General features: G+C 42.0%; 129 protein-coding genes, 1 tRNA gene, 2 riboswitches and 1 other annotated feature (2 of these 133 running past the window's edge). Of the genes, 102 read left to right on the top strand and 28 right to left on the bottom strand.

Annotation, left to right across the window (positions count from 1 at the left end; all coding sequences use genetic code 11):
• From MKZ03_RS11055 to MKZ03_RS11035, 5 genes are all read left to right on the top strand, one after another.
• A protein-coding gene (locus MKZ03_RS11055) for an ROK family glucokinase (RefSeq protein WP_340973317.1) crosses the window boundary here: on the top strand, positions 1-885 show its 3' portion. It extends 69 nt beyond the left edge of the window; 885 of the gene's 954 nt are visible here — the last part of the coding sequence; its start codon lies off the left edge, out of view; its stop codon occupies positions 883-885.
• 214 nt (positions 886-1,099) lie between these two features.
• Positions 1,100-3,019, top strand: a complete 1,920-nt coding sequence (locus MKZ03_RS11050) for an LTA synthase family protein (protein WP_341031816.1) — start codon at positions 1,100-1,102, stop codon at positions 3,017-3,019.
• Between the two features lie 86 nt (positions 3,020-3,105).
• Positions 3,106-4,230, top strand: coding sequence for a M14 family metallopeptidase (locus tag MKZ03_RS11045; protein ID WP_307499927.1), 1,125 nt, complete (start codon positions 3,106-3,108; stop codon positions 4,228-4,230).
• Positions 4,231-4,385: 155 nt separating this feature from the next.
• Positions 4,386-5,639 (top strand): MFS transporter, encoded by a 1,254-nt coding sequence (locus tag MKZ03_RS11040; protein ID WP_080869494.1) that lies wholly within the window; start codon positions 4,386-4,388, stop codon positions 5,637-5,639.
• A gap of 77 nt (positions 5,640-5,716) precedes the next feature.
• Positions 5,717-6,031 carry an MTH1187 family thiamine-binding protein gene (locus tag MKZ03_RS11035; protein WP_034662003.1) on the top strand — a complete coding sequence of 105 codons (315 nt, stop codon included), beginning with the start codon at positions 5,717-5,719 and terminating at the stop codon, positions 6,029-6,031.
• Between the two features lie 23 nt (positions 6,032-6,054).
• Here MKZ03_RS11035 and MKZ03_RS11030 read toward each other — a convergent pair whose 3' ends face one another.
• Positions 6,055-6,228 carry a DUF2759 domain-containing protein gene (locus MKZ03_RS11030; protein WP_003217333.1) on the bottom strand — a complete coding sequence of 58 codons (174 nt, stop codon included), beginning with the start codon at positions 6,226-6,228 and terminating at the stop codon, positions 6,055-6,057.
• Between the two features lie 157 nt (positions 6,229-6,385).
• Between MKZ03_RS11030 and MKZ03_RS11025 the strand changes: the two genes are divergently transcribed.
• Positions 6,386-7,024, top strand: coding sequence for an MBL fold metallo-hydrolase (locus MKZ03_RS11025; protein WP_341031813.1), 639 nt, complete (start codon positions 6,386-6,388; stop codon positions 7,022-7,024).
• 48 nt (positions 7,025-7,072) lie between these two features.
• On the opposite strand, the gene MKZ03_RS11020 is transcribed toward MKZ03_RS11025, so the two are convergent.
• The gene (locus MKZ03_RS11020; protein ID WP_003217440.1) at positions 7,073-7,315 is read right to left on the bottom strand and encodes a DUF2626 domain-containing protein; all 243 of its coding nucleotides are present in this window, start codon (positions 7,313-7,315) and stop codon (positions 7,073-7,075) included.
• Positions 7,316-7,528: 213 nt separating this feature from the next.
• Between MKZ03_RS11020 and MKZ03_RS11015 the strand changes: the two genes are divergently transcribed.
• Positions 7,529-7,909: a Spx/MgsR family RNA polymerase-binding regulatory protein gene (locus MKZ03_RS11015; RefSeq protein WP_034661298.1), complete on the top strand. Its 381-nt coding sequence runs from the start codon at positions 7,529-7,531 to the stop codon at positions 7,907-7,909.
• Between the two features lie 55 nt (positions 7,910-7,964).
• On the opposite strand, the gene MKZ03_RS11010 is transcribed toward MKZ03_RS11015, so the two are convergent.
• Positions 7,965-8,035: transfer RNA gene (locus tag MKZ03_RS11010), tRNA-Gln, on the bottom strand.
• Between the two features lie 98 nt (positions 8,036-8,133).
• Here MKZ03_RS11010 and MKZ03_RS11005 point away from each other — a divergent pair.
• The 9 genes from MKZ03_RS11005 (at position 8,134) to MKZ03_RS10965 (ending at position 13,397) form a co-directional block, all read left to right on the top strand.
• Positions 8,134-9,006, top strand: a complete 873-nt coding sequence (locus MKZ03_RS11005; RefSeq protein WP_341031810.1) for an STAS domain-containing protein — start codon at positions 8,134-8,136, stop codon at positions 9,004-9,006.
• Positions 9,007-9,183: 177 nt separating this feature from the next.
• Positions 9,184-10,254, top strand: coding sequence for a competence type IV pilus ATPase ComGA (gene comGA, locus MKZ03_RS11000; RefSeq protein ID WP_106030998.1), 1,071 nt, complete (start codon positions 9,184-9,186; stop codon positions 10,252-10,254).
• Positions 10,235-11,275, top strand: a complete 1,041-nt coding sequence (gene comGB, locus MKZ03_RS10995; RefSeq protein WP_307499924.1) for a competence type IV pilus assembly protein ComGB — start codon at positions 10,235-10,237, stop codon at positions 11,273-11,275. Before comGA ends, comGB begins: the two co-directional genes overlap by 20 nt.
• Before the next feature lie 16 nt (positions 11,276-11,291).
• Entirely contained in the window at positions 11,292-11,585 is a 294-nt protein-coding gene (gene comGC, locus MKZ03_RS10990) for a competence type IV pilus major pilin ComGC (protein ID WP_341031806.1), read from the top strand.
• On the top strand, positions 11,578-12,024 hold the full coding sequence (comGD, locus tag MKZ03_RS10985; RefSeq protein WP_066030666.1) for a competence type IV pilus minor pilin ComGD: 447 nt from the start codon (positions 11,578-11,580) through the stop codon (positions 12,022-12,024). The genes comGC and comGD overlap by 8 nt, the downstream gene beginning before the upstream one ends.
• Positions 12,008-12,325: a competence type IV pilus minor pilin ComGE gene (gene comGE, locus MKZ03_RS10980; RefSeq protein WP_341031804.1), complete on the top strand. Its 318-nt coding sequence runs from the start codon at positions 12,008-12,010 to the stop codon at positions 12,323-12,325. Before comGD ends, comGE begins: the two co-directional genes overlap by 17 nt.
• Positions 12,264-12,764 (top strand): competence type IV pilus minor pilin ComGF, encoded by a 501-nt coding sequence (comGF, locus tag MKZ03_RS10975; RefSeq protein ID WP_340973308.1) that lies wholly within the window; start codon positions 12,264-12,266, stop codon positions 12,762-12,764. The genes comGE and comGF overlap by 62 nt, the downstream gene beginning before the upstream one ends.
• Complete coding sequence (locus tag MKZ03_RS10970; RefSeq protein ID WP_341031800.1) at positions 12,761-13,144, top strand: competence type IV pilus minor pilin ComGG; 384 nt, start codon at positions 12,761-12,763, stop codon at positions 13,142-13,144. Before comGF ends, MKZ03_RS10970 begins: the two co-directional genes overlap by 4 nt.
• Positions 13,145-13,202: 58 nt before the next feature.
• Positions 13,203-13,397: a YqzE family protein gene (locus MKZ03_RS10965; protein ID WP_024718846.1), complete on the top strand. Its 195-nt coding sequence runs from the start codon at positions 13,203-13,205 to the stop codon at positions 13,395-13,397.
• Between the two features lie 33 nt (positions 13,398-13,430).
• Here MKZ03_RS10965 and MKZ03_RS10960 read toward each other — a convergent pair whose 3' ends face one another.
• Positions 13,431-13,709 (bottom strand): DUF3889 domain-containing protein, encoded by a 279-nt coding sequence (locus tag MKZ03_RS10960; protein WP_307500677.1) that lies wholly within the window; start codon positions 13,707-13,709, stop codon positions 13,431-13,433.
• A 298-nt stretch (positions 13,710-14,007) separates the two neighbouring features.
• Between MKZ03_RS10960 and tapA the strand changes: the two genes are divergently transcribed.
• From tapA to tasA, 3 genes are read left to right on the top strand one after another with little or no spacing between them, the layout of a single operon-like run.
• Complete coding sequence (tapA, locus tag MKZ03_RS10955) at positions 14,008-14,535, top strand: amyloid fiber anchoring/assembly protein TapA (RefSeq protein WP_307499920.1); 528 nt, start codon at positions 14,008-14,010, stop codon at positions 14,533-14,535.
• 51 nt (positions 14,536-14,586) lie between these two features.
• Positions 14,587-15,159: a signal peptidase I SipW gene (gene sipW, locus MKZ03_RS10950; protein ID WP_066031752.1), complete on the top strand. Its 573-nt coding sequence runs from the start codon at positions 14,587-14,589 to the stop codon at positions 15,157-15,159.
• A 57-nt stretch (positions 15,160-15,216) separates the two neighbouring features.
• The gene (tasA, locus tag MKZ03_RS10945; RefSeq protein WP_034661283.1) at positions 15,217-16,017 is read left to right on the top strand and encodes a biofilm matrix protein TasA; all 801 of its coding nucleotides are present in this window, start codon (positions 15,217-15,219) and stop codon (positions 16,015-16,017) included.
• Positions 16,018-16,084: 67 nt separating this feature from the next.
• Here the strand turns inward: tasA and sinR are convergent, their stop codons facing one another.
• The 4 genes from sinR to MKZ03_RS10925 all read right to left on the bottom strand — a co-directional run bounded on the left by sinR (position 16,085) and on the right by MKZ03_RS10925 (position 19,283).
• Complete coding sequence (gene sinR, locus MKZ03_RS10940) at positions 16,085-16,420, bottom strand: transcriptional regulator SinR (RefSeq protein ID WP_095285385.1); 336 nt, start codon at positions 16,418-16,420, stop codon at positions 16,085-16,087.
• Between the two features lie 33 nt (positions 16,421-16,453).
• The gene (locus tag MKZ03_RS10935) at positions 16,454-16,618 is read right to left on the bottom strand and encodes an anti-repressor SinI family protein (protein WP_003217357.1); all 165 of its coding nucleotides are present in this window, start codon (positions 16,616-16,618) and stop codon (positions 16,454-16,456) included.
• A gap of 182 nt (positions 16,619-16,800) precedes the next feature.
• Positions 16,801-17,598, bottom strand: a complete 798-nt coding sequence (locus tag MKZ03_RS10930) for a YqhG family protein (protein WP_034661279.1) — start codon at positions 17,596-17,598, stop codon at positions 16,801-16,803.
• 14 nt (positions 17,599-17,612) lie between these two features.
• Entirely contained in the window at positions 17,613-19,283 is a 1,671-nt protein-coding gene (locus tag MKZ03_RS10925; RefSeq protein ID WP_334749719.1) for a DEAD/DEAH box helicase, read from the bottom strand.
• 250 nt (positions 19,284-19,533) lie between these two features.
• Positions 19,534-19,641: riboswitch (glycine riboswitch) on the top strand.
• A 3-nt stretch (positions 19,642-19,644) separates the two neighbouring features.
• Positions 19,645-19,740, top strand: a riboswitch (glycine riboswitch).
• 104 nt (positions 19,741-19,844) lie between these two features.
• Between MKZ03_RS10925 and gcvT the strand changes: the two genes are divergently transcribed.
• The 3 genes from gcvT to gcvPB are packed head-to-tail and all read left to right on the top strand — an operon-like array spanning position 19,845 to position 23,755.
• Positions 19,845-20,942 carry a glycine cleavage system aminomethyltransferase GcvT gene (gcvT, locus tag MKZ03_RS10920; protein WP_340973303.1) on the top strand — a complete coding sequence of 366 codons (1,098 nt, stop codon included), beginning with the start codon at positions 19,845-19,847 and terminating at the stop codon, positions 20,940-20,942.
• Positions 20,943-20,958: 16 nt separating this feature from the next.
• A complete protein-coding gene (gene gcvPA / locus MKZ03_RS10915) occupies positions 20,959-22,305 on the top strand; it encodes an aminomethyl-transferring glycine dehydrogenase subunit GcvPA (protein ID WP_341031796.1) in 1,347 nt (448 codons plus the stop codon).
• Positions 22,298-23,755, top strand: a complete 1,458-nt coding sequence (gcvPB, locus tag MKZ03_RS10910; RefSeq protein ID WP_066030668.1) for an aminomethyl-transferring glycine dehydrogenase subunit GcvPB — start codon at positions 22,298-22,300, stop codon at positions 23,753-23,755. Before gcvPA ends, gcvPB begins: the two co-directional genes overlap by 8 nt.
• Before the next feature lie 44 nt (positions 23,756-23,799).
• On the opposite strand, the gene MKZ03_RS10905 is transcribed toward gcvPB, so the two are convergent.
• Positions 23,800-24,180 carry a rhodanese-like domain-containing protein gene (locus MKZ03_RS10905; protein ID WP_024718853.1) on the bottom strand — a complete coding sequence of 127 codons (381 nt, stop codon included), beginning with the start codon at positions 24,178-24,180 and terminating at the stop codon, positions 23,800-23,802.
• 220 nt (positions 24,181-24,400) lie between these two features.
• Between MKZ03_RS10905 and MKZ03_RS10900 the strand changes: the two genes are divergently transcribed.
• From MKZ03_RS10900 to MKZ03_RS10890, 3 genes are all read left to right on the top strand, one after another.
• A complete protein-coding gene (locus MKZ03_RS10900) occupies positions 24,401-25,237 on the top strand; it encodes a lipoate--protein ligase family protein (protein ID WP_003216009.1) in 837 nt (278 codons plus the stop codon).
• 85 nt (positions 25,238-25,322) lie between these two features.
• Positions 25,323-25,757, top strand: coding sequence for a transcriptional regulator MntR (gene mntR / locus MKZ03_RS10895; protein WP_003215946.1), 435 nt, complete (start codon positions 25,323-25,325; stop codon positions 25,755-25,757).
• Between the two features lie 312 nt (positions 25,758-26,069).
• Complete coding sequence (locus tag MKZ03_RS10890; protein WP_341031793.1) at positions 26,070-26,945, top strand: patatin-like phospholipase family protein; 876 nt, start codon at positions 26,070-26,072, stop codon at positions 26,943-26,945.
• Here the strand turns inward: MKZ03_RS10890 and MKZ03_RS10885 are convergent.
• Together MKZ03_RS10885 and MKZ03_RS10880 are read right to left on the bottom strand one after the other, a co-directional pair.
• Positions 26,942-27,337, bottom strand: coding sequence for an SA1362 family protein (locus MKZ03_RS10885; protein WP_060596828.1), 396 nt, complete (start codon positions 27,335-27,337; stop codon positions 26,942-26,944). The two genes, MKZ03_RS10890 and MKZ03_RS10885, sit on opposite strands and share 4 nt — an antisense overlap.
• A gap of 38 nt (positions 27,338-27,375) precedes the next feature.
• Positions 27,376-28,332 carry a DUF1385 domain-containing protein gene (locus tag MKZ03_RS10880; RefSeq protein ID WP_060596827.1) on the bottom strand — a complete coding sequence of 319 codons (957 nt, stop codon included), beginning with the start codon at positions 28,330-28,332 and terminating at the stop codon, positions 27,376-27,378.
• Between the two features lie 222 nt (positions 28,333-28,554).
• Here MKZ03_RS10880 and MKZ03_RS10875 point away from each other — a divergent pair, with 222 nt between their 5' ends.
• The 29 genes from MKZ03_RS10875 (at position 28,555) to MKZ03_RS10735 (ending at position 54,087) form a co-directional block, all read left to right on the top strand.
• On the top strand, positions 28,555-29,082 hold the full coding sequence (locus MKZ03_RS10875; RefSeq protein ID WP_307499911.1) for a YqhR family membrane protein: 528 nt from the start codon (positions 28,555-28,557) through the stop codon (positions 29,080-29,082).
• A 108-nt stretch (positions 29,083-29,190) separates the two neighbouring features.
• Entirely contained in the window at positions 29,191-29,634 is a 444-nt protein-coding gene (gene aroQ, locus MKZ03_RS10870; protein WP_003215787.1) for a type II 3-dehydroquinate dehydratase, read from the top strand.
• The gene (locus tag MKZ03_RS10865) at positions 29,631-30,692 is read left to right on the top strand and encodes a M24 family metallopeptidase (RefSeq protein WP_060596826.1); all 1,062 of its coding nucleotides are present in this window, start codon (positions 29,631-29,633) and stop codon (positions 30,690-30,692) included. The genes aroQ and MKZ03_RS10865 overlap by 4 nt, the downstream gene beginning before the upstream one ends.
• A gap of 25 nt (positions 30,693-30,717) precedes the next feature.
• Positions 30,718-31,275 (top strand): elongation factor P, encoded by a 558-nt coding sequence (efp, locus tag MKZ03_RS10860; RefSeq protein WP_012010541.1) that lies wholly within the window; start codon positions 30,718-30,720, stop codon positions 31,273-31,275.
• 382 nt (positions 31,276-31,657) lie between these two features.
• Positions 31,658-31,942: a YqhV family protein gene (locus MKZ03_RS10855; RefSeq protein ID WP_066030673.1), complete on the top strand. Its 285-nt coding sequence runs from the start codon at positions 31,658-31,660 to the stop codon at positions 31,940-31,942.
• Between the two features lie 66 nt (positions 31,943-32,008).
• Positions 32,009-32,932 carry a stage III sporulation protein AA gene (gene spoIIIAA, locus MKZ03_RS10850; RefSeq protein ID WP_341031788.1) on the top strand — a complete coding sequence of 308 codons (924 nt, stop codon included), beginning with the start codon at positions 32,009-32,011 and terminating at the stop codon, positions 32,930-32,932.
• Positions 32,926-33,441, top strand: a complete 516-nt coding sequence (spoIIIAB, locus tag MKZ03_RS10845; RefSeq protein WP_106037976.1) for a stage III sporulation protein SpoIIIAB — start codon at positions 32,926-32,928, stop codon at positions 33,439-33,441. Before spoIIIAA ends, spoIIIAB begins: the two co-directional genes overlap by 7 nt.
• Positions 33,442-33,460: 19 nt before the next feature.
• Positions 33,461-33,667, top strand: coding sequence for a stage III sporulation protein AC (gene spoIIIAC, locus MKZ03_RS10840; RefSeq protein ID WP_003153142.1), 207 nt, complete (start codon positions 33,461-33,463; stop codon positions 33,665-33,667).
• Positions 33,664-34,077 carry a stage III sporulation protein AD gene (gene spoIIIAD, locus MKZ03_RS10835; RefSeq protein ID WP_087978339.1) on the top strand — a complete coding sequence of 138 codons (414 nt, stop codon included), beginning with the start codon at positions 33,664-33,666 and terminating at the stop codon, positions 34,075-34,077. Before spoIIIAC ends, spoIIIAD begins: the two co-directional genes overlap by 4 nt.
• 19 nt (positions 34,078-34,096) lie before the next feature.
• The gene (gene spoIIIAE / locus MKZ03_RS10830; RefSeq protein WP_034661263.1) at positions 34,097-35,290 is read left to right on the top strand and encodes a stage III sporulation protein AE; all 1,194 of its coding nucleotides are present in this window, start codon (positions 34,097-34,099) and stop codon (positions 35,288-35,290) included.
• Positions 35,291-35,303: 13 nt separating this feature from the next.
• Positions 35,304-35,936, top strand: a complete 633-nt coding sequence (spoIIIAF, locus tag MKZ03_RS10825) for a stage III sporulation protein AF (protein WP_034661262.1) — start codon at positions 35,304-35,306, stop codon at positions 35,934-35,936.
• Positions 35,929-36,600 (top strand): stage III sporulation protein AG, encoded by a 672-nt coding sequence (gene spoIIIAG / locus MKZ03_RS10820; RefSeq protein ID WP_307499905.1) that lies wholly within the window; start codon positions 35,929-35,931, stop codon positions 36,598-36,600. Before spoIIIAF ends, spoIIIAG begins: the two co-directional genes overlap by 8 nt.
• A complete protein-coding gene (locus MKZ03_RS10815) occupies positions 36,600-37,232 on the top strand; it encodes a SpoIIIAH-like family protein (protein ID WP_341032617.1) in 633 nt (210 codons plus the stop codon). Before spoIIIAG ends, MKZ03_RS10815 begins: the two co-directional genes overlap by 1 nt.
• Before the next feature lie 195 nt (positions 37,233-37,427).
• Complete coding sequence (accB, locus tag MKZ03_RS10810) at positions 37,428-37,904, top strand: acetyl-CoA carboxylase biotin carboxyl carrier protein (RefSeq protein ID WP_034661259.1); 477 nt, start codon at positions 37,428-37,430, stop codon at positions 37,902-37,904.
• A gap of 11 nt (positions 37,905-37,915) precedes the next feature.
• Positions 37,916-39,265, top strand: coding sequence for an acetyl-CoA carboxylase biotin carboxylase subunit (gene accC, locus MKZ03_RS10805; protein ID WP_307499903.1), 1,350 nt, complete (start codon positions 37,916-37,918; stop codon positions 39,263-39,265).
• Positions 39,266-39,290: 25 nt separating this feature from the next.
• A complete protein-coding gene (locus tag MKZ03_RS10800) occupies positions 39,291-39,698 on the top strand; it encodes an Asp23/Gls24 family envelope stress response protein (protein ID WP_034661256.1) in 408 nt (135 codons plus the stop codon).
• A gap of 209 nt (positions 39,699-39,907) precedes the next feature.
• Positions 39,908-40,303: a transcription antitermination factor NusB gene (gene nusB / locus MKZ03_RS10795; protein WP_034661255.1), complete on the top strand. Its 396-nt coding sequence runs from the start codon at positions 39,908-39,910 to the stop codon at positions 40,301-40,303.
• An 11-nt stretch (positions 40,304-40,314) separates the two neighbouring features.
• Complete coding sequence (folD, locus tag MKZ03_RS10790; RefSeq protein ID WP_060596823.1) at positions 40,315-41,166, top strand: bifunctional methylenetetrahydrofolate dehydrogenase/methenyltetrahydrofolate cyclohydrolase FolD; 852 nt, start codon at positions 40,315-40,317, stop codon at positions 41,164-41,166.
• A 70-nt stretch (positions 41,167-41,236) separates the two neighbouring features.
• Positions 41,237-42,583 carry an exodeoxyribonuclease VII large subunit gene (gene xseA / locus MKZ03_RS10785; protein ID WP_307499901.1) on the top strand — a complete coding sequence of 449 codons (1,347 nt, stop codon included), beginning with the start codon at positions 41,237-41,239 and terminating at the stop codon, positions 42,581-42,583.
• A complete protein-coding gene (locus tag MKZ03_RS10780) occupies positions 42,580-42,840 on the top strand; it encodes an exodeoxyribonuclease VII small subunit (RefSeq protein WP_341031783.1) in 261 nt (86 codons plus the stop codon). Before xseA ends, MKZ03_RS10780 begins: the two co-directional genes overlap by 4 nt.
• Positions 42,830-43,720: a polyprenyl synthetase family protein gene (locus tag MKZ03_RS10775; protein ID WP_034661251.1), complete on the top strand. Its 891-nt coding sequence runs from the start codon at positions 42,830-42,832 to the stop codon at positions 43,718-43,720. Before MKZ03_RS10780 ends, MKZ03_RS10775 begins: the two co-directional genes overlap by 11 nt.
• A 150-nt stretch (positions 43,721-43,870) precedes the next feature.
• Positions 43,871-45,772 carry a 1-deoxy-D-xylulose-5-phosphate synthase gene (gene dxs, locus MKZ03_RS10770; protein ID WP_334749698.1) on the top strand — a complete coding sequence of 634 codons (1,902 nt, stop codon included), beginning with the start codon at positions 43,871-43,873 and terminating at the stop codon, positions 45,770-45,772.
• Positions 45,769-46,623, top strand: coding sequence for a TlyA family RNA methyltransferase (locus MKZ03_RS10765; protein WP_340973282.1), 855 nt, complete (start codon positions 45,769-45,771; stop codon positions 46,621-46,623). Before dxs ends, MKZ03_RS10765 begins: the two co-directional genes overlap by 4 nt.
• Positions 46,624-46,785: 162 nt before the next feature.
• A complete protein-coding gene (gene ahrC / locus MKZ03_RS10760) occupies positions 46,786-47,235 on the top strand; it encodes a transcriptional regulator AhrC/ArgR (RefSeq protein WP_034661246.1) in 450 nt (149 codons plus the stop codon).
• Positions 47,236-47,268: 33 nt separating this feature from the next.
• Positions 47,269-49,002 carry a DNA repair protein RecN gene (gene recN, locus MKZ03_RS10755; protein ID WP_106037972.1) on the top strand — a complete coding sequence of 578 codons (1,734 nt, stop codon included), beginning with the start codon at positions 47,269-47,271 and terminating at the stop codon, positions 49,000-49,002.
• Positions 49,003-49,200: 198 nt separating this feature from the next.
• On the top strand, positions 49,201-50,478 hold the full coding sequence (spoIVB, locus tag MKZ03_RS10750; protein WP_034661244.1) for a SpoIVB peptidase: 1,278 nt from the start codon (positions 49,201-49,203) through the stop codon (positions 50,476-50,478).
• Between the two features lie 285 nt (positions 50,479-50,763).
• Positions 50,764-51,567, top strand: coding sequence for a sporulation transcription factor Spo0A (spo0A, locus tag MKZ03_RS10745; protein ID WP_012010520.1), 804 nt, complete (start codon positions 50,764-50,766; stop codon positions 51,565-51,567).
• Between the two features lie 455 nt (positions 51,568-52,022).
• A complete protein-coding gene (locus tag MKZ03_RS10740) occupies positions 52,023-53,123 on the top strand; it encodes a Rap family tetratricopeptide repeat protein (protein WP_066030680.1) in 1,101 nt (366 codons plus the stop codon).
• A gap of 226 nt (positions 53,124-53,349) precedes the next feature.
• The gene (locus MKZ03_RS10735) at positions 53,350-54,087 is read left to right on the top strand and encodes a glycerophosphodiester phosphodiesterase (RefSeq protein ID WP_307499896.1); all 738 of its coding nucleotides are present in this window, start codon (positions 53,350-53,352) and stop codon (positions 54,085-54,087) included.
• A gap of 34 nt (positions 54,088-54,121) precedes the next feature.
• Here the strand turns inward: MKZ03_RS10735 and MKZ03_RS10730 are convergent, their stop codons facing one another.
• Entirely contained in the window at positions 54,122-54,358 is a 237-nt protein-coding gene (locus MKZ03_RS10730) for a DUF2627 domain-containing protein (protein ID WP_307499895.1), read from the bottom strand.
• Between the two features lie 149 nt (positions 54,359-54,507).
• On the opposite strand from MKZ03_RS10730, the gene MKZ03_RS10725 reads away from it, so the two are divergent.
• The 9 genes from MKZ03_RS10725 (at position 54,508) to MKZ03_RS10685 (ending at position 64,928) form a co-directional block, all read left to right on the top strand.
• Positions 54,508-56,580, top strand: coding sequence for a sigma-54 interaction domain-containing protein (locus tag MKZ03_RS10725; RefSeq protein WP_307499894.1), 2,073 nt, complete (start codon positions 54,508-54,510; stop codon positions 56,578-56,580).
• A gap of 125 nt (positions 56,581-56,705) precedes the next feature.
• Positions 56,706-57,599 (top strand): phosphate butyryltransferase, encoded by an 894-nt coding sequence (yqiS, locus tag MKZ03_RS10720; RefSeq protein ID WP_034661238.1) that lies wholly within the window; start codon positions 56,706-56,708, stop codon positions 57,597-57,599.
• Positions 57,600-57,624: 25 nt separating this feature from the next.
• Positions 57,625-58,719, top strand: a complete 1,095-nt coding sequence (gene bcd, locus MKZ03_RS10715; RefSeq protein ID WP_003215658.1) for a branched-chain amino acid dehydrogenase — start codon at positions 57,625-57,627, stop codon at positions 58,717-58,719.
• A 33-nt stretch (positions 58,720-58,752) separates the two neighbouring features.
• Positions 58,753-59,874 carry a butyrate kinase gene (gene buk, locus MKZ03_RS10710; RefSeq protein WP_370876250.1) on the top strand — a complete coding sequence of 374 codons (1,122 nt, stop codon included), beginning with the start codon at positions 58,753-58,755 and terminating at the stop codon, positions 59,872-59,874.
• Entirely contained in the window at positions 59,864-61,288 is a 1,425-nt protein-coding gene (gene lpdA, locus MKZ03_RS10705; protein ID WP_307499892.1) for a dihydrolipoyl dehydrogenase, read from the top strand. Before buk ends, lpdA begins: the two co-directional genes overlap by 11 nt.
• Before the next feature lie 17 nt (positions 61,289-61,305).
• A complete protein-coding gene (locus tag MKZ03_RS10700) occupies positions 61,306-62,298 on the top strand; it encodes a thiamine pyrophosphate-dependent dehydrogenase E1 component subunit alpha (RefSeq protein WP_095285375.1) in 993 nt (330 codons plus the stop codon).
• A gap of 12 nt (positions 62,299-62,310) precedes the next feature.
• A complete protein-coding gene (locus tag MKZ03_RS10695; protein ID WP_034661229.1) occupies positions 62,311-63,294 on the top strand; it encodes an alpha-ketoacid dehydrogenase subunit beta in 984 nt (327 codons plus the stop codon).
• Positions 63,295-63,312: 18 nt separating this feature from the next.
• Positions 63,313-64,569, top strand: coding sequence for a dihydrolipoamide acetyltransferase family protein (locus MKZ03_RS10690; RefSeq protein ID WP_106031018.1), 1,257 nt, complete (start codon positions 63,313-63,315; stop codon positions 64,567-64,569).
• A 65-nt stretch (positions 64,570-64,634) separates the two neighbouring features.
• Positions 64,635-64,928: a YesK-like family protein gene (locus MKZ03_RS10685; RefSeq protein WP_341031775.1), complete on the top strand. Its 294-nt coding sequence runs from the start codon at positions 64,635-64,637 to the stop codon at positions 64,926-64,928.
• Between the two features lie 15 nt (positions 64,929-64,943).
• On the opposite strand, the gene MKZ03_RS10680 is transcribed toward MKZ03_RS10685, so the two are convergent.
• Positions 64,944-65,837, bottom strand: coding sequence for a YegS/Rv2252/BmrU family lipid kinase (locus MKZ03_RS10680; protein WP_307499891.1), 894 nt, complete (start codon positions 65,835-65,837; stop codon positions 64,944-64,946).
• Positions 65,838-66,007: 170 nt separating this feature from the next.
• Here MKZ03_RS10680 and MKZ03_RS10675 point away from each other — a divergent pair, with 170 nt between their 5' ends.
• From MKZ03_RS10675 to MKZ03_RS10650, 6 genes are all read left to right on the top strand, one after another.
• Complete coding sequence (locus MKZ03_RS10675) at positions 66,008-66,445, top strand: BrxA/BrxB family bacilliredoxin (protein WP_341031772.1); 438 nt, start codon at positions 66,008-66,010, stop codon at positions 66,443-66,445.
• Between the two features lie 195 nt (positions 66,446-66,640).
• On the top strand, positions 66,641-67,405 hold the full coding sequence (locus tag MKZ03_RS10670) for a transporter substrate-binding domain-containing protein (RefSeq protein ID WP_307499890.1): 765 nt from the start codon (positions 66,641-66,643) through the stop codon (positions 67,403-67,405).
• A gap of 126 nt (positions 67,406-67,531) precedes the next feature.
• Complete coding sequence (locus MKZ03_RS10665; RefSeq protein WP_003215691.1) at positions 67,532-68,188, top strand: amino acid ABC transporter permease; 657 nt, start codon at positions 67,532-67,534, stop codon at positions 68,186-68,188.
• Entirely contained in the window at positions 68,181-68,903 is a 723-nt protein-coding gene (locus MKZ03_RS10660) for an amino acid ABC transporter ATP-binding protein (protein WP_106031019.1), read from the top strand. Before MKZ03_RS10665 ends, MKZ03_RS10660 begins: the two co-directional genes overlap by 8 nt.
• 120 nt (positions 68,904-69,023) lie before the next feature.
• Entirely contained in the window at positions 69,024-69,977 is a 954-nt protein-coding gene (locus tag MKZ03_RS10655; RefSeq protein WP_034661221.1) for an aromatic acid exporter family protein, read from the top strand.
• Between the two features lie 53 nt (positions 69,978-70,030).
• Positions 70,031-70,540, top strand: coding sequence for a L,D-transpeptidase (locus MKZ03_RS10650; RefSeq protein ID WP_307499888.1), 510 nt, complete (start codon positions 70,031-70,033; stop codon positions 70,538-70,540).
• A 38-nt stretch (positions 70,541-70,578) separates the two neighbouring features.
• Here MKZ03_RS10650 and prli42 read toward each other — a convergent pair whose 3' ends face one another.
• Entirely contained in the window at positions 70,579-70,671 is a 93-nt protein-coding gene (gene prli42, locus MKZ03_RS10645; RefSeq protein ID WP_149865350.1) for a stressosome-associated protein Prli42, read from the bottom strand.
• Positions 70,672-70,773: 102 nt separating this feature from the next.
• Here prli42 and mce point away from each other — a divergent pair, with 102 nt between their 5' ends.
• Genes mce through MKZ03_RS10625 form a run of 4 tightly spaced genes read left to right on the top strand, consistent with a single transcriptional unit; the run spans position 70,774 to position 74,269 of the window.
• Complete coding sequence (gene mce / locus MKZ03_RS10640; protein ID WP_341032616.1) at positions 70,774-71,196, top strand: methylmalonyl-CoA epimerase; 423 nt, start codon at positions 70,774-70,776, stop codon at positions 71,194-71,196.
• Entirely contained in the window at positions 71,183-72,652 is a 1,470-nt protein-coding gene (locus MKZ03_RS10635; RefSeq protein ID WP_341031769.1) for an acyl-CoA carboxylase subunit beta, read from the top strand. Before mce ends, MKZ03_RS10635 begins: the two co-directional genes overlap by 14 nt.
• A gap of 16 nt (positions 72,653-72,668) precedes the next feature.
• Positions 72,669-73,790, top strand: a complete 1,122-nt coding sequence (locus MKZ03_RS10630) for a M20/M25/M40 family metallo-hydrolase (protein WP_060596804.1) — start codon at positions 72,669-72,671, stop codon at positions 73,788-73,790.
• A gap of 14 nt (positions 73,791-73,804) precedes the next feature.
• Positions 73,805-74,269 carry a chemotaxis protein CheW gene (locus tag MKZ03_RS10625; RefSeq protein WP_034661215.1) on the top strand — a complete coding sequence of 155 codons (465 nt, stop codon included), beginning with the start codon at positions 73,805-73,807 and terminating at the stop codon, positions 74,267-74,269.
• Positions 74,270-74,305: 36 nt separating this feature from the next.
• Here MKZ03_RS10625 and MKZ03_RS10620 read toward each other — a convergent pair whose 3' ends face one another.
• Both MKZ03_RS10620 and MKZ03_RS10615 read right to left on the bottom strand, forming a co-directional pair.
• Positions 74,306-75,124 (bottom strand): membrane protein insertase YidC, encoded by an 819-nt coding sequence (locus MKZ03_RS10620; protein WP_370876249.1) that lies wholly within the window; start codon positions 75,122-75,124, stop codon positions 74,306-74,308.
• A gap of 27 nt (positions 75,125-75,151) precedes the next feature.
• Entirely contained in the window at positions 75,152-75,433 is a 282-nt protein-coding gene (locus MKZ03_RS10615; RefSeq protein WP_034661212.1) for a hypothetical protein, read from the bottom strand.
• A 107-nt stretch (positions 75,434-75,540) separates the two neighbouring features.
• On the opposite strand from MKZ03_RS10615, the gene MKZ03_RS10610 reads away from it, so the two are divergent.
• The 9 genes from MKZ03_RS10610 to MKZ03_RS10570 all read left to right on the top strand — a co-directional run bounded on the left by MKZ03_RS10610 (position 75,541) and on the right by MKZ03_RS10570 (position 84,503).
• Positions 75,541-76,797: a DNA polymerase IV gene (locus MKZ03_RS10610; protein WP_307499884.1), complete on the top strand. Its 1,257-nt coding sequence runs from the start codon at positions 75,541-75,543 to the stop codon at positions 76,795-76,797.
• A 98-nt stretch (positions 76,798-76,895) separates the two neighbouring features.
• Positions 76,896-78,305, top strand: coding sequence for an NADP-dependent phosphogluconate dehydrogenase (gene gndA / locus MKZ03_RS10605; protein ID WP_060596800.1), 1,410 nt, complete (start codon positions 76,896-76,898; stop codon positions 78,303-78,305).
• A gap of 122 nt (positions 78,306-78,427) precedes the next feature.
• Positions 78,428-79,276 carry a GRP family sugar transporter gene (locus MKZ03_RS10600; protein WP_034661991.1) on the top strand — a complete coding sequence of 283 codons (849 nt, stop codon included), beginning with the start codon at positions 78,428-78,430 and terminating at the stop codon, positions 79,274-79,276.
• 12 nt (positions 79,277-79,288) lie between these two features.
• Positions 79,289-80,074, top strand: coding sequence for an SDR family oxidoreductase (locus MKZ03_RS10595; protein WP_341031766.1), 786 nt, complete (start codon positions 79,289-79,291; stop codon positions 80,072-80,074).
• Between the two features lie 143 nt (positions 80,075-80,217).
• Complete coding sequence (locus tag MKZ03_RS10590) at positions 80,218-80,529, top strand: PTS sugar transporter subunit IIB (protein ID WP_003215713.1); 312 nt, start codon at positions 80,218-80,220, stop codon at positions 80,527-80,529.
• Between the two features lie 3 nt (positions 80,530-80,532).
• Positions 80,533-80,865: a PTS lactose/cellobiose transporter subunit IIA gene (locus MKZ03_RS10585; protein WP_034661208.1), complete on the top strand. Its 333-nt coding sequence runs from the start codon at positions 80,533-80,535 to the stop codon at positions 80,863-80,865.
• Between the two features lie 25 nt (positions 80,866-80,890).
• On the top strand, positions 80,891-82,237 hold the full coding sequence (gene celB, locus MKZ03_RS10580) for a PTS cellobiose transporter subunit IIC (RefSeq protein ID WP_307499881.1): 1,347 nt from the start codon (positions 80,891-80,893) through the stop codon (positions 82,235-82,237).
• Positions 82,221-83,627 (top strand): glycoside hydrolase family 1 protein, encoded by a 1,407-nt coding sequence (locus MKZ03_RS10575; RefSeq protein WP_445662025.1) that lies wholly within the window; start codon positions 82,221-82,223, stop codon positions 83,625-83,627. The genes celB and MKZ03_RS10575 overlap by 17 nt, the downstream gene beginning before the upstream one ends.
• A 153-nt stretch (positions 83,628-83,780) precedes the next feature.
• Positions 83,781-84,503, top strand: coding sequence for a GntR family transcriptional regulator (locus MKZ03_RS10570; protein WP_334749675.1), 723 nt, complete (start codon positions 83,781-83,783; stop codon positions 84,501-84,503).
• Between the two features lie 47 nt (positions 84,504-84,550).
• Here MKZ03_RS10570 and zwf read toward each other — a convergent pair whose 3' ends face one another.
• Positions 84,551-86,026 carry a glucose-6-phosphate dehydrogenase gene (zwf, locus tag MKZ03_RS10565; protein ID WP_307499880.1) on the bottom strand — a complete coding sequence of 492 codons (1,476 nt, stop codon included), beginning with the start codon at positions 86,024-86,026 and terminating at the stop codon, positions 84,551-84,553.
• Between the two features lie 221 nt (positions 86,027-86,247).
• Between zwf and rnz the strand changes: the two genes are divergently transcribed.
• Both rnz and MKZ03_RS10555 read left to right on the top strand, forming a co-directional pair.
• On the top strand, positions 86,248-87,177 hold the full coding sequence (rnz, locus tag MKZ03_RS10560; protein ID WP_341031756.1) for a ribonuclease Z: 930 nt from the start codon (positions 86,248-86,250) through the stop codon (positions 87,175-87,177).
• 139 nt (positions 87,178-87,316) lie between these two features.
• Positions 87,317-88,624 carry an aminotransferase class I/II-fold pyridoxal phosphate-dependent enzyme gene (locus tag MKZ03_RS10555; protein WP_066030694.1) on the top strand — a complete coding sequence of 436 codons (1,308 nt, stop codon included), beginning with the start codon at positions 87,317-87,319 and terminating at the stop codon, positions 88,622-88,624.
• A 47-nt stretch (positions 88,625-88,671) separates the two neighbouring features.
• On the opposite strand, the gene MKZ03_RS10550 is transcribed toward MKZ03_RS10555, so the two are convergent.
• Both MKZ03_RS10550 and namA read right to left on the bottom strand, forming a co-directional pair.
• A complete protein-coding gene (locus MKZ03_RS10550; RefSeq protein ID WP_307499878.1) occupies positions 88,672-89,436 on the bottom strand; it encodes an alpha/beta fold hydrolase in 765 nt (254 codons plus the stop codon).
• A gap of 119 nt (positions 89,437-89,555) precedes the next feature.
• Positions 89,556-90,572: an NADPH dehydrogenase NamA gene (gene namA, locus MKZ03_RS10545; RefSeq protein WP_340973256.1), complete on the bottom strand. Its 1,017-nt coding sequence runs from the start codon at positions 90,570-90,572 to the stop codon at positions 89,556-89,558.
• A gap of 140 nt (positions 90,573-90,712) precedes the next feature.
• Between namA and MKZ03_RS10540 the strand changes: the two genes are divergently transcribed.
• The 3 genes from MKZ03_RS10540 to MKZ03_RS10530 all read left to right on the top strand — a co-directional run bounded on the left by MKZ03_RS10540 (position 90,713) and on the right by MKZ03_RS10530 (position 92,929).
• A complete protein-coding gene (locus MKZ03_RS10540) occupies positions 90,713-92,326 on the top strand; it encodes a M20/M25/M40 family metallo-hydrolase (RefSeq protein ID WP_334749670.1) in 1,614 nt (537 codons plus the stop codon).
• Positions 92,327-92,448: 122 nt separating this feature from the next.
• Complete coding sequence (locus MKZ03_RS10535; RefSeq protein ID WP_340973252.1) at positions 92,449-92,607, top strand: hypothetical protein; 159 nt, start codon at positions 92,449-92,451, stop codon at positions 92,605-92,607.
• Positions 92,600-92,929, top strand: a complete 330-nt coding sequence (locus MKZ03_RS10530; RefSeq protein WP_340973250.1) for a DinB family protein — start codon at positions 92,600-92,602, stop codon at positions 92,927-92,929. The genes MKZ03_RS10535 and MKZ03_RS10530 overlap by 8 nt, the downstream gene beginning before the upstream one ends.
• A gap of 46 nt (positions 92,930-92,975) precedes the next feature.
• Here the strand turns inward: MKZ03_RS10530 and proC are convergent, their stop codons facing one another.
• Positions 92,976-93,803 carry a pyrroline-5-carboxylate reductase gene (gene proC / locus MKZ03_RS10525; protein WP_034661197.1) on the bottom strand — a complete coding sequence of 276 codons (828 nt, stop codon included), beginning with the start codon at positions 93,801-93,803 and terminating at the stop codon, positions 92,976-92,978.
• Between the two features lie 41 nt (positions 93,804-93,844).
• Positions 93,845-94,056: a binding site (T-box leader), on the bottom strand.
• Positions 94,057-94,225: 169 nt separating this feature from the next.
• Here proC and MKZ03_RS10520 point away from each other — a divergent pair.
• Together MKZ03_RS10520 and MKZ03_RS10515 are read left to right on the top strand one after the other, a co-directional pair.
• Positions 94,226-95,176 carry an MBL fold metallo-hydrolase gene (locus MKZ03_RS10520; protein ID WP_034661196.1) on the top strand — a complete coding sequence of 317 codons (951 nt, stop codon included), beginning with the start codon at positions 94,226-94,228 and terminating at the stop codon, positions 95,174-95,176.
• Positions 95,177-95,188: 12 nt separating this feature from the next.
• On the top strand, positions 95,189-95,965 hold the full coding sequence (locus tag MKZ03_RS10515) for an SDR family NAD(P)-dependent oxidoreductase (protein WP_268495512.1): 777 nt from the start codon (positions 95,189-95,191) through the stop codon (positions 95,963-95,965).
• 65 nt (positions 95,966-96,030) lie between these two features.
• On the opposite strand, the gene MKZ03_RS10510 is transcribed toward MKZ03_RS10515, so the two are convergent.
• Positions 96,031-97,359 (bottom strand): CoA-disulfide reductase, encoded by a 1,329-nt coding sequence (locus MKZ03_RS10510; protein WP_340973245.1) that lies wholly within the window; start codon positions 97,357-97,359, stop codon positions 96,031-96,033.
• A 187-nt stretch (positions 97,360-97,546) separates the two neighbouring features.
• Here MKZ03_RS10510 and coaA point away from each other — a divergent pair, with 187 nt between their 5' ends.
• The gene (gene coaA / locus MKZ03_RS10505; protein WP_034661193.1) at positions 97,547-98,506 is read left to right on the top strand and encodes a type I pantothenate kinase; all 960 of its coding nucleotides are present in this window, start codon (positions 97,547-97,549) and stop codon (positions 98,504-98,506) included.
• Between the two features lie 30 nt (positions 98,507-98,536).
• Here coaA and MKZ03_RS10500 read toward each other — a convergent pair whose 3' ends face one another.
• From MKZ03_RS10500 to MKZ03_RS10485, 4 genes are all read right to left on the bottom strand, one after another.
• The gene (locus MKZ03_RS10500) at positions 98,537-99,772 is read right to left on the bottom strand and encodes an MDR family MFS transporter (protein ID WP_034661190.1); all 1,236 of its coding nucleotides are present in this window, start codon (positions 99,770-99,772) and stop codon (positions 98,537-98,539) included.
• A 188-nt stretch (positions 99,773-99,960) separates the two neighbouring features.
• Positions 99,961-100,305: a YolD-like family protein gene (locus tag MKZ03_RS10495; protein ID WP_034661189.1), complete on the bottom strand. Its 345-nt coding sequence runs from the start codon at positions 100,303-100,305 to the stop codon at positions 99,961-99,963.
• Between the two features lie 15 nt (positions 100,306-100,320).
• A complete protein-coding gene (locus MKZ03_RS10490) occupies positions 100,321-101,553 on the bottom strand; it encodes a DNA polymerase IV (RefSeq protein ID WP_034661188.1) in 1,233 nt (410 codons plus the stop codon).
• Positions 101,554-101,703: 150 nt separating this feature from the next.
• Positions 101,704-102,153: a YfmQ family protein gene (locus MKZ03_RS10485; protein WP_034661187.1), complete on the bottom strand. Its 450-nt coding sequence runs from the start codon at positions 102,151-102,153 to the stop codon at positions 101,704-101,706.
• A 278-nt stretch (positions 102,154-102,431) separates the two neighbouring features.
• Here MKZ03_RS10485 and MKZ03_RS10480 point away from each other — a divergent pair, with 278 nt between their 5' ends.
• Positions 102,432-102,911 carry a GNAT family N-acetyltransferase gene (locus MKZ03_RS10480; protein ID WP_341031752.1) on the top strand — a complete coding sequence of 160 codons (480 nt, stop codon included), beginning with the start codon at positions 102,432-102,434 and terminating at the stop codon, positions 102,909-102,911.
• Entirely contained in the window at positions 102,908-103,882 is a 975-nt protein-coding gene (locus tag MKZ03_RS10475) for a bifunctional GNAT family N-acetyltransferase/GrpB family protein (protein WP_341031750.1), read from the top strand. Before MKZ03_RS10480 ends, MKZ03_RS10475 begins: the two co-directional genes overlap by 4 nt.
• A 17-nt stretch (positions 103,883-103,899) precedes the next feature.
• Here the strand turns inward: MKZ03_RS10475 and MKZ03_RS10470 are convergent, their stop codons facing one another.
• Positions 103,900-104,562 (bottom strand): expansin EXLX1 family cellulose-binding protein, encoded by a 663-nt coding sequence (locus tag MKZ03_RS10470; RefSeq protein ID WP_223249902.1) that lies wholly within the window; start codon positions 104,560-104,562, stop codon positions 103,900-103,902.
• A gap of 257 nt (positions 104,563-104,819) precedes the next feature.
• Between MKZ03_RS10470 and MKZ03_RS10465 the strand changes: the two genes are divergently transcribed.
• The 3 genes from MKZ03_RS10465 (at position 104,820) to MKZ03_RS10455 (ending at position 106,966) form a co-directional block, all read left to right on the top strand.
• Entirely contained in the window at positions 104,820-105,146 is a 327-nt protein-coding gene (locus MKZ03_RS10465) for an iron-sulfur cluster biosynthesis family protein (protein ID WP_034661177.1), read from the top strand.
• Between the two features lie 12 nt (positions 105,147-105,158).
• The gene (locus MKZ03_RS10460; RefSeq protein WP_003215790.1) at positions 105,159-105,398 is read left to right on the top strand and encodes a YqkC family protein; all 240 of its coding nucleotides are present in this window, start codon (positions 105,159-105,161) and stop codon (positions 105,396-105,398) included.
• A 305-nt stretch (positions 105,399-105,703) separates the two neighbouring features.
• Positions 105,704-106,966 (top strand): Rap family tetratricopeptide repeat protein, encoded by a 1,263-nt coding sequence (locus tag MKZ03_RS10455; RefSeq protein WP_307499865.1) that lies wholly within the window; start codon positions 105,704-105,706, stop codon positions 106,964-106,966.
• A 26-nt stretch (positions 106,967-106,992) separates the two neighbouring features.
• Here MKZ03_RS10455 and MKZ03_RS10450 read toward each other — a convergent pair whose 3' ends face one another.
• A complete protein-coding gene (locus MKZ03_RS10450) occupies positions 106,993-107,925 on the bottom strand; it encodes an alpha/beta hydrolase (RefSeq protein ID WP_334749653.1) in 933 nt (310 codons plus the stop codon).
• Between the two features lie 124 nt (positions 107,926-108,049).
• Between MKZ03_RS10450 and MKZ03_RS10445 the strand changes: the two genes are divergently transcribed.
• On the top strand, positions 108,050-108,274 hold the full coding sequence (locus MKZ03_RS10445; RefSeq protein ID WP_034661172.1) for a YqkE family protein: 225 nt from the start codon (positions 108,050-108,052) through the stop codon (positions 108,272-108,274).
• A 170-nt stretch (positions 108,275-108,444) separates the two neighbouring features.
• Positions 108,445-108,711, top strand: coding sequence for an LCI fold-containing protein (locus MKZ03_RS10440; RefSeq protein WP_341031747.1), 267 nt, complete (start codon positions 108,445-108,447; stop codon positions 108,709-108,711).
• Positions 108,712-108,797: 86 nt separating this feature from the next.
• Here the strand turns inward: MKZ03_RS10440 and MKZ03_RS10435 are convergent, their stop codons facing one another.
• Positions 108,798-109,721 carry an aldo/keto reductase gene (locus MKZ03_RS10435; protein ID WP_307499861.1) on the bottom strand — a complete coding sequence of 308 codons (924 nt, stop codon included), beginning with the start codon at positions 109,719-109,721 and terminating at the stop codon, positions 108,798-108,800.
• A gap of 167 nt (positions 109,722-109,888) precedes the next feature.
• Between MKZ03_RS10435 and MKZ03_RS10430 the strand changes: the two genes are divergently transcribed.
• The 5 genes from MKZ03_RS10430 to MKZ03_RS10410 all read left to right on the top strand — a co-directional run.
• Complete coding sequence (locus MKZ03_RS10430; RefSeq protein ID WP_060596775.1) at positions 109,889-110,446, top strand: NUDIX hydrolase; 558 nt, start codon at positions 109,889-109,891, stop codon at positions 110,444-110,446.
• The gene (locus MKZ03_RS10425) at positions 110,443-111,624 is read left to right on the top strand and encodes a TIGR00375 family protein (RefSeq protein WP_341031744.1); all 1,182 of its coding nucleotides are present in this window, start codon (positions 110,443-110,445) and stop codon (positions 111,622-111,624) included. Before MKZ03_RS10430 ends, MKZ03_RS10425 begins: the two co-directional genes overlap by 4 nt.
• On the top strand, positions 111,611-112,063 hold the full coding sequence (locus tag MKZ03_RS10420; RefSeq protein ID WP_034661163.1) for a GNAT family N-acetyltransferase: 453 nt from the start codon (positions 111,611-111,613) through the stop codon (positions 112,061-112,063). Before MKZ03_RS10425 ends, MKZ03_RS10420 begins: the two co-directional genes overlap by 14 nt.
• Positions 112,064-112,131: 68 nt before the next feature.
• Positions 112,132-112,353, top strand: a complete 222-nt coding sequence (locus tag MKZ03_RS10415) for a hypothetical protein (RefSeq protein WP_334749644.1) — start codon at positions 112,132-112,134, stop codon at positions 112,351-112,353.
• 108 nt (positions 112,354-112,461) lie between these two features.
• A protein-coding gene (locus tag MKZ03_RS10410) for a S8 family peptidase (RefSeq protein WP_340973237.1) crosses the window boundary here: on the top strand, positions 112,462-112,680 show its start. It continues 912 nt past the right edge of the window; the window shows 219 of its 1,131 coding nt (coding positions 1-219); it begins with the start codon at positions 112,462-112,464; its stop codon lies beyond the right edge, outside the window.

The following is a 112,680-nucleotide window of genomic DNA, read 5'->3' as shown; positions in this document are numbered from 1 at the left end:
TATGGTGAAATTCAGCATAAGTGGGAGATTCCTACGGATAAATCAGGGCAGACGATCACAGTCGATATTGCCAAATCAATTGACCACAAACTGGTCGAAATCAGTATGCCAAAATCAGCGCTTATTGGGATTGGAATGGGTGCACCTGGGCCTGTAGATAAAGTATCTGGGATTGTCTATAAAACAACGAATCTCGGCTGGACAAACTATCCACTCAAAGATCACCTGGAGGCAGAGACAGGACTTCCATCTGTCATAGAAAATGATGCGAATATTGCTGCACTCGGTGAAATGTGGAAGGGTGCAGGAGATGGCGCAAAAAATATCCTGATGGTCACACTTGGCACGGGTGTTGGCGGCGGTATTATTGTAAATGGTGAAGTTGTTCAAGGTGAGACAGGGGCTGGCGGAGAAATTGGCCATATTTGTGCCGTTCCATTCCAAGGAGCACCGTGCAACTGCGGAAGAACAGGCTGTATTGAAACCATTGCATCTGCGACTGGCATCGTTCGGCTTGCAAAGGATAAATTAGAAAGGGAGCAGCATACATCTTCACTTGGCACGCTCACTTCGCTGTCTGCAAAGGATGTGTTTAGGGCCGCTGAATGTGGAGATGATCTTGCCATGCGTGTCGTAGAAGAAGTGACGACTCATCTTGGACTTGTCTTAGCGAATCTTGCCAGTGCGTTAAACCCAACAAAAATCGTGATTGGCGGCGGTGTTTCAAAAGCAGGGGAGCTTCTTCGCAGTAAAGTAGAGCACGTTGTTAAACATCACGCATTTCCGCCTTGCGCTGATGATGTCGAAGTCGTGATTGCTTCACTCGGAAACGATGCAGGAGTCATCGGTGGTGCATGGATGGCAAAAAACAAATGGCTGTCTTAAACAAAAAAGTCATCATGATGTCATTTTTATTAAAAAAAGCGATAGATGGGCATGAAATGAAATGTTTAGCATATTCATAAGTTTGTCATGAGGAAAAAGACATTGATTTTCCAGCACATACAGGATAAGATATAGTTTAGTTATTTTTGAAGAAGCACCAATAATTAGGGTATTCCCTAACTTGAGTGCATGCTTAGAGCATAAGGAGGTTACAATGCGAAAGAAAAGATTAAAGGCGATTTCATTTTTACTGATTGCGACATTGTTAATGTGGGTCAAAACCTATGTTATCTATAAATCTAGCTTTAATATTAAAATAGAAAATTTCATGCAGGAGTTTATCCTGTTTATTAATCCGCTTAGCTTTCTCTTGTTTATCTTCGGTATCGGTTTATTTATGAAAGAAAAAAATCGCAATCGATATATCATCGTGATGAGCTTTATCCTGACATTCATTTTGTTAGCTAACATTGTGTTTTATCGATTCTATAGTGACTTTCTAACCATCCCCGTCCTATTTCAAACAAACAATATGGGTGACCTCGGGTCAAGTATTACCTCTTTAATTGAACCAGTCGATTTTCTGATGTTCGTTGATATTATGATTTTAATGTGGCTCTATAAAAAGCAGCCTTCCTTTAGAACGGATGTCACCATTTCACGAAAAGAACGAGCAGCTTATTATTTATTTGTGGCAGCCACTTTCTTCTTTAACCTTGGTTTGGCTGAAACAGAAAGACCAGAACTGCTCACTCGCTCATTTGACCGTGAGATGCTGGTGAAAAATATTAGCTTATATAATTTCCATATTTATGATGGAGTGTTGCAATCGAAGCAGTCTGCTCAACGAGCCCTTGCCGACAGCAATAGCTTAACGGAAATTGAAAACTATGTAAGCGCAAATCAAACCGACCGTAATGAAAAAACGTTTGGTCAAGCGAAAGGGCGAAATGTCATTCTTGTCTCCCTAGAGTCTACTCAGAGCTTTGTGGTCAATGAAAAATTAAATGGGAAAGAAATTACCCCATTTTTAAACAAACTAATCAAGAAAAGCTACAACTTTACTAATTTCTATCATCAAACAGGTCAAGGGAAAACATCGGACTCAGAGTTTATTGTTGATAACTCTCTCTATCCACTTGGAAGAGGGGCTGTGTTCTTCACAAACCCAAGCAATGAGTATACAGCCACACCTGAGTTGTTAGAGGATGAGGGGTATCACTCTTCTGTTATTCATGCGAATAACAAAAGTTTCTGGAATCGTGACCTGATCTACGATAGCTTTGGCTACGATAAGTTTTTTGATATTAAATCATTTGATGTGAATGAAGAGAACTCAGTTGGCTGGGGCTTGAAAGATGGTCCGTTCTTTGAACAGTCAGCGGAATTGATGAAATCGATCCCGCAGCCTTTCTATACGAGATTGATTACATTAACGAATCACTTTCCATTTGATCTAGATGAAGAAGATAAGCTCATTGATGAATATGATTCTAAGAGCAAAACGTTAAACAAGTTCTTTCCTACAGTGCGTTATCAAGATGAGGCGCTGAAGATTTTCTTTGAAAAGATGAAGGAAACAGGTTTGTACGAAAATTCCATCTTTGTTTTATATGGGGATCACTATGGAATTTCAGAAAACCATAACGAAGCAATGGGACAATTTTTAAATAAAGAGATTACGCCATTTGAAGAAGTGCAGCTTCAAAAAGTCCCGTTTGTTGTACACATTCCAGGGATCACAGATCAACATCCAAAAGAAATTGACACGGTAGGCGGTCAAGTCGATATCCGTCCAACTATACTCAATCTTTTAGGAATTGATACAAGTAAACAGATTCAATTTGGTCATGATCTTTTATCAAAAGATAAGAATGACTTTACCGTGCTTCGTGATGGCAGCTTTATTACGAAGGACAGTGTTTTCACAGATGGAGTTTGCTACAATAAAGAAACGGGTGAGCCAAGAGAAGATGAGACCGTTTGTCAGTCTTATGAAGAGAAGGCAAAGCAAGAGCTCCAATTCTCTGATCAAATCATCTACGGTGATCTCCTTAGATTTTATGACCGGAACAGCCCGGACCATTCTCCATCCAAAAAAGAAGATGAAACGAAGCTGAAAAAGGCGTCCTAACATATGAGAAAACCTCTGCTATTTTTAGATGCAGAGGTTTTCTTTTTTTGTCTGCCGGCTCATATAGTATGAGAGGAGGGATGTAAATGAAGACAACGTCATTTGGGAAAATTGAATGGCAGCTGGATGAAGCGGGAAAGGATAATGTGGCAAAGCAGTTAGGGATAGGGAATGCGGCTTTTCATTTATCCAATCAAACAAGCACTGATCACCTTCTTTTACCGGGATATAGACTTCCGGAAGGCATCCATTCATTTTCTTCCATAGGTGAGCTGCAGAAATTTATTGCGCCTTACAGGCTGCAGCAATCCGATGATTGGATCAATGGAACCTTTGAATATGATAGTGCTCAATTAGAAGAAGAGCTGAGCCGCTTGAAAGCCGCATTTCCTTTTCTTCAAATCAGCATAATAGGTCATTCAGTGCTTGATACACCTATTTATGAAATCCGAACAGAGCCTGTTCAGCATTTACATTCTATTCATTTGAATGCCTCTTTTCATGCAAATGAATGGATCACGACGTCTGTTTTAATAAAATGGCTGAAATCGCTGTGTTTAGCCGCATCTGACCCGGTGCAAGCAAGACATCATGAAGCCGTTCATATTCTGCGAACCACAGCTCTCTCCATTGTGCCAATGGTGAATCCAGATGGCGTAGACCTCGTACGGAATGGACCTGAGTCGCTAGGTCTCAGAAGTGAAGAATTCACACCGCTACATGGTAGATATGCTGATTATCAGGAGTGGAAAGCAAATATTCGAGGGGTGGATTTGAACAATCAATTTCCAGCTTATTGGGAGATCGAATACTACCGTCATCAGCCTAAGGCACCGTCCAATCGGGGTTTTCCAGGGCGCGAGCCGCTAACAGAACCAGAAGCGAAAGCGATGGCAAATCTAGCGTTACGAAAACGCTTTGACCGGCTGATCGCTCTCCATACACAAGGAGAAGAGATATACTGGGGCTTTCTTGGCCACGAACCTGCCATCTCAAAAGAAACGGTCAAACGATTCGAGCAAGTAAGCGGCTATAAACCGGTACAATATCTTGACAGCTATGCAGGCTATCGCGATTGGTTTATTTATCAATTTCACAATGAGGGCTATACAGTCGAGCTTGGATTAGGGAAAAATCCTCTTTCCATGAATCAATTTGATTCCATCTATGAGAAAACAAAGTGGCTGTTATGGGAAGCATGTAAGTGTTAAAAAGCACCTGTCAGGTGCTTTTTACATTTGAATATGAAGCAATTTCTTATTGTCAATAAAAATAATGTTAGAGCAATTGACGAAGGCCGCCTTGTGAGCTATTGTGAAAAGTACGGATGTAAAAAAAAGGATATGTTTTAGGGAGATGTCGATCATTGAGTGCTCAAAGCCTGTGGAAAAGGAATTTCACTTACTTATTTATTTCTAAAATGTGCAAAATAACAGCTGATAGTTTATCTTTCAACACCATCTTGTGGCTTTTAGTACTAGGCGGGAAAGGGGCAATTGGAACAGCTTTTTTTATTGCGGTCAGCTTTGTTCCGCAAGCCATTGTTGGGCCGCTGATTACCCCAATGATGAAGCCGCATCAATTGAAATTTTGGATGTGTTTTGCTGATTTAACAAGAGGAGCGATAATCCTTGTGATCGTGGTCAGTTACTTTTATGATTTCACGCCATTAGCACTTGTGATTGGCTGTATGCTGCTTCATTCGGCGACTGGCGGCTCCTACGAACCGGCGTCCGTATCAATTATTCCAAAGCTTGTCCATGAGGACCTCATACAAAAAGCGAATGCAACCATCCAATCAGCAAGTCATGTGGTCAGGCTTGTGACGGTAACGATTTGTGGTGTCATGATTGCATTTGTAGGGGTAGGATATACAATGCTTGTGATCATTCCTCTTTATCTCTTGTCCGCTTTATTGGTATTAATCATTACATATGAAACAGAAGTCATCATCGATAAAGCCAAAAAAGGGTTATCATACGGCAAAAGATTAATTCGGGGATTTTCACTTGTTAAAAGGCATCATATTTTGTTTCCATTGGCGATTTTTTGTGTCTGTTCAAACTTCGCTGCAGCACCATGGGAAGCATTGTCTGTTATTTATTTAACAGAGGATTTACATAGTGGACCAGTTATCTATTCATTTATTAAAGTCACAACGGCACTAGGTGCCTTCTTGATGGGGTTTGTTTTGACAAAGGTAAAAGTGAACCGGTATGGGCTGCTGTTTATAGGTGCCGGGATCGTTGATGGAATCTCGTTCTTCATCACAGGCATGAACGCATTTTTACCACTTGTGTTTATATCAGCCTTTGCTTTAGGGGCTGCCATTAGTGCAGTCAACGTGCCTGAACATACAATGATTCAATTGTCAGTAAAAGCAGAGGATCAGCCGCAAGTGTATGCGATTATCAACATGATCTCCTTCTTCATGATTCCGTTAGGCGCTCTCATTGGCGGCTATATGGCGACACTATTTGGGTCTGGGTATGTCATTGCGGCTGGCGGCATCATTGAAGCTGTGTCAGGGATATGCCTGCTTCTATTCACAAAGATTGGGAAGGTAGAGAGGGCGGATTTGACGATAGAACGAGACAAACCTTCTTTAAATGCAACGTGAGCATGGCATGATTGATTGTGAATAGGTTACAATGAGGACGAGAAAACATGAGGATTCAATGGAAAGGGGCAAGAAACATGGCCATAGCAGATGTGACCATCATTCCAATAGGTACTGAAACACCAAGTGTCAGTGCTTATGTAGCAGATGTACAAAGAATTTTAGAAGGCTTTCAAAAAGAAGGGAAAATTAATTATCAATTAACACCAATGAATACGTTAATTGAAGGTGAATTATCTGTTTTATTTGAAGTCATTCAGCGCATTCATGAAGCACCTTTTGAAAAGGGATTGCACCGCGTAGCCACCAATATCCGCATTGATGACAGGCGGGATCAAACCACAACGCTTACAAGTAAAATAGAAAGCGTGAATAAGCACTTGAATCAATAAAAAAAGCCTGCTATTGCAGGCTTTTAATGTGCGGTTGGATAACCGCTATAGATGATGGTCATGACAGTAAACCATCCAAAAACCAAAAATGTCGCGCCAGCAAAAGCGATGGCAAGTACGTTCACTTTTTTAAGTGAGCGATAGATCCCGAGTGCAGCTAAAATCGTGACTAGACCAAAAATAATGACGAGCATCATGTGAAAGTCCCCCTTTGTCATCAATCCCCTTGATTTCCTTTCTTTTCATTTTAACCGTTTTCATAAAGCTTGTCGAGTAGATTCCAGTTGACGATTGTTTGAATTTTTATTGTGTAGCCTTCATAATAAAAAAGAATGAATAAAGTAGGTGATGAAAATGAATTGGAGAAGAATGCCACTAGGCTATGTACAAGCGAATGCGTATATTTGGAAAAATGAGCACGGAGAATGCTTAATCTTTGATCCAGGCGGTGAAGCACAAAAGCTGATTTCCTATATAAAAGAAAAACAGCTCACACCGCTTGCTGTCTTACTGACACATGCTCATTTTGATCATATCGGTGCGGCAGATGAGGTGCGTGCAGAGTGGGGAGTGCCACTCTATGCACACGAGAATGAAAAGGAATGGCTGACGAACGCTGAATTAAACGGTTCAGCTCGATTGATTGGGAATGGAATTACGGTCAAAGAAGCAGAAAAATTAATTACGTCAGAAGGAACTCTTCAAATTGGATCGTTTACATTAGAGATGTTCCATACACCTGGGCATTCACCAGGCAGTGTGTCTTACTATTCAGCGGAAGAAGGATTTGTGATTTCTGGTGACACGTTATTCGAAGGCGGCATCGGGAGAACAGATTTAGTAGGGGGCAGTCAAGAAGTGCTGCTTCAATCGATTCATAACAAATTGTTGTCATTACCAGAATCAACTCTTGTTTTAAGTGGACATGGCGGTGAAACCACTGTACTCACAGAGCAGGAGCAAAATCCGTTTATCAATGGTTTTTCTCTTTAAACACAGGTATGAAAAAAGCATCTCTTTTTAAAGAGACGCTTTTTTCAATTAATGTCCGGTACCGGGAACCATGATGAAGATCGAATAATATGTAAATCCGGCAAAGAAAATCGTCAAGTACGCTCCGAAAATGTAAATATACATTCTTTCGGATAAATTCAAGTAGGATAAAAATACAAAAAGAACGGTTTGACCGAAGAACAGCAACGATGCATCTTTCATATGCCCTAAATAGAACATGACAGCAAAAATACCCGTCCAAAAGCCAAGCACGCGGAACATGCGATTCATTTCTTTCCCTCCCCTTAAAAAAACCCCTTTGATTCATATTATAGCTGATCACCACTTGTTATGTAAACATTTACATTTTTGACAACGTGTGAACATTTATTTTACAAGTAGAAAAAATTTTTTTGAAAAAGTGATCAAAACGTGTTTATGCCGAAATACATGAGGGTACTTACTCCATAAGAGAAAAGGTTAACGACCTAAGGAGGAAGACTAATGAGTGACATTACTTTTTATTCATACCCGAGCTGCACGTCTTGCCGCAAAACAAAACATTGGCTAAAGGCGAATCAAATTGATTTTAAAGAGCGTCACCTTTTCAGAGAAACGCCAACCCTAGATGAATTAAAAAAGATTCTTTCCTTAACAACAGAAGGAATGGATGAAATTTTAGCCACACGAAGCCAGGCTTTTAAAAGCTTAAATTTAAATATTAATGATTTAAAAGTAAACGAGGTTCTTCAGCTTCTCATTGAAAAACCAAAACTGCTCCGGAGACCAATTATCCTTGATGGAAACAAATTGGTAGTAGGCTATAATCCCGGGGAACTCATGAAAATATCAAAAAAGAAAGCGATTCATCAATCGGTTTCCTAATAAAAAACGAAGATCAGCTGAAACATTCTTCAGCCGTCTTCGTTTTTGTGCTGAACTGGGCTAGCTGGGTTCGAACCAACGATCACGGAGTCAAAGTCCATTGCCTTACCACTTGGCTATAGCCCAATATCAAACGTGTAATGATATTGTTCACCATCTGCGGTCATTTATACATAAAAGTTGTATGTCACTAGTTTTAAGTGAAAAAGGAGCGGAAGAAGTAAATGAAAAATGAAAAATCTAAGCAATTATATGAATTTATCCTAAAAGAAGCCCCTATCATGACCGAAGAATGGCTGAAAACAAGAACAGAAGAAGGCTCATTATATTCCAAACATGCTTCAGAGGAAACGGAAATGAAGCTGAAGGAACAGAACACAGCGTTTATTCAAACCATTGCAGCAACGCTTGTGACGCTGTCAGACAAAGTAGAAAATCATTTAAAAAAATGGTCTGTTGATATTGCACGTGATCGAGCCGTTCATGAGGTGCCTTTATATGAAATCATTGGACAATTTAAGATATTCCGTCAGATTTTCTGTTCGAGAATCGAGAAATTCATACTAGAAACCGAGCTTGAAGTGACGCTCCAAGATGTGTGCGGGTGGAATCAGCATTTTCATTCCACGTTTGATAATATGATCGAGCGTTTATCAGAAGAATACGACCGTGTGACACTGAGTCAGCTAAATGCACAAAGAGAGATGATTCAGGAACTGAGTGCTCCTGTTATTCCAGTTTCAAAGGAAATTGGGATTTTGCCGCTCATCGGAGAGATTGATACGTACCGGGCCAAAATTATTCTAGAATCCGTACTAGAACAGGCTTCAAGACTGCGTCTAACGCATTTGTTTATTGATATATCAGGCGTACCGGTCGTTGATACGATGGTTGCTTATCAGCTCTTTAAAGTGGTGGATAGTGCGAAGCTTCTAGGAATCGAGACGATTATTTCAGGCATCCGCCCAGAAATTGCTCAAACCGTCGTGAAATTGGGCATTGATTTCTCAAAAGTAAATACTGAACACAGCCTTGCAAAAGCTTTAGAAAAAAGAGGATTTCGTATTTTTGAAGAACAGCCGCAAGAAGCAACATGACCAAAAAACCTGCACTTGTAAAAGTCAGGTTTTTTTATATGCTCTTTTTTAAAAAACCACGTTTTCCATCGCAAGCTGATGATTTTTTCGCATGATTAGTCGTTAAAATGATAAAATGCTCTTTTGTCAGACAGGTTCCTCCAACTTACAATATGGTCAGAGAAGGGAGTGAACCATTTGTATGGTATTGAATATTTGGGACAAGAGCTGCTAGAAGAAGCATGCCGCATGAGAGCATCTGATGTGCATATTGTTCCAAAAGAAAAGGAAGCGTCGGTATCTTTCCGCGTAGACTCAGATTTAATTCAGCAGCGAACCATTGATAAAAAAAGCGGCGAGCGGCTCATTGCTCATTTTAAATTTTTATCATCCATGGATATCGGGGAAAAAAGGAGGCCGCAAAATGGGTCACTAGCTGTGATGCTAAGAAGCGGCCAGGTGTTTATTCGGATGTCTACCTTACCAACTGTAAATGATGAGAGCTTAGTGATTAGAATATTGCCGCAGGATCATGTTCCAAAAATAAAACATCTGTCACTATTTCCGAAAGCCTCCATCAGGTTATTATCATTTTTGAATCATTCGCATGGGCTGATTTTATTTACCGGTCCAACAAATTCAGGGAAAACAACAACCCTTTATTCATTAATCCAGTTTGCAAAAAAGAATTTCAACCGAAATATTATTACACTTGAAGATCCTGTGGAAACAAGAAATGAAGAAGTGTTACAGGTTCAAGTGAATGAAAAAGCCGGCATCACATATGCCGCAGGATTACGTGCTATTTTAAGACATGATCCAGATCTGATTGTGCTAGGAGAAATAAGAGATGCCGAAACGGCCCGAACGGCAATTAGAGCAGCACTGACAGGCCATTTAGTGATGAGTACGCTCCATGCGAAAAATGCAAAAGGAGCCCTTTATCGTATGCTTGAATTTGGTGTCACAATGAATGAACTCGAACAAACGATGGTTGCGATTGCTGCGCAGCGATTAATCGAGCTCACCTGTCCTTTTTGCGGAGAAACATGTCAGCTTTACTGTAAATTAAATCGACCGGTCAGACGAACAAATGTATTTGAACTGCTGTTCGGAAAGGAGCTCGGTGAGTGTATCAAGGAGGCTAAAGGAGAATATGCTCACTCGTCATATGAAACACTGCAAAGATTAATTCGTAAAGGAGTGGCACTAGGCTATTTATCGAAAAACACCTATCATCGCTGGGTTTATGAAGAAGCAAGCCTCTAAAGCATGGTCGAAAAAGGACCAAGCGGAATGTCTATCAAAACTTGCTCAATTGATTCAGGCTGGATATACAGTGATTGAGGCATTAACGATGGTGAATATCCAGTTGTCGAATGAGCAGCAGCAGCAATTAACACCGGGCATTCAGTGGCTGCTTGAAGGGGAGCCTTTTTATGTGGTGCTGGAGAGACTCCAATTTCAGCGGGAAGTCATTGCCATATTAAGTTTCTCCGAAAAGCATGGCAGTCTAGCACAAGCACTTGAACAAAGCGCGCGGTTTTTAGAGAAAAAAATCAAACAGGTAGACACGTTTAAACGCATGTTACGTTACCCGATCTTCCTCATCTTTACGGTTTTGGTCGTGCTCATACTCGTTCAGCAAATGATCATTCCTCAATTTTCTCTCTTGTACTCCTCGATGGATACCCGAATGTCATGGCTGATTCAAGGTATGTTTGGACTTTTTCAATTGCTGCATGTTTCTCTCCTCCTCATCGGCTGTGTGTGTATCTGTTTGACCGGATACTATGCTGTCTTTTTTAGGAAAAAGTCCACCCTTGAGAAGCTGAGGGTGATAAGCAGGTTTCCTTTTTTATATAAAGGAATGCGGCTGATGCATACGTACCTTTTCTCTCTTCAGTTAAGCGGACTGCTTCAAGCTGGATTATCGATGTACGAGAGCTTGCTAGCTTTTAAACAGCAAAGCTACTTACCCTTTCTTCAAGAAATATCAGAACAGATGATTGAAGAGCTAAGAAAAGGAGAAAGCATGGCATATCAAGTAAGCTCGTCTCCTTTTTTCGAGAAACATTTTGCAGCCGTCATCGAGCATGGTGAAGCGAGCGGGATGCTTGCAAGAGAAATGTACACGTACAGCCAATTTCTATTAGAGAATGCAGAGCTGAAAATTGAAAAATGGATTTCGTGGCTGCAGCCGGTTATCTATGGTGTGACAGCACTTCTTATACTCATTGTGTATCTATCTATTCTTTTACCAATGTATCAACTCATGGAGCAAGTGTAAGAAGGAGGACAAAGACATGAATGATAAAGGATTTACCCTGTTAGAAATGTTAATTGTCATGCTCGTGATTTCGATTCTTTTACTTATTACCATTCCGAATATCACTCGTCACCACCAAACGATTCAAGCAAAGGGCTGTGAAGGGCTTAAATCAATGGTGAGCACACAGGTGATGGCATATGAATTAGAGCATGATGGCAAGACACCATCTTTAGCTGAATTAGAAAAAGAAGGCTATGTCAAAAAGGGATTATCGTGTCCTAATGGAAAAGCGATTGTCATTCAAAACGGCCATGTGAAGCATGAATAAATTGATTTTTCATGAGAAGGGTTTTACCCTCATTGAACAGCTAATGATCTTACTTGTTCTATCGATTCTATTGTCGATCATAGGAGGAAAAATCCCAAATTTAATAGAAGGCGCTGAAGCCAAAAGACAAGTGAACATCATGAAACAAGATTTTCAATTGGCTGCTTATACTGCATTTATCAAAAAAACACGTGTGTATGTTGAATTCCATCCGCCACATGTATCATATCAGGTAATCGATCAGAAGGATGGCGAAGTCATTACTTCTTTTCAGCAACAAAAGGGAAGCATTAAGGCTTCTACATTTCCACAAGGTATCTATTTTAATGTAAACGGACATCCAAGCAGCGGCGGGTCTCTCATCATTCAATTTGGCAGTCAAACGTATAAACTCACGATCTATTTAGGAAGCGGGCGAATCCATGTTCAAAAACAATAGAGGGTTTAGTACGATTGAGGCGCTGTTTGCTTGTCATATCTTCCTATTTGCAGCCCTTGTGCTCATGCCAGCCTATGAAAAAATCATGATAGGGAAAAATGAAGTAAGAGCCAAATATGAAGCTTACCAAATCTTGCATGAACAGATGAATGAATCGTTCATAGATGGTACAAAACCTTCTGTCAAAAAGAAACGAGGCGACGTCACATATGTATTCAATTGGAGTAAAGAGAAGGGATGTGTATCATACAAAATACAAAAAAAGCAGACCATATGCTTTCACCATGTTGCTGAACGATGAACAAGGTTTTACCCTTGTCCAGACTTTGTGGCAATTACAGCTATTTTTGTTCCTTTCTTTTGGCTGTGTACTAATCTTTTCTACAGCTGAGAAAGCCCGTCCTTTTGAAGAGATTAACCGATTTTCACAAATGGAATGGAAACAGACTGTCCTGCAATTAGATGAGGAATTAAGCCGTGCAACGGCTGTTAGATCGGTGCAAGGAGGTAAAGCGTTAGAGTATGTATCTGATCAAGGGCGAGTGGTAACGATTGAGCCATATCAAGAGATGCTTCGGAAGCGAATGGATCAAGCAGGCCATCTTCCTTTATTGCAAAAGGTGAAAGAATTTCGTGTCAGAACGAATCAATATAGAGCCATCCTGAAAGTCACAGATGAATCTGGTAAGGTGTATGAAGCCGTTTTTTTCATATATAAAGGGGTGGTTCCTACATCGTGAAAAGAGAAGGAGGATTTATCTATCCGCATGTACTAGCTGCGATTCTATTTTTTCTCTTGATCCTAGGATCAATGACGATAGGGTTTCAAAAAGAGCTGAGAAGTGCAGAGCTGATGATTTCTTTTTATAAAAAACAGCAGCTTTTCAGGGTGGGGGCGAGTGAAGCTGCCCGTACATTACATCTTTTGTGTGAAAAGCAGCATACCCATATTCACACTGAAGAAGGCCGCGTGACATTGAAGCAGATGACATGCGATCAAAAGAAAAAGCGTATCCTCATGTTAGTCAGTGTGAAAACAAAGGATGGTTTATCAGATGAGCTGGAACTGGTGCTGGATTGGAAGACCCGTGAAATCATGAAATGGGCAAACCCTGAATAGCCAGTGTATAAAATGATCCTCTTCTAGGTAACACTTGAAGAAAGAAGAGGTGAATGTGTTGAAAACCAATGACTATGTAAAATATATGACGCAGGAAATCATTAAATATATGAATACACCACGTGACGAACGGAAGGAACATAAACAAGAGAAAATGGAAACGAAACCGCCATTTTCACAGCGTTTATTTGGGGTTCTGCCGTTTGGGTTTTCAATGATGTTAAAAAAACGTCAGCGACATCGACGAAAGTAAAAAGCCGCCAGCAGGCGGTTTTTTTATGCCCCTTTAGCTGTATTCTTCCACAACAATCACTTTATTGACCTTGTTTGAGTAAGGGTTATAAGAAATAGTGACAAATACCCCAAATTCTTTGGCGTGGTCTTTTAACGTAATATGATACTGTTTCACAGATTCCTTCTCACGATGACGGTCCCATACTTTTTGTTTGAATAAGACTTGTGCCAGCGGATATCGTTTCTTTGCTTCTTTGACTGCCCGTGTTTCCCATTGATCTGCGGCGGCAGTGAAACCTTTCGCATCCGCAGGAGTGGCGTCGTGTATCATAGGGCTCAACAGTAAACTGAGCATGATTATCATCTTTCCATATTTCACTTCACATCACCTCACCTGTATTATTCTGACCAAATGCTGCACTTTTATGTAAATTTTTAAGAAGTACAAATGTCACACAAAAAATTATTGAATACGGCGAAAGAATGAGAAAATGGAAGAATTTTCTCGTAATGGTTCTTGTTTACGAACAAAATGGACTAATTTGACGTTTTGGGTTTTATAGGTATTTCCTTATACTGTATGTAATCGTTCTTATTAAAGAACAATCGTTCAAGGAGTTGGAGAATGAATGAAACAGTCGCTCTTTGTACTCTTTTGTGCCATTTGTTTGATTTTCACATCTCTTTTGATCTCAACAACGAACGCTTCTTTTAACGATGTTGAGCACTCAAACTTTGTCATGAAAACATGCGAAAATTTTGAACAGACGGATCAGCATTGTCAGCCTACCAAATGGGATAGAAGTCATTTGGAACTCATCGATCAAACGATGAACAAAGGAACAGTCTGCGCGCCTCAAAAGCTGAGCATGACACTAAAAAATAGTGGACAACCTATTGCACACTCTGAATGGAAATGGGAATTACATAAAGTAAAAAGTGAGCAGAAGCCGTTACAAGATGGTCATATTATTGAAAAAGGCTCTATACAGTCCCTTCTTTCACAAGAAACAACGACTGTCACGACAGATAAAGCAAAAACGAATGGAATCTATGCGTTTAAAATCTATTATCCTAAAGGTTTTGGTGGATCTGAAGAAGCATTCATATGGTCTAAACATATGCAGCTCGCAAAGTGTCAAGAAAAGGCATCCTAAATGGAGCTGTCTTCTAAAGGAAACAATGATAGGCGAAGGGGAGAAGAGGTCATGAAAAAATGGATGAAGATGTCTGGAAGTATTCTTTATGTGGTGGTGTTCACGGTGATGATTGCATGTATTATTGTCGTATTGTCTTCAAGAACTACTGGGGGAGATCCTCAGATTTTCGGTTATCAATTCAAGCAAGTATTATCTGGATCTATGGAACCGGAATTTTCGACTGGCTCACTCATTGTCGTAAAAGAAGTGACTTCACCGGAGGCGCTTAAAAAAGGAGATATTATCACGTTTCAAACGAAGCAGGACCAGTCTTATGTGACCCACCGAATTGTTGGGGTGAAAGGAAAGGGAGCAAATAAAGCCTTTGAGACGAAAGGTGACCACAATATGTATCAGGACGGCACGCTAGTAAAAGCGGATCAGGTGGCTGCGCAGTATACGGGTGTGAACATTCCTTATGCAGGAAAGCTTCTTTCGTATGCAGGGACTTCGGCTGGAACTGCGTTGCTGCTCATTATACCAGGTGTGATGCTGCTCGTTTATTCCACTCTTCATTTTGTGGGCGCTGCAAAACACCGAAGACACACGGCTGATTTACATATGTCAGAGGAACAAGCTTAAATTTTCGTTTGTAACCTAATTAGGTTTCAATAAAACAATTTATTAGGGGGTTCATTCATGGCAAAGAAAAGATCAATTCGTTTAGGTGTATTATCAGGGGCTTTAGGCCTTGCATTAATCGGCGGGGGGACATGGGCGGCGTTTAACGATGTAGAAAAGGCAAACGCGGTCTACTCGACAGGAGAGCTGGATTTATCAGCAAAAGAGAACTCCGGCGCCATCAACCTTGCGAACTTAAAACCTGGTGATCGGATCAAGAAAGAATTTCATTTTGAAAATAAAGGATCGCTTGCGATCAATCAAGTGCTGATGAGTCTTGATTACAGCCAGTTTCAAGACGGAGCTTCCGCGAAGAATGGCGGTAAGAATACAGCTGAAGAATTTCTCAGCCAGTTTCAGGTGAGTGTTCTTACGGTTGGAGCCGAAGGTGGAAATGGTTATCCGAAAAATATTATCTTAGACCATGCAAACCTGCTTGACTTGCATCAACTAACGTCAAAACAGGATCAGACCGCATTTGAAAAGCTTCGTCATGCCGTCGATGAGAAGTTTTTACATGAAAGTGGGAAGATTAATGTAGCAACTGTTGATGGAACAGTGGCTCCAGAGTATGACGGCATTCCAAAGAACCCGTTTGATTACGATAAAATGGAAATGATCATTGAATTTGTCAATGACCAGACGAAGGATAAAGCTGGTCACTATATCCAAAATAAATACCAAGGCGATGCGATTCAAATTGATCTTTCCTTCGAAGCGACTCAGTGGAATGGTTTAACGATCAATCCCAAAAAGCATACGGATGAAAAAGGCTACGTGAAAGAAAACGAAAAAGCACACAGCGAAGATAAAAAATAAAGCCAGTCTTTAGACTGATATCAAGCTCTGCATAGCAATTGGAGGAGTATGCGCTAAAATGTGCGCTTTACTCCTCTTCTTGATTTTTTTTCCAGATTTGATAATCTAAAAATTCACGAAATTGCTTTTTCGAAACCCCTGATGTCATTGCATCTCGAACTAGTTTTTCCCATTCACTATCTAATTGACCATCGTATTCGGTTTCATCTTTTTCGTGTAACAGTGTATGAACCGAGACGTCCAGAACAGCGGAGACTTTTTCAAGAAATTGAATGGAGGGGTTTGTTTGCAAGTTTCTTTCTATTGAGCTTAAATAAGACTTCGCTACCCCAGCCTTTTCGGCCAGTTCTGATAGTGAGTAGCCTTTTTCATTGCGGTATTGTTTAATACGCTGGCCAATCAATGTCATCACCTTCCTTTCGATATTATAGCACATTCAGAAAGGTTTGATAGAATGACTTCTTACCAGAGGGTGAGACTCAGAGGACTTTTCACTTGATTTGAGGAATTGACGGACTTCTTCAACTGTTAGCCCTGCTTTACGAGCTTCAAGTAATAATTGAACCCATTCACTGTCTAATATGTTCGTTTTCTTTTCCATACAAATACCCTCCTAAAATACTGAATCATGTATTTCAGGCACTTAACGCATGAAATGGAAAGACACAGGTGGTAAGACCTCATAGTTTGCTTGCGTCATTTTTCCGCCCAATACAAACAGACAAACGTTGCTTTTGGCTGATCGAAAATTGTATGTCACATGAAAGGGAGGGGACCTATGGGTCAACCTCCTCTTTTTTGCTGTAAGTAAAAAAGTCCGCCATTTTCAATCGTAAGACTGATTTTTGGTTCGTATAAAGTTTTGAGTGCTTGTCTTTCTATTTCATATTCTACAGATGTGTCTGAAGTCCCTTCATAAAATTGGTTTAAAAGTTCAGTGTCTTCTTTCCATTTTTGAACAGCTCTCACCGCCCAATTGTCTGGTTCCTCATGGGCGTAACGCTCCATTAGACTATAGAGCCGTTTGACTCCGCTTTCTGGCTTGATCATTGTACTCATTGTAAAGCAATAATCGGGAATTTGAGATGACAGCTCACGGGTTTCCAGCTTTTCTTGAAATTGTTCAACGACTTCTCCGCGTATTAGATGAAGTCCTAGTGATAAAAGCTTATCCTTTTTTCGATCTGCGAGATAAGAAATTTTCACATTGAGACCAAGCCATGGCTCGAGTGCGATCTGGTTGTTCGTGAGCGGAGTGACTCGTTCATAGAGACGGATAAAACGGCCCTGCTGTTTGACAGCTTCAAATATTTGAAATAAACGAGGGGAGCCGAAGTGGATAAATTCACCCTCAATCGTATCATCCACTTTTTTTTGATCGGTGATGAGGGTCAATTGCCGCGGCTCTGGTACACCACCAGTTTTTTCAAGCCAGTGCCAATAAAAAGGGCGGTTCATAATCAATTTATCCATATCGATGGTTAGTTGTACGGTCATATGTCCTGCACTTTCTTCTAGTATGTCGCATTGATTTGCCTGAAAGAAACGGAGAAGAAAGGTATGTATGTCACGCTGCTCCATTGATCAACTCTCCTTTATGAGCCTTGCTGTCTTTTTTCTAAAAGTGGTGTTTTTGCTTCTGATAAATAGGAAGCAAACTGGGTTAATTTCTTTTTCATGTCTCCGTCTGATTCGTGCTGAAAGAGAATCTGATGTAGTTCTGTTTCGGCATCTTTGATATCTATTCGCGTTAAAATATCATCTAGATCGCCAATGACGTTTTCAAACAGCTGAATTTTTTCATATAAAAGCTTTAAGATATGTTCCTCAACGGTTCCGTTTGTTGCCATATTGTAAATGTGGACATCTCGCTCTTGTCCAAGGCGGTGGATACGTCCAATTCGCTGTTCTAGACGCATCGGGTTCCACGGAAGATCGTAGTTGATGATTTGGTTACAAAACTGAAGGTTGATTCCTTCGCCGCCCGCTTCTGTCGCAATTAACACTTGCGCCCGTTCTCTAAATAAATCTTTCATCCAATCTTTTTTGCCCCGCTTAAAGCCGCCTCGAAAAGGAACGGAGCTGATGCCATTTTGCTGAAGAAACCATTGTAAATAAATTTGTGTCGCGCGGTATTCGGTGAAAATAATGACCTTTTCATTTAACTGCTGAATAAGCTTGACGACTTCAAGCGCCTTTGTGTTTTGCTGAACTTGATTGATTTTCTCCATAATTTGCGCTATAGCAGAGGATCCAAGGATATGTTTTTCATCTTCCTGCATTTTTTTAATCGTCATATAGACCGCCTCGCGGCTTGAACAGCATTCTCGTTCCAAGGTCATGATGGAAAACATGTGCTTTGCATAAGACGGGTTCTCTTTCAGCTTGCAGATTTCATCATACAAAGCTTGTTCCGTTGGAGAGAAATCAATGGAAATTGTTTTGACATGCCGTTTTGTCCACTCGATGCCTGTGTCTTGCCTTCGGTTACGAATCATCACTTTATTCACAAGCTGTTTTAATCGGTCGTGGTCTTCAAGCTGTAAATCCTTTTTGGCAAAGACATCTTTAAACTGATGTTCATTCCCGAGGTGGCCTGGCTTCAGAAGGGAAACGAGATTAAATATTTCTCCGATACGGTTTTGGATAGGTGTCGCTGTCAGCAGCAGGCAGAATTTCTTATTTAGATTTCTCACAAATTCATAGTTTTTCGTTTTATTGTTTTTCAGTTTGTGTGCTTCATCAATAATGACCATATCGTAGGCTATTGATAAAATGGTGCCTCGATGCGGCTGTCTTTTGGCTGTATCAATGGAGGAAACCACGACGTCACACTGCTCCCACACGTAGCTCTTTTTTTGTTCAACAGCATCAATGTAAAATTTCGTCCGCAGCTCCTGTACCCATTGAGACACAAGGGAGGCGGGGACAAGTATGAGAATTTTTTTTGCAAGTCCACGAATCATGTATTCTTTGATAATGAGTCCTGCTTCTACGGTTTTTCCAAGTCCCACTTCATCTGCTAAAATGGCTTTTCCATTCATCTCTTCTACGACTCTTCTGGCTACTTCAAGCTGATGTTTTAAAGGCGTGAATGCAGGCAGGTGCGCGGGAGCTTGCAGTCCTTCAAATGAATCAATGGCTGTGACTTTTTGGACCTGCGTCGCTAAACGGTACATTTCCCAGTTCGCCCAGGGGCCGTCTGCTGCAAGCCGCTGCTGAAATTCACTTGCCCATTCCTGATCAAAAATCGTTTGAATATTCAATGTGATCGCCTGCCTTTCTAATAGGTTAATGATAAAATTGTTCTGTATTTAAACGCTTCATTTTTTAAGAGGTCTTTAAAAGACTAGATATATGAATAAAAGCGAACAATAGTGAATGTTTGTTTGAAAAATGTTAATGATTTTTCTGTTGCTCTTCATCCGTTTCTAATGGTAGGATGTTGGTAAGTGATCTAGAAAATAAGTCACCCATTTTGATAGTATGTCCAATAAATGTGAAGAATATGAGCGGATGATGGTATGGGGAGAGACTTGGCGGTTATTTAGCACTGGCAGGCGCCGAAGGAGCAAGCTGAATCGTTTCAGTGAATCTCTCAGGCAAAAGTACTCTTACCGGACGCAACTCTGGAGAGTGTTTGCTCATCGATTTTTAGCAAACCACCAAAGGGGAAAACGCACAATGCTGTTGTGCTGTAAACTTTCAGGTGCAAGGACAGAGACTTCTTTTTGATAAAAGGGAGCGCTCTGTCCTTTTTTGCTGCGATTTTTTTCTGAAAATTCAGCTTGTGATCTGCACTGAAAGAAAAAAGGGGGAAACGATTGATGTTGAAACGAACACCGCTTTTTCATGCGTATGAAACGTTTGGCGCAAAAACCATTGACTTCGGGGGCTGGGAATTACCTGTCCAATTTTCTTCCATTAAAGAAGAACATGAAGCTGTTCGAACAAAAGCAGGGCTTTTTGATGTGTCTCACATGGGTGAGGTGGAAATCAAAGGTCAAGATGCCCTTCCTTTTTTACAAAGGTTATTAACCAATGATGTGTCTAAGCTGACAGACGGTAAGGCACTATATACAGCCATGTGCTATGAAGATGGCGGGACGGTGGATGATCTGCTCGTCTACCAAAAAGAAAAGAACGATTATTTGCTTGTTATTAATGCATCAAATATCGAAAAAGATGTGGATTGGCTGCTTCAGCATCAAGGTGAGAACAACGTATTGATCCAAAATGTCTCGGATCAAATCGCCTTGCTAGCCCTTCAAGGACCTCTTGCCGCTGACATTATGAAAGATGTGGCGGATGAAGAAGTGACATCTCTCAAGCCATTTACATTTTTATCAAAAGCTGAGGTCGCTTATAAAGAAGTGCTTGTTTCGAGAACGGGCTACACAGGGGAAGACGGCTTTGAGATCTACTGCCAGTCAGAAGATGCGGTCCACATCTGGTCGGCTTTATTAGAAGCAGGCGAGCCAAAAGGGTTAATACCGTGCGGGCTCGGTGCACGTGACACCTTGAGATTTGAAGCAAGACTTCCGCTTTATGGCCAGGAGCTGACAAAGGATATCTCTCCATTAGAAGGCGGGATTGGCTTTGCTGTCAAAACGGATAAAGAAGCCAATTTTATTGGCAAAGAAGCGCTCAAAAAGCAAAAAGAAGAGGGAGCGAAGCGAAAGCTTGTCGGCATTGAAATGATCGATAAAGGGATTCCGCGCACAGACTATCCGGTCTTTTCAGGAGAAAAGCAGATTGGGGTTGTCACAACGGGCACACAATCTCCAACATTAAAGAAAAATGTCGGGCTTGCTTTGATCGAATCTTCTCAGGCGCAGCTTGGAACAGAGGTGGAAGTACAAGTTCGCAAAAAACGCCTAAAAGCGAAAATCGTCTCGACACCATTTTATAAAAGAGCCAAATAACGAGGGGGAATAGAGGATGAAGCATAGGTATCTGCCGCAAACAGAGCAAGATCAAAAAGAAATGCTGGATGTCATCGGCGTTCAGTCGATTGATGAGCTTTTTTCAGATATCCCAGAAAAAGTGAGATTTAAAGGAGCATACAACATTAAACCAGCCGCATCTGAAACAGAGCTTGTAAGGGAATTATCCCGATTAGCTGCAAAGAATAAGGATACTGTTTCCTATGCATCGTTTCTTGGTGCTGGTGTATATGATCATTACCAGCCTGTCATTGTTGATCATGTTATCTCACGTTCTGAATTTTATACAGCCTACACACCTTATCAGCCGGAGATTTCGCAAGGTGAACTACAGGCCATTTTTGAATTTCAAACAATGATTGCTGAGCTGACGGGTATGGATCTTGCTAATTCCTCGATGTATGATGGCGGGACGGCATTAGCTGAAGCGGCGATGCTGGCTGCGGGACATACAAAAAAGAAAAAAGTGGTTGTTTCTGAAACGGTTCACCCTGAAGCAAGAGCCGTGCTAAAAACATATGCCAAAGGACAGCACATCGAAGTTGTTGAAGTGCCTGCAAAAAAAGGGCAGACGGATCTAGCAGCATTAAAGAAGGTCGTCTGCGACGATACAGCAGCAGTTCTTGTGCAATATCCAAACTTTTTTGGTGTCGTCGAACCGTTAAAAGACATTGAACCTATTGCGCATAAAGGGAAAAGTCTGTTCATTGTCTCAAGCAATCCGCTTGCACTCGGGTTACTGACGCCGCCAGGAAAACTTGGGGCAGACATTGTCGTTGGTGATGCACAGCCGTTTGGCATTCCAGCTGCGTTTGGCGGACCTCATTGCGGATATTTTGCTGTGACGAAAAAGTTGATGCGAAAAGTACCAGGTCGTTTAGTCGGGCAGACAGAAGACGAAAATGGTGTTCGTGGGTTTGTGCTGACCCTTCAAGCGCGTGAGCAGCATATTCGGAGAGATAAGGCGACGTCCAATATTTGCTCGAATCAGGCATTAAATGCTTTAGCCGCTTCCGTTGCCATGACAGCGCTCGGAAAAACAGGCATCAAAGACATTGCCTATCAAAACGTGCAAAAAGCCCACTATGCGAAGACGCAGGCAGAAGCACATGGACTGCTTGCTGATGTAGAAGGGGCCCATTTCAATGAATTTGTAATCAAATTACAAGAACCTGTGAAAGAAGCCAATAAACGATTGCTTGAAAAAGGAATCATCGGCGGCTATGACTTAGGGAGAGACTATTCTGAGCTTCAACATCACATGCTTGTCGCCGTAACAGAGCTAAGAACGAAAGAAGAAATTGATACGTTCATTAAGGAACTGGGGGATCGCCATGAATAAACAAGATCAGCCGCTTATTTTTGAATTATCCAAAGAAGGAAGAATTGGTTATAGCCTGCCTGATTTAGATGTACCTGAACAGGAGATCCCGTCTTTATTTGATGACACGTATATCCGTCATGAGGATGCTGAGCTTCCTGAAGTATCTGAGCTTGATATCATGCGTCATTATACAGCATTATCAAGACGTAATCATGGGGTCGATTCCGGATTTTATCCTCTTGGCTCTTGTACGATGAAATATAATCCGAAGATTAATGAAAAGGTCGCACGCCTTGCAGGCTTCGCGCAAGTCCATCCACTACAGGAGGCAGACACTGTACAAGGTGCATTAGAATTACTCCACGACCTGGGTGCTCATCTTGAAGAAATTACTGGGATGGACGCTGTGACATTACAGCCTGCGGCAGGAGCACACGGGGAATGGACAGGACTCATGATGATCCGTGCGTACCATGAAGCAAGAGGAGACCATAAGCGAACAAAAGTCATTGTGCCTGATTCTGCCCATGGAACGAACCCGGCATCTGCGACAGTGGCCGGATTTGAAACCATTACCGTCGCATCTGATGCGAATGGGCTTGTTGATTTAGAGGACCTGCGCCGTGTTGTCAATGAAGAAACAGCTGCTTTAATGCTGACGAATCCGAATACACTCGGCCTATTCGAAGAAAATATTTTAGAAATGGCTGAAATCGTTCATGGAGCTGGCGGTAAGCTTTATTATGACGGAGCCAACTTGAATGCCGTTTTAAGCAGAGCAAGACCGGGGGATATGGGATTTGATGTCGTTCACTTAAATCTTCATAAAACCTTTACAGGTCCACACGGAGGGGGAGGCCCTGGTTCAGGTCCTGTTGGTGTAAAAAAGGATTTGATTCCGTACTTGCCAAAGCCGGTACTTGTGAAGAAGGAAGGCCGCTTTTACTTTGATGATGATCGACCAGAATCAATTGGCCGCGTGAAGCCGTTCTATGGCAACTTTGGCATTAACGTCAGAGCATATGCGTACATTCGCTCTATGGGTCCAGACGGCCTAAAGGCTGTAACGGATAATGCCGTGTTAAATGCGAACTATATGATGCGCCGCTTAAGTGCTCATTTCGATTTGCCATTTGACCGTCACTGTAAGCATGAATTTGTCCTTTCAGGTAAACGTCAGAAAAAATTAGGTGTGCGGACACTCGATATTGCTAAACGATTACTTGATTTTGGCTATCATCCGCCAACGATCTACTTCCCGCTCAATGTAGAGGAATGTATCATGATTGAACCAACTGAAACAGAATCAAAAGAAACTCTTGATGCCTTCATCGAAGCGATGATTCAGATTGCCAAAGAAGCAGAAGAGAATCCAGAAGTGGTACAGGAAGCGCCGCATACGACGGTCGTCAAACGAATGGACGAAACAAAGGCCGCGCGGAATCCAGTCCTCGTTTTTGAAAGATAAAGAAAAAAAGACTCAGGGGGATCACGCTCCCAGAGTCTTTTTTGTTAGTTCTTCGTTTTGATGCGGCCGCCCCATTTTTTAAAGCCGCCTTTTAAATTATAAATCTCACGACAGCCGTTTTTACGTAAAGTTTGAGCTGCTTTTCCGCTTCTTAAATTGTTTTGGCAATAGAGATAAACAGGCTTGTCAGGACGAATTTCATTTTTGCGCTGCTTTAGCTGGGAAAGGGGGATGTTTCTTGCCCCTAAAATATGTCCGCCTTCAAACTCATTTGGCTCTCTCACATCAATGAGTTGAGCTTTGCGGTAACCTTTAATAAATTCTGCTTCCGTCAGCGTTTTCATAATGCGCTGCTGATAAATGTAGCTGCCGATGGAATAAAGAACGAAAAGTCCACAAAGTGAGAGGACGATATAGTTGAATATTGACAATACAACTCGACTCCTTCTTGAGCATCAGCACAGTAGCCTGTCTGATGGTACGTTTTAGACAAATACTATTATAGTAAAGCAAAAGAAACTTGTCATCATAAATGGTAAGAATTATTTTCAATTCGTTCCCTATTTGATAGACTGATGAAGAGAGAAAACCGGTGGCCATCACCATCATCTAACATTGACTACGTAAAAGAGAAGGGATTTTTATATGCAAAAAGAGAAATGGTGTTTCATTGATACAGGAAATCAAGACCCAGCCTTTAACATGGCAATGGATGAAGCCTTGCTTTATTGGCATAGTGAGAAGCTCATCCCGCCTGTCATCCGTTTTTATGGATGGAATCCGGCGACATTGTCTGTTGGGTATTTTCAGCATGTTGAAAAGGAAATCAACATGGAAGCAGTCGAGCGCTATGGTCTTGGGTTTGTCCGCAGACCAACTGGAGGGCGGGGGGTTCTTCATGATCAGGAGCTGACCTACAGCGTGATTGTGTCAGAGGAACATCCAGAAATGCCAGCGACGGTGACAGAGGCATACCGCGTCATTTCAGAAGGCATTTTAGAGGGCTTTAAAGAACTGGGACTCGATGCATATTTTGCCATTCCTCGTACAGATAAAGAAAAAGAAAGCTTAAAAAATCCAAGATCGTCTGTATGCTTCGATGCTCCTTCCTGGTATGAGCTTGTCGTAGAAGGCAGAAAGGTAGCAGGCAGTGCTCAAACGAGACAAAAAGGAGTGATCCTCCAGCACGGCTCCATCTTAATAGACCTTGATGAGGACAAATTGTTCGATTTATTTCTTTATCCAAACGACCGTGTGAGAGAGCGGATGCAGCGGAGCTTTAAAAACAAAGCGGTCGCCATCAATGAAATCTCAGACCGAACCTGTACAATAGACGATGCGCGTGTTGCGTTTAAACGAGGATTTGAAAAAGGGTTAAATATTGAGCTTGTGCCTTATGAGCTGACAGATGAAGAATTAGCGTTTGTTCATCATCTCGCCAAAACGAAATATGCCTCAGACGAGTGGAATTACAAGCGTTAAGACAGTGGACACTCCTTGTTTTTTAATGGGCGATGGTGTAGAATTGTTATGATTATTAAGTAAAGGTGCATTATGGAGGGGTTTTATGACTACACCTAGTATGGAAGATTACATTGAACAAATATATATGCTGATAGAAGAAAAAGGATATGCCAGAGTCTCTGATATTGCAGAAGCACTCGCTGTCCATCCCTCCTCTGTAACAAAAATGGTTCAGAAGCTAGATAAAGATGAATACCTCATTTATGAGAAGTATCGTGGTCTAATTTTAACCCCGAAAGGCAAAAAAATTGGAAAACGTCTCGTATACAGACATGAACTGCTAGAGCAATTTTTAAGAATCATTGGTGTAGATGAAGAGAAAATTTATGATGATGTAGAAGGCATTGAACATCATCTCAGCTGGAACAGCATTGACCGCATCGGCGATCTCGTTCAATTCTTTGAAGAAAACGACGAGCGATCTGTTCAGCTGAAAGCGATTCAAAAGAAAAACGAACAAACAAATCAAGAATCTTAAGAAAAAGGACACCCTCAGCAAGGGTGTTCTTTCATATTGTTGACAAAGGGCTAAAATGAACTTTATTTTAGCCCTTTGTCTTCTTTTTTTTCAGCGTGACTTGAAAACCTTTGCAGTCTAGGAAGGACGAGTACCGGAGCGGAGCGAATTTGACATTCGTGAGCACCGGAGCGCAGACCTGACACCGAATGCGAGGGTTTGTCCGCGCGCTGAAAGGACACCCTCAGCATGGGTGTCCTTTTTGATTAAAGTTCTAATTGAAAGCATATGCTCTTACACTATTAATAGCGTGATATCAAAGGGGGCTCCTTGATGAAGATAGATGGTGTGTTCTCAGGTGGAGGCATTAAAGGGGCAGCACTTGCGGGTGCCTATGAAGCGCTTGAAGCGAGAGGATATCAATTTGTCCGTCTTGCTGGTACAAGTGCTGGAGCGATCATTGCTTCACTCATCGCAGCAGGTTTTACAAGTCAGGAGATTCGGGAGCTTTTAGATGAAATGGATGAACCTCACTTGCTTGACAGGAGATGCCAATTCATTCCGTTTAAAATGCTCAGGTGGGTATCCATTTACTGGCGCCTCGGTCTGTACAAAGGCGATCGGCTGGAAAAATGGCTGACAGATGTGTTGAAACGAAAAGGGGTTACCGTATTTGGGGATCTCAAAAAAGATTCTCTGAAAATTGTTGCCTCTGATTTAACAAATGGGAAAATCCTCGTGCTGCCAGACGACCTTCCTTCATACGGCTTAAATCCAGAGCGCTTTTCCGTTGCAAGGGCGATTCGGATGAGTTGCAGCCTGCCGTATTTTTTCGAGCCTGTCAAACTAAGGTCATCAAAAGGCATTTGTACCATTGTGGATGGAGGAGTGCTTAGCAATTTTCCAATTTGGTTGTTTGCGGAAGAGAAAAAAAGACCGTTCGTCGGTGTCACATTAACCCCAAACGAAAAAGAACGCCCTCAACACTCCATCCGCAATGCGTTTGAACTGTTTGGCGCTCTTTTTGAAACGATGCGTGGTGCTCATGACGAAAGACACATTGCCACAAAACACGAACGCCATGTTATTTTTATTCCTGTAGAACACGTCATTGCCACTGATTTTCATCTGACGACAGAAAAGAAAAAGGCGCTTGTCGATCTAGGCAGACAGAAAGCCGAGCAATTTTTAAAAAGCTGGACATTTTAAAACAAGGCGCGATTTTTCTTTTTGTTTTTCTTGCCTTCAATCACAGTTAACTGTGTTTGGCTTTTCTTTTTGAGAAGGACGGGCTTAGACTTGTGGTCAGTCGGCACGCTTCGCAAATGAGTGACCCGATTTTTCATCTGGCTTTTCGTTTTTGGTTTAGGCTGCTGGTAGCGACGTTTTGATTGTTTGACTGCTTTACGATAAAGATTGCCCTCTGTTCCAGTTCTTCGATTCATCAGCCATCTAAATAGGAAAAATAGAGCCGCTCCAATGATCACAACTGATAGCAGCATTGTAAAAAGTCTGCCTGGATTCGTTGTGAGTAAATACACAAATCCCAAAACACCTAAAGCGAAAATAATGGTAAAAGCAGGATGTACTCGGCGATTCATAACTGTCCACCTCCGAAGGAATTTACCGGATTTATAAGTTAGATCACTTGATGAGCAGAATCTGATGCTTGTTTCTCAGACGCTTCCTCTAAACGAAGAAGTTCATTAAAACTTGCAATGGCTACCTCGACTTGATCGTCAGAGGGTTCTTTTGTTGTGAGCAATTGCAGCCAAAGGCCAGGATAGCCAAGCACTTTAAGCACAGGCACTTCTCGGAGTTTGTTCGTGAGCTGAAGCACTTCAAATGAAATGCCCAGAACAACCGGAATGAGCGCCAAGCGATTCAGAACTCTCACCCATAAAGGATCTGTCGGTACGAGTAAATAGACGAACATTCCGACAATGACAGTGAATAAAATAAAGCTGCTGCCGCATCGATAATGCAGCCGTGATTGTTTTTGTACATTTTCCACTGTGATGTCAAGATTCTGTTCATAGCAGTTTATGACTTTATGTTCTGCGCCATGATATTGAAATACCCTTTTAATTAAAGGGGTCATGGAAATAAAGTAAATGTAGCCTAATAACAGGACCAGTTTAAAGAATGTTTCCACTGCGATTTGTGCGAAATTCCCTGAAAAGACGGGCCGCACCAGTTCAGCTAAAAAGACAGGTACTAGGGTAAAGACAAATTTACTAAAGAGAAGAGAGAGAACTCCGATTACAGCAATGCCGAAAATCATGGATAATTTCGAGCTTTTTTGTTCTTTTTCAAGAGTATGATCTTCTGAAGGATCTAAGTCATAGCGCTCGCTGGAGAAGTTCAAGTGCTTACTGCCATTTGCGCTTGCTTCAACAAGTGCAGCAACACCCCTGACAAAGGGGATTTTCTTGAGAAAGGCGGTTCGTTTATTGGAGGTTCGGGGAAGCTTCAAAAACTCAATGGACTGATCCTTTCGCCGAATCGCTGTCACATAGTTCTTTTTACCTCCAAACATGACACCTTCGACAACTGCCTGCCCTCCATATGCTGGACGTTTTGTTTGATTGGACATATTTCATCAACCTGCCTGTTTCCTGTAATTTACATGCATTTCCTTATACCTTTATTGTACAGGAAATGAGGGGAAATCACTAGCGCACAGGTCGATTATCTACTAGAATTCTATCTACCTCTTTTTAGCCAGTATACCCTGTTATAAAAATTTTACACTCACGGATGGAAATCCTTTTTTTTATGACATTTTGGACATACTACTTGCTGGAGGTGTTCACAAATGAAACGTGATGAAAAGAAAAACCAAGAAGAAAAAAATCAGTCTGTACAAACGTCATCGCTGTTGGCAAGAGCAGCTGCGACAGGCTTTGTTGGCGGTGTTTTTTGGGGCTTTATCGGGTTTCTGACCCATATGTTTCATTTCTCAGAGGTGAGTCCCAATATGCTCCTTCAGCCATTTGTGCTTGGAGAGTGGAAAAAGGGAGGACTTGGCACTTTTATTAGTATTGTGCTTTTAGGGGTTTTATCGATTGGAGCAGCCTTTATTTATTATGGGATTTTGAAACGGATCAAAGGCTATTGGATGGGGCTGATATATGGCGCGCTTTTATGGCTGCTCGTTTTTTACGTATTTAATCCGATTTTCCCAGATGTAAAGCAAGTCCAAGATTTGCAGCAAAGCACCATCGTCACGACATTTTGCCTATATATTTTATATGGCATGTTTGTCGGGTACAGTATTTCGTTTGAATATAATGAATTAACGAGTCAGAAGCTTGCAAGGGCTCTCGGGAAAAAGACAGAATAAAGTGTAAATCACCTATTCATATGATAAAATATTTTTGGAAACGAAAGGTTTCTAAGGAAAAAGAAACAGATCTCGATATAGATTGAATCAGGGTGAAGGAGTGGTTGTATGCCTCATTTTCTTGTGCTGAATGGGCCCAATTTAAATAGGCTTGGCAAAAGAGAGCCGGCTGTTTACGGAAGTAAGACGCTGACAGATTTAGAAACGGATTTGTTCCAGTTTGCAGAAAGAGCCAATATCCAGTTAACGTTCTTTCAATCGAATCACGAAGGGGATTTGATTGATGCGCTCCACGAAGCAGAAGATCAGTACGATGGAGTCGTGTTTAACCCGGGTGCTTTTACACACTACAGCTATGCGCTGAGAGATGCCATTGCAAGTATTTCTTTATCCGTCGTCGAAGTACATATCTCAAACGTTCATAAGAGAGAGGAATTCCGCCATCATTCTGTACTTGCTCCAGTATGCCAAGGGCAAATCGTTGGTCTTGGTTTAGAAGGGTATAAATTGGCGATTCGTTATTTAGTGAGTGAAGGGGGAGCAGTATCATGAAACTTGAAAAGTTAAGAACACTTTTATCTGAATTAGAGATCGATGGTCTTGTCATTACGAGCAGCTTTAATTTACAGTACATGACCAGCTTTACTGGCTCAGCCGGTCTTGCAGTTGTTTCAAAGGACCAGGCAGCTTTTATCACAGATTTCCGTTATACAGAGCAAGCGAAGGACCAAGTAAAAGGCTACGACATTATTGAACATAAAGGAAACATCGTGGAAACCGCAGCCCAAACGGCAAAGGAATTTGGGATAAAACGCCTTGGGTTTGAACAACATCATATGACATTTGCCACGTACCAGCAGTATGCAGATAAAGCAGGCGATATAGAGCTTGTTCCGGTCTCAGAATCAGTTGAAAAGTTGCGCTTGATTAAGTCTAGTGAAGAGATTAAGATATTAGAGGAAGCTGCGAAGATTGCAGATCACGCCTTTGATCATATTCTCACTTACATCAAGCCGGGCTTGACGGAAATTGCTGTCATGAACGAGCTTGAATTTTTCATGAGAAAAGAAGGCGCTGAAGGATCTTCATTCGATATGATTGTCGCCTCAGGTGTTCGTTCAAGCCTGCCGCACGGAAGAGCGAGTGAAAAGGTGATTGAATCTGGTGATTTAGTCACACTCGATTTTGGTGCTTACTATAAAGGTTATTGTTCTGATATGACAAGAACGATTGCTGTCGGCACACCGAGCGATAAGCTAAAGGAAATTTATCATATCGTATTAGAAGCAGAAAACGCTGGTGTGGATAGAATCAAGCCAGGCTTAACAGGAAAAGAAGCTGATCGCATCACACGTGACATCATTGAAAAGTATGGCTATGGTCAATACTTCGGGCATTCAACTGGCCACGGGCTAGGGATGGAAGTACATGAAGCGCCAGGCCTTTCCTCACGATCAGAGGTCGTCTTAGAAGAAGGAATGGTCGTGACAGTTGAGCCGGGAATTTACTTGCCGGATGTCGGCGGCGTGAGAATTGAGGATGATATTGTCCTGACAGCTGACGGCAATAAACGATTGACCCACTCACCGAAAGAACTTATCATATTATGATGGTGAAATGTAGGAGGATGACAAAATGATTTCAGTAAACGATTTTCGTACAGGCCTGACAATTGAAGTGGACGGCGGTATTTGGCGTGTAGTGGATTTCCAACACGTAAAGCCAGGGAAAGGCGCAGCGTTTGTTCGTTCGAAACTGCGTAACCTGCGTACTGGTGCCATTCAAGAAAAAACATTCCGTGCAGGCGAAAAAGTAGCGAAAGCTCAAATTGAAACAAAAACAATGCAGTACTTGTACGCAAATGGCGACCAGCATGTCTTCATGGATACAAGTTCTTATGAGCAGCTTGAACTAAGTGAAACACAAATTAAAGATGAGCTGAAATATTTGCTAGAAAATATGTCAGTTCAAATTGTGATGTACGGTGCTGAAACACTTGGAGTAGAACTTCCAAACACGGTAGAACTAGAAGTAGTAGAAACAGAGCCTGGTATTAAAGGTGACACAACATCAGGCGGCTCAAAACCTGCAAAAACTGAAACTGGTTTAATCGTCAACGTTCCTTTCTTTGTGAACCAAGGAGATAAACTAGTCATTAATACATCAGACGGTTCATACGTGTCAAGAGCGTAATGAACGAAGAAAGACTGTAAACCTCGTGTTTACAGTCTTTTTAGATTGTTGACAAAGGGCTAAAATGACGTTTATTTTAGCCCTTTGTCTTCTTTTCAGCGTGATAGAAAACCTTTGAAGTCTAGGAAGGACGAGCACCGAAGCGGAGCGAATTTGCCATTCGTGAGCATCGGCGCGCAGGACTGACACCGAATGCGAGGGTTTGTCTACACGCTTTGACTGTAAACGTCGTGTTTACAGTCTTTTTTTATTGTAAAACATGTAAGACTCCTCAAAAGGCAGACCTTCTCTCAATTCTCTCATTCATCTCTCTTCCTTTCTGAAAAACAAGACTACTTCCAGCTAGACAAGCATATAGTGTAAAAAAAGCTGGAGGTTCTATATGAAACCATTTCTTTTCCCAGGCATCCATCCGTCAGTAGCTGCAATGGCAGGCATGAGGTTCTTATCGGCAGCGATTGAACTGACGGCCGCCATCCTCATTTTAGTCACAAATGACGTTCGAAAAGCGGTTGTCATCAATAGTATATTGGCGATCATTGGGCCGCTCATTTTTATTATCACGATGACGATTGGAATCTATCAAATTGCAGGGCAGTTATCCTATGCCAAGCTCGTCTTTATTTTCATTGGTGTCGTGTTTATTCTTGTTGGGATCTATAAGTGAAACGGCTTGGCATAATTAACGACTCCCATCATACATTTTAGAGAAGAAAAAAAGGAGGGGAATTCGTTGCGGAGTTTGTTGGATATTCTCCCGCACTCGATTGGACAAGAACTTAGACTGCTAAAAGAAGCAGAATGGGATCAAATAGAAGAAATCCGCATTCGCACGGATCGTCCTATTGAATTGATGCAAAGAGGAAAACCGCGCTTTCTTTCTTATCGCACAACAGGAGAAGATGCGTCTCAGCTATTAGGCAGGCTGAGCAATTACAGCATGTACACACTTGAAGAGGAGCTAAAGCAAGGCTACATCACCATATCTGGCGGACACCGGGTGGGACTTGCAGGAAAGGTGATCGTTGAAAACGGCATTGTCAAAGGATTAAGAGATATCTCTTCATTTAATATCCGCATCGCAAAAGAAAAAATCGGGATTGCGCTTCCCTTTCTTCCTTATTTATATGACGAGCACTGGTGCAATACACTCATCATCGGTCCACCGCAAACAGGGAAAACGACATTATTGCGGGATGTAGCAAGACTTGTTAGTACTGGCAGAAAAGCAATTCCTCCTAAAAAAACAGGCATTATAGATGAGCGTTCTGAAATCGCCGGATGTATAAGAGGGGTGCCGCAGCACCAGTTTGGACACCGGGTTGATGTGCTCGATGCATGTCCAAAGGCTGAAGGTTTGATGATGATGATTCGGTCTATGAGTCCAGAGGTCATGATTGTTGATGAAATCGGAAAAAGCGAGGATGTGCAGGCACTTTTAGAAGCAATTCATGCTGGGGTCACCATTATCGTCTCAGTTCATGGCTATTCACTTGAAGATGTGTATAAACGTCCATCATTGAAGCCGTTATGGGAGCTTCGAGTATTTGAACGATATGTTGAATTAAATCGCAAGAATGGTCCCGGCACGATCGGGCGGATATATGACCAAGACGGACAAGAGATGAAATGGAGGCGGGGAGTGGACGTATGTTAAAGCTCATTGGCGCTATCTTGATTGTCGCGGCTACGACTTGGGGAGGGTTCGAGTTTGCCAAACGATATAGCGACCGGCCGAAACAAATTCGGCAGCTTCGGTTTGCGCTCCAGTCTCTTGAAGCTGAAATTATGTATGGGCAAACGCCTCTAGCGCGGGCTGCAGAGCAAATTGCGTCGCAAGTAGGTCCTCCTGTGAATCGGTTATTTGAGCAATTTGCAGAAAAACTGAAAGTCGGAACTTTTTCTGCACGGCATGCATGGAATGAGAGTCTTGAGGATGTTTGGAAAAAAACCGTTTTGAAAAAAGGCGAATATGAGGCACTGAAGCACTTTGGAGAAACACTTGGCCAGCATGATGTCGCGTCTCAGCAAAAGTATATCAAGCTTGCTTTAGGTCATTTGGAATCGGAGGAGAAGGAAGCTGAAATCGCCCAAGCGAAAAATGAAAAAATGGTCAGAAGCCTCGGATTTTTAAGCGGATTACTACTGATTCTTTTATTGATGTGAGAGGAAGGGAGTCGAGAGCATGGGCGTTGATGTAAACGTCATTTTTCAAATTGCGGGAGTAGGCATCGTTGTGGCATTCCTCCATACGATTTTAGATCAAATGGGGAAAAAGGAGTACGCTCAGTGGGTCACGCTGCTTGGGTTTATCTACATTTTGTTTATGGTGGCTACCATTGTAGATGATTTGTTTAAAAAGATTAAAGCCGTATTTCTATTTCAAGGATAGGGGAGGGCTTACAAATCGAAATCATACAAATTGTTGGACTTGGTTTAATCGCTACTTTTTTAGCATTAATCGTCAAAGAACAAAAGCCGACCTTCGCCTTTATGCTTGTTGTTTTTACAGGATGTGTGATTTTTCTTTATTTAATTGATCAAATCTATGCCATTATCTCGATGATTGAAAAAATTGCGGCAAGCGCCGGCGTCAATATGAAGTATGTTGAAACCATTTTAAAAATTATTGGCATTGCCTATATTGCAGAATTCGGCGCCCAGCTGACAAAAGATGCTGGACAAGGCGCCATTGCATCAAAAATAGAGCTTGGCGGCAAAATTCTCATCTTGGTCATGGCAGTCCCTATTTTAACAGTCATCATTGAGACCATCTTAGGTATGATCCCGTCCATGACGTAATTGAAAAGAGGTGATGACAATGAAACGGGTGACAGCTGTTATGGGACTGATGCTTTTCTTCTGGCTGATCGCTCCGCATGCAGGTGCAGAAGAGAAAGTACCTTTATCAAATGAAGAACCAGCAGCAGAGGAAGTGGCGAATGGACAGGCTGATGCACTAGAGCTTCAATCCATCAATGACTTTTGGGAAACCATATTGGACGAGTATGGCGGCTTTCTGCCAGAAAGCCAAAAAGGCACAGTGAAGGAAATGATTGATGGCGATAAAGAGCTGTCTCCCCAAACATGGCTGAAAGCCTTTGTTCATTATCTTTTTCACGAGGTCATAGCAAACGGAAAGCTTCTAGGTACACTGATTTTACTCACCATCTTTTGTTCGCTTTTGCAGCTTTTGCAGAATGCGTTTGAGCAAAGCACCGTCAGTAAAGTCGCATACGCTCTTGTTTATATGGTGCTGATCATTATTGCACTCAACAGCTTTCATGTGGCGATTTCTTATGCAACAGAAGCCATTCAAACGATGACCAGTTTTATTCTTGCTCTTATTCCTCTTTTATTAGCACTTATTGCTTCATCAGGCGGGCTTGTCTCAGCCGGATTCTTTCATCCCGTTATTTTATTTTTGATGAATACGAGCGGCGTTTTTATTCAATATGTCGTTCTTCCCCTTATCTTTTTATCTGCGATATTGAGCATTGTCAGTACGCTGACCGAACAATACAAGGTCACCCAGCTTGCCCAGTTGTTAAGAAATGTGGCGATAGGCGGGTTAGCCGTTTTTTTAACTGTCTTTCTTGGCGTCATTTCTGTGCAAGGTGCATCTGCTGCAATTACGGATGGAATCGCTCTTCGTACAGCCAAATTTATTACCGGAAATTTCATCCCTGTCCTTGGCAGAATGTTTACAGATGCGACGGATACCGTGATCAGTGCCTCTGTGTTACTCAAAAATACGGTCGGACTTGTTGGCGTCGCCATTCTCATTTCAATTGCCGCCTTCCCGGCGATTAAAGTGCTCTCGCTAGCCCTTATATATAAGCTTGCCGCAGCCATTCTTCAGCCATTAGGAGGCGGACCGATCATCAGCTGTCTTGATGTCATTTCAAAAAGTGTGCTTTATATCTTTGCCGCACTTGCTGTCGTGTCGCTCATGTTTTTTTTAAGCATTACCGTCATTATCACTGCTGGCAACTTGACCATGATGATGAAGTAAGGAGGGACACCTTTTGAGTTTTCTCACGGAATGGATCACAAGTATTATTCTCTTTATCTTATTTGCGATTGTCATTGATCTTCTGCTTCCCAATTCAAGCATGCAAAAGTATGCCAAAATGGTCGTCAGCCTGCTGCTGATTGTGGTGATGCTCAATCCGATCTTTGCTTTATTTCGGGCAGACCCTGACCAAATTTTTTCGGAATTGATGAAGGGGAAGGAAGAAGCACAGTCAGAAGAAATAAAAAATCAGATGAATTTAGAAAAAAAAGAAATACAAGCCTCTCAGCGTGCATATATTTTAAAGCAAATGGCTGTCCAACTAGAAAAAAGCGCAAAGGAGCCACTGGAGAAGGAGAGCTATGAAATGAAACACGTAGAAGTGCTGGCAGATGAGGAGCACCTGGATCAGAATATGGAGGCGGATCAATTTCGCATCAAAGCAGTTCTTTCCCCGCTCACAGGTGATGCTGTAGAAACGGTGGCAAAGGTGGACATTGATCTCTCCACGCAAAAGGAGGAAAGCGCTGAATCTTCTAGCAAAGAGATCACGAGGGTGAAAGAGACACTTGCTGATGTTTGGAATACGAGTCCTGAGCACATTGCGCTGAACATTGAGGGAGGTGACGCAGCAGATCATGAATAACAAGGACTGGAAACAAAAGCTGAAATCATTCTTGCAGCCGCCTGAAAAAGGTGAAGGGAAACCAAAATTAACGAAGCACCATTACTTGCTGCTTGTATTCATCATCGGCGTATCTTTCATGTTAGTCAGTCAGATCTTGTCACCGCCATCAAGCAAAGAACAGGCTGCTGTTCCTGCTTCTAATAAAACATCCTCACAAGAGCAGGAGGTATTCAAGCCGGCATCGTCAAGTAAATCAAAGAATTCGATTGAGGATGTGGAGCAAGAATACGAAAATCAGCTGAAAGAAATTTTAGAGACCATCATTGGCGTTGAGGATGTATCGATTGTGGTCAATGTAGACGCAACTTCTTTAAAAGTGTTTGAAAAAAACAAATCCAATAAAAGCACAACGACCGAGGAAACAGATAAAGAAGGCGGCGTGCGAAGTGTCACTGATCAAACAAAAGAAGAAGAAATCGTCATCATCAAAAATGGCAATAAAGAAACACCTGTAGTGGTTCAAACGAAAAAACCAGATATTCGCGGTGTCCTCGTTGTTGCTCAAGGAGTAGACAACGTTCAAATAAAGAAAACCATCATTGAAGCGGTTACACGAGTGCTTGATGTACCGAGCCATAGAGTGGCTGTTGCCCCTAAAAAAATCAAGGAGGATTCGGAATGATGTTAAAAAAACAAACGGTTTGGCTATTAACGATGCTAAGTTTAGTTGTCGTCTTAAGTGTGTACTATATCATGTCTCCACAAGGTGAAAATGCAGTGACAGTAGAAGATATGAAATCAAAAGGAACGGAAGAGAAAAAGACTGAAACAGAAAAAGGGACGGACAAAGGAACGGAAAAAGGCACTGATGAGAAGTCCGCTGACAAAGAAACAAATGGCAAACAAGAGGATATCGAAACAAGCGGTGAAGAAGGAAAGGCTGTGTCGGAGCAAACAGACGATGAGCTTTTTACAACATACAGATTAGAGCTTGAAGATAAACGAAGCAAACAGCGCGAAGAGTTCAACGAAATCGTATCCAGTGATGATGCAACAGCACAAGAAAAAAGTGAAGCGTATGATCAAATGACAGCACTTAGTGAGGCAGAAGGAACGGAGCGTCAGCTCGAAACCTTAATTAAAACAAAAGGATATAAAGATGCGCTAGTGAGTGCAGAGGGAGATAAAGTGAGCATCACGGTTCGTTCTGACAAAAAATCAAAGTCCCAAGCGGCCGATATTATTGATATGGTCACAAAAGAAATGAGAGGTCTTGATAACATAGCTGTCACTTTTGAGCCCTCCAATCAATAAAAAATGAACAGGCGCCCTTTGCCGAAAAGGGCGTTTTTTGATGCGGTTTGGCGCCCTCTCCAAGGTGCTTTCGCGAGGCGCTTCGCCACAATAGTAGTTGAATTCATTGAAATCCTCCTGTAAGATGGTTATAGTATGTACTTTTAGTACTAGCCTATAAGAAAAAGATAAATCCATACATAGGGGTGCAAATCCATGTTAAAAATTGAAGAAATTCATGAACTGATTAAATTAATTGACGAATCTACAATTGATGAATTTACGTACGAAAACGAAGGTGCAAAAATCAAACTGAAGAAAAATAAAGAAGTCGTTCAGCAAGTTGCGGCACCAGTGGCTCCTGTCCAAGCAGCTCCAGCTCAACAAGCTCCTAAAGCACAAGCTCCAGCTCAGACCGAAGCCCCTGCACAAGAGGCAGCTGCGTCTGAAAATCTGCATAAAATCACATCCCCAATGGTTGGCACATTTTATGCTTCATCTTCACCAGAAGCAGGTCCATACGTGACAACAGGTTCTAAGGTGAAGGAAAACACAGTTGTGTGCATCGTAGAAGCGATGAAACTGTTTAATGAAATCGAAGCAGAAGTAAAAGGTGAAATCGTCGAAGTATTAGCTGAGAACGGTCAGCTTGTAGAATTCGGACAACCCCTCTTTCTAGTGAAAGCAGAGTAAGGAGTACGATCATGATTAAAAAGCTATTAATTGCAAACAGAGGAGAAATCGCAGTTAGAATTATCCGCGCTTGTAAAGAGCTTGGAATTGAAACAGTTGCGGTATTTTCTGAAGCGGATCGCGATGCGCTTCATGTTCAAATGGCTGATGAAGCATATTGCATCGGACCGACTGCTTCAAAAGATAGTTATTTAAATGTCACGAATATTGTCAGTGTAGCAAAATTAACAGGGACAGATGCCATCCATCCAGGATACGGCTTCCTTGCTGAAAATGCAGACTTTGCAGAGCTTTGCGAGGAATGCAATGTCATCTTTGTTGGGCCAACTGCGTCAGCGATTTCCAAAATGGGAACGAAAGATGTCGCAAGGGAAACAATGAAAGATGCCGGGGTTCCGATTGTTCCTGGTTCTCAAGGAATTGTAAAAAATCTTGATGATGCTGTTTCAACAGCAGCAAGTATTGGGTATCCTGTCATTATTAAAGCAACCGCAGGCGGAGGCGGTAAAGGAATCCGTGTGGCTCGTACCGAAGAAGAGCTCATTAATGGTGTCACCATCACGCAGCAGGAAGCAGCGCAAAACTTTGGTAACCCTGGCGTCTATTTAGAGAAGTTCATTGAAGACTTTAGACACGTGGAAATCCAGGTGCTTGCAGATCAGCATGGCCATACCATTCACTTAGGAGAGCGTGATTGCTCGATCCAAAGAAGAATGCAAAAGCTTCTTGAAGAAACGCCATCACCAGCGCTGAATGCAGACATCCGTGAGCAAATGGGTGAAGCAGCCGTAAAAGCAGCAGAAGCTGTTGAATACACTGGTGCTGGAACGGTCGAATTCATTTATGATTATAATGAAGAGAAATTCTACTTCATGGAAATGAATACCCGTATTCAAGTAGAGCATCCTGTAACAGAAATGGTCACAGGTGTTGACCTGATCAAAGAACAGATCAAAGTGGCATCAGGTGAAAAACTTTCTCTTACACAAGAGGATGTCGTATATGCAGGATGGGCGATCGAATGCCGTATTAATGCAGAGAACCCAGAGAAAAACTTCATGCCATCAGCTGGTGAAATTAAAATGTATCTTCCGCCAGGCGGTCTAGGAGTACGTGTTGATTCTGCCGCTTATCCGGGCTATGTGATTCCGCCATATTACGATAGTATGATTGCAAAGGTGATCACATATGGTAAGACGAGAGAAGAAGCGATTGCGAGAATGAAACGCGCGCTTCAAGAATTCGTCATTGAAGGAGTCTACACAACGATCCCATTCCATCTAAGATTGCTTGAGCATGAAACATTTGTGAGCGGTAATTTTAATACGAAGTTTTTAGAAACATACCAAATCATGAAATAATCATAGCTTTCGGAGGTGAATGATCGTGTCAGAAAACAATTTGCTTGAAATGAACCTTGATGAAGATCAATTGGGAAAAGTGCAAATTGCACCAGAAGTGATTGAGGTCATTGCTGGGATCGCCGCTTCAGAAGTCGAAGGCATTGCCGAAATGCGCGGCAATTTCGCTGCTGATGTAGCAGAACGCTTTGGTAAGAAAAATCACCGTAAAGGTGTGAAAGTAGATGTCTCTGATGAAGGCATCACAATCGATGTATATTGTGTGGTTCAATTTGGCCTATCCATTCCAAAGGTATCCACTGCTGTCCAAGAAAATATCCGTCAAACTCTTTTGAACATGACTGCCTTGACGATTAATGAAATCAATATTCATGTCGTTGGTATTCAATTTGATACTAAAGCATCTGAGGCTGAAGTAGATCAAGAAATGTAAAAAAGAGTTCAAGTGAAACCAAGGAGGCATTGCCTCTTTGGTTTTTTAAAGCCCATTTTTGGGTCATTTCCGAATAATAATGATCTCACGCGTTGATTGATTCGTTTTCGTCACAGCTCGCATGGATCTTGGTGCGACCACGGGCAAAATATGTTATGATCTCTGTATGGCTTAACGACAAGCGGATAAAGTGGTTAAAGGAGTAAATAATGAAAAGAAGAACTGCAAGAGAAAAGGCGCTACAAACATTATTTCAAATTGATGTGAGCAATATTGATCCGAAAGAGGCCATTACACATGCGCTGGATGAACAAGAATCAGATCCTTTTTTCGAGGAACTGGTTTTCGGTGTGCTTGAACAAAAGGACAAGCTCGATGACATGATTTCACAGCATCTAGTGAATTGGAAACTCGATCGTATTGCAAACGTAGACAGAGCCATTTTAAGGCTGTCTGTGTACGAGATGGTGTATCAAGAAGATATCCCGCTTAGTGTTTCGATGAATGAAGCGATTGAACTGGCCAAATTATTCGGTGATGATAAAGCACCGAAATTTGTAAATGGTGTACTTTCAAACATTAAAAACGACCTAAAGCAGCAATAGGAGGATTCGACATGACAGCAACAATCATCGATGGGAAAGAAACAGCAAAAGAAAAGCGTGAGCAATTAGCAAAAGAAGTAGAAGAGCTAAAACAAAAAGGTGTCACACCTGGTCTTGCCGTTATTCTAATCGGTGATGATCCGGCTTCACTTTCTTACGTACGCGGGAAGAAGAAAGCAGCAGAAGCAATGGGGATGCATTTCCAGCTTGATCATTTAGATGCTTCTTTAACAGAAGAAGAATTGCTTCAGCTGATTGATCAGTACAATGCGAACGACCAATTCCACGGGATTCTTGTTCAGCTTCCACTGCCAAAACATATTTCTGAAAAAGCCGTTATTGAACGTATTTCACCTGAAAAAGATGTTGATGGTTTCCATCCATTGAATATCGGGAAAATGCTCCTTGGGGAAGACACATTCCTTCCATGTACACCAGCAGGCATTGTTGAATTACTAAACAAAACGGGTGTTAATCTTTCTGGAAAAGAAGTCGTTGTTGTCGGACGCAGCAATATTGTCGGCAAACCAGTAGGACAATTGCTGTTAAACGAAAACGCAACGGTTACTTATTGCCATTCAAGAACAGTGAATATTTCAGAACATACGTTGAAAGCGGACATTTTAGTTGTTGCCGTCGGTCGAGCAAACTTTATTAAAGCTGACCAAATTAAAGAAGGCGCTATTGTTATTGATGTAGGAGTCAATCGTTTAGATACTGGGAAGCTTGTTGGAGATGTTGATTTTGAAGAGGCAAAAGAAAAAGCTTCTTATATCACACCAGTCCCTGGCGGAGTCGGTCCAATGACGATTACGATGCTTGCACACAATACGGTTAAATCAGCAAAACGTACATTAGCATAAGCTTTATCCATTCATCCACCTGCATGCTGCTGGTGGATGAATGTGCGTTTTTGAAGAGGAGGAATACGTCATGAGTGAAAAAGCCTTTGTGACGGTCACAGCCCTTACAAAATACATAAAAAGAAAATTTGATGTTGATCCGCATTTAGAAGATATTTGGATCAAAGGTGAGCTATCCAATGTAAAGATTCATTCAAGAGGACATGTTTACTTCACCTTAAAAGACGAAAACGCACGCATGCAAGCTGTCATGTTCCAGCGCTCTGCGTCTAAGCTGCCTTTTTCACCTAAGAGCGGAATGAAGGTGTTTGTACGCGGCGGGATTCAAGTATATGAACCAAGCGGAAATTATCAATTATATGCAAAAGAAATGCAGCCTGATGGTGTTGGTGCTCTTCATCTTGCTTATGAAGAGCTGAAGAAAAAGCTAGCAAGTGAAGGCTTATTTGATGCGCGCTATAAAAAAACAATTCCTGAATATCCAGAGGTTGTTGGTGTGATTACGTCTCCAACAGGAGCAGCTGTTCGAGATGTCATTACGACCATCAATCGGCGCTATCAACAGGCGAAAATCATTGTGCTTCCGGCGCTCGTTCAAGGTGAACATGCGACCCGTTCAATCGTAGAACGGATCAAGGAAGCAAATGAAAAACAGCTCTGTGATGTCTTGATTGTCGGAAGAGGAGGCGGTTCGATTGAAGAACTTTGGGCCTTTAATGAAGAAGCTGTCGCAAGGGCTATCTTCGCATCAAACATTCCAATCATATCTGCAGTTGGGCACGAAACAGACTTTACGATCAGTGATTTCACTGCAGACATGAGAGCACCCACACCAACAGGAGCAGCCGAGTTAGCTGTTCCAAGCACGACCGATTTAATTGAACGAATCAAATCAATCGATATACGGCTAACAAGAGCCGTAAAGAATCGAACCTCACAAGCGAAGGACCGTCTTGTGGCGCTGCAATCCTCTTATGCCTTCCGTTTTCCAAAACGATTACAGGAGCAAAAAGAGCAGCAATTCGATTTGGTATTTGACCGTTTTCAAAAACAGCTGACGAGACAAATTGAGCAAAAGCGCAGTCAACTAGACCGCCAGACTTACAGGCTGAAGCCGCTTCATCCTAAAGAGCAGCTGCTTCAGGCGAAAAAACGCCACGCCAATGAAACAGAACAGCTCATCCGCAGCATGAATGTGCAAATGAAAACAATTCATTCGCAGTTCCAATCGGTTCTTGGTAAACTAAATGCATTAAATCCACTTCAAGTGATGGAAAGAGGCTACAGTTTAGCCTATAAAGAAGATGAACTGATAAAAAGTGTGAACCAAGTAGAGACGAAGGATCAGCTGACCATCACGATGAAGGATGGACGTCTGATTTGTGAGGTTATTGAGAAGGAGGGGCAATCATCATGACAGAATCCAATAAACAAAAAGAAGAACAAATGACATTTGAAGAGGCGATGAAAGGTCTTGAGGAGATTGTGGGAAAGCTCGAAGAAGGAGATGTACCACTTGAACAGGCCATTCATTATTTCCAAGAAGGCATGACCCTTTCGAAGCTTTGTCATGAAAAATTACAGCATGTTGAAAAGCAAATGGATTTCATTTTAAAAGAGGACGGTGAGCTGGCTCCCTTCTCAGTAAAGGAGGCAGAAGCTGGTGACAAGTAATTTAAATGAATTTTTAACAACACGAAAACAGGCCATTGAAGATTATTTATTTACATATGTTCAGGAATTGACGATTCCAGAAGACCTGAAATCTTCTATGCTCTATTCTCTTAAAGCGGGCGGGAAAAGGCTTCGACCTGTTCTCGTTCTTGCTCTATTACATGCCTACGGTAAAAACGAAGAAGACGGTATACCTGTCGGCTGTGCAGTTGAGATGATTCATACGTATTCATTGATACATGACGACCTTCCTTGCATGGACGACGATGACCTTCGCAGAGGAATACCGACAAATCATAAAGTGTACGGAGAAGCAACAGCGGTTCTCGCAGGTGATGCCCTTTTAACAGAAAGCTTCCGCCTGATTACATCACAGCTGTCTAGCAGCGTCTCAGCTGACAAAAAGCTCAGAATTGTGGATGAGCTTGTAAAGTCAGCAGGTGCACTAGGAATGGTTGGCGGTCAATTTGACGACATGGAAGCAGAGCAAAAACAAGTATCGCTTGCTGAACTCGAATCCATTCACGCCCGTAAAACAGGAAAGCTTCTTACGTTCAGCGTCGCAGCAGGTGCAATGCTGGCAGGAGCATCAGATGACGATATCGAAAAGCTAAGGGAATTCAGCTATCATATTGGCATTGCGTTTCAAATCCGTGATGATATTTTAGATCTCGAAGGAAGCGAAGAGAAAATCGGAAAACGGGTCGGCTCTGATACAGCAAATGAAAAGTCGACATATCCTTCTTTATTAACGCTTTCAGGAGCAAAAGAAAAACTGCATGAGCACATCACACGTGCAAAAGAAATTGTCTCAAATCTTCAATTAGAGCAGCAATTGCTGCATGATTTATGTGATCTGATTGCCTCAAGAGATCATTAAAAACAGCCTAGATTTGAGGGTCCTCGAGCAATTGTGGTAAACTGTAAACAGTTTATCATGATGAGACAACTCTTATTCCGCATTGGTTTTCAAAGGAATAAGGCATTATATATGTATATAGAAATTTTGTTGAAAGCGAGTTGATCCTGATTGGATCTTTTATCAATAAAAAATCCAACGTTTCTAAAAAAAATGTCAAATGCAGAATTAGAGGAGCTTAGTGCTGACATTCGCATGTTTTTAATTGAGTCCTTAGCTAACTCAGGCGGGCATATCGGTCCGAACCTGGGAGTCGTTGAACTGACTGTTGCGCTTCATAAAGTATTTGACAGCCCAAAAGACAAATTCCTCTGGGATGTTGGACATCAGTCTTACGTTCATAAGCTGTTAACGGGAAGAGGGGCGGAGTTTGATACACTTCGTCAATATAAAGGGCTTTGCGGTTTTCCTAAACGAAATGAAAGCGAGCATGATGTTTGGGAGACAGGTCACAGTTCAACCTCGTTATCTGGCGCGATGGGTATGGCGGCAGCGCGGGATATCAAAGGGACAGATGAATATATCCTGCCGATTATCGGAGACGGTGCACTAACCGGAGGTATGGCGCTCGAAGCCTTGAATCATATCGGTGATGAAAAGAAAGATATGATTGTCATATTAAACGACAATGAAATGAGTATTGCACCAAACGTCGGTGCAATTCACACAATGCTTGGCAGATTGCGTACAGCTGGCAAATACCAATGGGTAAAGGACGAACTCGAATATTTATTCAAGCGCATTCCAGCCGTAGGCGGAAAGCTTGCTGCCACAGCAGAGCGGATCAAAGACAGCCTCAAATATTTACTTGTATCTGGCATGTTTTTTGAGGAAATGGGATTTACTTACTTAGGTCCTGTCGATGGACATTCGTATGAAGATCTTTTTGAAAATCTTGAATATGCAAAGAAAACAAAAGGTCCAGTTCTTCTGCATGTCATCACGAAAAAAGGAAAAGGCTACCAGCCGGCAGAATCCGATAAAATCGGGACTTGGCACGGTACGGGTCCATACAAAATCGATACCGGTGATTTTGTAAAACCGGCAGCAGCAGCTCCGTCTTGGAGTGGTCTCGTCAGTGAAACGGTCAGAAAGCTGGCACGGGAAGATGAGCGGATTGTTGCGATCACGCCTGCGATGCCTGTTGGTTCAAAGCTTGAAGGCTTTGCGAAGGAATTTCCAGAGCGGATGTTTGATGTAGGAATTGCCGAGCAGCATGCAGCTACAATGGCAGCTGGGCTTGCGACGCAGGACATGAAGCCATTTTTAGCGATTTATTCAACGTTCCTGCAAAGAGCCTATGACCAAGTGCTGCACGATATTTGCCGTCAGAACCTCAACGTATTTATTGGCATTGATCGTGCGGGACTTGTCGGTGCAGATGGAGAAACCCATCAAGGTGTGTTTGATATTGCCTTTATGCGTCATATGCCGAATATGGTACTTATGATGCCAAAAGATGAAAATGAAGGACAGCACATGGTCAATACAGCCATTCAGTACGATGACGGTCCTATTGCTATGCGCTTCCCGCGCGGTAATGGGCTGGGTGTCAAAATGGATGAACAGCTGAAAACCATTCCGATTGGGTCCTGGGAGGTTCTTCGTCCAGGGAAGGATGCTGTGATTTTAACATTTGGTACGACGATTAAAATGGCGCTTCAAGCAGCAGAAGAACTTCAAAAAGAAGGGAAATCGATTCGTGTGGTCAATGCTCGTTTTATTAAGCCTCTTGATGAAGCGATGTTAAATGACATTCTTTCTGAAGGCATTCCGATTTTAACGATTGAAGAAGCAGTGCTCCAAGGCGGATTTGGCAGCAGCGTATTAGAATATATACACGATAAGAAAGCTTCACATATCAAAGTAGAACGTATGGGCATTCCAGATGAATTTATTGAGCATGGAAGTGTTGATGCCCTTCTTGAAGAAATTGGTTTGACGAAAGCACAGGTTGCTGACACTTTACGTGACCTGCTTCCCGCAGCACCAAGAAAAGGAATTGGATCATGACATCAAAGAAAGAACGACTTGACATTTTATTAGTCGAACAAGGACTAATGGAAACGAGAGAGAAAGCAAAGCGTGCCATCATGGCAGGAATCGTTTACTCAAATGAAAACCGTTTGGATAAACCAGGAGAGAAAATCGCTCGTGATACTCCGCTCACTGTGAAGGGGAACCCTCTGAAATATGTGAGCCGCGGCGGGTTAAAGCTCGAAAAAGCGCTCAAAGAATTCGACTTAACAGTTGAAGGAAAATTGCTAATCGATATTGGTTCATCAACAGGCGGATTTACAGATTGTGCTCTTCAAAATGGAGCGGTCAAATCATATGCTGTTGATGTTGGCTACAATCAGCTTGCGTGGAAATTAAGGCAGGATGACAGGGTAATCGTCATGGAGCGCACCAATTTCCGTCACTCCGTCCCAGCAGATTTTACTGAAGGGTTGCCAGAAGTAGCATCAATTGATGTCTCTTTTATTTCACTTAAACTCATCCTGCCGGCTTTAAAGCACATTCTTGTCCCGGGCGGAGACTGTATTGCACTCGTCAAGCCTCAATTTGAAGCAGGCAGAGAGCTTGTTGGGAAAAAAGGCATTGTGCGAGATCCGTCCGTCCACCTTGGTGTACTGGAAGAGATGAATCAGTTTGCTGCAAAAGAAGGCTATGATGTAAAGAATGTATCATTTTCGCCTATTACTGGTGGAGACGGGAATATTGAGTTCCTTCTTCATTTAGTGCTTCATCCCGATCAAGAAGAGAATGCGGCACTTCCGGCTGCAGAGCTTGAAAAGGTCGTCAAGGAAGCCCATTCGGTATTGAAAGAAAAGAAAAACAGCCCTGAGCCGGCTGACACATGAGATCATCGAAACAAAAGGAATAATAGCTCGCTATTATTCCTTTTTACATGGTCAAAAGACGAGAATTGACCGTTTCTCACGTAATGCTTGTTTTTTGAACTGTGGTTCATATAACATAGAACGTAAAGACAAACTGAGATCAAACGCCTAGGGGGGTCAAACATGAATAAAGGTCAAAGGCATATTAAGATTAGAGAAATCATTGCGGGCCAAGAGATTGAAACACAGGATGAACTAGTCGATATTTTAAAAGCTGATGGATATAACATCACACAAGCGACCGTTTCAAGAGATATTAAAGAATTACATTTAGTGAAAGTGCCGACGAACAATGGAACATATAAATACAGTCTTCCTGCGGATCAGCGGTTTAACCCGCTGTCTAAACTGAAGCGATCCTTAATGGATGCATTTATCAAAATGGATGCTGCCAGTCATTTAATCGTCCTCAAAACCATGCCCGGTAATGCTCAGGCCATTGGGGCTTTAATGGATAATTTAGATTGGGAAGAAATCATGGGAACCATTTGCGGAGATGATACCATTTTGATCATTTGCCGTACACCAGATGATACGGAGACAGTTTCGAGCAAAATTTTAGAGCTTCTATAAAGAATCAGGTTTACAAAAAGAGGTGTCAAATGAGTGTTAGCAGAACTAACCATTAAAAACTTTGCAATCATTGAAGAGTTAACGGTTTCGTTTGAAAAAGGACTCACAGTCCTAACAGGGGAAACAGGTGCTGGAAAATCCATCATGATTGACGCAGTCTCACTTCTTGTAGGAGGGAGAGGGTCGTCTGAATTTGTTCGTTATGGTGAAAAAAAGGCAGAGCTGGAGGGGCTTTTTCTTGTGCCAGCCGATCACCCTGTATTTGCTTTATGCGAAGAGCAGGGAATTGACGCATCGGATGAAATGATGATTCTTCGCCGTGATATTAACAATAACGGAAAAAGCATCTGCCGCATCAATGGCAAACTTGTCACGATCTCACTTTTACGCGAAGTAGGACGCCTTTTGCTCGATATACATGGGCAGCACGATAACCAGTTATTGATGGAGGATGAAAATCATCTGCATTTGCTCGATCAATTTGGAGCAGAAGAAATTGCACCTGCTTTGTCACAATATCAAGAAGCATATGAGCAATATACAAAGACAGCCCAAAAGCTAAAACAGCTCTCTGAGAATGAGCAAGAGATGGTGCACCGGTTAGATTTACTGCAATTTCAGCTAGAGGAGATTGAAGCGGCACAATTAGAGCCGGGAGAAGATGAGAAGCTTCAAGAAGAGCGCCATCAGATCAGCAACTACGAAAAAATCTTTTCCTCACTCCAAAACGCATATAATGCCTTGCGCAATGAGCAGGGAGGACTTGATTGGGTTGGCATGTCATCAAGCGAGCTCGAGCAGGTTTCTGAGATCAACGACGATCTGAAAAAGCTATCCGAACAAGTGTCGAACTCCTATTACTTATTAGAGGATTCGACGTTCCAAATGCGAAGCATGTTGGATCAATTAGAGTTCGACCCAGCACGTCTTGATTTTATTGAATCTAGGCTGAATGAAATGAAGCAGTTAAAACGAAAATATGGGACAACGGTTGAGGAAATTTTGGAGTATGCGGCGAAGATAGAAGAAGAAATAGATCAAATTCAAAATCGAGACAGCCACCTGCAGACGCTTAAAAACAAACTGGATGCAATGAGCCGTGATGCCCTGCTGGAAGCTCTCAACGTTTCGGAGCTTCGTAAAAAATGGGCCACAAAGCTAGCGAAGCAAATTCAAACGGAACTAAAGGATTTGTATATGGAGAAGTCATCGTTTGACACAGCTTTTTCCATTCGGTATGCGCCTTTTGGCAGTACGGACTATCCGCTGCTAGATGGAAAGCCCGTCCAGCTCGGAAAAAACGGAATCGACCAAGCACAATTTGTTATTTCTACAAATACAGGCGAACCGATGAAATCTTTATCAAAAGTAGCCTCGGGTGGAGAAATTTCACGTGTCATGCTCGCCGTGAAAAGTATTTTCTCAGCCAAACAAGAAGTCACGTCCATTATTTTCGATGAGGTGGATACGGGCGTAAGCGGCAGAGTTGCACAGGCGATTGCCGAAAAAATTTACAAAGTAGCAGCTGGCTCACAAGTGCTCTGCATTACGCACCTCCCGCAAGTAGCAGCAATGGCTGACACGCATCTCTTCATTTCTAAACGCTCTAAAGCCGGCAGAACACTGACGAGCGTCAAACCATTAAGTCATGAAGAAAAAGTGAGTGAAATTGGCAGGATGATTGCGGGGGTGGAAGTCACTGAGCTGACAAAACAGCACGCAAAAGAATTGCTGCATCAAGCAAATGATGTCAAAACAACAGGGTAGCTGAAAAACCAGCTGCCTTTTTTATATTGTGTCAAAATCGCTGTATATACCCGCGAAATCGTCTTTTTCTTTTATCAATTTATCCAATCATTTTCTATAGGTGCCGGTTATAAATCCTAGCGAAGAAGGCAAAAGTAAAGATGTAGCCAAAACATGAGTGTTCTGGTGTGGGTAAGGAGCGAGGAGAGTGAAAAATGAATGCCCGAAAAGATGAGAAAAGCCATTGGTGTGATTCTCCTTGTTTCTTTAATAAGTACAGGGTTTATGAGCATAGTGAAGGAATACATCAGCATTCCAACAAATGTTGCTGTATTTGAAAAACAGAAGCACTCAATTGACACATCAATAGAAGCGTCAGCCAATGCTTCTTCACAAGCCTTTAGTCTTTCAGAGAAAAAGAATCAGCTTGAAGTGACAGGACAAAAGGCGGGAAAAGCCGAAATTGTTTATGATTTTAAAGGATTTCCTATTAAGAAAACAAAAGTCGACGTTCTCCCTGAATTAAAAGTCGTTCCTGGAGGACAATCCATTGGCGTCAAGCTCCACTCAGTAGGAGTTCTCGTTGTAGGTTTTCATCAAATCACAACAGCAGACGGCAAAAAATCACCAGGCGAAGCCGCAGGCATTCAATCAGGGGATATGATCATTGAAATCAATGGTCAAAAGATGGAGAAAATGAATGACCTCACCCCATTTATCCAGAAAGCAGGAAAAACAGGTGAAACGCTTCGTTTACTCATAAAAAGAGACCATAAAACCTTTCAAACAACATTAACACCCGCAAAAGATGCAAGTGAAGGCACCTATCGAATTGGTCTTTACATTCGAGATTCCGCAGCAGGAATCGGCACGATGACCTTCTTTGAACCATCTTCTAAAAAATATGGTGCCCTTGGGCATGTGATTTCTGACATGGATACAAAAAAACCAATCGTTGTCAACAATGGTGAAATTGTCAGATCAACCGTGACATCAATTGAAAAAGGCACAGGAGGCAATCCTGGAGAAAAATTGGCGAGATTCTCTTCCGAACGAAAAACGATAGGGGATATCTCCCGCAACAGCCCATTTGGTATCTTTGGTACGTTAACCGAAAAGCTTGAAAATCATGTATCAGACAAACCGCTTCCAGTCGCTTTATCAAATGAAGTAAAAGAAGGTCCAGCAGAAATTTTAACCGTTGTGGATCATGATAAAGTGGAGAAGTTTGATATTAAAATCGTCAGCACGACACCGCAGAAATTCCCGGCAACAAAAGGGATGGTATTGAAGATAACAGATGAGCGTCTTTTAAGTAAAACGGGCGGTATCGTCCAAGGCATGAGCGGAAGCCCCATCATCCAAAACGGAAAGGTCATTGGAGCGGTCACACACGTATTTGTCAATGATCCGACAAGCGGGTACGGCGTACACATTGAATGGATGCTGTCAGAAGCAGGAATCGATCTTTATCAAAAAAACAAAAAAGCAAGCTGATCATCAAACTGCCGCGAATCTCCCGGCAGTTTTTTTCTCCCCTTTCTTTCTCTGCCATCATGTTATAAAATAAGGAAAAAGAGATTTTTCGACAAAATGGAAAATAGTATGTTGTCAAATTGCAATAATCGTCGATTCGTTAAGAAAAACGTAGAAAAAGCTAGATAATGCTCTATTATTCGGAAAATTAAAGTTTTTTAAAGGGGATAGCATGGTTTTGTCGAATTGAACACTCAGAAGAGAAATGCAAAAGACTAAAGGAATCGACATTGGGGAGGAAAGAACGTGGAGAAAATTAAAGTGTGTGTAGCTGATGACAATCGAGAGCTTGTTGGCCTTTTGACAGAGTATATTGAGGGACAGGAAGATATGGAAGTACTTGGCGTGGCGTATAATGGTCAGGAATGTCTGACATTATTTAAAGATAAAGAGCCCGACGTTCTCCTCTTAGATATTATCATGCCTCATTTAGACGGTCTTGCTGTACTGGAACGCCTCCGTGAAAACAATGACATGACCAAACAGCCAAGTGTGATTATGCTAACGGCGTTCGGTCAAGAAGATGTCACGAAAAAAGCAGTTGATTTGGGCGCATCCTATTTCATCTTAAAGCCATTTGATATGGAAAACCTAGTCGGTCATATTCGTCAAGTCAGTGGAAACGGCACACAAGTCACCCATCGATCTTCATCTATCCAAAACAGTGTCCTTCGGAACAAACCTGAACCGAAACGTAAAAACTTAGATGCGAGCATTACGACGATTATTCATGAGATTGGCGTACCCGCTCATATTAAAGGATATTTATACTTAAGAGAAGCGATTTCGATGGTGTACAATGACATTGAGCTTCTCGGAAGCATCACAAAAGTGTTGTACCCAGACATCGCGAAGAAATTTAACACGACTGCCAGCAGGGTAGAACGAGCGATTCGCCATGCGATTGAAGTTGCTTGGAGCAGAGGAAACATCGATTCCATTTCTTCACTCTTTGGTTATACAGTCAGCATGTCTAAAGCGAAACCAACCAATTCTGAATTTATTGCTATGGTGGCTGATCGTCTGCGCTTAGAGCATAGAGCTAGCTAGTTCATTTTCTTAAAAAAACGTTTCTGCAAAGAGGCGTTTTTTTATTTCGAAAAATATTGTTAAAAATTGGTTGTATTGATACAATCATCTTATTGTTTCATTTGGACAACTCGGCTTGCTTTATTTTCGGAATAAAATGAAAAATTAAGCATGAAAGAAATGGGTATGTCATAAATTAGTGGTAATCAGCTACGCCAATCAATTGTTTGGTCTTCAAATAGAAGAAGAAAAAACTCATTCTTAAGGAAAAGGATGAGAGGAAAAGGTCTGATGGATTTGGTAAATAAAGCAAATGAGATCGAAAGTTCTATTTCTATTGACCTGATTGGTTGGCGTTTTAAAGTCACTGGCTTCTTAGAGATTGTGCCATTTGAACTGAATATTCCCATTGTCGAATTTAATAATTTTCACATTCTTTTACTATGCTATAATAATGAGAAGAAGAGGGTGAGGTTATGGGAAAGCTGAAAATCCACTCTGCTGAGGTAGCGAACGAAATTAGCAAGTGGACGAGGGTCATTTCTCAGAATGACCTAGAAAAATCTGCTGTCTATAAAGAGAAAATTCAGAATTTGCTAAAAAATACAGATGAAGACCGTGAAGTTCTCCTTTATTATCAGCTTGTTAATGGCAGACATGAAATGTTACTTGGAAATATTGAAAAAGCCAATCACATTATGAAGAGTGTCGGAACGCTCGATGAGAAAGCAGATGACATTATTAATTTTTATTTTTACTTTTACAAAGGCCAATATGCTGCATATGTGAAAAAGTATGATGAAGCCATCAGTTTTTACAAAATTGCAGAACAGCGCCTAAAACGTGTGAATGAAGACCTGGAAGTAGGAACTTTTCACCATAAGGTTGCTTCAATCTATTACGAACTGAAACAAAATTTCATATCCATTAATCATATCAAAAAAGCCATCGATACGTTCAAAGCGCATGAAGAGTATACAGCGCAGGCGATTGACAGTTTGATTTTACATGCAAGTAATTGTATTGATTTGTTTCAATTTGAAGAAGCAGAAGAAAAATACCAAGAAGCACTTGAGAAAAGTAAACGCATTAACAATGAAGTGCTGATTGGGAAATGCTATCACAATTTAGCCGTTCTTTATTATGCGAAGCCTGATTATGAAAAAAGCGCACAATATGCCAAAAAAGGGATGGGCATTCAAATTCACCGTGACAATAGCCATTATTACATCCAATCTTTATATGTTCTGGCAAATGCCTTGGTTCATCTAGGAGATCAAGAGGCGAAGGAATATATTAAAGAGGGTATTCAGTATAGCTGCGATATCCAAAATAATGAATATATAGTAAAATTTGAAATTTTGGATTTGATGTGCGAAAATAGTGGAGCAGCAGACGTATTCTCTGAAAAATTAGACTACATAGAAAAAAATAGATTATATGTGGAGCTTGAGGATTTGTCTGAACAAATATCGAAATACTTCAAGGAACGAAATGACTATCAAAATGCCATTCGTTTTCTTGAAAAGAAATTCGATGCACAAATACTTCAAAAGAAAGTGGAGGTTATCTTATGAAAAAGTTGTTGTTAGGTGTAACCGTCGTTACAGCAGTCGCAGTTGTTTCTTCCCTTTTTGCTCTTGACGCAGAGACGACAGAGCAAGCCATCAGAGCGATTACGTGATCGAATTTATCTGTGAGCCTCTTCGTACTAATCAGAAGAGGTTTTTTTATGTGCTCAAACTGGAAAAACGAAAAGAGACACGTCATAATGAAAGGAAGCATCATACTTAGAGGTGACCTATGACGAAAATTTTTGCACACAGAGGTTTTAAAGGAATCTACCCTGAAAATACCATGATAGCCTTTGAGCAAGCACTCCATTCTGGAGCTGACGGAATTGAGCTCGATGTTCAGCTGACGAAAGATGGCAAGCTTGCTGTCATTCACGATGAGAAGCTGAACAGAACAACGAATATGAAGGGATTAGTGAAAGACCATACATATGAAGAGTTAAAAGCAGGAGATGCGAGTCATTCTTTCTATGAAGAAACCGGTGCTGTATCCATTCCTCTTTTAGAGGAAGTATTGGAGCTAGTGACGCAGCAACCATCACTCATCATCAATATTGAACTGAAAAATTCCATTTATCGATATCCTGGTATTGAAGAGAAAGTAAAGGAGCAAATTGAACACTTTCAAATAGAAGATCGTGTACTTGTCTCATCGTTTCATCATGGGAGTTTAGCTCTTTTTCACAAGCTGATGCCGCATGTTGAGCTTGCTGTTCTCACAATGGATGTGATTCATCAGCCGGAGATGTACTTAAAAACAGTGCCTGCAAGAGGTTATCATCCGAATATAAAGGGCGCAGGGGTGACAAAAGAAGTCGTGTCGGCTCTCCGTGCCGCTCAGCAAGTGATCAGGCCGTTTACGGTAAACAGTGAAAAGCAGATGAAAAGCATGTTTTCCTTAGGTGTCGATGGAATTTTCACTGATTTTCCTGACAGAGCTGTCAAAATAAGAGAAGAAATGAAATAAAGACCTGCTATCAAAAGCGGGTCTTTTTTTATGTCTATCTCTGCTTAAAGCGGGTGGTCACTTTATTGTGTTTGCGATCTCTATATAAAATAAAGCCAGCGACTACATAAAGACCTCCTCCTAAAAATAATAAACCTGCAATTCCTTGCAGCCATAAAAATGGAAATGGTGCAATGATGATGCCGAAAACCGTGTCACGCAGCAGCTTAATCCCAAGTGCAGCAAGCGCACCAGGTATTAAAATAATCACTAATGCAAGTATTCTCCCCATCAAATGTCCCCTTAAACGTCATTTGCTTCCATTGTCTAATTCAAAAAATATTTTGTCAAGAAAGGAAAACGTGGTAATATAAGAGTTGTGCAATTTTTTGCAACGGAAAAATATGGTGTGCAAATTTTTTCATATAAAGGGGTAACGGGATGCAGAGAGTCTTGATTGTCGGTGCAGGACACGGTGGATCAATATTGCTTGAAACATTGCTGAAAACAAATATGATTCAAATCGTTGCGATCGCCGACCTTGATCTTGGGGCACCGGGGATGGTAGAAGCGAAAAAGAATGGAATCGATACGACAACGGATTGGAAAGAATACATAAAAGATGACATTGATATCATCATTGAAACAACGGGCAGTTCAGCTGTGCTTAAAGAACTGATGAAAGAAAAACGAGAGCATGCTGTCATTGTTCCGAGTTCGATGGCATACGTCATATCAGAATTAATGTCAGAAAAGCATCAGCTCATTCAAATATTAAAGGAACAAACCTATAAACATGACCGCATTTTTAATGCAACGAACGATGGCATGATTTTTATTAATATGGATGAAGAAGTCGTCCTATTTAATCGGTCGGCTGCCAAAATGGTTGGATGTTCGCAAAAAGATGCGATTGGCCGTCACATACGTGAAGTCATTCCAAACACAAAGCTTCCTGATATTTTAAGATCGAGGGAGCCTGAATTTAATCAAAAACAATTTCTGAATCAGCAAATACAAATTGTCACAACGCGTTTGCCAATTATTGATGACGCAGGAAGAATGCTGGGCGCTTTATCGATCTTCAAAGATATTACAGATGCGGTGGAGCTTGCGGAGGAAGTCACAAACCTCAAAGAAGTGCGGACAATGCTTGAGGCCATTATTCAATCATCGGATGAAGCGATATCCGTCGTAGATGAGCAGGGGAAAGGAATTTTAATCAACCGAGCTTACACGAAAATGACGGGGTTAACAGACAAAGAAGTTGTGGGCAAACCAGCAGGTGCGGATATTTCTGAAGGAGAAAGCATGCATTTGAAGGTGCTTGAAACGAGAAGGCCGGTTCGAGGCGTTAGAATGAAAGTCGGACCAAATAAGAAGGATGTGATCGTCAACGTAGCGCCAGTGATCGTTGATGGCATTCTAAAAGGCAGTGTCGGCGTCATTCATGACGTATCAGAAATTCAATCACTCACCAATGAATTGAATAAAGCAAGACAGCTCATCCGTACACTTGAAGCAAAGTACACTTTTGAAGACATTATTGGAGAAAGTGAGCAAATGCTTGTGGCACTTGAGCAGGCAAAGCTAGGGGCAAAAACACCAGCCACCATTTTACTCAGGGGAGAATCAGGTACTGGGAAAGAGCTGTTCGCGCACGCTATACACAATGAAAGTGACCGGAAATATAATCGCTTTGTAAGAGTCAACTGTGCGGCCTTATCGGAAACCCTTTTAGAGTCAGAGCTTTTTGGCTACGAGGAAGGAGCGTTTTCTGGTGCAAGGCGCGGCGGTAAAAAAGGGCTGTTTGAAGAGGCAAATCACGGCAGTATTTTTTTGGATGAAATTGGTGAAATGACGCCAAGTACACAAGCAAAATTATTACGCGTCATGCAGGAGAAAGAGATTGTCAGAGTAGGCGGAACAAAAGCCATACCTGTTGATGTACGTGTGATCACCGCAACAAATGTCAATATTGAAAAAGCGATGGCGGAAGGAAAATTCAGAGAGGACTTATATTATCGCATGAACAGATATCCGATCTCTATTCCGCCGCTAAGGCAGCGCCTTGAAGATATTGACTCCTTAAGCAAACGTCTCATCCAGAAGATCAATTTAGACTATGGACGAAATGTGAGCGGCTTAACGGAAGGGGCGCTCGATAGACTTCGATCCTACAGCTGGCCTGGAAACGTAAGAGAACTGGAAAATGTCCTTGGACGAGCCATGATCTTTTTGAACCCGCAAGAAGAATGGATCGATGAAGATCATATTTCCTTCATGGAGTCAGAAGAGCAGGAAGAAAAAGAGCAGCAGGAACTGGCTGTCAGTCAATTTGAGGGAGAGACACTTTCGGATGCTGTTGAGGCATTTGAAGAGCAGCTGATTAAACAAACCCTTGAAAAGCATCAATTCAACCGCACGAAAACAGCGAAAACGTTAGGGATTAGTATTCGAAACCTTTACTATAAAATGGATAAATATCAACTTGCAAAAGATAGCATGCAATAAAATGCATGTTACCTGCAAAAAATTGCATGTATTTCATGCGAAATGCCTTATGTCGCTGCATTTCAAGCTGGCACAGAACTTGCATATGAAAACCATGAACCGAGCATAAGGAAAGGTGGACATATATGAAGCTTGACGATCTGATTATGAAAGCCGCCCAGCTGCAAAATAAAACTGCTGCTGTGGCTCATGCAGAAGACGAAGAAGTGCTTCATGCCATCAAGATGGCAATTGAACGAAAGGTCGCTCGCTTCCTGCTGGTTGGGAACAAACGCAACCTAAAGGAGCTGGTGAAACAGCATGAGATCAATGAGGACTGGATAGATATTATTCATTCGGATTCTCCTGAAGAATCAGCCAAAATTGCCGTGCAGGCAGTGAGTGAGAAGCATGCAGATATATTGATGAAGGGGCATGTCCCGACAGCCGTTCTTTTAAAAGCGGTACTGAATAAAGAGTACGGGCTGCGGACAGCGAGTGTCCTATCACATGTCGCGGCATTCGAAGTGCCGGGCTTTGATCGTTTTATTTATGTCACGGATTCTGCGATGAACATCGCGCCCGATTTAAATATGCTCAAAGAGATCACGATCAATGCTGTTCAAGTAGCACAAGCTGTCGGAAACGACATGCCAAAGGTGGCAGTGTTATCTGCGGTAGAGGTCGTGAACCCGGCAATGGATTCAACTTTGACAGCGGCAAGTCTGGCACAAATGAATAGGCGAGGTCAAATTTCTGGCTGCCTCATTGACGGGCCTCTTGCTTTAGACAATGCCATTTCTCAAACGGCAGCTTCTCATAAAAATATTACAAGTGATGTCGCCGGTCATGCAGATATTTTGCTTGTGCCAACGATTGAAGCAGGGAACATTCTTTATAAATCTCTCATCTACTTTGCACATGCAAAGGTGGGAGCTGTGGTGGCAGGAGCGAAGGCGCCGATTGCCTTAACAAGCCGGTCGGATACAGCCGAAAGTAAGCTTTATTCAATTGCACTTGCCATCTGTACATCAAATTAAGCGGAAGTCATAGGAGGAATAAACAATGGAACTTTTTAAATATATGGAACGATACGATTATGAGCAGCTTGTATTTTGTCAGGATGAACAGTCTGGCTTAAAAGCCATTATTGCTATTCATGATACAACACTTGGGCCAGCACTAGGCGGGACGAGAATGTGGACGTATGAAAACGAAGAAGCAGCGATCGAAGATGCGTTACGTCTAGCAAGAGGGATGACTTATAAAAACGCAGCAGCAGGCCTTAATCTTGGCGGCGGGAAAACAGTCATCATCGGTGACCCGAGAAAAGATAAAAATGAAGAAATGTTCCGTGCGTTTGGACGCTACATTCAAGGATTGAATGGCCGCTATATCACAGCGGAGGATGTCGGTACAACGGTAGAAGACATGGATCTTATTCATGAAGAAACAGACTTTGTGACAGGTATTTCTCCTGCATTTGGTTCTTCCGGAAATCCGTCTCCTGTTACGGCTTACGGTGTATATAAAGGGATGAAAGCTGCTGCCAAAGCTGCATTTGGGACCGATTCATTAGAAGGAAAAACAATTGCTGTCCAAGGTGTTGGGAATGTGGCCTACAATCTGTGTAAACACCTGCACGAAGAAGGCGCACAGCTGATTGTCACAGATATCAACAAAGACTCTGTAAAACGAGCTGTAGAAGACTTTGGTGCAAAAGCAGTAGACCCTGACGATATTTATGATCAAGCATGTGATATTTATGCACCATGTGCACTTGGTGCAACGATTAACGATGTAACGATTCCTAAGTTGAAAGCAAAGGTCATCGCAGGTGCAGCCAATAACCAGCTGAGAGAAACGCATCACGGCGATCTTATCCATGAAATGGGCATTGTCTATGCACCTGATTATGTGATCAATGCAGGCGGCGTGATTAACGTTGCTGATGAGCTTTATGGCTATAATGCAGATCGTGCGATGAAAAAAGTGGAAGGTATTTACCAAAATATTGAACGTGTCATTGAAATTTCAAACCGTGATGCCATTCCAACTTATAAAGCGGCAGACCGATTGGCAGAGGAGCGAATTGAAAGAATGCGCAAATCAAGAAGCCAATTCCTGCAAAATGGTCAACATATTTTAAGTCGTCGCTAATTTGAAGAATGAGTTGAAACGGAGGTTTTGTTTTTGCTGACAAAAGAATGGCGTATTCTCACAATCAATCCTGGCTCTACTTCAACAAAAATCGGTGTGTTTCACAATGAACGATCTATTTTTGAAACGACACTCAGACATACAGATGAGGAATTAAAGCAATTCCCACATATCATTGATCAATTTTCATTTCGTAAAGAAACAATCCTGAAAACGCTGCATGAACAAGGGATGAACATCTCGAAGTTTGATGCAGTGTGCGCACGCGGCGGCCTTCTCCGGCCTATCGAAGGAGGCACATATGAAGTCAATGAGCAAATGGCCCAAGACCTCAAAGAAGGATATGCCGGCCAGCATGCATCAAATCTTGGCGGTATCATTGCACGAGAAATTGCACTTGGCCTGAACATCCCAGCTTTTATTGTCGATCCAGTTGTGGTGGATGAGCTAAAACCAATTGCTCGTATTTCAGGGCTGCCAACGATTGAAAGAAAAAGCATCTTCCATGCATTAAATCAAAAAGCAGTCGCAAGAAAAACAGCTGCTTCCTTTGGGAAGCGCTACGAAGATTTGAACATGATTATTACGCATATGGGCGGCGGCGTCACCATTGGTGTACATGAAAAAGGAAAAGTCATTGATGTCAATAACGGACTGCATGGCGAAGGACCTTTCAGCCCGGAGCGAGCGGGGACCCTGCCAACAGGTGACCTCGTCAATCTTTGCTTTTCTGGTGAGTATAGCCAAGAGGAAATGCTGAAACGCATTATTGGTGAAGGCGGACTTGCGGGCTACCTTGGCACGACAGATGCTGTGAAAGTGGAGCGCATGATTGAAGCAGGCGATGAACGGGCGGCGCTGATTTATGAAGCGATGTGCTATCAAATTGCCAAGGAAATCGGTGCGGCTAGTGCTGTCTTAAAAGGAGCAGTTGACGTCATTGTGTTAACAGGCGGACTTGCGTACAGCAAACAAATTACATCAAGTATTAGAGGATACATTGACTGGATTTCAGATGTTGTCGTGTATCCAGGCGAAAATGAACTGCAATCCTTAGCAGAAGGTGCACTTCGTATTTTAAAAGAAGAAGAAACACCGAAAAAATACCCAAATGATCAACGAATGAAGAAAGGAGTGACAAGTCATGGCAACTGAATATGACCTCGTCATTCTTGGTGGAGGCACAGGCGGCTATGTAGCGGCCATCCGTGCCTCACAGCTTGGATTGAAAACAGCAGTTGTAGAAAAAGAAAAGCTTGGCGGAACATGTCTGCATAAAGGATGCATTCCGTCTAAAGCGCTGCTTAGAAGTGCAGAAGTCTATCAAACCGTCAAACGTGCTGCTGATTTTGGCGTTGAGGCAAACGGCATTGCCTTGCAATTTGCCAATGTGCAGAAAAGAAAAACAGAGATTGTAGAGAAACTAGCAGGCGGCGTCAAACACTTAATGAAACAAGGAAAAATTGATGTCTATGAAGGGATCGGCCGTATCCTTGGTCCATCTATCTTTTCGCCAATGCCAGGAACCATCTCCGTAGAAATGGCAAATGGAGATGAAAATGAAATGCTCATTCCAAAGCAGGTCATTATTGCGACAGGTTCAAGACCGCGGGTGCTGCCTGGGCTTGAAGCAGATGGGACGCACATTCTTTCATCAGATGATGCACTTGAACTGCCAGAGCTTCCACAGTCAATGCTCATTGTCGGCGGCGGGGTGATCGGAATTGAGTGGGCTTCCATGCTCAATGATTTTGGTGTGAAGGTGACTGTGATTGAATTTGCAGATCGCATATTGCCAACAGAGGATCATGACATTTCTAAAGAAATGGAAAAGCTTTTATCTAAAAAAGGCATCACCTTTGTGAAAAATGCGAAAGTACTGCCAGATACCGTCAAAAAGCAGGAGAATCTCGTGACGATTCAAGCAGAAAAGGATGGAGACATTCAGACGTTTGAAGCGGAAAAACTTCTTCTTTCAGTCGGCAGAGTACCAAATATTGAAGGCATTGGTCTTGAAAACACGGACATTCAAACAGAAAAACAAGGCATTGTCGTGAATGAACATTATCAAACGAAAGAATCGCATATTTATGCAATAGGAGATGTCATTGGCGGGCTTCAGCTGGCACATGTGGCTTCACACGAAGGCATGATTGCTGTGGAACATATGGCTGGGAAAGATCCAAAGCCGCTCGATGAAACGCTCGTATCTAAATGTGTCTACTCTCACCCAGAAACCGCTAGTGTTGGACTCACTGAACAGGCGGCAAAAGAGCAAGGCTTTGAAGTCAAAATAGGGAAATTCCCCTTTATGGCGATCGGAAAAGCGCTTGTGTACGGGGAGTCTGATGGATTCGTCAAAATCATTGCCGATCAAAAGACAGATGATATTTTAGGGATTCATATGATTGGTCCTCATGTCACAGATATGATATCTGAAGCTGGATTAGCCAAAGTACTTGATGCAACGCCGTGGGAAGTGGGGCAAACGATCCACCCGCACCCTACCTTATCAGAAGCGATTGGTGAGGCAGCTCTTGCTGTTGACGGGAAGGCGATCCATTTTTAATCAAGGAGGGAAATAAGATGAGTAACATGCGTCATCATGAATTAGGATTATCAGATGAACAAGCAATTGATATATATAGAACAATGCTTCTAGCAAGAAAAATTGATGAACGGATGTGGCTTTTAAACCGTTCTGGTAAAATTCCATTCGTGATTTCTTGTCAAGGGCAGGAAGCGCAGCAAGTCGGTGCTGCTTTTGCTCTCAATAGACAAGAGGATTACGTCTTACCTTACTACCGTGATATGGGGGTTGTCCTCGCATTTGGGATGACAGCAAAAGATTTAATGATGTCTGGTTTCGCAAAACAAGACGATCCAAACTCGGGCGGAAGACAGATGCCAGGTCATTTTGGACAAAAATCAAATCGAATTGTGACGGGATCTTCACCTGTCACAACGCAGGTTCCTCATGCAGTGGGGATTGCACTTGCTGGACGTCTGGAGCAGAAAAATTTTGTCAGCTTTGTCACGTTCGGTGAGGGCTCTTCAAACCAAGGTGATTTCCACGAAGGCGCTAACTTCGCTGCTGTGCATAAGCTGCCTGTTATTTTCATGTGTGAAAACAATAAGTACGCGATTTCCGTGCCGTATGACAAACAAGTGGCATGTGAACGCATTTCAGATCGTGCAATTGGGTACGGAATGCCTGGTGTAACCGTTGATGGCAATGATCCGCTTGAAGTATATGCCGCTGTCAAAGAAGCGAGAGACCGTGCGGCAAGAGGCGAAGGGCCAACGTTGATTGAAACGATCTCTTACCGTTTAACTGCGCATTCAAGTGATGATGATGATTCAAGCTATCGAGAAAAAGAAGAAGTGCTCGAAGCGAGAAAGAAAGATCCGCTCATCCAATATGAAACGTATTTAATCGAAGGAAACGTCATGACTTCTGAAATGAAAGAAGAGATGACAAAAGAAATCATGCAAATCGTAAACGAAGCGACTGATGAAGCGGAAAACGCTGCTTATGCTGATGCAGAAAGCGCACTTCGTTACGTGTATGCGGAGTAAGGGGGAAGAAAAATGCCTGTTATGTCATATATAGACGCCATTACACTGGCGATGAAAGAAGAAATGGAACGAGATCCAAAAGTGTTTGTGCTCGGAGAGGATGTCGGGAAAAAGGGCGGCGTATTTAAAGCGACAGCGGGTCTTTATGAGCAATTCGGAGAGGCGCGCGTCATGGATACACCTCTTGCAGAATCAGCCATTGCTGGTGTAGGTATTGGGGCAGCGATGTATGGAATGCGCCCAATTGCGGAGATGCAATTTGCGGATTTCATTATGCCTGCAATCAACCAAATCATTTCAGAGGCTGCGAAAATCAGATACCGCTCAAATAACGATTGGAGCTGTCCAATGGTCATCCGCGCACCTTACGGGGGCGGTGTACACGGGGCGCTTTATCATTCACAATCGGTTGAAGCGATTTTTGCCAATCAGCCTGGTTTGAAGATTGTCATGCCTTCTACACCTTATGATGTAAAAGGTCTTTTAAAGGCTGCGGTGCGTGATCCAGATCCTGTATTGTTCTTTGAACACAAACGTGCCTACCGTCTCATCAAAGGAGAAGTACCTGAGGAGGATTACACACTCCCTATTGGAAAAGCAGATGTGAAACGTGAAGGCGATGATATCACGGTCATTACATATGGCCTCTGTGTCCATTTTGCGCTGCAAGCAGCAGACCGCCTTGCGAAAGACGGCATTTCTGCGCATATTCTCGATTTGAGAACAGTGTACCCGCTTGATCAGGAAGCCATTATTGAAGCGGCATCAAAAACAGGCAAAGTGCTTCTTCTAACGGAAGATACAAAAGAGGGCAGCATCATGAGTGAGGTAGCGGCGATCATTTCGGAGCATTGCTTATTTGATTTAGACGCACCAATCAAACGTCTAGCCGGACCAGAAATCCCGGCAATGCCTTATGCGCCGCCAATGGAAAAATTCTTCATGGTCAATCCAGATAAGGTAGAAGCTGAAATGAGAGAGCTAGCGGCGTTTTAAGAAAGAGGAGGGTTTCAAGTGGCAATTGAACAAATGAAAATGCCTCAGCTAGGTGAAAGTGTAACAGAAGGAACCATTAGCAAATGGCTCGTTTCACCTGGCGATCATGTGAATAAATACGATCCGATTGCGGAAGTCATGACGGATAAAGTGAACGCAGAAGTCCCGTCATCTTTTACAGGAACGATTACAAAGCTATCGGCTGAAGAAGGCGATACGCTGCAAGTAGGAGAAGTGTTCTGTGAAATTGAAGTAGAGGGCAGCTCGCAGCAGAGTGCGAAAGAAGAAGCGGCACCTGAGCAAAGTGAAGCACCTGAAGCAGATCAAACAAAAGAGAATCAAAGTCAAAAGAAACGCTACTCTCCAGCAGTCCTTCGTTTAGCAGATGAGCACAGCATTGATTTAGCGGCTGTTCAAGGAACCGGAGCAGGCGGACGAATCACAAGAAAAGATTTACTTCAGCTCATTGAAAACGGCGGCGTACAAGAGAAGGCAGCACCTGTTAATGAACAGGCGGCAAAGCCGGAGCCTGCGCAGCCATCAAAACCAAAAGCGGCGCCTTCCGTCTCTACAATGCCTGGTGATGTTGAACTGCCAGTCACGCCAATTAGGCAGGCGATTGCGGCAAATATGCTGAGAAGCAAACATGAAATTCCGCACGCATGGACGATGATGGAAGTCGATGTGACAAACCTTGTGACAAGAAGAAATCAGCTCAAGGACCAATTTAAAGCAAAAGAAGGCTTTAATTTGACGTTCTTTGCGTTCTTTGTCAAAGCAGTGGCTCAGGGCTTAAAGGAATTCCCAGAAATGAACAGCATGTGGGCTGGAGATAAAATTGTTCAAAAGAAAGCAATCAATGTCTCGATTGCTGTTGCGACTGATGACGCTCTTTTTGTTCCAGTCATTAAGGATGCGGATGAAAAAACGATTAAGGGCATCGCCAAAGAAATTCATGAGCTTGCTTCCAAGGTGAGACAAGGAACGCTGAAGCAAAGTGACATGGAAGGCGGCACCTTTACTGTAAACAACACGGGATCATTTGGTTCTATACAATCCATGGGAATCATTAATTACCCGCAAGCGGCGATTTTACAAGTAGAATCGATCGTGAAGCGTCCAATGATTGTAAATGGCATGATTGCAGCAAGAGACATGGTCAACCTTTGTCTTTCATTAGATCACAGAGTACTTGATGGTCTTGTATGCGGCAGATTCCTTCAACGAATAAAACAAATCCTTGAAGGCATTGACGAGCAGACATCTGTTTACTAAAACAAGAATGTCCCCCTCCCGATATGGAGAGGGGGATTTCTACATAATGAGAAAGGAGCGGTGATATGTCTGGATTAGACTTTTTTGCGTTTTTAACGGTTGGACTCATGTTTATCACAGCAATTGCGTTCGCTTTTCTTCGATATATTTCTAAATCACGCAATCATCCTGAAAGATTACTACTCATCATATCAATCGTTTCAATGATTCAAATTGTGTTTTGCTTGCTGATTGTCGGTGGATTTAAAGGAGCAGCAAATAGTCTCTTAGGAATTTCTCTTCTTGCCGGGACGCTGCTTGGCTATGCACTTGAATATTTATACAGACGCTATATCAAAAAAACGCCCGAAAAAGAATGATCTCGGGCGTTTTCTTTATTCTGCTGGAACAATAAAGGTCAAATGCTGTTTTAACGCTTCTAAAGAAGTTGGGGCTGTCATATACACTTCGCCATCTGTATCAGCATCCATTTCCTCCTTTGTGTGGATCTGAATATTGGATGCTTGAATGAGGGAGAGGTCGCCGGTGAAATCCTCCAGTTCTTCCCGGTTCATAGAAAAGATTTCTTTTAGAGCAGAGAAGCTCGTATTTCTGCAAATTAAGATTTCTGCTTTCCCATCATCAATTGCTGCATTGGGCAAATCAATTTTATTTGTCCCGATGAAATGTCCATTCATGACAAGAACGATGACGGCTTCTTCTTCCCAGCTTTCCTCCTCTGTTTCAATTCGTACGTGAAAAGGATCTGTTTGCTGCAAGGTACGCAGGGCACTTGTGAAGTAGCTGATTTTGCCGAGTACAGCTTTTTCCTTGTCATTAATATTGTTGGATGTGTCTGCAATCAGCCCGATGCCCCAAAAGTTTAACAAGTATCGATCTCCTGCTTTGATTAAGTCGACCTTCTTTTCTATGCCGTCTACAATCATTTGAGCGGCTTTTTGCATTTGTTGCGGAATACCAAGCGTTCTAGAAAAGTCATTGCATGTCCCGCCTGGTAATATCGCTACAGCCGGCCTTTTTTCTAAACCGCCGATGCCATTCATGCATTCATGCACGGTTCCATCTCCGCCTAATATGATAAGCAATTCTATCGTCTCATCAATTGCACGACAGAATTGATAAGCATCATTTGGCTGTTTTGTTGGTTTAAGAATGAGTTCATCAATATGTAGAGAAAGCAGAGGTACTGTTTGACCGAGAATTTTTTCCATGTTTTTTTGTCCAGCATTTCCATTATAAATGAGCATCGCTTTTTTGAATTGTGCCATCACGCAGTTCTCCCTTTCATCTCTTTATCATCACTTTTCCCCAATTTTGCGGCGTATAAACGATGTTCGGAAAAAGTGGGGGGATGAAAAGACAACACATTTGCCCGCAGGCGTTTTCCTTGATATGATGTTGTTAAAATGGTTTTGGCATGCAAAAGGAGTGGACGGACATGAATATTGATTTTAATTTATTTATCAATGATATTGTGAAACAAGCGAGAGAAGAGATCAAACAGGCAGGCTATACTGAGCTTACATCATCTGAAGAGGTAGATGAAGCACTGTCTAAAAAAGGCACAGCACTTGTGATGGTGAATTCAGTATGCGGATGTGCTGGCGGTATTGCAAGACCAGCTGCAGGCTATTCTGTTCATTACGATAAGCGTCCAGATCAATTGCTGACAGTGTTTGCTGGACAAGACAAAGAGGCAACAGCAAGAGCCCGTGAATACTTTGAAGGTTTCCCGCCATCTTCACCATCCTTTGCATTATTAAAAGATGGAAAGATCATTAAAATGGTCGAACGTCATGAAATTGAAGGACACGAGCCAATGGAAGTCGTGTCAAAGCTTCAAGCTGCATTCGATGAGCATTGCGAAGAAATTTAATGTGTGACGTTTGAATGATGAAATAAAAAGCAGTCCGGTCTTTAGATCGGTCTGCTTTTTGTTTTATAAGACCATTGAATCAAAATAATTTTAGCAAAATACTATTGCATCTTAAAAAGAAAGTGTTTAAAATACATTATAGTGAATAAATATTCAAAACAATACATGATTTTAAATACTGGGAGGCATTATCTTATGAAAAAGTGGTTATTATTACTTATGACAGCTGGTCTTGCAGCTGCACTCGCAGCTTGCGGAACTTCTTCTAATAATTCAAACGCATCAGGAGATGACAAAACACTCGTTATGGCGACATCAGCAGATTATCCGCCATTTGAATCAAAAGAAGGAGATAAAATTGTCGGTTTTGATGTCGATCTTGCAACAGCACTAGCGAAAAAGAACGGCTACAAGCTAGAAATTCAAGATATGGATTTTGCAAGCCTTGTATCAGCGCTTAAAACAAATAAAGCTGATATCGTCCTTGCAGGCATGACCCCTACAGAAAAACGAAAAAAACAATTAGATTTCTCTGATGTTTATTACAATGCTAAAAACTTAGTTGTCTCAAAGAAATCTAGCGGAATGAAAACAGAGAAAGACTTAAAAGATAAAACAGTCGGCGTTCAATTAGGTTCAATCCAGCAGGATGAAGCAAACGGTTTGCAAAAGAAATATAACTTAAAAGTGGAAGACCGTAATAAAATCTCTGATATCATTCAAGAAATCAAAGCAGGTCGTTTTGATGCAGCCATTATTGAAGATAAAGTAGCTGCTGGTTATTTGAAAAAAGAAAAAGACTTCCAAGCATTTGGATTGAATAGTTCAAACGAAGGTTCAGCCATTGCATTCAAGAAAAATAGCGACTTAACAGCTAAATTTAATAAATCATTAAAAGAAATGCAAGACAATGGCGAACTTGATAAATTAATTAAAAAATGGTTTGCTGATGAAAAGTAAGTCAGGAAAAGGATCAGCGTCATTCATGAAAATCAAGTAGAAAGCGCTGAAAAGTTCAACTCGTGTTGAACTTTTTTCCTGTTTTATTTTTTGATTTCGTATGAAGGCAGAAAAAAGGAGAATGTCATGTTGGATTTTAAAGATGTAATACCTCAGATGCCCTTTATTTTAGAAGGACTTAAGGTCACACTTTCTATTGTAGTGGTATCACTTTTTCTTGGATTTATCTTAGGGATTTTATTAACGCTTTGCAAAATTAGTGTGTTTAAGCCGCTCATTTGGCTTGCAGATTTTTACACATCAATCTTCCGAGGCACACCGCTTGTGCTTCAATTGCTCATTATTTATTTTGGTCTGCCTCAGCTTCTCGGGTTTCAAATCGATCAATACTGGGCTGCTGTAGCGGCATTTTCACTTAACTCCGCGGCATACGTATCTGAAATTATTCGTGCTGGTATTAATGCCATTGATAAAGGTCAAAAAGAAGCCGCCGTTGCTTTAGGCATCCCTTATGCTAAAATGATGAAGGACTTATTGCTTCCGCAGGCATTTAAAAATATTTCACCTGCACTTGTGAACGAAACGATTACACTGACAAAAGAATCAGCTATTGTGACAGTCATTGGACTGGGAGATGTCATGAGACGAGCTTACCAAGCAGGTGCCGTCACGTATAATTATCTTGAACCGCTTATTTTTGCAGGTCTCATCTATTATGTCATCGTGCTTGTTCTCACCTTTGTCGGTAAATCGGTGGAAAGGAAGTTAAAATCAAATGATTAACATAGAGAAACTCACAAAATCTTTTGGCAAAAATGAAGTATTAAAAGGGATCGACACCACCATTAAAGAAGGGGAAGTTGTCGCAGTCATTGGACCATCTGGTTCAGGAAAATCGACGTTTCTTCGCTGCATCAACTTGCTTGAAAAGCCGACTACTGGTGTCATTACAATTAAGGATACTGAAATCACAAACCCAAAAACCAATGCACTAAAAGTGCGTGAGAATATCGGAATGGTGTTTCAGCATTTCCACCTGTTCCCGCATAAAACCGTGCTGGAAAATATCACGTATGCGCCAATGAATGTGAAGAATCAATCGAAGGAAGACAGCATCAAACAAGCTGAAGATCTGCTGAAAAAGGTAGGGCTTTTAGAGAAAAAAGATGATTTTCCGAACCGTTTGTCAGGCGGTCAAAAGCAGCGTGTGGCAATTGCACGTGCGCTTGCGATGACTCCAGACATCATGCTGTTTGACGAACCAACTTCTGCACTAGATCCAGAAATGGTCAAGGAAGTCCTAGAGGTCATGAAAGAGCTGGCTCAATCTGGAATGACACTTGTGATCGTCACACATGAAATGGGCTTTGCAAAAGAAGTGGCTGACCGCGTGATCTTTATGGATGATGGGAAAATTGTAGAGGATGCAAACCCTGTGCAATTCTTTGAATCGCCGTCGTCACAGCGCGCGCAAGACTTCTTACAAAAAATATTATAAAGAAAAAAGAGAAGGCGACTTAACATCTCCTTCTTTTTTTGATTATAATGGGGAAAGTAAAAAAAGTTCATCATTTCACAAAAGTGAATGGAAACAAGACAGAAAAGAGTGAATCACATCATGTTTAAAATCGGCTACCGAACGCTGAAAACAGCATTAGGAACAGCGATCGCTATTTATATTGCACAATTGCTCGGCCTTCAAAATTATTCGGCTGCCGGGATTATTACGATCCTGTGTATTCAGGTGACGAAGAAACGGTCGCTCCTCGCATCAGGCGCCCGCTTTGCAGCTTGCAGTCTTGCCATTTTATTTTCTTATCTATTTTTCGATCTGATTGGATATCATCCTTTTGTGATTGGTCTGATGCTGCTTGTCTTTATTCCGACAACCGTTTTGCTCCGCATTAAAGAAGGGATTGTCACAAGTTCAGTCATCATTCTCCATTTATACATGTCCGGCGGGATTACCCTTCACCTCATCTGGAATGAGCTGCTGCTGATTACAATTGGTGTTGGCGTAGCACTTATCATGAACTTGTATATGCCAAGTGTCGATAAAAAGCTCAAACGCTACAGCGAACAGATTGAAGCCAACTTTGCAAAAATCTTTGAGGAAATCGAGCAATACTTAATGACAGGGAAACAAGACTGGACAGGAAAAGAAATACCAGAGACACATCAATTGATCAAAGAAGCGAAAGCTCTCGCATATCGTGATGTTGAAAACCATGTCCTAAGACATGAAAACCTGTATTATCATTATTTTAATATGAGGCAAAAGCAATTCGAAATCATTGAGCGTGTGCTTCCGAAAATCACGTCCATTTCCATCACAACAGAGCATGGGCAAATGATTGCCGAATACGTCAGAGACTTACGCGAACATATTCACCCAGGGAACACGGCGCATAAGTTTTTAAGACGTCTCATTGATATGAAAGAAGAGTTCGATAAGCTTCCGCTGCCGCAAACACGAGAAGAGTTTGAGGCAAGAGCTGCACTTTTTCATTTCCTCGGAGAAATGGAACAATATTTAGTACTGAAAAGCTATTTTAAAGGGATGAAAGAATAGAGACGCATGAGTTCCTCCTTCATTGGTCAATCTAATGAAAAAAGGAGGAGCCTATGCGTCTTTTATTTTATACCGTATTGACCATGTCCCTTTCACCAATCTGGCCGCTCGGACAAAACCCGCTTCCAGGAGACCCTTATGTCATTATTAATAAACAAACAAATGAACTTGCCTATATTGATCAAGGACAAATCCAAAAAATATATCCTGCTTCTACAGGGAAAACAGCCGATTTAACACCAGAAGGGGAATTTACCATTATGATCAAAGCGAAAGATCCCTATTACAGAAAAAAGAATATTGAAGGCGGTGCGAAGAATAACCCACTTGGCAGAAGGTGGATTGGATTTGATGCACGAGAAACAGATGGCAGAACGTACGGAATTCATGGGACGAGTGACGAAACATCGATTGGGAAATTTATCACGGCAGGCTGTGTGAGACTTCATAATCAAGATGTAGAGCTTCTATTTGACCAGCTTCCGATTGGAACAAAAGTATGGATTACAACATCAAGCGATTCATTTGAAAAGCTTGCCAAAGACAAACAGGCCATTCGTTGATTGAACGAATCACCTGCTTGTCTGCTTTTATTGAAACCTTATAAAAAGGTTGCTGCTCCTGCTAAAAGTGAAGAAATTAACAGCAGGCTAATCATGAGCAATACCATGAATTTCATAAATTTCTGAGACATATCGCACCCCTATAACCGAAGATTTTTTGCGACGAACGCACCTTTCTTTATTCTAGCTGGTTTTTTCAAATGCGACAAGTGATCAACAAAGGAAGTGAACGGATGAATCAAATCGATCATATTGCCATTGCGGTCTTTTCTATTAAACAAACATCTCAACTCCTTCATCAGCTGTTTAACTGGCATTTTTCAGACATACAAGAGATTCCTGAGCAGGAGATTAAAGCGTCCTTCGCTTCACTTGATCATGTGCACATTGAATTAATTGAACCAATGTCAGACAGCAGTAAACTACATACCTTTTTAACAAAAAAAGGAGAGGGGCTCCATCATATTGCGTTAAAGTCAGGAGACATTCAGGCAGATCTTAACCATCTTGAACACCTTGGCGTGCAGCTTCTCCAAAAATCAGCACAGAAGGGCGCAAGCGGCAAGCAGATTGCATTTATTTCACCTAAAGAAACGTCCGGTGTGTTATTCGAATTGTGCGAGCCCTTGAAAGGAGAAAAACATGGCAATGAATGAATCGTTCAATGACTTGTCTAAATGGCGGGAAAAAGCGTTAATGGGCGGCGGTGAAAAACGAGCAGCCGCGCACAGAAACAAAGGAAAGCTATCGGTTCGCCAGCGGCTGCATGAACTTCTTGACGTGGGCAGTTTCATGGAAATTCAGAGGTTTGCAACAGGCCGCATGTCAGAGCATGTCGGTGATGGCGTCATCATTGGAACCGGACTTATTCATGGAAAGCCAGTATGTGTTTATGCACAAGATGCAACAGTGCATGGGGGCTCTTTAGGCGAAATACATGCCAAAAAAATTGCTTCACTAATGGATCTCGCAGCTAAAAATCAGATGCCGGTCATCGGTCTAAAAGACTCAGGTGGTGCGAGAATTCAAGAGGGTGTGGTATCATTAGAAGGATACGGACAGATTTTTAAACGGAATGTGCTGTACTCTGGTCAAATCCCGCAAATATCCGTTATTTTAGGCTCATGTGCTGGAGGTGCAGTCTATTCTCCTGCTTTGACTGATTTTGTCTTCATGACAGAACAAACAGCTCATATGTTTTTAACAGGTCCGAAAGTAATAGAAAAGGCAACAGGAGAAACGGTCTGTCCTGACCGTCTTGGCGGTGCAAGTGTTCAGCATCAGACAAGCGGGAATGTGCACTATACTGGGAAAGATGAGCAGGACGTGTTAAAGGCGGTTCGAACACTTTTAACGTACATACCAACGACTAAACAGCCTGACATGCACACTGAAGTGCAAAAGCATGACGCCGTTGATCCAGGCAAAATCTTGCCAAAGGATCCATCACGCACCTATGATGTCAAACAAGTGGTGACAGCGATCATCGATCCAGGCTCATTCTTTGAGACCCAGCCTTGTTTCTCAAAAAATATCGTCACAGGGTTTGCCAGATTAAAAGGGGCTCCAATTGGTGTAGTTGCCAATCAGCCAAAGGTGCTGGCAGGAAGCCTTGACCTTGACGCTGCCGATAAAGCGGCCAGGTTTATTCGATTTTGCGATGCGTTTCATATTCCGATCTTAACGCTTGTCGACGTCCCTGGTTTTTTACCAGGGGAGAAAGCTGAGCATGCGGGAATTATCCGTCACGGCGCAAAGCTTTTATATGCGTACGCTGAAGCGACCGTTCCAAAAATCACGGTGATTTTAAGAAAGGCGTTTGGCGGTGCATATGTCGCGATGAATAGCAAGGGCTTAGGCGCTGACTTTGTTTATGCATGGCCAGCGGCAGAAATTGATGTCATGGGGAAAACGTTCGCAGACGAAATCGTTCATCCTGCTTCGCGCGAGGTTGAGACGGAACCAAGTGTATTAAAAGCGGCTCAGGCAGGGCTGATAGACGATATTTTCATGCCGGATGAAACGAGAGAGCGATTGATTCGCTCGTTTGATTTGCTTCGCAGGAAGGAAGAAGATAGACCGTTAAAAAAGCATGGCAACATGCCGCTATAAGAGGAGGAGCATCATCATGATCAATGAAAAACGTTTACTAGACGAATTTTTAGAACTGGTTCAGATCGATTCGGAAACAAAACACGAAGAGAAAATTGTGGAAGTCTTAAAAGAAAAATTCTCGCAGCTTGGTCTTAAAGTGGTGGAAGACGACTCAAAAGCGAAAACTGGCCACGGTGCAGGCAACCTCATCTGTACACTGGAAGGCAATCAAGAGGCTGATACTATCTATTTCACTTCTCATATGGACACAGTTGTTCCCGGCAATGGCGTAAAACCAGTCATTGAAGACGGCTATGTGAAGACAGATGGAACAACCATTCTTGGTGCTGACGATAAAACAGGGCTTGCGGCTATGTTTGAAGCCATCCGCGTGCTGAAAGAGAAGAATTTACCGCATGGAACGATTGAATTTGTCATCACAGCAGGTGAGGAATCAGGACTTGTTGGAGCAAAAGCGTTAGATCCAAAATTGATGACAGCAGCATACGGCTATGCCCTTGATTCAGATGGCAAGGTCGGGACAATTATCGTAGCTGCGCCAACACAGGCGAAAGTACGCGCAACCATTTACGGAAAAACAGCTCACGCAGGTGTGGCACCTGAAAAAGGCGTGTCTGCGATTACCATTGCATCAAAAGCCATTGCCAGCATGCCGCTTGGCCGAATTGATGAAGAAACAACGGCGAATATCGGGCGTTTTGAAGGTGGAACGCAAACGAATATTGTGTGCGATCAAGTCGATATCCTTGCTGAAGCACGCTCTTTAGAACCTGCAAAAATGGAAGCACAAGTAGCGAAGATGAAAGAAGCCTTTGAAAAAACCGCTAAAGAAATGGGCGGAAGTGCCGATGTACAAATTGACATCATGTATCCAGGCTTCAAATTCTCTCACGGCGATCAAGTCGTAGAAGTGGCGAAAAAAGCGGCTGCGAAAATTGGCCGTCCATCAGAACTACAGACGAGCGGCGGAGGCAGTGATGCAAACGTCATTGCAGGAAACGGCGTCCCAACTGTCAACCTAGCTGTTGGATATGAAGATATTCATACGAAAAATGAGAAAATGCCGATTGAAGAATTAGTCAAAACAGCTGAAATGGTTCTCGCCATTATCGAAGAAACGACAAATCTATCGTAAAGGCAGGAGACTCTGTGAGCACGCAAAAGATCATTATTTTCCAAGTGGGGCAAGAGGATTTTGGCATCAGTGTAGAGCATATTCGTTCGATTGAGAAGGTCCCTTATTTACAAGAAGTATCGAACCTTCCAAAAGAAATTAAAGGACTGATGTCATTAAGAGGAGAAGTCATCCCTGTCAGTGACACAGGCGTGATGCTTCACGGAAAGCCTCTTGATGTGAACGAACAGTCCAAGGTGTTGCTATTTGAATTAAACGATCAAATGATTGGCTGTCTTGTCTCAGATGCAAAAGATATTATCGATATCGAGCTAAGCGAGATCAAGCCATTTCATATGAACACGAAAGCCTCCGAATATTTCTTCGGCGTTGTGGAGAGAGAGAACAAGATGATTTTACAAGTGGACCCTAATAAGTTCCTTGGGAGAATTGATGACCTCGATCAACTGCCAGAGCGGTTAAAAGAAGAGTTGGCATAAAGAAAATCCCCCTATCTGATGATAAGGGGATTATTTTTATTCAGCAGCTGGGCTGGCTTGGTCGTTTGCCTCAGCTTTCGATTTTGATTTTTGGTACATGACATTCAAAATAATTGTTTGGATTGTGAGTAGTAATCCGCTTGTCATCCAGTATAAAGGAAGGGCAGCGGGTGCATTGATTGAAATAAACAGCATCATGATTGGGAAAATCATGCCCATGACTTTGGCTTGCTTCAGCGCAGCTTCTGTCTGGGTGCCTGATTGCTTCGCAAATTTTTGCGTAACATAAAATTGCAAGAAATACATGGCGCCTGCAAAGATCGCGACCAATAGATCGGTTTGTCCTAAGTTAAACCATAGGAACGAATGTGTTGCGATCTCAGGTGTTGAGCGGATCGCTGAGTAAAAGCCAAGAACAATTGGAATTTGAATCAGCATAGGCAGACAGCCCATTGCCAGCGGGTTCACATTATTCTCTTTGTATACTTTCATCATTTCCATTTGTAGTTCTTTTTGTTTTTCAGGTTCTTTCGTTTTCTTCAATTTGCTTTGAATTTGGTCAATTTGAGGCTTCACCAGTGCCATTTTCTCCTGCATGACTCTTTGTTTCTTAAATTGGTTCGCAAAAAGAGGGAAAATCAGCAGGCGGACTATCAAGGTCACGAACATAATCGATAAACCATAATCATCATGGAAGAAGTTCGCAAGCCAAATGATCAGCTCCGAAAAAGGCTGGACAAAATAATGATGGAAAAACCCATCAGAGCTCGCATTCGTTTGCCCACTCGCTGCAAAAGCAGGTGAGGCAATCATCATTAAACATAAAGTCGTACAAATCGTCAATAAACGTTTCAATTCGTTTCCTCCTCATTTTTTAAAAAATTAATTAGAGAGAGGAAGCGAATGGTCTTCATCATCATTTGATGATCGTTTCATTCGAATGACTTTACTAATCCAAGTTGTAATGCGATCATATATGATAAACAGAAAGTCTGTTCGGTTCAATAAAGATGCGTCAAACTCTTCCAAACGATGTCCACCGAGGTGTTCGTTCATACGGCAGTCTTTTAATAAAAACGCAATGCCGATAGCCGTCAGCGCTGGAAGAATAATCGTAAAGAATTCAACAAGGAAAAAGACTTCATTGAATGTATCAATAATCATGATTATCACATCCCATTTCATTACTCACAGTGTACTATACACTATATGAAATGTCTATTGGAACAAACATGAAGTAACAAGAGTCAATAAATGTAGGAGGCAGGCAAATGGGTGATTCTCAAAGGAAGGGTCGAATTATTTTTCATATTGATATGAATAGTTTTTATGCATCTGTTGAAATGGCGTATGATCCTTCTTTGAGAGGGAAACCTTTAGCCATTAGCGGAAATGCGAAAGAGCGTAAAGGGATTGTTGTGACGTGCAGCTACGAGGCAAGAGCACTAGGTGTAAAGCCCCCGATGCCGTTATGGGAAGCGAAGCGGCTTTGTCCGGGGCTGATTGTCCGTACACCAAACTTTGACCGGTACCGCAGCTCCTCACAAGAGATGTTTACGATACTAAGAGAATACAGCGATTTAGTCGAACCTGTATCCATTGACGAGGGCTATATTGATTTAACGCATACGCCCTATGCCGAGCACGCGGTGAAAACGGCTCATGATATTCAAACGAGGCTTGTAGAGGAGCTCATGCTTCCTTCAAGTATTGGCATTGCACCGAATAAATTTTTAGCGAAAATGGCGTCTAATTGGAAAAAACCAATGGGCATCACCATTTTACGTAAACGAGATGTGCCCCAAATGCTCTGGCCGCTGCCAGCGGGTGACATGCACGGAGTTGGACAGAAAACGGCAGATAAATTGAAAACGATTGGCATTCATACCATTGAAGATTTAGCGAAAGCAAATGAGTATACGCTAAAGAAATTACTGGGCATCAATGGACCGAGATTAAAGCAAAAGGCGAATGGTGAACATGACGGTATCGTGGACCCAGAAAGGATATACGAATTTAAATCTGTCGGTAATTCGTCAACCCTTCCTCATGATTCTGACGATCCAGATGAACTTGTCACGTTAATTGATAAGCTGTCACAATCTGTGAGTGCAAGATTAAGGAGAAAAGAAGTGATGGCAAATCGGCTTCTCATCATGATACGGTACGCAAGCTGGAAAAATATCACGCGAAGTGTCACACTCACGAATCCAACGGATCGAAAGGAAGACTTATTTGAGGCAGCAAAGCAATTATTCCTTAAACATTGGAATGACCAGCCCGTGAGGCTCTTAGGTGTGACGGGGACAGACCTTGTAGAACGAAAAGCAGCTGTTAAACAGCTTGATTTATTTTCCTATACAGAAGATGCAAAAGAAGAGCCTCTCCAAACCGTTTTAGAAGGGCTGAAAGAAAAATATGGCAAATCACTTATTCAAAGAGGAATGACCATCAAGGAAAAAGAGAGCAAAACAAGCGGAACAAGTTTTAATAAAGACTTTTTTCAGGACGAAAAAGGAAATGACTAGCCTGAAAACTTGATAAAAGAGGTGGTGTTGTGGTAATTTCAAAGGGTACATCATTTTAGCAGTAATCAATATAGTGTGTTAGAAGGGACGTCAGAATTATGTCAAAACAACAAATCGGTGTGGTTGGACTAGCCGTTATGGGGAAAAACCTTGCCCTTAATATTGAAAGCCGCGGTTTCTCCGTGTCCGTTTATAACAGATCTAGCAGCAAAACAGAAGAGTTTCTCGAAGAATCAAAAGGAAAAAACGTTGTAGGCACATACAGCATTGAAGAATTTGTTCAGTCGCTTGAAACACCGCGTAAAATTCTTTTAATGGTAAAAGCTGGTGCAGCAACGGATGCAACCATTCAATCATTACTTCCTCACCTAGAGAAAGGTGACATCTTAATTGATGGTGGAAATACATATTACAAGGATACGCAAAGACGTAATCAAGAGCTTGCGGAAAGTGGTATCCACTTCATTGGTACAGGTGTTTCTGGGGGTGAAGAAGGTGCACTAAAAGGTCCATCTATCATGCCAGGCGGTCAAAAAGAAGCGCATGAGCTAGTGAAACCAATTTTAGAAGCGATCTCTGCGAAAGTAGATGGCGAGCCATGTACAACGTATATCGGCCCAGATGGAGCAGGACATTATGTCAAAATGGTCCATAACGGCATCGAGTACGGAGACATGCAATTGATCTCTGAATCATACTTTATCTTGAAGCATGTGGCTGGCTTGTCAGCAGAGGAGCTTCATGAAGTATTCTCAGAGTGGAATAAAGGCGAGCTTGACAGCTATTTAATCGAAATTACAGCGGATATTTTCACAAAAGTGGATGAAGAAACAAACCAGCCGCTTGTGGATGTCATCTTAGATAAAGCTGGTCAAAAAGGAACTGGAAAATGGACGAGCCAAAGTTCTCTTGATCTAGGTGTCCCGCTTCCAATCATTACTGAGTCTGTTTTTGCGCGCTATATTTCAGCAATGAAAGATGAGCGTGTAGAAGCAAGTCAATCAATTCAAGGTCCTGAGCCAACGCAATCAGCTGAGAATAAACAAGAGCTGATCGAAGCTGTTAGAAAAGCCCTATTCATGAGTAAAATCTGCTCGTATGCTCAAGGTTTTGCGCAAATGAAAGCAGCATCTGATGAATATAACTGGGATTTAAAATACGGTGAAATTGCGATGATCTTCCGCGGTGGATGTATCATTCGTGCAGCCTTCTTACAACAAATTAAAGAAGCATATGACCGTAACCCTGAACTGAAAAACCTATTGCTAGATCCTTACTTTAAGGATATTGCTCAAAGCTATCAATCATCACTTCGTAAAGTCATTTCACTTGCAGTGGAGCAAGGAGTTCCTGTTCCTTCATTCTCAAGTGCACTTGCTTACTTTGATAGCTATCGCACAGCTGTCCTGCCAGCGAACTTAATTCAAGCGCAGCGTGACTATTTCGGTGCACATACGTATGAGCGCACAGATAAAGAAGGCGTCTTCCATACGGAATGGATGAAATAAAATAAAACGTCAGAAAAACCTTACCATTGGATTGGTAAGGTTTTTTTGTGTTTGCATCTTTTCGGCTAAAAATGCGAAAAAGAGGGATGCTATGTAAAAAAGAAAAGAAAGTAGGGATAGAAGTGGGCATCTTATATGCACTTCTCCCAGCAATATTTTGGGGAAGTATTGTTCTGATCAGTGTCAAACTTGGCGGGAATGCATACCAGCAAACGCTCGGCATTACGCTTGGCGCATTTTTATTTTCAATTGCAGCCTTCTTCATCAAAATGCCAGAGCTGACACCGCTTATTTTTGCGGTTTCTGTGATTTCAGGCATCTTTTGGAGCATTGGACAAATGAATCAGCTTTCAAGTGTTGCGTTTCTCGGAGTCTCGAAGGCGGTTCCTTTGTCAACAGGCATGCAGCTTGTGAGCACTACTTTATTTGGTGTCATGGTTTTTAAAGAATGGCAAACGATGACGGTCATACTCATTGGTTCTTGCGCCATTTTACTGATTATTGCAGGCGTTGTGATGACATCGCTCGGTCAAAAGAAGAATGGCGGCGGAAACGGTGGAGGCAATTTCAAAAAAGGGATCATTATTCTGCTCATCTCAACGGTTGGCTATGTCGGATATGTCGTCATTTTAAGATGGTTTCATATTGATGGGTGGTCTGCCCTCGTTCCGCAATCGGTCGGTATGCTGCTTTCATCCTTGGCGATTAGTCTAAAGCAGAACCCGTTTAGTAAATATACGTTTAAAAATATCATTGCCGGTTTGGTTTGGTCGACAGGAAATCTTGGGCTTCTTTTGGCCATTCCGCTCATTGGCGTAGCCGTAAGCTTTTCGATGTCACAAACAGGGATTGTCATCTCAACATTAGGCGGCATTTATTTATTAAAAGAGAAAGCATCTAGAACAAGCTTTGTCATTGCTGGCTGCTTAATGATCATAGCAGGCGGCGTGCTGCTAGGCTTTACAAAATAGGAGGGTAAACGAATGTATCAAGATTTAGAAGGAAAAACAGTCCTGATTACAGGAGCCGGCACAGGAATAGGGCAAGCGATGGCGCGCCGGTTTGGACAAGAAAAAGCCAATGTGGTGATCAATTATTTCTCAGATCAAGAAAATCCGGATGACACCATTGCGGATATTCAAAAAAATGGCGGACAGGCTGTGAAAATCAAGGGAGATGTCTCAAAAGAAGAGGATATGCAGGCGATGATTGATAAAGCCGTTGATACATTTGGCAGTCTTGATGTCATGATCAATAACGCAGGCATCGAAAATGAAGTGCCTTCTACCGAAATGACGCTGGATAATTGGAACAAAGTCATGTCGACCAATTTAACAGGTATGTTTCTCGGCTGCCGTGATGCACTGAAGTATATGACAGATCACGGGATAGAAGGATCGATCATCAATATGTCGTCGGTTCACCAGCAAATCCCTTGGCCTCATTTCGTCCATTATGCAGCAAGTAAAGGGGGCGCCAAGCTGCTGACAGAAACGCTGGCACTAGAATATGCTCCTAAAAAAATCCGTGTAAACAGCATTGCACCAGGCGCCATCGATACCCCGATCAATGCGGAAAAATTCGATGATCCCGCATTGAAAAAAGGCGTGATTGAATTGATCCCCATTGGTTATATTGGAAAGCCGGAAGAAGTGGCAGCATGTGCTGTCTGGCTGGCGTCAAAAGAGGCAAGCTATGTCACAGGCTTGACGCTCTATGTGGACGGCGGCATGACAAAGTATCCTGGCTTCCAGGCAGGAAAAGGATAGGGAGAAAGTCAAAGAGCGTACACACATGACGCTCTTTTTTTATATAAAATACAGACAAATAAAATTAAATGTCTAGACATTTAAAAATAAAAATATATAATATTAAATGGAAGCGCTTTTATTACAACAATGGGGTGAGAGAAATGAAACGTATTTTATTAGCATGCAGTTCAGGAATGTCTACGAGTTTACTAGTTACAAAGATGAAGGCTCATGCCGACTCAATAGGGGACGAGGCAGAAATTTGGGCAGTTGGGCAAGATCAAGCGAGAAAAGAAATGGCGAATGCGGATGTTGTGTTAATTGGACCGCAAATGAGCTTTTTAAAAGGGGATCTTCAAAAAGAAGCAACAAAATACGGGATTGCAGTAGAGGTCATAGACATGCAAGCGTACGGGCTTGCCGATGGACAAAAAGCGTATGAACAAGCCGTTACATTGATGGAGGAATCGTAAAGAATGGAAAAGAAAACACTCGAAGGGCTCACGGAGGAACAAGTCAGTTTTCAATTGATCTTACACAGTGGAAATGCACGCAGCAAATTGCTTCAATCTCTTAAACAATTTCGAGAAGGTCAAGAAGGTGAGGCATTTAGTCTCATGAAAGAAGCAGAAGAAGATTTACGTCATGCACATGGCATCCATTTTCAACTCGTGCAGCAAGAGGCAGGTGGGGAGAAAACGCCTTTCTCCTTATTGCTCATGCACGCCGAAGATCACTTAATGTCCACCATTACGATCAAGGAGCTTGTGGGAGAGCTCCTGCCGATTTTCCAATCGCTTAAACAATAAAGGGTGTAAACAAGGGGGGAAACCAATGTTTGATAAAATAAGTGCCATTTTGGTTCCGATTGCTGGGAGATTGAACAACAACCGCTATTTAGGCGTATTACGGGATGCTTTTATGCTTGCGTTCCCGCTCACCATTTTTGGTTCCATTATGGTTGTGCTAATGAATTTGCCATTTTTAGATAAAATCATGAGTCAAACCGCACTGGAAGGAGTCCAGTCTGCACTGAATATCGCGCCAAGTGCGACCATCAGCATTATGAGCGTGTTTGTTGTATTTGGGATTGGCTACTATTTATCGAAAAGCTATGATGTGGAAGCTGTATTTGGCGGCGTGATTGCTTTAGCCTCTTTCTTGCTTCTGACGCCATTTTTACTAGAACAAGAAGGCGGTGCATCTATTGCAGGTGTGATCCCAGTCGATCGTTTAGGAGCAAAGGGGATGTTCCTAGGAATGATCACAGGCTTTTTGTCTGCTGAAATTTATCGTTATTTTGTCCAAAAGAAATTTGTCATCAATATGCCGCAAGGGGTTCCGCCAGCTGTTTCAAAGTCTTTTGCTGCACTGATCCCGGCTACTTTGACACTCACAACCTTTTTACTGATCAATATCATCATTACACAAGGCTTCAAAACAAACATGCATGACCTGATTTATCATGCCATTCAGGCGCCGCTTGTTGGACTTGGAAGCGGTATCATCCCGACCTTGATCGCTGTTTTCTTTATACAAATTCTTTGGTTCTTTGGGCTCCACGGCCAAATTATTATCAACTCTGTCATGGACCCGATTTGGAATACATTGTCCATTCAAAACCTAGAGAGCTACACAAAAACTGGTGAGGTTCCGAATATCATCAGCAAGCAGTTTATCGAAATCTATACGGTTGGCATGGGCGGAACCGGTATGACGCTGGCTGTTGTGTTTACGATTTTAATTTTCCTGAAAAGTAAGCAATTAAAACAAGTAGCAAAGCTCGGCTTAGGACCAGGATTATTTAACGTCAATGAACCGATTATTTTCGGTTTACCGATTGTCATGAATCCACTTATTCTCATTCCATGGATTTTGGCGCCAATGGTCATTACATGTATTTCTTATTTTGCGATGGCAACAGGCATTGTACCGCCGCCGACAGGCGTGAATATTCCATGGACGGTGCCGATCTTTATTAGCGGAATAATGGCAACAAATTCACTAGCGGGCGGTCTGCTTCAGCTGTTTAATCTGATGATTGTGTTTGTCATTTGGTTCCCGTTCCTGAAGTTTATTGACCGTATGAATGTGAAAAATGAAAAAATAACCACAACGGAAAAAACGAAGACAACAAACATCAAAGGCGAAGGAGACTCAATACATGTCGATGGAAAATAACAAGCAATCATATACATTTCCAGAAGGTTTCTGGTGGGGATCTTCTGCCTCTGCCACGCAAACAGAAGGCAGTGTCCCTGGAGATGGTAAGGGACCGAATATTTGGGATCATTGGTTTGAACAAGAGCCGACTCGTTTTTTTGATGGTGTAGGCCCAAACGTGACATCCCAATTTTATCGAAAATATAAAGAGGATATCCGTCTGATGAAAGAAATTGGGCACAATTCATTTCGGCTGTCCATTTCATGGTCACGTCTTTTACCTGAAGGGAAAGGTGTGGTCAATGAAGAAGCAGTATCTTTTTACAATGATGTGATCAATGAACTGATTGCACATGATATTGAGCCGTTTGTGAACCTGTACCATTTCGATATGCCAATGGCGCTGCAGGAAAAAGGCGGATGGGTGAACAGACAGGTAGTAGATGATTATGTCAGCTATGCGGAATTGTGCTTTCAATTATTTGGCGACCGGGTGAAAAAATGGTTTACCCATAATGAACCGATAGTTCCTGTAGAGGGCGGGTATATGTATAGCTTTCATTTTCCAAACGAAGTCGATTTCCAAAAGGCTGTACAGGTCGGTTTTCATGAACTTTTATCAAATGCTAAGGCGATTGCGGCTTATAAAAATCTGCAGCAAGGCGGGAAGATCGGCATCATCCTAAATCTAACCCCATCATATCCAAGAAGCCAGAATCCGTGCGATGTAGAAGCAGCTGAGATGGCTGATGCTTTCTTTAACCGTTCCTTCCTAGATCCTGCGGTGAAGGGACATTTCCCAGAAAAACTAGTAGAGGTCTTAAAGAAAGAAGGCTTTATGCCAAGTATTGAAGAAGGAGACCTTGAGCTCATTCAAGAGAATACCGTCGACCTCCTTGGGATCAACTATTATCAGCCAAGAAGAGTGAAAGCGAAAGAGCATATGCCGCATCCGAAAGCACCATTTATGCCAAATCATTATTTTGATGCGTTTGAAATGCCGGGAAGAAAAATGAATGTGTATCGAGGCTGGGAAATCTATGAAAAAGGAATTTATGATATATTGAAAAAAGTTCAAACAGACTATGATAATATTGAATGCTTTATTTCTGAAAATGGAATGGGTGTCGAAGGAGAAGAGCGGTTTAAGGATGAAGAAGGAATGATTCATGACGATTACCGCATTGACTTTATTTCTGAGCATCTCAAATGGGTGCATCAAGCCATTCAAGAAGGAAGTAATGTAAAAGGCTATCATCTGTGGACGTTTATGGATAACTGGTCATGGTCGAATGCCTATAAGAATCGTTATGGATTTGTCTCAGTTGATCTTCAAGAAGACGGGAAACGAACCATCAAGAAAAGCGGATACTGGTTTCAATCGGTATCAGAGAATAACGGTTTTTAATCAAGATACTTGCTCTTTCCTTGAAAAGGGCAAGTATTTTTCTTATGTGACGGTAAGTGGATGAAACAAAAATGGCTGGTACCTTTTAAGCTCACTAGGCTTAGTGTAGAATGAGAGGAAGCTATGAAAAAACAAGTCAGTTGGTGATGTGAGATGAAAAAGTACGAACTCATTTCAGAAGAAATCAGAAAACGAATAGGAACAGCATATTATCCAGAAGATCAACCCATTCCAGATGAAAACTCGCTTGCCGCTGAATTTCAATGCAGCCGAATGACGATGAAGCGTGCGCTCGATCTTCTCGTAGCAGAAGGTCTGCTCTTTAGAAAAAGAGGCCATGGCACATTTATTGTGAAGGCAGCGCTCAATCAAGGGGCAATCAATGTATCAGGCCATGAAAATAAAGGGTTCACAAAAGTCATGGCGGATAAAAACGTCACAACCCAAATCATTCGCTTTGATGTCCATTTTCCAAGCGAAGAGGTGGCAGCCCATCTATTCATTGACTCCACCACACCCATTTACGACATCATCCGGCTCCGTCTTGTGGACGAGGAGCCATATGTATTAGAGAAAACGTTTATGCCCGTTAATCTCATTAAGGGCATAGATGAAGAGGTTTTATTGGGATCAATCTATGGCTACATATCAAATGAACTCCATTTAAAAGTGGCAGGAGCGCATAAGAAAATTAGAGCGGCTAAATCAGATGAGCTGGACCAGCAATATTTAGGCTGTGACCCAACGGATCCTGTGCTAGAAGTCGAGCAGGTTGCTTATTTAAACACAGGCCGGCCATTTGAATACTCCTTTAGTCATCACCGCTATGATAAGTTCGACTTTTCAACGGTTGAAATTACGAAAACAGGACATTAAAAAAAGAGCAGAACCCCCAAGGGAGGCTGCTCTTTTTTCATATGATTTTATATATTCCACCAATGGTACCCGTCTTTTTCTAGAAGCTGATCGGCTTCTTTTGGTCCCATAGAACCAGCAGGATAATTTGGTTTTAATGTTTTGTTTTCTGCCCATTTTTCAGAAATCGGATCAACAAAGTTCCAAGAAAGCGCCACTTCATCCCAGTGAGCAAAGTTCGTTGCATCGCCTAGCAAGCAGTCATGAATCAGCTTTTCATATGCTTCTGGTGTATTCATGATGTCGTTATAGTTTGTTTGGTAGTCGAGCTTAATCGGCTTCGCAAACGTGCCGCCATCAAGCTTGCGAGCGTTCAGGTGAAGGGTAATGCCTTCATCTGGCTGAATGTGAATGACGAGTAAGTTTGGATGCATGGAATTTCCGTTACCATAGTACAGGTTCATTGGAATGTCTTTAAATTGAACAACAATTTGAGTAGATTTCTTTTCTAATCGTTTTCCTGTACGAATGTAAAACGGCACCCCGGCCCATCTAAAGTTATCAATGAGCAGCTTCCCTGCAACGAATGTTTCTGTGTTTGAGTTCGGGTCTACATTTTGCTCTTCAAGATAGGAAGGAACCATGCTGCCATCAACCGTACCAGCATCATACTGTCCGCGGACAAAGAATTGATCGACCTCATCTTTAGAGAAAGGACGAAGAGCGCGTAATGCTTTCCGTTTTTCGCTGCGGATCTCCTCTGTATTCAGCTTAATTGGCGGCTCCATTGCTAAAAGTGCCACCATTTGAAGCATATGGTTTTGGACCATATCTCTTAGTGCACCTGAACTTTCGTAATAGCGAGCCCGGTCTTCAACCCCTAATGATTCACTAGATGTAATTTGAATGTTTGAGATATATCGGTTTGTCCAAAGTGGTTCAAAGATGGCATTCGCAAAACGGATGACCTCAATGTTTTGAACCATTTGTTTACCGAGATAGTGGTCAATACGATAAATTTGATCTTCAGAGAATGCATCTCGAATTTCTTCATTTAATGTTTTGGCACTTGGCAGGTCATGTCCAAATGGTTTTTCGATGACAAGTCTTGACCAGCCGGTTGTTTTTGATACGCCTTCACTTTTTAGGAACTTCGCAATCGTTCCGAAGAATTCCGGTGCCATCGCTAAATAGAACATCCGGTTATTTGGGATACTGTACGTATCTTCAAGGCCTGCTAAAAGTGTGTTAAGCGATTGATAGGAAGCAGGGCTCGATACGTCAAAGTCGTGATAATAAAAATGCGAACTGAATTCCTCTATTTTCGCTTCTGCATCATCAGAAGAAACAGATTCTTTCACCACAGCTCTGAGATCCTCATGAGACCACGGACGGCGTCCAACACCGACGACGGCGAATTGATCACCAAGCTTTCCGCTATGAAAAAGTCTATGTATAGAAGGGTAGAGCTTGCGTTTGGCAAGATCTCCTGTTGCGCCAAAAATGACAATGACTGCTTTTGGATTGTTAGTTTCTGTATTCACGAAAAGTACCTCACTTTATTCGTAGCATTGTTGTAAAAACCGAGATTGTATGTACATTTTCTTTATTTTAAAGGTTCATTGTTCGTAAAGCAAACATTTGATTCGACTTTTTCTGCTCTCGTTTGACTTTTTTCGAAAATTCCGCTGAATTCACATTTACCTTGTCTTCATGTATTCTATATGAATGAAGATATTGTATACCGGCTTTAGGAGGAAAAGTAATGGAACTGCTCTTTTTAGGAACAGGTGCAGGCATTCCTGCAAAAACTAGAAACGTCACTTGCACTGCGCTAAAGCTTTTAGAAGAAAGAAAAGCAGTGTGGCTTTTTGATTGCGGAGAAGCGACGCAGCATCAAATATTACATACAACGATTAAACCGAGAAAGATCGAGAAAATATTTATCACTCATATGCATGGTGATCATGTATACGGTCTCCCAGGACTGCTTGGCAGCAGATCCTTTCAAGGCGGAGAGGATGAACTAACGATCTATGGGCCTAAGGGAATCAAAGCGTTTGTGAACGCAGCACTTTCAGCTACACAAACGCATTTGACATATCCGCTGCATATCATAGAGATAGATGAAGGGATCATATTTGAAGATGATACCTTTCAAGTAGAAGCAAGACGAGTATCTCACGGTATTCCAGCTTACGGCTATCGGGTAGTGGAAAAAGATGTACCAGGTGCATTAAAAGCCGAAGACCTAAAAGAAATCGGTGTAAAACCTGGACCTTTGTATCAGAAGTTAAAAAATGGGGAAACCGTGACACTCGAAGATGGAAGAATCATTGATGGAACCGATTATTTGGAACCCCCTAAAAAAGGGAGAATCGTTGCATTTTCAGGAGATACCCGTTTATGCGAGAATATAACAAGGCTTGCCAAAGATGCGGATGTGTTAGTCCATGAAGCAACATTCGGTAAAGAAGATGCTGATCTAGCCTACAATTATTATCACAGCACGACAGAACAAGCAGCGAAAACGGCGCAGGAAGCAGGCGCAAAAAGATTAATTTTGACCCATATTAGTGCACGTTACCAAGGAGAAGAGGCACTGAAACAACTATTGAAAGAAGCCCGCGATATATTCCCGCTGACAGAAGCTGCACATGATTTCTTTTCTTTTTCCATTTACCGCACGCTGTAAAAAATGGATGAATCGTCAAAAAAAGTTGTGTGATTTTTTTGATATTTATAATGACTCTCTTTTTCAGGTAGTGGTAAAATGGTGAAGAAAAAACAAATGACGAATGAAACTATGAAGAATACGGGAGGCACAATCAAAGATGAGCGGTTTTACAGCGTTAAGTGAAGCAGAATTAAATGACCTATATGCAGCACTACAAAATGAGTACGAAACTTATAAAAGTAAAAACTTACACTTAGACATGTCTAGAGGAAAACCTTCACCAAAACAGCTCGATTTGTCTATGGGCATGCTCGATGTTGTGACATCAAAGGATGCGATGACTGCTGAAGATGGCACAGATGTGCGAAACTATGGCGGCTTGACAGGGCTTCCTGAAACGAAGACATTTTTTGCAGATGTACTCAATCTGAAGCCAGAACAAATCATCATCGGCGGTAATTCCAGCCTTAATATGATGCACGATACCATTGCCCGTGCCATGACTCACGGCGTATATGACAGCAAAACACCTTGGGGAAAGCTGCCAAAAGTAAAATTCCTTGCACCAAGCCCAGGATATGACCGTCACTTTGCCATTTGTGAGCTATTTAACATAGAGATGATCACAGTCGATATGAAGGCTGATGGACCTGATATGGATCAGGTAGAAAAATTGGTCGCAGAAGATGAAGCGATTAAAGGCATTTGGTGTGTACCAAAATATAGCAACCCAGATGGCATTACGTATTCAGATGAGGTTGTTGACCGCCTCGCTTCTATGAAAACAAAAGCAGACGACTTCCGCATTTTTTGGGATGATGCATACGCAGTCCATCATCTAACTGATACGCCTGATACGTTAAAAGATATTTTTCAAGCAGTAGAGGAAGCAGGGCACCCAAATCGTGTGTTTATGTTTGCGTCTACTTCTAAAATTACATTCCCAGGATCAGGTATTGCACTGATGGCGTCTAGCCCGGACAATGTAAGCTTCACTCAAAAGCAATTATCGGTTCAAACGATCGGACCAGACAAAATCAATCAATTAAGACATCTTCGTTTCTTCAAGAATCCAGAAGGCTTGAAGGAACATATGAAAAAACATGCAGCGATCATTAAGCCAAAGTTTGACCTCGTTCTTTCCATTCTTGATGAAACACTTGGCGGGAAAGACATTGCTGAATGGCACAAGCCAAATGGCGGATATTTCATTAGTTTAAATACGCTCGATCATTGTGCAAAAGCTGTTGTGCAAAAGGCAAAAGAAGCAGGTGTTACAATGACAGGTGCAGGCGCGACATATCCTTATGGAAAAGACCCGCTTGATCGTAACATTCGCATTGCGCCAACGTTCCCAACACTTGAAGAGCTAGAGCAAGCGATTGACATCTTTACATTATGTGTTCAGCTTGTCAGCATTGAAAAGCTGCTTTCTAAAAAAAGTCAGTCTGCTCCAACGGCATAAAGAAAAGAAAACTCCTTGACTGATAACTAGTCAAGGAGTTTTTGTTTTTAATTGGCTGTTTGATAATAGGAAACAGGTTGTTTGGCTGCGCACCATACATCATAGATCGCAAGCTGCACAATATGCGGTTCATCATGATGAATATAGTGCGAGCTGTTCTGCGCCTGAATCCATCCGCTTTGGGATGACAAAGACAGCATCCGTTTATGAAGTCTGAGCCAAGCTTCATGCGCTGGATGAAACAATCGGCTCTTACCTGATGAAATGACAAGGAGCGGCATCATCCCATAATGGGTTTGCTCCTCTTTCATTGTACTTAGCATTTGCTGAAAGTCCTCATGCGTACATTCTGCTGTGAATTGCGCCATATATGAGGTGCGTTCTTCCTTTGATAAAAGCGGCAGGATGACCTGTTCTTGCTCCTCACTTGCTGGGTCTAACATCACCATGCCAATGACGTCATCTCCTCTGCGGCTTGCCCATAACCGGCTGACAAGAGAGCCAAATGAGTGAGCCACAATGAGAAAGGGCGGCTGAATATTGGCTTCTTCTAGCAGCGCATCTAAATCATCTGCAAGATCATGCAATGTTCTTCCTTCACTGCTGTCACTGCTCTTTCCATTTCCTAATCGATCGTATAAGAAAACCCCAAGCTCAGGATCAATATCGCGGGTCATATTCGACCACGTATCACCCGAAATGCCGTAGCCTGCTTCAAAGATAATGGTGGCTTGCCTTTTGCCTTGACGATGTTTTGTATAAAAATGATGTCCATCTATATGATACATTCTTTCAATCATTGCCGAGTTCATTCTTCCATCTCCTCTAAGTGGTTCTTTAGCTAAAAGACGGCACAAAAGGCTGATATGTTTCTCTTAAAAACAAAAAAGATGCCTATTTCAAAAAATAGACATCTTTTTTCTATGAGCTTTTACCAAGCGCGATCATATTGACGCGGGCCTTCGATAGATGTACGAAGTTCTTGAGCAGCTGTTTTTGGAAAGTATGGATCCCGTAAAAATTCTCTGCCTATAAAGATTAAGTCTGCACGCTGATTTTGTAAAATTTCCTCTGCCTGTACACCAGATGTGATCAGACCGACTGCCCCTGTTTGAATACCGGCACCTTCTTTTATTTTTTCTGCGAAGGTCACTTGGTAGCCAGGGAATGTGTTGATTTTCGCCTGTACGACAGCGCCTGAGCTGACATCGATTAAGTCGACACCTTGTTCCTTCAGCCATGTAGCAATGCCAATGTAATCTGCAATATCAAGTCCTTTTGTCGTGTAATCAGAAGCAGACACACGGACAAATAATGGACCGCCCCATACTTCATTGACTGCATCGATGACTTCTCTTAAGAAACGATAACGGTTCTCTGGTGAACCGCCATAGTCATCTGTTCGATGATTTGCCAGCGGTGAAAGAAATTCATTGATCAAATAGCCATGCGCCCCATGAATTTCAATGATGTCAAAGCCAGCCTTTTTTGCTCGGACAGCTGCATCCTGAAACGCCTGAACGGTATCTTTGATTTGATCGATAGACATCTCGGCAGGGGTTTTAGACTGTTCATCAAATGGAATGCTTGATGGTGCCAGGATGTCACCACCTAGTTCAGCCTTACGCCCTGCATGAGCCAGCTGGATAGCTGTCTTGGTTCCGTATGCTTTGATTTGTTCGTTTAATGAAGCAAATCCTTCAATGTGCTCATCACTCCAAATACCGAGGTCTTGATCACTAATTCTTCCCTCGGGAGAAACAGCACTTGCCTCCACCATGATCAGGCCAGCCTGACCTTGGGCACGGGAAATATAATGTGTAAAGTGGAAAGGCTGTAATTTCCCATCATGGTCATAGGATGAATACATACACATCGGGGACATCACGATGCGGTTTTTCAGTGTAACACCTTTTAATGTCCAAGGTGAAAAGAGTTTTGTTTCCAAATACCTTCGCCTCCTCATGGAATTGTATAGCCGATTATAACAGCCATTCAAACTTTCGTCATAAAAGGTGCTCAAAGAATATAGCTTTTATACGCGTTTTTGTATAATGGAGAGATAGAGACAACAAAGGGGGAAAAGGGATGAAATGGCAAACAGAGAGTGAACTAAAGGAACTGCTCACAGCTCTTATGCAGTATGAAAGCATATCGGGTACAACTGGAGAAGTCGCGTTAGCTGAATATTTATATTATTTGCTGAGGGAGCGGCCTTATTTCAAGCAGAACCCTGATCATTTGGCTTTGCATCCGATGAAAGATGGCCGGTATTATTTAACGGCGCTTGTAAAGCGCAGCACGCTGCCACGTACCGTTTTGCTGCTTAGTCATTTCGATGTCGTCGATACAGAAGATTACGGTGAATTTCAAAACATGGCATGCAAGCCAGAAGAGTTAATGGCGTCATTTTCTCAAAAAAGTGCGCTTCTCCCAAAAAGAGCAAGAGAAGATCTAGCTTCAGGTGACTGGTTGTTTGGAAGAGGTGCCATGGATATGAAAGCAGGTCTTACTGTACAGCTTTCTATGCTGGAAAGAGCGATGACAGAAACCTTTCATGGAAATGTCCTGCTCGTCACAGTCCCTGATGAAGAAGTGAATTCTCAAGGAATGCTTGAAGCTGTTCCGAAACTAAAGGAGCTTAAGGAAAAGCATGACCTTGACTATACCGCGTGCTTAAACAGTGAGCCCATGTTTGAAAAGTATCCAGGTGATGAACACCATTATATGTATACAGGCAGTATAGGGAAGGTGCTTGCCGGATTTTTCTGCAAAGGAATTGAAACACATGTAGGAGAGCCATTCTCAGGCTTAAATGCGAATTTTATGGTATCTGAATTAAACCGGCTGTTAGAGCTGAATAGTGATTATTGTGAGGAAGTAGACGGAGAAGTCACGCCGCCGCCAACCAACTTGATGCAAAAGGACTTAAAAGAAGCCTATTCCGTTCAAACACCTCACACAGCTGTTTCTTTATTTAATGTGCTGATGATGAATCGTTCAAGTGAAGAACTGCACGGGCTTCTCTATGACACTGCGAAACAAGCAGCAGACGAAATCGAGTCCAATCTCAAACAGAAAACAGCTGAGTTTCAGCGCTTTAAACCTTTTACACCGATTGATACGAAGATTACGGTTCTCACGTATCATGAGCTGTATCAAAAAGCTGCAGAACGCTCAGGTAAACAGGAGGTTGAACGCATTGTTAACTATGCTTTCGCCAATCGAGGTGAGCTTGGAGATCGTGATTTTTCAACCAAAATCGTCTCTGAGCTGACGACGCTTTGTAAGGAAGAAGGGCCGCTGATTGTTCTATTTTATAGTCCGCCATTTTATCCTGCGGTTTCCTCAACGGAAGATCCGCATATCCAAACAACTTTAAAGAGGATTCAAATAGAGGCAAAAAAGAGTTATGGACTTGAAATAGAAGAAGTGAAATATTTCCCTGGATTGTCTGATTTAAGTTACTTACAGCTCGAAAAACAGGACGTAGGTCATTACACGACCAATATGCCGCTTTATCAAAAAGGCTATTCTTTACCGGAAGGAGAAAAGGGAGCACTTTACGTTCCAGTTATCAACGTGGGGCCATTAGGAAAGGACCCGCACAAATGGACAGAGCGGCTGCACATCCCGTTCTCATTCGGCATTTTGCCAGAATTACTAGAATCAGCGATTCATGCTTTGTTAGAGAAACATTGAGTATGTGTGAAGAGCCCTATCGTGATAGGGCTTTTATTTTTAAATAGACGATCCATCGACTTAGATAGAGTATGATAAAGAATAAGACTTACACTTATTTGAAGGGAGATTGTGAGGATGAAATGGAAACTGGAAAATTAACAAAAACAGACATCATTACATCGCTTCAGGAAAGTATCCGTGAACTAGAAAAGCTAGTGGAAACATGTGATGAGCACACGCTAGATCAATCTTTGGGAGAGGACAAGGTCGATCAAGCAAATCGCAGGGCATTTGTATGATACAGAAGAAGTCTGGACAGAGCGGATAGAGCAGGCGATATCAGATGAGCAGACGCCTTTTCAATCGTATGATCCTGAAATATATGTGAAGGAAAGAGGCTATGAAAGGTATAACGAGCAGGAGATCAAAGCACTGATTAAACGATTGAAAGAGAGAAGAAGCAAGACCCTTCATCTATTAGAAAAGGATACATGGGAGCAATCGGGTCTGCATCCTGAAGAAGGGATGATGACAGTGCAGATATTAGCTGAAACCATCGCTTTACATGAACAACATCATCTGGATCAAATTAAAGCCATTATGTCAAAGAGTGAACGTTAGCAGTATGTAAAAAAGCACCTGTCATCAAAACAGGTGCTTTTCTCTATCATTTATACGTGCTTGCTGAAAACATTTCGTTTAATTCTGCTGCGCGTTTTGTTGCCGATTTAACACAATCGACAACAGCCTCTTCAAATTGATAGGCAGCAAGTGTGTTTAGGCCGGCTTCTGTCGTTCCGCCTTCACTGGTGATTTCTTTGCGCAGTTCAGCAGGTTCTTTACCGCTGCCTTGAAGCATGTTAGCGGCGCCCGCAATCATCTGGCAAATGAGTAACTTCGCTGTTGCTTGGTCCATCCCAAGTTCCGAGGCGCCCCGCTCCATTCCTTCAATCAAATGATAAATGAAGGCAGGGCCGCTTCCTGCAATAGCTGTAACAGCATTCAGCTGTGATTCATCCAATACCGTCACATGACCGATCGTTTCAAACAGCTCGATTGCTTTATTCTTTTGATCCTCTGTCACTTCTTGACTTACGGCAATGCCTGTTGCTGATTGCTGAATCGCCGCTGATGTATTTGGCATCGCGCGAACCACCGCAGTCTTCTCGCCAGCATAGTGCTGAATCGTTTCAATGGAGATGCCAGCTAAAATCGAAATGATCAGCTGCCCATGTAAATGAGGCCGCACATCAGATATCCCGCTTTCCGCATCTTTCGGTTTTAAAGCAAATACGAGAATATCCGCTTCTTCATAAATAAAAGAACGAGAGAAATCCGTTTTGACCCCATAACGCACCTTTAATTCTTCTAGACGTTTTTCATTCGTTTTGTTTGTGACAATAATATCTTCATTTGACATGATGCCGCTTTTTAATAAACCTTTTATCATCGACTCTGCCATCGAGCCTGCACCAATAAATCCAATTTTACTCATAAGCTGCTCCTCCTTGTAGAAAATAAAAAAACCTCTCGCCTGAAAAGGACGAAAGGTTTTTCGCGGTACCACCCTCAATTAGCATGCAGACATGCATACTCAGCTCTAGTCCCTTAACGCGGGAAACGTTTAGGTTTGCCTAACAGCTCAAAGGGCAGGTTCAGCAAATAAGAGGACGGTGAGGCCTTACAGCCGGCGGACCTCACTCTCTTTCATCATTATTTTGCTTACTAATCCTTGTCATCGCGCATCTTATATTTGTTGTTCATTATGCAACGATGAACAAGTTTGTGTCAATAGGGACAGATAAAAAAATTGACCACCTAAACCGCATGACAGTCTGCCCTTTGCAAGATACAATGAATAAAGAAGACTGAGTTGTAATGAACCATGAGTCAAAAAGCAGGAGATGACATATAAAAGTGAAAGAAGACATCATTCAATTATCCATCCCTACACCGTTTGCTGTTGGGGATGTACATGCATATATATTAAAAGGAGAAGCCGTGACCTTAGTGGACTGCGGGCCGATGACAGAAGAGGCGGAGCACGCCTTTGTCGCGCAATTACAAGAGCATCGTTTATCGATAGACGATATTGATCAAGTGGTGTTGACCCATCATCATGCAGATCATGTCGGTCTTTTAAATCTGATGAAACCTCATGTCCGTGTGATCGGACACGAGTTAAATGAGCCGTATATTAGCCAGGACCCTGTGTTTAAAGAGCGTCAAATTGCTTTTATGGAGCGCTTTTTTCAGCAGTTAGGTGTGCCGCTTCGTCAAGGTGAGTGTGAAAGAATCGTGAAGCAATCTTATACATATTCCTGTACTGCACATGTAGATGACGTCATCAAAGAAGGCGATCGGTTGAAAGGGCATGAACACTTCTTCGTGATGGAAACACCGGGACATGCACAATCTCATCTTTCCTTTCTAGATGAAACAACGGGCCATTTCATTGGTGGAGACCTGCTTTTGACGACCATTTCCTCAAACCCGTTAATGGAAGCGCCGTTTGAAGGGGAGGAACGCCAAAAATCGCTGCTTCAATATAAAGCATCACTCAATCGATTATTGCATCTGCCAATCAAGACGATTTATCCAGGACACGGTGAGCTCATCACGTCTCATCATGAATTGATCGAAGAAAGATTTAAGAAACAAGAAAAACGGGCAAATACGATGTATCAGCTGCTCAAACGAAAAGAAATGACTGCCTTTCATCTTTGCCGCAAGCTATTTCCAGTGCTGTATGAAGAGGCCTTATTTTTAACGATGTCGGAGACAGTTGGGCAGCTGGATGTCCTCTTAGAAGCTGGACAAATTGAAGAAGTGCAAAAAGACGGAATTCTCTATTACAGGGCAAACTAAGGAGTGAAACGCATGGGGCGATTAACAGGAAAGAGGATATGGATTACAGGCGCATCTGGGGGCATTGGTGAAAAAATGGCGTACTTGGCAGCAGAAGAAGGCGCAGAAATCATTATTTCAGCAAGACGAATCGAAAAGCTGACGGGTGTAAAAGAAAAGATTATGAGTGCTGGCGGGGTGTGTCACATCGCTCAGCTAGATGTCAGTCACCTTGAGGACGTTGATCGCGCATATCAAGAAGTGGGGGCTGTTGATATTTTGGTTAACAATGCCGGTTTTGGTGCGTTTGATCTCGTTGAAGATGCTTCCATTGAGGAAATGGTGTCGATGTTTGAAGTAAACGTGTTTGGCTTAATCGCTTGCACGAAAAAGGTCATTCCAGAGATGAAACAAAGAGGACAGGGACATATTATCAATATTGCTTCTCAGGCAGGAAAGATTGCCACTCCGAAATCAGCCATTTATTCGGCATCAAAGCATGCCGTCCTTGGATTTTCAAACAGCCTTAGAATGGAGCTGGCAGACCTCGGCATTCACGTCACCACGGTGAATCCAGGACCGATCGCCACTGACTTCTTTACCATCGCCGATCGCAGCGGTGAATATGTGAAGAATGTTGAATTCATGATGCTTAGTGCGGACAAGGTGGCTGGGAAGGTCGTATCCGCTATGATGACGAAAAAAAGAGAGATTAATCTGCCCGGATGGATGAACGCTGGCAGTAAATTGTATCAATTATTCCCGTTTTTATTTGAAAAAGCAGCACGCAAAGCGATGATGAAAAAATAACAAAAAAGAAACCGGTCGTGAGCTGGTTTCTTTTTTTGAGATAAGACGCCATTGTGACCGTCTTTTTATCTCCGCCTTGCCGCTTGCTGAAGCGGGTCCCACACACTGTTAAAAGGTGGTGCATAGCTAATATCTAAGTCTTCTAGATCTGTTATGGTCAGCTGTTGGTAAAGGGCTGTTGCCATCACATCGATCCGTTTATCTACACCGTTTCTTCCGATGATTTGGGCACCGAGCAAGGTGTAGTCATCACTTCTGTAAATCAGTTTGACTTTCATTTTCTGCGCATCTGGATAATATCCAGCGTGATCCGTACTGTCAATGGTGATGGTGGAATAAGGAATGTCAGCTGCTTGTGCTTCCTTTTCTGATAAGCCCGTTCGTCCCGCTGTCATGCTCATAAATTTCATCACTGCTGTTCCAGTCACGCCTTGAAACGCCCGGTTTGTTCCCGTCATATGAAAACCAGCGATTCTTCCTTGTTTATTCGCCGTTGTGCCGAGCGGAATATAATCTAGTGATTGTTTGATGCGGTGATAAGTTGCTGCGCAATCCCCGGCAGCATAGATGTCTTTTACATTGGTTTGCATGTATTCGTTTACAACAATGGCGCCATTTGGAAGACGCTTGATTCCTGTTTTGTCTAAAAAGGATGTTTGCGGTGTGACGCCGATGGCCATGATGACCATATCCGTTTTAATGGTTTGTTTGTCTGTTTGAACAGCTGTTACATGTGACTCGCCCTCTAATGTCTGCACGGTTTCCCCAAGTGTCACGTGAATACCTTGGGCATCCGCCTCTTCTTTCAGATGCTTTGCCATATCGGGGTCAAAGCCCGGACCTAGTGTTGAACCCCGCTGAATGATATGTACTTTTTTTCCCAGCTTTTTTAAATTTTCAGCCATTTCTAAGCCGATATACCCGCCGCCAATGATGGTGACATGTGTGATATTTTGTTTTAAATGGTCTAAAATGGACAGCGCATGCGGAATGGTTTTTAATACGTGTACGCCTTCTAGCGGCTGATTGTCTAAACCCAGTGTGACGGGGCTTGCTCCTGTCGCAATTAAGAGGCGGTCATAGCTTTCGGTAAATGGTTCTTTTGTTTTCGTATGATGACCTGACACCGTTTTTTGCTTTGGGTCAATGGAGGTCACGTCGTGTAAGCATCTAGCATCAATTCCATATTTGTCGCGAAAGGTTTCAGTGCTGCGTGCAATCAGCTTGCTGTGATGATCAATGAGACCGCCGATCAAGTAGGGAAGGCCGCACTGTCCATATGAGAAAATCTCTCCTTTTTCAAAAGCGACAATATGTGCCTCTGGATCCTCTCTATATATTTGCATAGCACAGCTCATTCCTGCTGCATCTCCGCCAATCATCACATATTTCATTTGGTGTGCTCCCTTCTATCTATCGAACTGAATACTCTTATTTACCCTCATTTTCCTTTTTTTAATGCTTTTTTTCGCAAAAGAAGCAAACTTTAGTTGAAAAATAAAGACAGCGCCTTCATTTTAAGCTACAATCGGATTATCGTCTTTTTGGTTACGAGTTTAGTGAAGATTGGTGGGAAAGACTTTGAGTGACACGCGACTAGATTTTAATACTTTATATACACGCCATACAAGAGAGGCTTGGTCTGCTCTTGGGGAATATATGCCGGTATCTGTTTCAGAAGAGGAAGCGAGAGCACTTCAAGGATTAAATGACTATTTATCGCTTGAAGAAGTTCAAGATATTTACATACCACTTATTCGTTTTCTGACATTGCATGTCTTTGCAGAAAAACAAAAAAATCAGCATGTGAATGCCTTTTTAAACTACCCGCATCATGCGAAAATCCCTTTTTTAATTGGGATTGCTGGAAGTGTGGCTGTCGGGAAAAGTACAACGGCTCGTATCATTGAAACGCTTTTATCGAGACTTGGAGATGGGCTGAAAGTGAGTCTTGTGACAACAGATGGCTTTTTGTATCCTCAAAAAGAATTAAAGGATCGAGGACTCATGGAAAAGAAAGGCTTCCCGGAAAGCTATGATGTCAAAGCCTTGTTATCTTTTTTAAACGAATTAAAATCAGGCAAACAAACTGTTCATGCCCCGGTATATTCGCATCTGACCTATGACCGGCTTGAAGGGGTGTATGAAACAGTGGAGGATGCCGATATTGTCATCATTGAAGGAATCAATGTGCTGCAATCACCAGCGCTGGATGATCTGAAGGATGAACCGCGTGTGTTTGTATCAGATTTCTTTGATTTTTCGATTTATGTAGATGCTGCTGAAACGCAAATTCAATCATGGTATAAAGAACGGTTCCGTTTGCTAAGGGAAACAGCTTTCCAAGACCCTGAATCCTTCTTTCATCAATACAAAGATTTGACGGATGAAGAGGCAGATCACATGGCAAGCACGATTTGGAATACCGTCAATCGCCCTAATTTATATCAAAATATTTTACCGACAAAATATCGAGCCGATCTCATTTTGAAAAAAGGTGATCAGCATAAGGTGGAAGAGATTGCTATCCGCCGAGTATAAAGGAAAACCGCTCAAACGAGAGCGGTTTTTTTAATGATCTCCACTGACTTTAACAGCGACCGCAGCTGCGGATCGCTTTTTCAGGCGGTAGTATCCAATGAGTAAGAACGGGACACCTGCGATGGTGACCATCGACAAGACTGAAAAAATGGAGAAGGGATGGGCTGCGCCAAAATAGTCAATGCACAGTCCGCCGACAAATGGTCCGATGACGCTGCCGAGCTGAGAAAATCCCATCGCACCAAAGTACGATCCCTTTACTTCTGGCTTTGCCACATTGTCTACAAAAAGATCCATCATCGCAAACAGCAGAACCTCTCCAATTGTAAACACGACAATGATGAAAGCAAGCATGCCGAGACTCTGTGAAAAAGCAATAGCAAACAAACTGCCGGCAAGAAGAATATTCCCAGTGGTCAGCGACAAAATGGTGGAGTAGCGCTTGGCGATCATGATGAGCGGATATTGTACGACAATGACAACAACTGCATTTAAAGATAAAAGGTATCCAAACAGTTTCGGACCATCCTCAATCATAGGTGAAGCGGATAAATATTGAGGCAGCGTTGAGCTCAAATGCGAATACCCGAACGAACATAAGGTCACGCCGATGAGGATAATGCTAAAGACCGTATCTTTTTGGATAATGGAAAGGGCTTTTTTGACACCAATTTGTTTCGTGCTTTCTGGAGCAGCAACTGGATGTTTCTGAAATTGCCAGACCAGCGTTAATCCGTATAACAAGTAAATGAAGGCAGCAACGAGAAATGGGAACGTTGTTTTCGATGACCCGAGATATAAGCCAAGCAGAGGACCGAAGATGACCCCTATGTTAATGGCTGTATACCGTAAATTAAACACAAACAACCGAATACTTGATGGGGTGACATCAGATAAGAGCGCCTTAGATGTTGGTTCAAACAGTGCCCGGCACAGTCCGTTTAAAGCGTTCATGATAAAGAAGACCCAAATGGCATCTGCAAATGCAAAGCCAACAAAGACAAGTGACCAACCGAAGATCGATAGAAGCATTACCTTTTTTCTGCCGATACGATCAGAAATATATCCGCCGTAAAAACTCGCAACGATCCCAATCAGAGAGCTAACGGCAATGATTAATCCAGCAGAAGACGCTGAGGCGCCTTTGACTTGTGTCAAATAAACGGCCAAAAAAGGAATGCTCATGGACGTCGCCATTCGGCCAAATATGGTGCCGATGATGATCGTCCAACTAAGCGGATGTAACGTACGTAAGTTATTTTTCATGCTGTTTCTCCCCTGAGTTTGTAAGATGTTCCAATCATACATGAAAAATTGTGCAAATTAAATACACAATTTGATGGAGGAGACATCTGCCATATGGCAAAGAAGCAAGATTGGCTCGCCATTTGGAGGTTTGCTTTTTGCTGCCAGTGCTTCTATGTCACTGATTCGCGCGGTCATTTGGCGAAAATTTAATCAAGGTCGATCGCGACGATTTGCTGCAAGGACAGGTTGAGAACATCCTCATCATTGACGATTTTTATGCGCTGCGTTTCATAATGAATGGCTTTTACCCAGCCCCAAAACTGCTCTTTCATACCTGCTGCGGCATATGTCACGTAAATCGCTTGATCCTCGGTAATCGACTGTGTGATCAAAAAATTCATTTCCTCCAGCTGATCGGTGCTCAGCGGGGGAGGGGTGTACTCTTTTTTCTTCCGTTTTTGAGCAAGCAGCTGCTCCCGGTGCTCTGGAAGCATCATTCGGCTTGATTCCCACATGAGGTTGTATCCAGGTGTTAATTTATTGGGATTCATGGCTGTTCGCCTCCGTTATTTGTAATGTCCGCCAATTTTTTCGGCGCGGTGATACGCCTGCCCTGCGCTTGTCAGTGACGAAGCGTGCAGCAGGGCAGCAGGTCCATACTTCATGTGGATCGCATCAAATACTTTGCTGAGTTTGTCTTTTTGAACATGGTGATCAAATAAAGTCAGCTGATATTGGCTGTCAGACTGCAGCTGTGAGAGAGTAATCCCCACACTGCGAATGGGCTGGCCATCCCAGTGCTGCTTGCATAGCTGAATGGCTGCGTCTGCAATATCTGTCCCGTACTGTGTAGGTGAATGAAGCTTGATTTGTCTATGAAATCCAGTCGGATGAGAAAAATCAGCGCCTCTCACGCCAACAGACACTGTTTGCCCAAGATAATGCTTAAAGCGTGCACGTCTTGCCACTTCTTCACTCAATTCAAGAAGAGCGACTTTGATATCCTCAAAAGACGCATAATCATGGGGAAGAGTCATATGATGTCCAACCGCTTTTTGCTGATCATGTGTGTGAATGGTGACCGGAGAGGGATCATGCCCTAAAGCTGTTCGCTGCAAAAGCTCTCCGTTGATTCCCCAGCGTTTTTTAAGCCGGTCTAACGGATAAGCAGCAAGCGTCCCAATGGTACTGATGCCCATTCGTTTTAAATGGTGCTCCATTCGTTTGCCGACGCCAAATAATTTTCCAATCGGAAGCGGCCATAAATCAGCCGCAACACTGTCTGTACGAAGTTCATAGATACCAGATGTGTTTTTTTTAGCAAAATGGTCACAGGCCATTTTAGCGAGCACTTTATTAGGACCGATGCCAACACGTGCGTAAATGCCAGTCTGGTTCATAATGGTTGTTTGTATATTTTGAGCGATCTCGCGGGGAGAACCGAGTAGTGTCAGACTGCCTGTAATATCAAGAAATTGTTCATCAATTGAATAGGGTTCGACAAGATCTGTGTATTGTTCGAGCAGCTCTGTTATCATGACAGAGATATCAAGATAGCGCTGCATACGGGGGCGTACGACGACAGCTTCGGGGCATTTCTCCTGCGCTTCCCATAATCTTGATGCATTTTGTACGCCTCGTTTTTTAGCGAGCGGGCAGGCGGCAAGTACGACCCCGCTCCGCCGCTCAGGATCTCCAGAGACGATGAGCGGCACATCCTTCAAGTGGGGAGCCTCCACTTTTTCGACTGACGCATAAAACGATTGCATATCCACAAGCAGAATGGCTCGTTCATTCATTATTTTCACCTCTTAGAACATATGTTCCGTTTATATTGTAACCGTCAGGAGGCGAAATTGATACTGGTAAATCATTCAAAGAAAAGAGTGTAAATCCATACAAAAAAGACGAAGTGTCTTCCACTTCGTCTCATTTGATGCAACATTATTTTAAGCATGTGCCAAGTTGTGAGATGTTTGGAGCGGCTCAGAACGCAAACGATAGGCCGTCAGTTTTTTCTTAGGCTTATGTGTAAACTGCCGCACCACATCCACGTGGTCATCGTAATGATACAGATAAAGGGTCACATCATGTTTGCCAAGCTTTGTTTGCATGGTAAGCGGCGCCGGCCCTTCCTGCGGATGAAGAAAACGCTCTTCATCACCAGGATAAATATAATAGCGTTCAATAAAGATCGCATCATTAAAATGTTGAATAATTTCAGATACTTGCTGATCATTGAGCGGACGATCTTCAAACATGATCGTTGTTTGATCACTTGTTACTTTTGCATGCACCGCATAACGACTAAAAAGGCGTTCCACAACACCAGAAGGCAGCGAAGTGACAAGAAGCTTTAAAAGACTAAACACAACAAGTGAAGTAACAATCCAAACCAATATCATCATCTCCAATAAACATTTGTTACATTTCCTATATGAACCATCTTAACATACCAAAAGAATGAAACTTTCGCACAAAAAGTGAACTTTTTGAAATAAGTGTGAAGATTTAAAAGGAGATGACGGCGAAAGAACGAAGAATCAACAAAGCTGAAAGGAAAAAAGGCTGACACGTGATCTTTACAAACAATTAATCGAACAGGTAGACTATTGAAACAACAGTTTTTTTAAAAAAAGAGAGCGGTAAGCCAAAAATGAAAAGGGGCGAGGTCATCATGATACGTCAAGTGAAGCCGTCAGATTTTTACGCCGTCACATCCGTCATCCAAAGCTGGTGGGGAGGCAGAGATTTGCGCGCAAAATTGCCGAAGCTATTTTTTGAACATTTTCAGCAAACAAGTTTTGTCGTCGTTGAAAAAGGTGAACTTATTGGCTTTTTAGTCGGTTTTTTATCGCAATCTCATTCAGATGAAGCGTATATTCATTTTGTAGGTGTACATCCAGACCATCGGAAATTAAAGATAGGAAAAGTCCTATATCAAGCCTTTTATGATGTGGCAAAACAGGAAGGAAGAACAACCATTAAAGCGGTAACAGCACCTGTAAATAAAGTATCGATTGCCTATCATGCAAAATTGGGCTTTCAAATTGAAAAAGGGGACAAAACTGTAGAAGGAATCTCCGTGTTTTCAGACTATGATGGAATAAATGAAGATCGTGTTTTATTTGTGAAAAAATTAGAGGCAATGCAATGATTGTCAATTTAGATCAAACAATAAGTGATGTAGCAAAGCAGATCTTACATATTCAACTAGCTGCATACCAACAAGAAGCTGAACAAATTGGCTATGCCGATCTCCCGCCATTAAAAGAGACCATTCAAGATGTAATGAAAGCAAAAGAGCAATTTATTGGTTTTGAGCAAAAGGGAATCTTACTAGGTGTTGCATCTTATGAAGAGCAGAAAGATTATTTGATCATTAGTCGATTGGCTGTACATCCAAAAGTGCTAAAGCAGGGTATTGGAACAAGACTTATGTCCACAATTATGGAGAAAAATGTCCCTATAGAACTGACCACAGGGCAAAAAAACACCCCTGCAAAAAGGCTATACGAAAAGTTAGGATTTCTTGAAACAGATGTGATTCATGTTGTAAAAGAGCTCACCTTATCAAAAATGAAATGGAGACCAAGGCGAAAGGTTGAGGTTGTCGAATTCAAAAAAGAGTGGCATGAAGAATTCCATCAAGAAAAGCAGCAACTCAAGCAAATCATTCAAAAGAACTGGATAGAAGGACATCATATTGGTAGTACGTCAGTTGAAGGGCTTGTTGCCAAACCAATTATTGATATCTTAATAGAAGTAAGTCATATAAAAGAGATCGATAGAAAAAGAGAGAGCTTTGAACATCTTGGATATCAAGCGCTAGGTGAAAATGGCATAAAAGGGAGACGTTTTTTTCAAAAGGGTGGCTTGAATCGTACGCATCATGTCCATGTTTATGAGAGAAATCACCCTGATGTGAAAAGGCATTTATTGTTTCGAGATTACTTAAGGGCCCATCCAGAACGAGCTGTAGCGTATGCGTCTGTCAAGGAACAATTAGCAAATCAGTATCCGGAAGATATACAAAGCTATATGGCAGGAAAGAATGAAATCATAAAAGAAATAGAAAATGAGGCATATCACTGGGATAGAGAAGGAAGAGAGGAAGCTCTTAAATAAGCTACCTCTTTTCCTCGTTAATTAGGAAGCTGAACATTGCCTTTTACAATATAGGCCTGTGAAGCAGCAGTAGATGGAAGAGCGGGTAATTTATCCTTTACGATGACCCCGCGGATATCTGTGATTCGAACAGGAAGAGATTTAGACCCCATATTAAATCCAAGGAAATGGTTGTAGTCTGTCTTTTCCATGTTCACCCATTGTCCATCTTTGTAATATTCCATTTTCATAATCGGATATTTATGATTGCGCACTTGAATCGCAGCCCACCACTCACTGCTGCCTTCTTTTATTCTGTAAGCTACATTTCCGCTAATCGGTGCTTTTACAATTTTCCAACTAATTGGGATTTTTCCATCTGCCATATTACCGATTTTGGCAAAGGCATTAGGAGAAAGATCAAGAGCTCCTTTTGCTCCTTCTGGATATTTATCGGTTACATACACAACGGTTTTTCCTTTTGGACCCTTTACTTCAAGGTAAGCACCTGCAAGTGCCGCATTTACCCCTTTATAGTTATAGTCATGAGGATTTAAAGCCGTAATTTTCATGTCAGATGGAATAGGATCTAATAATGCGGAGCCCCCTGAGTAACCAGATCCCGTATAAGTCGCATAGCTTTCTCGTACTTCATCAAGGACAGATGCCGCTTTCATGTTTGGCACAGCGAAACTCAACATAAATATCAGTGCCCCGATGAAGCAGAGAGATAATCTTTTTTTCACGATCTAAAACCTCCTGTTTATTCTTTTAAAATTGGTAGCGTCATAAGTATAATTCTAAAAAACAAGAAGCGAAAAGAGCCAATAGATAGATATAATCCTAGTGAGAAGAGCGTGTATTTCAAAGAATATGACTTTCGGATTTAGTCGTGTGTCATGTTTTATGGTGTTTTATGTGTTACAATGTAAGCATCAATTTAAAAAGGATGTTCGCCATGTATATTCACATCACAGAACTGGCTAAAACATATATAGAAAAACAGCAAATAGGAAACGAAACTAAGGAATTACTGCTTCGCTACGATTCAGAAGGTTGTGGCTGTGCAGTGAGTGGCGTACCAATGCTTTGGTTAACAAGTGAAAGAACAGGTGAATGGGAACAACTGAATAATAGCCAACATTTAAAACTATATATACACATTGCACAGAAGGTATTTTTTGATGAGGAAATGACCATCGATTTTAATGAAAAAGCCAATACATTGATGCTGAAAAGTCCTCAGCAAATACTCAGTCCAAGAATGGGCATACTTGTAAAGTAAGGTGGAAACGTAGTGGATCAGAAGCTTAGAGTGATACAAAACACGGCACAAAATAAAACATGGGTGTCGTTTTTAAATAACAATCATCCCTATACCCTTTTGCACTGGTCAATAGGTGGAATGGATTCGGTGAAAAAGGACGTTTGGCTTCTTCAAGATGAAGTCACATTTGAAACGGAAGAATTTCCAACGCTCGAATTAGCTGTCAATTGGATCAAAGAGAATATGGAACAGGTAACAGATGTATTATAAAAGCCCTTTTTTGACAAAAGGGTTTTTTTCGTGCCTTCATCATCTCATCAAACAGCAGGGATGTCTAATCTGAAAAATGATCTTTTAAAACGCAAAAAAACCGTTTTATAACAACCAATTCGACAAAATGTGAAAAATAGAAATGAAAAAACCGTGGTTATAAATGCCGAAAAATAGGCAATGAAAGCGTTTATTGCGGGATACCGAAAACTTTGCGAAAAATGACATTTCATATTTCTTCCATTCGAGGGAATGTGATAGAATACAACATGTATCGTATATGAGAAGGGAGGTGCTAAAGTGAATTGAAGCTCAAGCTGTCATCGCCTCAGGTTGGAATCAAAATAAACGAATGGTATAGGCAGATTTGCGGATTTCATGTCATGAAAGCAGAGAAGCTGAAGGCCGAGATCGAGCAGGAAATTCTGGAGATGGAACAGGATCAAAACTTGTTGCTGTTTTACCAGCTGATGGATTTTCGCCATAAGGTGATGCTTGAATATTTTGAACCGGCAAAGAAAGCCTCAAATGATGAAGAAATTAAGAACCTGCTAGAAACGATCGAACATTCGCAAACGAAATTAACGGACATGCTTGAATACTATGTTCATTTTTTCACAGGAATGTTTGAGTTTGAACAGCAAAACTATTTAAGTGCCATTGCTTATTACCGTTCAGCAGAAAAAAAGCTCAATCTTATATCAGATGATATAGAAAGAGCAGAATTTTACTTTAAATTAGCTGAAATATACTACCACATGAAACAAACCCACTTTTCGATGCACTATGCCTTGCAAGCGTTAGATACGTACTCTGCCTACAGAACGTACACGCTGAGAATCATCCACTGTGAATTTGTCATCGGTGCAAACTATGATGATTTGAAATGCTATGAACATGCATTACCCTACTTTAAAAATGCTCTAAATCGAGCACGCTCAATTGGAAACCCTCGAGTCATAGGTTCGGCCCTTTTCAACTTAGGTAACTGTTATTACCAAATGAACGATCTTGCGGAAGCAAGCCGTTATCTGAAAGACTCTCTTGAAGTGTTTGAAAAGGAGAATTTAACCCATCTTAATCGCTCTCTAGACCCACTATTTATGCTGACCCAAATCCTGTTTAAACAAAAACAAATAGAAGAGTCGTTAACCCTCTATCAACAAGGTATTATGAAAGCCTGTGAATTAGAAGATGAAATTTACATCTGCAAATTTCAGTTCTTAAAAGCATTATACGTTGATGCAGAAATAACGATCATAGACGATACATTAGACCTGCTCGAGGACAAGCGCTTATACCCAGATATTGAGGAATTGGCACTTGATGCGGCTCATTATTACAATGAGCTTGGACTGTATGAAGCATCTACACGGTTTTACGAAAGGAAGATTCAAGCCATATCAAAAATTCAAAATGGGGGTCATTTATATGAAAACGAGTTTGATAGTTCTTTTATTGGCAGCAACTGCAGGATTATCGGTCATGAGTCAGCAGCAATCGGAAGAGAGCCATATGGAGCTGGCGGGCAGACATCATACAACAGTGGTGACTATCGCATAAGTTAGCTCAAAAAGAGGAGACGAACCGCTGTTCATTCTCCTCTTTTATCTTCATTCGATTCAAATTGTTGAAGAAATCCTTGAACTTCTTGTTCATAAGCTGCCTTATTTTCGCTAAAAGACATCGCATGTGCCCCGTGCGGCGCTATAAATAGCTGTTTATCACCTTTTTTTCGAGCATATAGCTGCTGACTCTGCTCGCATGGAATATAGTCATCATGAAGACTATGGATAAAAAGCACAGGTTCTTTCACCTGATCGATCACATCCAGCGGTGAAACTTGCCGAATGCTGTATCCATCCCGCCATTTTAACACTCGATCACTTAGTGGAAGAATCCATTGCCCTGAAAGACGAAAATCTGTTTTTAATCGATAGAGAAGCTGATCCTCAAAAGAAGCAAAAGGACAGTCAGCTATGTAAAAATTGGCGCTTGCTTCCGGCTTTGCAGCATATAACAAAGTCGTGACTGCACCCATTGATTCTCCATGTATGCCGATAATGGCATTTTCCCCGAGTCTTTGTCTGAGCCACTTCGCGACCTGCGCTAAATCTTCTTTTTCGTAGTATCCATAACTCGTGGTTTTCCCGCCGCTCATTCCATGTCTTCTATGATCATAAAGCATCACATTCCATCCGAGCTTTTGGAATAATTTCATATACTTAACGGAATTAATCAAACTGACTGTGACGCCATGACAAAGTACGATGGTGCGTGTTGTATGTGGATGTGGGTGCGGCACAAAATAGCCATGAAGATCATAACCAAATGCTGAAGGAATACACACTTTCTCTTTTTTAAGCTGTTGAAACTCTTCGTGATGATAGTGTCCTTCATCTGATTCTCTTTTGATGAGCTCTTCATCTGTTAATTTTCGAATATACATCATTTTATTGGTGAAAAAAATGCCGATTGCAGCGAGCGGACATAATATCAAGGCAAGTATAGCGATCCATTTCTTCATCCAGCTGATTCTTCCTTTCCGAAGTTTTTCCTATGACGATCATACCACATGTTGGGAGATTGGCGTGACTCTTGCTCAGCAAATAAAACGGATGATACACTTAGGACAAAAGGAGAGAGGCACGATGAAAAAGACCAATCAAGAACAAGCGAAATTAAAGGACGGTATAAACGAGGATCTCAAACAGCAGCTTCTTCAAATGAAGCAGAACCTTGCCGCCCAGACAGAAAAAAGAGAAGAACAAAAACGACAAGACCTCCTTAGGCAGCAGAAAGAAAAAGAAAAAAATAAAAGCTTCTCCGAGCTGCTAGATGAAAGTCATTTGGACTGGAGAAAATATAAAAGCTAAAAAAAAGGAGCTCTGATGCTCCTTTTTTTCATGTCATCATTGAGATTGATCAACACGAAATGAACTTGTTCAAAACATAGGTGATTTGAGAGCAGACTCTTCTGACTCCTTCGAATTTCACTTCATTTCAGCTTCGTGAAAATATGATTTAAAACTAAATCCCAAGAACAATGACTGGAGTTGCTTTATCTTTAGGATTGCTTTTACCTGTTTTTGGACAAGCTCTTGCTACAAATGATTCAAAGGAAGCGGATTTTCGTACGTCGGTGACTACAATTGTTGATTGTTCTGTAACTCCTTTTAAAGGTGGAGGTAATCGATTATGTATGCATTCAGATAATGGCGTATTTGCAAATAATTTTCAACGTTTTGGTACTACATTTCACCTTAAAGGCAAAGCCGGAAATTATGCGTATTATGAAAGTGCAAATAGATAAGAGTACAGGGGCTTTTAGCCCCTTCTCATTTTTAATAGAGAAAAACACGATAAAAAAGAGATCACATAAAGCGATCTCTTTTTATGTTATTTAAACCGGTGCGCCTCATACACAGATGGTTTTGTATAGTAAGTCAATGCTTTTACTTCTTGGTCACTTAAAGAACGTGCATTTGCCGCTGCTACATTTTCTTTTAATTGTTCCACCGAGCTTGCGCCAAATACAACGGAACTGACCGCAGAATGCTTAAGCAAATATTGAATGGACAGCTCTGTGAATGATAGGTCATAAGCGACTTTCTTTAAAGAAGGAATGACCTGCTGGAGCTCGTCAAATGAATATTGAAGATAGCCGTTTTTTTGAATCGCTGCACTTGCTTGCGAAAGTGGTTTTTCAGTTAAAAGCCCTTTTGCTAAAGGTCCTCTTGCGACGACACTAATGCCTTGTTCTTCAAGAAGAGAGAACCATTCCTCTGGACGGCGGTCGAGTAAACTATATTGCATCATCACACTGACGATGTTGGATTTTTTGGCGTATTCTTTAATGACGTTTGGACGGATAGAAGAGATGCCATAATAGCGAATAACGCCTTCTTCCACTAATTCTTCAAAAGCCTCAATCGTCTCATCGATAGGATCATCTATCGTGCCTCCGTGCAGTTGGTATAAATCAATATAATCTGTTTGCAGCCGCTTGAGGCTTTGTTTCACGGCCTTTTTTATGTACGCCTTTGAAGGGTCCCAGTCCCAGTCAGATTTGCCTTTTTCAAAGCGGTTGCCGCCTTTTGTGGCCAAAATCAAATCTTGCCGCCTGTTTTTAATAGCCTCCCCGACAATTTCTTCATTTGTCCCAAAATCATATAAATCGGCTGTATCCAAATAATTAATTCCAAGGTCTATAGCCTCATCTAATAAAGAGAGCGCTTTTCCTTTTTCCGTTCCAAGGGACATACATCCTAGTGCTGCCTCGCTCACCAAAAGATCCGAGGTACCAATTCGTCTTTTTTTCAATTCCATCACACTCCTATCCCTTCACATTAAGTGAAAAAAATCTGGAATTCAAGCTAGGTGATTTCAAGTGGCGCATTGAAGCAAGCGTTCGCATTTCGCTTCTCCTAAATCATCTATGTTAAAATGAATGAAGTAAAAAGTGAAAGTAGAACGAGGAGCTGACAAAATTGAAGGACTTTGAAGAAAAAACATTATCGACTAAAGAATTATATAACGGAAAAATCATTGATTTGGTTCTTGAAGATGTAGAATTGCCAAACGGAAAACAAGGCAAACGCGAAATCATCAAACATCCTGGTGCAGTAGCCGTCATTGCTCGTACAGACGAAAATAAAATCATCTTGGTCAAGCAATACCGTAAAGCACTAGAGAGAGCCATCGTTGAAATTCCGGCTGGAAAATTAGAGCCAGGAGAAGAGCCGGCACATACAGCACTGCGAGAATTAGAAGAAGAAACAGGGTACACCACTCAGCAGCTCCAAAAGCTGACGGCCTTTTATACATCACCTGGTTTCGCAGATGAAATCGTCCACATTTATCTTGCAGATCAGCTGGTTCCGCTTGAAGAAAAAAGAGAGCTGGATGAAGATGAATTTGTTGAAGTAATGGAAGTTTCATTAGAAGAAGCCTTGCACCTCATTGAAAAGCAGCACATTTATGATGCAAAAACAGCCTATGCCATTCAGTACTTACAATTGCAAGAGGTACTTAAGTCAACAAAATGAGGGAGTTTTTTGCAGACATCCATATTCATATTGGCAGAACAAGAACAGGCAGAGCTGTTAAAATTACAGGTGCAAGGTCACTGACAATTGACCAAATTCTCATTGAAGCAACGCAAAGTAAAGGGATGGGGATGATTGGTGTGATTGATGCACAATCTCCAGAAGTCCTAGAAGAATTAATAGAGGGTGTAGAGGAAGGCAAGTATACTGAACTAAATGATGGCGGTCTATCATTTGGACAGACCGTGCTGCTTTTAGGCAGTGAATTAGAAATTAACGATAACCATTCAAAAGGTCCAATTCACGTGCTTGCATTTATGCCCACACTGCGCAAAATGTCTGAGTTCTCCGCATGGCTCGCGCTTCATATGAAAAATGTGCATTTGAGTTCACAGCGCCTCTATGTTGATGGGAAAACACTTCAGCGCAAGGTCAAGGAGCTAGGAGGCTTGTTTATTCCTGCTCATATTTTCACGCCGCATAAAAGCTTATTTGGCAAAGGAGTCAACACGTCTTTAACGGAAGTATTCGACCCAGACCTCATTGATGCTGTTGAACTAGGACTTAGCTGCGATACGTCAATGGCGTCCCAGATAAGTGAGCTGAACCGTTATCCCTTTTTAACGAATTCAGACGCTCATTCTTTAGGAAAAATTGCGCGAGAATATACAAAAATCCGAATGGATCATGCCTCTTTTGCCGAATTCAAACTAGCCCTTGAAGGGAAAGAGGGAAGAGCCATTACAGGAAATTATGGACTCGCTCCTCGGCTTGGGAAGTACTATCATACAACCTGCGAGAAGTGCGGAGTAAGACCTAGCGCGCTAGATCAAGAAAAGTGCCACGCATGCGGACATACCCGGATGACAAAAGGGGTGAGTGAGCGTTTAAAGGAGCTTGCTGACCAAGAAAGTGACAAAGGAACAAGACCTCCTTATGTTCATCAGCTCCCGCTTCAATTTATTCCGGGTGTCGGAGCCAAAACGCTGGAGAAGCTAAAAGCCGTGTTTCACACAGAGATGAATATCCTTCATCAAGCAACAGAACAAGAACTAAAAGCTGTCCTGCCAGAAAAAACAGCCAATTACATCATCAAAGCAAGAAAAGGTGAAGTCGAACTGATCGCTGGCGGGGGCGGAGTGTACGGTAAGGTGGATATCAATCATGAATCAAGTTAACTGGACATGTCAAACGTTTGACCAATTAACAAAAGAGGATCTTTACCTAATTTTAATGGAAAGAGTCAATGTGTTTGTTGTCGAACAAACATGCCCTTACCCTGAAATTGATCACCGGGATCAAGAAGCGCTTCATCTGTCTGCAAAAGAGGACGGCACGATTGTGGCTTATTGCCGAATTTTTCAAAGCGGAATCATGTACGAAGAGGCGTCCATTGGCCGCGTTCTTGTGACGCAGGCAGGCCGAAAAAAAGGCTATGGAAAAATGCTGCTCAGCAAGGCTTTGGAAAAGCTGAGTGAATTAGGTGAAACAAGTGTCAAAATTCAGGCGCAGGCCTACTTGAAGTCGTTTTACGAATCATTTGGTTTTAAGGCCGTTTCAGATTGTTATGATGAAGATGGAATTCCGCATCTTGATATGGTGAAAACAGAAAGATAGGCGTGTATACGTCTATCTTTTTTATGTCACATCGTGTATCATAACGTCAACGAAAGGGGTTTTGCCAAATGGGAAAAAGCAATGCAAAGAAAAAACGAGAACATATTCAAAGGCAGCACAGCCGAAACCGGGAACTGTCGAGAGGAAACATGCCGCACTTTAGCACACATGAAAGAAAGACAAAAACAAAACAAGAAGCCTTGCAGCACATGATGAAAAAACATAAAAGAAGGAATGCTTATGACCACTATCAAGAGGATCATAAGCATTTTTATTTTGCTTTTTTGTGACAACTAGTTCAAATAAATGGAAAATTTTAAAAAATAGGACAAACGGTCGTTTCTTTTTGTCTGAAAATGTAGTTAAATGACAAAAAGATGAAAGGGAGAGTGAGTATTGTGAACGTCAAGTCAATTGGAGCAGGGCTTTGTATGGCAAGTATGATGCTGGCATCGGTCACGTTCGGCGCCTCACATATTTCTGCAAAGGAGCAAGCAAAAAAAGAGTACATGATCGGCTTTTCTTCTTCCGTTCAAGATCATACACAAAAACAGCTTGTCGAAGAAGCTGGTGGGCATGTAAAAGAATCCATAGAGCAAATAGATATGATGAAAGTT

Origin of the sequence: Bacillus sp. FSL R5-0431, from assembly GCF_038002985.1 — a bacterium.
In the GTDB taxonomy this organism is placed as follows: Bacteria; Bacillota; Bacilli; order Bacillales; family Bacillaceae; genus Bacillus.
This window is presented reverse-complemented; position numbering and strand designations above follow the sequence as displayed.

Coding starts and splice junctions, on each gene's coding strand:
- MKZ03_RS11050 (WP_341031816.1), top strand. CDS start 1,100: ATGCGAAAGAAAAGATTAAAGGCGATTTCATTTTTACTGATTGCGACA.
- MKZ03_RS11045 (WP_307499927.1), top strand. CDS start 3,106: ATGAAGACAACGTCATTTGGGAAAATTGAATGGCAGCTGGATGAAGCG.
- MKZ03_RS11035 (WP_034662003.1), top strand. CDS start 5,717: ATGGCCATAGCAGATGTGACCATCATTCCAATAGGTACTGAAACACCA.
- MKZ03_RS11030 (WP_003217333.1), bottom strand. CDS start 6,228: ATGATGCTCGTCATTATTTTTGGTCTAGTCACGATTTTAGCTGCACTC.
- MKZ03_RS11025 (WP_341031813.1), top strand. CDS start 6,386: ATGAATTGGAGAAGAATGCCACTAGGCTATGTACAAGCGAATGCGTAT.
- MKZ03_RS11020 (WP_003217440.1), bottom strand. CDS start 7,315: ATGAATCGCATGTTCCGCGTGCTTGGCTTTTGGACGGGTATTTTTGCT.
- MKZ03_RS11015 (WP_034661298.1), top strand. CDS start 7,529: ATGAGTGACATTACTTTTTATTCATACCCGAGCTGCACGTCTTGCCGC.
- MKZ03_RS11005 (WP_341031810.1), top strand. CDS start 8,134: ATGAAAAATGAAAAATCTAAGCAATTATATGAATTTATCCTAAAAGAA.
- comGB (WP_307499924.1), top strand. CDS start 10,235: ATGAAGAAGCAAGCCTCTAAAGCATGGTCGAAAAAGGACCAAGCGGAA.
- comGC (WP_341031806.1), top strand. CDS start 11,292: ATGAATGATAAAGGATTTACCCTGTTAGAAATGTTAATTGTCATGCTC.
- comGD (WP_066030666.1), top strand. CDS start 11,578: ATGAATAAATTGATTTTTCATGAGAAGGGTTTTACCCTCATTGAACAG.
- comGE (WP_341031804.1), top strand. CDS start 12,008: ATGTTCAAAAACAATAGAGGGTTTAGTACGATTGAGGCGCTGTTTGCT.
- MKZ03_RS10960 (WP_307500677.1), bottom strand. CDS start 13,709: ATGATACACGACGCCACTCCTGCGGATGCGAAAGGTTTCACTGCCGCC.
- tapA (WP_307499920.1), top strand. CDS start 14,008: ATGAAACAGTCGCTCTTTGTACTCTTTTGTGCCATTTGTTTGATTTTC.
- sipW (WP_066031752.1), top strand. CDS start 14,587: ATGAAAAAATGGATGAAGATGTCTGGAAGTATTCTTTATGTGGTGGTG.
- tasA (WP_034661283.1), top strand. CDS start 15,217: ATGGCAAAGAAAAGATCAATTCGTTTAGGTGTATTATCAGGGGCTTTA.
- MKZ03_RS10935 (WP_003217357.1), bottom strand. CDS start 16,618: ATGGAAAAGAAAACGAACATATTAGACAGTGAATGGGTTCAATTATTA.
- MKZ03_RS10930 (WP_034661279.1), bottom strand. CDS start 17,598: ATGGAGCAGCGTGACATACATACCTTTCTTCTCCGTTTCTTTCAGGCA.
- gcvT (WP_340973303.1), top strand. CDS start 19,845: ATGTTGAAACGAACACCGCTTTTTCATGCGTATGAAACGTTTGGCGCA.
- gcvPA (WP_341031796.1), top strand. CDS start 20,959: ATGAAGCATAGGTATCTGCCGCAAACAGAGCAAGATCAAAAAGAAATG.
- gcvPB (WP_066030668.1), top strand. CDS start 22,298: ATGAATAAACAAGATCAGCCGCTTATTTTTGAATTATCCAAAGAAGGA.
- MKZ03_RS10900 (WP_003216009.1), top strand. CDS start 24,401: ATGCAAAAAGAGAAATGGTGTTTCATTGATACAGGAAATCAAGACCCA.
- mntR (WP_003215946.1), top strand. CDS start 25,323: ATGACTACACCTAGTATGGAAGATTACATTGAACAAATATATATGCTG.
- MKZ03_RS10890 (WP_341031793.1), top strand. CDS start 26,070: ATGAAGATAGATGGTGTGTTCTCAGGTGGAGGCATTAAAGGGGCAGCA.
- MKZ03_RS10885 (WP_060596828.1), bottom strand. CDS start 27,337: ATGAATCGCCGAGTACATCCTGCTTTTACCATTATTTTCGCTTTAGGT.
- MKZ03_RS10880 (WP_060596827.1), bottom strand. CDS start 28,332: ATGTCCAATCAAACAAAACGTCCAGCATATGGAGGGCAGGCAGTTGTC.
- MKZ03_RS10875 (WP_307499911.1), top strand. CDS start 28,555: ATGAAACGTGATGAAAAGAAAAACCAAGAAGAAAAAAATCAGTCTGTA.
- aroQ (WP_003215787.1), top strand. CDS start 29,191: ATGCCTCATTTTCTTGTGCTGAATGGGCCCAATTTAAATAGGCTTGGC.
- MKZ03_RS10865 (WP_060596826.1), top strand. CDS start 29,631: ATGAAACTTGAAAAGTTAAGAACACTTTTATCTGAATTAGAGATCGAT.
- efp (WP_012010541.1), top strand. CDS start 30,718: ATGATTTCAGTAAACGATTTTCGTACAGGCCTGACAATTGAAGTGGAC.
- MKZ03_RS10855 (WP_066030673.1), top strand. CDS start 31,658: ATGAAACCATTTCTTTTCCCAGGCATCCATCCGTCAGTAGCTGCAATG.
- spoIIIAB (WP_106037976.1), top strand. CDS start 32,926: ATGTTAAAGCTCATTGGCGCTATCTTGATTGTCGCGGCTACGACTTGG.
- spoIIIAC (WP_003153142.1), top strand. CDS start 33,461: ATGGGCGTTGATGTAAACGTCATTTTTCAAATTGCGGGAGTAGGCATC.
- spoIIIAE (WP_034661263.1), top strand. CDS start 34,097: ATGAAACGGGTGACAGCTGTTATGGGACTGATGCTTTTCTTCTGGCTG.
- spoIIIAG (WP_307499905.1), top strand. CDS start 35,929: ATGAATAACAAGGACTGGAAACAAAAGCTGAAATCATTCTTGCAGCCG.
- MKZ03_RS10815 (WP_341032617.1), top strand. CDS start 36,600: ATGTTAAAAAAACAAACGGTTTGGCTATTAACGATGCTAAGTTTAGTT.
- accB (WP_034661259.1), top strand. CDS start 37,428: ATGTTAAAAATTGAAGAAATTCATGAACTGATTAAATTAATTGACGAA.
- accC (WP_307499903.1), top strand. CDS start 37,916: ATGATTAAAAAGCTATTAATTGCAAACAGAGGAGAAATCGCAGTTAGA.
- nusB (WP_034661255.1), top strand. CDS start 39,908: ATGAAAAGAAGAACTGCAAGAGAAAAGGCGCTACAAACATTATTTCAA.
- folD (WP_060596823.1), top strand. CDS start 40,315: ATGACAGCAACAATCATCGATGGGAAAGAAACAGCAAAAGAAAAGCGT.
- xseA (WP_307499901.1), top strand. CDS start 41,237: ATGAGTGAAAAAGCCTTTGTGACGGTCACAGCCCTTACAAAATACATA.
- MKZ03_RS10780 (WP_341031783.1), top strand. CDS start 42,580: ATGACAGAATCCAATAAACAAAAAGAAGAACAAATGACATTTGAAGAG.
- MKZ03_RS10765 (WP_340973282.1), top strand. CDS start 45,769: ATGACATCAAAGAAAGAACGACTTGACATTTTATTAGTCGAACAAGGA.
- ahrC (WP_034661246.1), top strand. CDS start 46,786: ATGAATAAAGGTCAAAGGCATATTAAGATTAGAGAAATCATTGCGGGC.
- spoIVB (WP_034661244.1), top strand. CDS start 49,201: ATGCCCGAAAAGATGAGAAAAGCCATTGGTGTGATTCTCCTTGTTTCT.
- MKZ03_RS10740 (WP_066030680.1), top strand. CDS start 52,023: ATGGGAAAGCTGAAAATCCACTCTGCTGAGGTAGCGAACGAAATTAGC.
- MKZ03_RS10735 (WP_307499896.1), top strand. CDS start 53,350: ATGACGAAAATTTTTGCACACAGAGGTTTTAAAGGAATCTACCCTGAA.
- MKZ03_RS10730 (WP_307499895.1), bottom strand. CDS start 54,358: ATGGGGAGAATACTTGCATTAGTGATTATTTTAATACCTGGTGCGCTT.
- MKZ03_RS10725 (WP_307499894.1), top strand. CDS start 54,508: ATGCAGAGAGTCTTGATTGTCGGTGCAGGACACGGTGGATCAATATTG.
- yqiS (WP_034661238.1), top strand. CDS start 56,706: ATGAAGCTTGACGATCTGATTATGAAAGCCGCCCAGCTGCAAAATAAA.
- bcd (WP_003215658.1), top strand. CDS start 57,625: ATGGAACTTTTTAAATATATGGAACGATACGATTATGAGCAGCTTGTA.
- lpdA (WP_307499892.1), top strand. CDS start 59,864: ATGGCAACTGAATATGACCTCGTCATTCTTGGTGGAGGCACAGGCGGC.
- MKZ03_RS10700 (WP_095285375.1), top strand. CDS start 61,306: ATGAGTAACATGCGTCATCATGAATTAGGATTATCAGATGAACAAGCA.
- MKZ03_RS10695 (WP_034661229.1), top strand. CDS start 62,311: ATGCCTGTTATGTCATATATAGACGCCATTACACTGGCGATGAAAGAA.
- MKZ03_RS10685 (WP_341031775.1), top strand. CDS start 64,635: ATGTCTGGATTAGACTTTTTTGCGTTTTTAACGGTTGGACTCATGTTT.
- MKZ03_RS10680 (WP_307499891.1), bottom strand. CDS start 65,837: ATGGCACAATTCAAAAAAGCGATGCTCATTTATAATGGAAATGCTGGA.
- MKZ03_RS10675 (WP_341031772.1), top strand. CDS start 66,008: ATGAATATTGATTTTAATTTATTTATCAATGATATTGTGAAACAAGCG.
- MKZ03_RS10670 (WP_307499890.1), top strand. CDS start 66,641: ATGAAAAAGTGGTTATTATTACTTATGACAGCTGGTCTTGCAGCTGCA.
- MKZ03_RS10665 (WP_003215691.1), top strand. CDS start 67,532: ATGTTGGATTTTAAAGATGTAATACCTCAGATGCCCTTTATTTTAGAA.
- MKZ03_RS10660 (WP_106031019.1), top strand. CDS start 68,181: ATGATTAACATAGAGAAACTCACAAAATCTTTTGGCAAAAATGAAGTA.
- MKZ03_RS10655 (WP_034661221.1), top strand. CDS start 69,024: ATGTTTAAAATCGGCTACCGAACGCTGAAAACAGCATTAGGAACAGCG.
- MKZ03_RS10650 (WP_307499888.1), top strand. CDS start 70,031: ATGCGTCTTTTATTTTATACCGTATTGACCATGTCCCTTTCACCAATC.
- prli42 (WP_149865350.1), bottom strand. CDS start 70,671: ATGTCTCAGAAATTTATGAAATTCATGGTATTGCTCATGATTAGCCTG.
- mce (WP_341032616.1), top strand. CDS start 70,774: ATGAATCAAATCGATCATATTGCCATTGCGGTCTTTTCTATTAAACAA.
- MKZ03_RS10635 (WP_341031769.1), top strand. CDS start 71,183: ATGGCAATGAATGAATCGTTCAATGACTTGTCTAAATGGCGGGAAAAA.
- MKZ03_RS10630 (WP_060596804.1), top strand. CDS start 72,669: ATGATCAATGAAAAACGTTTACTAGACGAATTTTTAGAACTGGTTCAG.
- MKZ03_RS10615 (WP_034661212.1), bottom strand. CDS start 75,433: ATGATTATTGATACATTCAATGAAGTCTTTTTCCTTGTTGAATTCTTT.
- MKZ03_RS10610 (WP_307499884.1), top strand. CDS start 75,541: ATGGGTGATTCTCAAAGGAAGGGTCGAATTATTTTTCATATTGATATG.
- gndA (WP_060596800.1), top strand. CDS start 76,896: ATGTCAAAACAACAAATCGGTGTGGTTGGACTAGCCGTTATGGGGAAA.
- MKZ03_RS10595 (WP_341031766.1), top strand. CDS start 79,289: ATGTATCAAGATTTAGAAGGAAAAACAGTCCTGATTACAGGAGCCGGC.
- MKZ03_RS10590 (WP_003215713.1), top strand. CDS start 80,218: ATGAAACGTATTTTATTAGCATGCAGTTCAGGAATGTCTACGAGTTTA.
- MKZ03_RS10585 (WP_034661208.1), top strand. CDS start 80,533: ATGGAAAAGAAAACACTCGAAGGGCTCACGGAGGAACAAGTCAGTTTT.
- celB (WP_307499881.1), top strand. CDS start 80,891: ATGTTTGATAAAATAAGTGCCATTTTGGTTCCGATTGCTGGGAGATTG.
- MKZ03_RS10575 (WP_445662025.1), top strand. CDS start 82,221: ATGTCGATGGAAAATAACAAGCAATCATATACATTTCCAGAAGGTTTC.
- MKZ03_RS10570 (WP_334749675.1), top strand. CDS start 83,781: ATGAAAAAGTACGAACTCATTTCAGAAGAAATCAGAAAACGAATAGGA.
- rnz (WP_341031756.1), top strand. CDS start 86,248: ATGGAACTGCTCTTTTTAGGAACAGGTGCAGGCATTCCTGCAAAAACT.
- MKZ03_RS10555 (WP_066030694.1), top strand. CDS start 87,317: ATGAGCGGTTTTACAGCGTTAAGTGAAGCAGAATTAAATGACCTATAT.
- MKZ03_RS10550 (WP_307499878.1), bottom strand. CDS start 89,436: ATGAACTCGGCAATGATTGAAAGAATGTATCATATAGATGGACATCAT.
- MKZ03_RS10540 (WP_334749670.1), top strand. CDS start 90,713: ATGAAATGGCAAACAGAGAGTGAACTAAAGGAACTGCTCACAGCTCTT.
- MKZ03_RS10535 (WP_340973252.1), top strand. CDS start 92,449: ATGGAAACTGGAAAATTAACAAAAACAGACATCATTACATCGCTTCAG.
- proC (WP_034661197.1), bottom strand. CDS start 93,803: ATGAGTAAAATTGGATTTATTGGTGCAGGCTCGATGGCAGAGTCGATG.
- MKZ03_RS10515 (WP_268495512.1), top strand. CDS start 95,189: ATGGGGCGATTAACAGGAAAGAGGATATGGATTACAGGCGCATCTGGG.
- MKZ03_RS10510 (WP_340973245.1), bottom strand. CDS start 97,359: ATGAAATATGTGATGATTGGCGGAGATGCAGCAGGAATGAGCTGTGCT.
- MKZ03_RS10500 (WP_034661190.1), bottom strand. CDS start 99,772: ATGAAAAATAACTTACGTACGTTACATCCGCTTAGTTGGACGATCATC.
- MKZ03_RS10495 (WP_034661189.1), bottom strand. CDS start 100,305: ATGAATCCCAATAAATTAACACCTGGATACAACCTCATGTGGGAATCA.
- MKZ03_RS10490 (WP_034661188.1), bottom strand. CDS start 101,553: ATGAATGAACGAGCCATTCTGCTTGTGGATATGCAATCGTTTTATGCG.
- MKZ03_RS10480 (WP_341031752.1), top strand. CDS start 102,432: ATGATACGTCAAGTGAAGCCGTCAGATTTTTACGCCGTCACATCCGTC.
- MKZ03_RS10475 (WP_341031750.1), top strand. CDS start 102,908: ATGATTGTCAATTTAGATCAAACAATAAGTGATGTAGCAAAGCAGATC.
- MKZ03_RS10470 (WP_223249902.1), bottom strand. CDS start 104,562: ATGTTGAGTTTCGCTGTGCCAAACATGAAAGCGGCATCTGTCCTTGAT.
- MKZ03_RS10465 (WP_034661177.1), top strand. CDS start 104,820: ATGTATATTCACATCACAGAACTGGCTAAAACATATATAGAAAAACAG.
- MKZ03_RS10450 (WP_334749653.1), bottom strand. CDS start 107,925: ATGAAGAAATGGATCGCTATACTTGCCTTGATATTATGTCCGCTCGCT.
- MKZ03_RS10445 (WP_034661172.1), top strand. CDS start 108,050: ATGAAAAAGACCAATCAAGAACAAGCGAAATTAAAGGACGGTATAAAC.
- MKZ03_RS10440 (WP_341031747.1), top strand. CDS start 108,445: ATGACTGGAGTTGCTTTATCTTTAGGATTGCTTTTACCTGTTTTTGGA.
- MKZ03_RS10425 (WP_341031744.1), top strand. CDS start 110,443: ATGAGGGAGTTTTTTGCAGACATCCATATTCATATTGGCAGAACAAGA.
- MKZ03_RS10420 (WP_034661163.1), top strand. CDS start 111,611: ATGAATCAAGTTAACTGGACATGTCAAACGTTTGACCAATTAACAAAA.
- MKZ03_RS10415 (WP_334749644.1), top strand. CDS start 112,132: ATGGGAAAAAGCAATGCAAAGAAAAAACGAGAACATATTCAAAGGCAG.